Source organism: Methylomonas sp. EFPC1, assembly GCF_016925515.1.
Lineage (GTDB): Bacteria > Pseudomonadota > Gammaproteobacteria > Methylococcales > Methylomonadaceae > Methylomonas > Methylomonas defluvii.
Genome location: NZ_CP070494.1, coordinates 115344 through 230686 on the forward strand (window position 1 = coordinate 115344; position 115343 = coordinate 230686).

General features: G+C 52.4%; 109 protein-coding genes and 1 riboswitch (2 of these 110 cut by a window edge). Of the genes, 60 read left to right on the plus strand and 49 right to left on the minus strand.

The window, feature by feature from the left end; genetic code table 11:
* Positions 1 to 179: the 5' portion of a methyltransferase domain-containing protein gene (locus tag JWZ98_RS00505; RefSeq protein WP_205452534.1), read on the minus strand. 391 nt of this gene lie to the left of the window's left edge; only the first 179 of its 570 coding nucleotides appear in the window; its start codon is at positions 177 to 179; its stop codon lies off the left edge, out of view.
* Positions 176 to 1078: a LysR family transcriptional regulator gene (locus tag JWZ98_RS00510; protein WP_020484211.1), complete on the minus strand. Its 903-nt coding sequence runs from the start codon at positions 1076 to 1078 to the stop codon at positions 176 to 178. Before JWZ98_RS00510 ends, JWZ98_RS00505 begins: the two co-directional genes overlap by 4 nt.
* A gap of 142 nt (positions 1079 to 1220) precedes the next feature.
* Here JWZ98_RS00510 and JWZ98_RS00515 point away from each other — a divergent pair, with 142 nt between their 5' ends.
* The 9 genes from JWZ98_RS00515 (at position 1221) to JWZ98_RS00555 (ending at position 7064) form a co-directional block, all read left to right on the plus strand.
* Positions 1221 to 1421 carry a hypothetical protein gene (locus JWZ98_RS00515; protein ID WP_205454526.1) on the plus strand — a complete coding sequence of 67 codons (201 nt, stop codon included), beginning with the start codon at positions 1221 to 1223 and terminating at the stop codon, positions 1419 to 1421.
* 183 nt (positions 1422 to 1604) lie between these two features.
* Positions 1605 to 1925, plus strand: a complete 321-nt coding sequence (locus JWZ98_RS00520) for a phosphoribosyl-ATP diphosphatase (protein WP_171697187.1) — start codon at positions 1605 to 1607, stop codon at positions 1923 to 1925.
* 23 nt (positions 1926 to 1948) lie between these two features.
* Complete coding sequence (gene tatA, locus JWZ98_RS00525; RefSeq protein ID WP_033156884.1) at positions 1949 to 2164, plus strand: Sec-independent protein translocase subunit TatA; 216 nt, start codon at positions 1949 to 1951, stop codon at positions 2162 to 2164.
* 8 nt (positions 2165 to 2172) lie between these two features.
* Positions 2173 to 2496: a Sec-independent protein translocase protein TatB gene (gene tatB / locus JWZ98_RS00530; protein ID WP_026602621.1), complete on the plus strand. Its 324-nt coding sequence runs from the start codon at positions 2173 to 2175 to the stop codon at positions 2494 to 2496.
* Positions 2471 to 3226 (plus strand): twin-arginine translocase subunit TatC, encoded by a 756-nt coding sequence (tatC, locus tag JWZ98_RS00535; RefSeq protein WP_205452536.1) that lies wholly within the window; start codon positions 2471 to 2473, stop codon positions 3224 to 3226. The genes tatB and tatC overlap by 26 nt, the downstream gene beginning before the upstream one ends.
* On the plus strand, positions 3219 to 3902 hold the full coding sequence (locus JWZ98_RS00540; protein ID WP_205452538.1) for a YggS family pyridoxal phosphate-dependent enzyme: 684 nt from the start codon (positions 3219 to 3221) through the stop codon (positions 3900 to 3902). The genes tatC and JWZ98_RS00540 overlap by 8 nt, the downstream gene beginning before the upstream one ends.
* A 57-nt stretch (positions 3903 to 3959) precedes the next feature.
* The gene (argS, locus tag JWZ98_RS00545; RefSeq protein WP_205452540.1) at positions 3960 to 5717 is read left to right on the plus strand and encodes an arginine--tRNA ligase; all 1758 of its coding nucleotides are present in this window, start codon (positions 3960 to 3962) and stop codon (positions 5715 to 5717) included.
* The gene (locus JWZ98_RS00550; RefSeq protein WP_205452541.1) at positions 5717 to 6358 is read left to right on the plus strand and encodes an SPOR domain-containing protein; all 642 of its coding nucleotides are present in this window, start codon (positions 5717 to 5719) and stop codon (positions 6356 to 6358) included. The genes argS and JWZ98_RS00550 overlap by 1 nt, the downstream gene beginning before the upstream one ends.
* Before the next feature lie 145 nt (positions 6359 to 6503).
* Entirely contained in the window at positions 6504 to 7064 is a 561-nt protein-coding gene (locus JWZ98_RS00555) for a FlgO family outer membrane protein (RefSeq protein ID WP_205452542.1), read from the plus strand.
* An 84-nt stretch (positions 7065 to 7148) separates the two neighbouring features.
* Here the strand turns inward: JWZ98_RS00555 and JWZ98_RS00560 are convergent, their stop codons facing one another.
* Positions 7149 to 8171 (minus strand): asparaginase domain-containing protein, encoded by a 1023-nt coding sequence (locus tag JWZ98_RS00560; RefSeq protein ID WP_205452543.1) that lies wholly within the window; start codon positions 8169 to 8171, stop codon positions 7149 to 7151.
* A 56-nt stretch (positions 8172 to 8227) separates the two neighbouring features.
* Between JWZ98_RS00560 and JWZ98_RS00565 the strand changes: the two genes are divergently transcribed.
* From JWZ98_RS00565 to phoU, 6 genes are all read left to right on the plus strand, one after another.
* The gene (locus tag JWZ98_RS00565) at positions 8228 to 8773 is read left to right on the plus strand and encodes a dihydrofolate reductase (protein ID WP_205452544.1); all 546 of its coding nucleotides are present in this window, start codon (positions 8228 to 8230) and stop codon (positions 8771 to 8773) included.
* A gap of 80 nt (positions 8774 to 8853) precedes the next feature.
* On the plus strand, positions 8854 to 9843 hold the full coding sequence (locus JWZ98_RS00570) for a phosphate ABC transporter substrate-binding protein PstS family protein (RefSeq protein WP_033156877.1): 990 nt from the start codon (positions 8854 to 8856) through the stop codon (positions 9841 to 9843).
* Positions 9844 to 10059: 216 nt separating this feature from the next.
* Positions 10060 to 12339: an ABC transporter permease subunit gene (locus JWZ98_RS00575; protein WP_205452545.1), complete on the plus strand. Its 2280-nt coding sequence runs from the start codon at positions 10060 to 10062 to the stop codon at positions 12337 to 12339.
* Entirely contained in the window at positions 12336 to 13991 is a 1656-nt protein-coding gene (gene pstA / locus JWZ98_RS00580; protein WP_205452551.1) for a phosphate ABC transporter permease PstA, read from the plus strand. The genes JWZ98_RS00575 and pstA overlap by 4 nt, the downstream gene beginning before the upstream one ends.
* A 36-nt stretch (positions 13992 to 14027) precedes the next feature.
* Positions 14028 to 14861 (plus strand): phosphate ABC transporter ATP-binding protein PstB, encoded by an 834-nt coding sequence (gene pstB, locus JWZ98_RS00585; RefSeq protein ID WP_205452552.1) that lies wholly within the window; start codon positions 14028 to 14030, stop codon positions 14859 to 14861.
* Between the two features lie 10 nt (positions 14862 to 14871).
* A complete protein-coding gene (gene phoU / locus JWZ98_RS00590) occupies positions 14872 to 15591 on the plus strand; it encodes a phosphate signaling complex protein PhoU (RefSeq protein WP_033156873.1) in 720 nt (239 codons plus the stop codon).
* A gap of 186 nt (positions 15592 to 15777) precedes the next feature.
* Here phoU and JWZ98_RS00595 read toward each other — a convergent pair whose 3' ends face one another.
* The 4 genes from JWZ98_RS00595 to JWZ98_RS00610 form a co-directional block, all read right to left on the minus strand.
* On the minus strand, positions 15778 to 16320 hold the full coding sequence (locus JWZ98_RS00595) for a YfiR family protein (RefSeq protein WP_205452553.1): 543 nt from the start codon (positions 16318 to 16320) through the stop codon (positions 15778 to 15780).
* Between the two features lie 27 nt (positions 16321 to 16347).
* Entirely contained in the window at positions 16348 to 18336 is a 1989-nt protein-coding gene (locus tag JWZ98_RS00600) for a TonB-dependent receptor (RefSeq protein ID WP_205452554.1), read from the minus strand.
* Between the two features lie 99 nt (positions 18337 to 18435).
* Positions 18436 to 19053, minus strand: coding sequence for a class I SAM-dependent methyltransferase (locus JWZ98_RS00605; RefSeq protein WP_205452555.1), 618 nt, complete (start codon positions 19051 to 19053; stop codon positions 18436 to 18438).
* A gap of 6 nt (positions 19054 to 19059) precedes the next feature.
* On the minus strand, positions 19060 to 20031 hold the full coding sequence (locus JWZ98_RS00610) for a Tim44-like domain-containing protein (protein WP_205452557.1): 972 nt from the start codon (positions 20029 to 20031) through the stop codon (positions 19060 to 19062).
* A gap of 170 nt (positions 20032 to 20201) precedes the next feature.
* On the opposite strand from JWZ98_RS00610, the gene JWZ98_RS00615 reads away from it, so the two are divergent.
* The 6 genes from JWZ98_RS00615 to JWZ98_RS00640 all read left to right on the plus strand — a co-directional run bounded on the left by JWZ98_RS00615 (position 20202) and on the right by JWZ98_RS00640 (position 27269).
* Positions 20202 to 20567, plus strand: a complete 366-nt coding sequence (locus tag JWZ98_RS00615; protein WP_205452559.1) for a hypothetical protein — start codon at positions 20202 to 20204, stop codon at positions 20565 to 20567.
* A gap of 127 nt (positions 20568 to 20694) precedes the next feature.
* Complete coding sequence (locus tag JWZ98_RS00620) at positions 20695 to 22005, plus strand: TolC family protein (RefSeq protein WP_205452561.1); 1311 nt, start codon at positions 20695 to 20697, stop codon at positions 22003 to 22005.
* Complete coding sequence (locus JWZ98_RS00625; RefSeq protein ID WP_205452563.1) at positions 22002 to 23093, plus strand: efflux RND transporter periplasmic adaptor subunit; 1092 nt, start codon at positions 22002 to 22004, stop codon at positions 23091 to 23093. Before JWZ98_RS00620 ends, JWZ98_RS00625 begins: the two co-directional genes overlap by 4 nt.
* Positions 23093 to 26152 (plus strand): CusA/CzcA family heavy metal efflux RND transporter, encoded by a 3060-nt coding sequence (locus tag JWZ98_RS00630; protein ID WP_205452565.1) that lies wholly within the window; start codon positions 23093 to 23095, stop codon positions 26150 to 26152. Before JWZ98_RS00625 ends, JWZ98_RS00630 begins: the two co-directional genes overlap by 1 nt.
* Positions 26152 to 26457 carry a DUF3240 family protein gene (locus JWZ98_RS00635; protein ID WP_101052728.1) on the plus strand — a complete coding sequence of 102 codons (306 nt, stop codon included), beginning with the start codon at positions 26152 to 26154 and terminating at the stop codon, positions 26455 to 26457. The genes JWZ98_RS00630 and JWZ98_RS00635 overlap by 1 nt, the downstream gene beginning before the upstream one ends.
* Positions 26458 to 26555: 98 nt before the next feature.
* The gene (locus tag JWZ98_RS00640) at positions 26556 to 27269 is read left to right on the plus strand and encodes a DUF3240 family protein (protein WP_033156866.1); all 714 of its coding nucleotides are present in this window, start codon (positions 26556 to 26558) and stop codon (positions 27267 to 27269) included.
* Between the two features lie 227 nt (positions 27270 to 27496).
* Here JWZ98_RS00640 and JWZ98_RS00645 read toward each other — a convergent pair whose 3' ends face one another.
* Together JWZ98_RS00645 and JWZ98_RS00650 are read right to left on the minus strand one after the other, a co-directional pair.
* Positions 27497 to 28678: a DUF3466 family protein gene (locus tag JWZ98_RS00645; RefSeq protein ID WP_205452567.1), complete on the minus strand. Its 1182-nt coding sequence runs from the start codon at positions 28676 to 28678 to the stop codon at positions 27497 to 27499.
* 178 nt (positions 28679 to 28856) lie between these two features.
* A complete protein-coding gene (locus JWZ98_RS00650) occupies positions 28857 to 34010 on the minus strand; it encodes an MG2 domain-containing protein (protein ID WP_240348160.1) in 5154 nt (1717 codons plus the stop codon).
* 31 nt (positions 34011 to 34041) lie between these two features.
* On the opposite strand from JWZ98_RS00650, the gene JWZ98_RS00655 reads away from it, so the two are divergent.
* Positions 34042 to 34371 (plus strand): hypothetical protein, encoded by a 330-nt coding sequence (locus JWZ98_RS00655; RefSeq protein WP_205452569.1) that lies wholly within the window; start codon positions 34042 to 34044, stop codon positions 34369 to 34371.
* On the opposite strand, the gene JWZ98_RS00660 is transcribed toward JWZ98_RS00655, so the two are convergent.
* From JWZ98_RS00660 to JWZ98_RS00680, 5 genes are all read right to left on the minus strand, one after another.
* On the minus strand, positions 34341 to 34811 hold the full coding sequence (locus tag JWZ98_RS00660) for a hypothetical protein (protein WP_205452571.1): 471 nt from the start codon (positions 34809 to 34811) through the stop codon (positions 34341 to 34343). The two genes, JWZ98_RS00655 and JWZ98_RS00660, sit on opposite strands and share 31 nt — an antisense overlap.
* Positions 34808 to 36496 carry a hypothetical protein gene (locus tag JWZ98_RS00665; RefSeq protein ID WP_205452573.1) on the minus strand — a complete coding sequence of 563 codons (1689 nt, stop codon included), beginning with the start codon at positions 36494 to 36496 and terminating at the stop codon, positions 34808 to 34810. The genes JWZ98_RS00660 and JWZ98_RS00665 overlap by 4 nt, the downstream gene beginning before the upstream one ends.
* Positions 36466 to 38085: a DUF1175 family protein gene (locus JWZ98_RS00670; protein ID WP_205452575.1), complete on the minus strand. Its 1620-nt coding sequence runs from the start codon at positions 38083 to 38085 to the stop codon at positions 36466 to 36468. The genes JWZ98_RS00665 and JWZ98_RS00670 overlap by 31 nt, the downstream gene beginning before the upstream one ends.
* 239 nt (positions 38086 to 38324) lie before the next feature.
* Positions 38325 to 39041 (minus strand): VPLPA-CTERM sorting domain-containing protein, encoded by a 717-nt coding sequence (locus JWZ98_RS00675; protein WP_205452576.1) that lies wholly within the window; start codon positions 39039 to 39041, stop codon positions 38325 to 38327.
* A 96-nt stretch (positions 39042 to 39137) separates the two neighbouring features.
* A complete protein-coding gene (locus JWZ98_RS00680; RefSeq protein ID WP_205452577.1) occupies positions 39138 to 41303 on the minus strand; it encodes a zeta toxin family protein in 2166 nt (721 codons plus the stop codon).
* Positions 41304 to 41606: 303 nt separating this feature from the next.
* On the opposite strand from JWZ98_RS00680, the gene glyQ reads away from it, so the two are divergent.
* From glyQ to JWZ98_RS00710, 6 genes are read left to right on the plus strand one after another with little or no spacing between them, the layout of a single operon-like run.
* A complete protein-coding gene (gene glyQ, locus JWZ98_RS00685; RefSeq protein WP_171697209.1) occupies positions 41607 to 42512 on the plus strand; it encodes a glycine--tRNA ligase subunit alpha in 906 nt (301 codons plus the stop codon).
* A gap of 12 nt (positions 42513 to 42524) precedes the next feature.
* Positions 42525 to 43535, plus strand: a complete 1011-nt coding sequence (locus JWZ98_RS00690) for an AAA family ATPase (RefSeq protein WP_205452578.1) — start codon at positions 42525 to 42527, stop codon at positions 43533 to 43535.
* A complete protein-coding gene (locus JWZ98_RS00695; protein ID WP_205452579.1) occupies positions 43528 to 44046 on the plus strand; it encodes a hypothetical protein in 519 nt (172 codons plus the stop codon). Before JWZ98_RS00690 ends, JWZ98_RS00695 begins: the two co-directional genes overlap by 8 nt.
* A 23-nt stretch (positions 44047 to 44069) precedes the next feature.
* On the plus strand, positions 44070 to 46139 hold the full coding sequence (gene glyS, locus JWZ98_RS00700) for a glycine--tRNA ligase subunit beta (protein WP_205452580.1): 2070 nt from the start codon (positions 44070 to 44072) through the stop codon (positions 46137 to 46139).
* Positions 46136 to 46678 carry a D-glycero-beta-D-manno-heptose 1,7-bisphosphate 7-phosphatase gene (gmhB, locus tag JWZ98_RS00705; RefSeq protein ID WP_205452581.1) on the plus strand — a complete coding sequence of 181 codons (543 nt, stop codon included), beginning with the start codon at positions 46136 to 46138 and terminating at the stop codon, positions 46676 to 46678. The genes glyS and gmhB overlap by 4 nt, the downstream gene beginning before the upstream one ends.
* The gene (locus JWZ98_RS00710) at positions 46644 to 47408 is read left to right on the plus strand and encodes a lysophospholipid acyltransferase family protein (protein ID WP_205452583.1); all 765 of its coding nucleotides are present in this window, start codon (positions 46644 to 46646) and stop codon (positions 47406 to 47408) included. Before gmhB ends, JWZ98_RS00710 begins: the two co-directional genes overlap by 35 nt.
* Positions 47409 to 47795: 387 nt before the next feature.
* On the opposite strand, the gene JWZ98_RS00715 is transcribed toward JWZ98_RS00710, so the two are convergent.
* The 3 genes from JWZ98_RS00715 to JWZ98_RS23330 all read right to left on the minus strand — a co-directional run bounded on the left by JWZ98_RS00715 (position 47796) and on the right by JWZ98_RS23330 (position 50205).
* Positions 47796 to 47933, minus strand: coding sequence for a hypothetical protein (locus JWZ98_RS00715; RefSeq protein WP_165385996.1), 138 nt, complete (start codon positions 47931 to 47933; stop codon positions 47796 to 47798).
* Positions 47934 to 48033: 100 nt separating this feature from the next.
* Complete coding sequence (locus JWZ98_RS00720) at positions 48034 to 49941, minus strand: DCC1-like thiol-disulfide oxidoreductase family protein (protein WP_205452585.1); 1908 nt, start codon at positions 49939 to 49941, stop codon at positions 48034 to 48036.
* A 135-nt stretch (positions 49942 to 50076) separates the two neighbouring features.
* Positions 50077 to 50205: a hypothetical protein gene (locus tag JWZ98_RS23330; RefSeq protein WP_255189959.1), complete on the minus strand. Its 129-nt coding sequence runs from the start codon at positions 50203 to 50205 to the stop codon at positions 50077 to 50079.
* A gap of 213 nt (positions 50206 to 50418) precedes the next feature.
* Here JWZ98_RS23330 and JWZ98_RS00725 point away from each other — a divergent pair, with 213 nt between their 5' ends.
* On the plus strand, positions 50419 to 50838 hold the full coding sequence (locus JWZ98_RS00725) for a hypothetical protein (protein ID WP_033156855.1): 420 nt from the start codon (positions 50419 to 50421) through the stop codon (positions 50836 to 50838).
* Positions 50839 to 50896: 58 nt separating this feature from the next.
* On the opposite strand, the gene JWZ98_RS00730 is transcribed toward JWZ98_RS00725, so the two are convergent.
* Positions 50897 to 51088: a DUF2970 domain-containing protein gene (locus JWZ98_RS00730; RefSeq protein ID WP_033156854.1), complete on the minus strand. Its 192-nt coding sequence runs from the start codon at positions 51086 to 51088 to the stop codon at positions 50897 to 50899.
* Between the two features lie 75 nt (positions 51089 to 51163).
* On the opposite strand from JWZ98_RS00730, the gene metH reads away from it, so the two are divergent.
* Complete coding sequence (gene metH / locus JWZ98_RS00735; protein ID WP_205452595.1) at positions 51164 to 54835, plus strand: methionine synthase; 3672 nt, start codon at positions 51164 to 51166, stop codon at positions 54833 to 54835.
* The gene (locus JWZ98_RS00740) at positions 54832 to 55110 is read left to right on the plus strand and encodes a glutaredoxin family protein (RefSeq protein ID WP_240348162.1); all 279 of its coding nucleotides are present in this window, start codon (positions 54832 to 54834) and stop codon (positions 55108 to 55110) included. The genes metH and JWZ98_RS00740 overlap by 4 nt, the downstream gene beginning before the upstream one ends.
* A 67-nt stretch (positions 55111 to 55177) precedes the next feature.
* On the opposite strand, the gene JWZ98_RS00745 is transcribed toward JWZ98_RS00740, so the two are convergent.
* A complete protein-coding gene (locus JWZ98_RS00745; protein WP_205452603.1) occupies positions 55178 to 59305 on the minus strand; it encodes a PAS domain-containing protein in 4128 nt (1375 codons plus the stop codon).
* Positions 59306 to 59422: 117 nt separating this feature from the next.
* Complete coding sequence (locus JWZ98_RS00750; RefSeq protein ID WP_205452605.1) at positions 59423 to 60448, minus strand: HD domain-containing phosphohydrolase; 1026 nt, start codon at positions 60446 to 60448, stop codon at positions 59423 to 59425.
* 331 nt (positions 60449 to 60779) lie between these two features.
* Here JWZ98_RS00750 and JWZ98_RS00755 point away from each other — a divergent pair, with 331 nt between their 5' ends.
* A complete protein-coding gene (locus tag JWZ98_RS00755) occupies positions 60780 to 60965 on the plus strand; it encodes a YjfB family protein (protein ID WP_205452606.1) in 186 nt (61 codons plus the stop codon).
* 21 nt (positions 60966 to 60986) lie between these two features.
* Here JWZ98_RS00755 and rsmI read toward each other — a convergent pair whose 3' ends face one another.
* Positions 60987 to 61838: a 16S rRNA (cytidine(1402)-2'-O)-methyltransferase gene (gene rsmI / locus JWZ98_RS00760; RefSeq protein ID WP_205452608.1), complete on the minus strand. Its 852-nt coding sequence runs from the start codon at positions 61836 to 61838 to the stop codon at positions 60987 to 60989.
* 21 nt (positions 61839 to 61859) lie between these two features.
* On the opposite strand from rsmI, the gene JWZ98_RS00765 reads away from it, so the two are divergent.
* The 3 genes from JWZ98_RS00765 to JWZ98_RS00775 are packed head-to-tail and all read left to right on the plus strand — an operon-like array spanning position 61860 to position 64643.
* Positions 61860 to 63680: a penicillin-binding protein activator gene (locus JWZ98_RS00765; RefSeq protein WP_205452610.1), complete on the plus strand. Its 1821-nt coding sequence runs from the start codon at positions 61860 to 61862 to the stop codon at positions 63678 to 63680.
* A gap of 1 nt (position 63681) precedes the next feature.
* The gene (locus tag JWZ98_RS00770; protein WP_205452614.1) at positions 63682 to 64050 is read left to right on the plus strand and encodes a YraN family protein; all 369 of its coding nucleotides are present in this window, start codon (positions 63682 to 63684) and stop codon (positions 64048 to 64050) included.
* 5 nt (positions 64051 to 64055) lie between these two features.
* A complete protein-coding gene (locus JWZ98_RS00775; RefSeq protein ID WP_020483819.1) occupies positions 64056 to 64643 on the plus strand; it encodes a phosphoheptose isomerase in 588 nt (195 codons plus the stop codon).
* 53 nt (positions 64644 to 64696) lie between these two features.
* Here JWZ98_RS00775 and glgC read toward each other — a convergent pair whose 3' ends face one another.
* The 3 genes from glgC to JWZ98_RS00790 form a co-directional block, all read right to left on the minus strand.
* Complete coding sequence (gene glgC / locus JWZ98_RS00780) at positions 64697 to 65962, minus strand: glucose-1-phosphate adenylyltransferase (RefSeq protein WP_033156847.1); 1266 nt, start codon at positions 65960 to 65962, stop codon at positions 64697 to 64699.
* A 101-nt stretch (positions 65963 to 66063) separates the two neighbouring features.
* On the minus strand, positions 66064 to 66537 hold the full coding sequence (locus tag JWZ98_RS00785) for a hypothetical protein (RefSeq protein ID WP_033156846.1): 474 nt from the start codon (positions 66535 to 66537) through the stop codon (positions 66064 to 66066).
* Between the two features lie 294 nt (positions 66538 to 66831).
* Entirely contained in the window at positions 66832 to 68724 is a 1893-nt protein-coding gene (locus tag JWZ98_RS00790) for a transketolase C-terminal domain-containing protein (RefSeq protein WP_205452615.1), read from the minus strand.
* 931 nt (positions 68725 to 69655) lie between these two features.
* Between JWZ98_RS00790 and JWZ98_RS00795 the strand changes: the two genes are divergently transcribed.
* Positions 69656 to 70120: a hypothetical protein gene (locus JWZ98_RS00795; protein ID WP_205452616.1), complete on the plus strand. Its 465-nt coding sequence runs from the start codon at positions 69656 to 69658 to the stop codon at positions 70118 to 70120.
* 74 nt (positions 70121 to 70194) lie between these two features.
* Here the strand turns inward: JWZ98_RS00795 and JWZ98_RS00800 are convergent, their stop codons facing one another.
* The 3 genes from JWZ98_RS00800 to rluD are packed head-to-tail and all read right to left on the minus strand — an operon-like array spanning position 70195 to position 72731.
* Positions 70195 to 71070: a ZIP family metal transporter gene (locus JWZ98_RS00800; protein WP_205452617.1), complete on the minus strand. Its 876-nt coding sequence runs from the start codon at positions 71068 to 71070 to the stop codon at positions 70195 to 70197.
* A 1-nt stretch (position 71071) separates the two neighbouring features.
* Positions 71072 to 71797 carry a peptidoglycan editing factor PgeF gene (gene pgeF / locus JWZ98_RS00805; RefSeq protein WP_205452621.1) on the minus strand — a complete coding sequence of 242 codons (726 nt, stop codon included), beginning with the start codon at positions 71795 to 71797 and terminating at the stop codon, positions 71072 to 71074.
* Entirely contained in the window at positions 71778 to 72731 is a 954-nt protein-coding gene (rluD, locus tag JWZ98_RS00810) for a 23S rRNA pseudouridine(1911/1915/1917) synthase RluD (protein WP_205452623.1), read from the minus strand. Before rluD ends, pgeF begins: the two co-directional genes overlap by 20 nt.
* An 83-nt stretch (positions 72732 to 72814) precedes the next feature.
* Between rluD and JWZ98_RS00815 the strand changes: the two genes are divergently transcribed.
* The 3 genes from JWZ98_RS00815 to JWZ98_RS00825 are packed head-to-tail and all read left to right on the plus strand — an operon-like array spanning position 72815 to position 75496.
* Complete coding sequence (locus tag JWZ98_RS00815; RefSeq protein ID WP_171697229.1) at positions 72815 to 73663, plus strand: outer membrane protein assembly factor BamD; 849 nt, start codon at positions 72815 to 72817, stop codon at positions 73661 to 73663.
* A gap of 3 nt (positions 73664 to 73666) precedes the next feature.
* Positions 73667 to 74887, plus strand: coding sequence for a hypothetical protein (locus JWZ98_RS00820; protein ID WP_205452625.1), 1221 nt, complete (start codon positions 73667 to 73669; stop codon positions 74885 to 74887).
* A gap of 54 nt (positions 74888 to 74941) precedes the next feature.
* On the plus strand, positions 74942 to 75496 hold the full coding sequence (locus tag JWZ98_RS00825) for a DUF2058 domain-containing protein (RefSeq protein ID WP_205452627.1): 555 nt from the start codon (positions 74942 to 74944) through the stop codon (positions 75494 to 75496).
* A 73-nt stretch (positions 75497 to 75569) separates the two neighbouring features.
* On the opposite strand, the gene trmB is transcribed toward JWZ98_RS00825, so the two are convergent.
* The 5 genes from trmB to aroG all read right to left on the minus strand — a co-directional run bounded on the left by trmB (position 75570) and on the right by aroG (position 79246).
* Positions 75570 to 76259, minus strand: a complete 690-nt coding sequence (gene trmB, locus JWZ98_RS00830) for a tRNA (guanosine(46)-N7)-methyltransferase TrmB (RefSeq protein WP_205452629.1) — start codon at positions 76257 to 76259, stop codon at positions 75570 to 75572.
* 99 nt (positions 76260 to 76358) lie between these two features.
* Entirely contained in the window at positions 76359 to 76679 is a 321-nt protein-coding gene (locus JWZ98_RS00835; protein ID WP_205452631.1) for a hypothetical protein, read from the minus strand.
* A 4-nt stretch (positions 76680 to 76683) separates the two neighbouring features.
* Positions 76684 to 76884 (minus strand): (2Fe-2S)-binding protein, encoded by a 201-nt coding sequence (locus JWZ98_RS00840; RefSeq protein ID WP_205452633.1) that lies wholly within the window; start codon positions 76882 to 76884, stop codon positions 76684 to 76686.
* A 301-nt stretch (positions 76885 to 77185) separates the two neighbouring features.
* A complete protein-coding gene (gene thiS, locus JWZ98_RS00845; protein ID WP_205452635.1) occupies positions 77186 to 78163 on the minus strand; it encodes a sulfur carrier protein ThiS in 978 nt (325 codons plus the stop codon).
* A gap of 3 nt (positions 78164 to 78166) precedes the next feature.
* Complete coding sequence (aroG, locus tag JWZ98_RS00850; RefSeq protein ID WP_275899158.1) at positions 78167 to 79246, minus strand: 3-deoxy-7-phosphoheptulonate synthase AroG; 1080 nt, start codon at positions 79244 to 79246, stop codon at positions 78167 to 78169.
* Between the two features lie 106 nt (positions 79247 to 79352).
* On the opposite strand from aroG, the gene JWZ98_RS00855 reads away from it, so the two are divergent.
* Together JWZ98_RS00855 and JWZ98_RS00860 are read left to right on the plus strand one after the other, a co-directional pair.
* Positions 79353 to 80147: an RMD1 family protein gene (locus tag JWZ98_RS00855; protein ID WP_033156832.1), complete on the plus strand. Its 795-nt coding sequence runs from the start codon at positions 79353 to 79355 to the stop codon at positions 80145 to 80147.
* 216 nt (positions 80148 to 80363) lie between these two features.
* The gene (locus tag JWZ98_RS00860) at positions 80364 to 81086 is read left to right on the plus strand and encodes a hypothetical protein (RefSeq protein WP_033156831.1); all 723 of its coding nucleotides are present in this window, start codon (positions 80364 to 80366) and stop codon (positions 81084 to 81086) included.
* On the opposite strand, the gene cobD is transcribed toward JWZ98_RS00860, so the two are convergent.
* The 4 genes from cobD to JWZ98_RS00880 all read right to left on the minus strand — a co-directional run bounded on the left by cobD (position 81057) and on the right by JWZ98_RS00880 (position 85522).
* Entirely contained in the window at positions 81057 to 82076 is a 1020-nt protein-coding gene (gene cobD, locus JWZ98_RS00865; RefSeq protein WP_205452637.1) for a threonine-phosphate decarboxylase CobD, read from the minus strand. The genes JWZ98_RS00860 and cobD overlap by 30 nt on opposite strands.
* On the minus strand, positions 82069 to 82986 hold the full coding sequence (gene cbiB, locus JWZ98_RS00870; RefSeq protein ID WP_205452639.1) for an adenosylcobinamide-phosphate synthase CbiB: 918 nt from the start codon (positions 82984 to 82986) through the stop codon (positions 82069 to 82071). Before cbiB ends, cobD begins: the two co-directional genes overlap by 8 nt.
* Positions 82987 to 83103: 117 nt before the next feature.
* Positions 83104 to 83679, minus strand: coding sequence for a hypothetical protein (locus JWZ98_RS00875; RefSeq protein WP_205452641.1), 576 nt, complete (start codon positions 83677 to 83679; stop codon positions 83104 to 83106).
* Between the two features lie 19 nt (positions 83680 to 83698).
* Entirely contained in the window at positions 83699 to 85522 is a 1824-nt protein-coding gene (locus tag JWZ98_RS00880; protein WP_205452645.1) for a TonB-dependent receptor, read from the minus strand.
* A 118-nt stretch (positions 85523 to 85640) separates the two neighbouring features.
* Positions 85641 to 85859: riboswitch (cobalamin riboswitch) on the minus strand.
* A 134-nt stretch (positions 85860 to 85993) separates the two neighbouring features.
* Between JWZ98_RS00880 and JWZ98_RS00885 the strand changes: the two genes are divergently transcribed.
* Both JWZ98_RS00885 and fliW read left to right on the plus strand, forming a co-directional pair.
* Positions 85994 to 87169, plus strand: a complete 1176-nt coding sequence (locus tag JWZ98_RS00885; protein WP_205450356.1) for an integrase — start codon at positions 85994 to 85996, stop codon at positions 87167 to 87169.
* 136 nt (positions 87170 to 87305) lie between these two features.
* Positions 87306 to 87764 carry a flagellar assembly protein FliW gene (gene fliW / locus JWZ98_RS00890; RefSeq protein ID WP_033156828.1) on the plus strand — a complete coding sequence of 153 codons (459 nt, stop codon included), beginning with the start codon at positions 87306 to 87308 and terminating at the stop codon, positions 87762 to 87764.
* Positions 87765 to 87812: 48 nt separating this feature from the next.
* Here the strand turns inward: fliW and panD are convergent, their stop codons facing one another.
* The 5 genes from panD to pcnB all read right to left on the minus strand — a co-directional run bounded on the left by panD (position 87813) and on the right by pcnB (position 91753).
* Complete coding sequence (gene panD, locus JWZ98_RS00895; protein ID WP_033156827.1) at positions 87813 to 88193, minus strand: aspartate 1-decarboxylase; 381 nt, start codon at positions 88191 to 88193, stop codon at positions 87813 to 87815.
* A 97-nt stretch (positions 88194 to 88290) separates the two neighbouring features.
* Entirely contained in the window at positions 88291 to 89142 is an 852-nt protein-coding gene (gene panC, locus JWZ98_RS00900; RefSeq protein WP_205452647.1) for a pantoate--beta-alanine ligase, read from the minus strand.
* Between the two features lie 4 nt (positions 89143 to 89146).
* Positions 89147 to 89956, minus strand: coding sequence for a 3-methyl-2-oxobutanoate hydroxymethyltransferase (gene panB / locus JWZ98_RS00905; RefSeq protein ID WP_205452649.1), 810 nt, complete (start codon positions 89954 to 89956; stop codon positions 89147 to 89149).
* A complete protein-coding gene (folK, locus tag JWZ98_RS00910) occupies positions 89953 to 90456 on the minus strand; it encodes a 2-amino-4-hydroxy-6-hydroxymethyldihydropteridine diphosphokinase (RefSeq protein WP_205452651.1) in 504 nt (167 codons plus the stop codon). The genes panB and folK overlap by 4 nt, the downstream gene beginning before the upstream one ends.
* A complete protein-coding gene (gene pcnB / locus JWZ98_RS00915) occupies positions 90443 to 91753 on the minus strand; it encodes a polynucleotide adenylyltransferase PcnB (RefSeq protein WP_033156823.1) in 1311 nt (436 codons plus the stop codon). Before pcnB ends, folK begins: the two co-directional genes overlap by 14 nt.
* Positions 91754 to 92080: 327 nt before the next feature.
* Here pcnB and JWZ98_RS00920 point away from each other — a divergent pair, with 327 nt between their 5' ends.
* Genes JWZ98_RS00920 through JWZ98_RS00930 form a run of 3 tightly spaced genes read left to right on the plus strand, consistent with a single transcriptional unit; the run spans position 92081 to position 93171 of the window.
* Complete coding sequence (locus JWZ98_RS00920) at positions 92081 to 92260, plus strand: hypothetical protein (RefSeq protein WP_020483849.1); 180 nt, start codon at positions 92081 to 92083, stop codon at positions 92258 to 92260.
* Between the two features lie 39 nt (positions 92261 to 92299).
* Entirely contained in the window at positions 92300 to 92725 is a 426-nt protein-coding gene (locus JWZ98_RS00925) for an RDD family protein (protein WP_225892932.1), read from the plus strand.
* A gap of 59 nt (positions 92726 to 92784) precedes the next feature.
* Positions 92785 to 93171, plus strand: coding sequence for a hypothetical protein (locus JWZ98_RS00930; protein WP_033156821.1), 387 nt, complete (start codon positions 92785 to 92787; stop codon positions 93169 to 93171).
* A 68-nt stretch (positions 93172 to 93239) separates the two neighbouring features.
* On the opposite strand, the gene lptG is transcribed toward JWZ98_RS00930, so the two are convergent.
* Complete coding sequence (lptG, locus tag JWZ98_RS00935) at positions 93240 to 94307, minus strand: LPS export ABC transporter permease LptG (RefSeq protein ID WP_033156996.1); 1068 nt, start codon at positions 94305 to 94307, stop codon at positions 93240 to 93242.
* A complete protein-coding gene (gene lptF / locus JWZ98_RS00940) occupies positions 94307 to 95440 on the minus strand; it encodes an LPS export ABC transporter permease LptF (RefSeq protein ID WP_033156820.1) in 1134 nt (377 codons plus the stop codon). Before lptF ends, lptG begins: the two co-directional genes overlap by 1 nt.
* 91 nt (positions 95441 to 95531) lie before the next feature.
* On the opposite strand from lptF, the gene JWZ98_RS00945 reads away from it, so the two are divergent.
* From JWZ98_RS00945 to JWZ98_RS00970, 6 genes are all read left to right on the plus strand, one after another.
* Positions 95532 to 97016 carry a leucyl aminopeptidase gene (locus JWZ98_RS00945; RefSeq protein ID WP_033156819.1) on the plus strand — a complete coding sequence of 495 codons (1485 nt, stop codon included), beginning with the start codon at positions 95532 to 95534 and terminating at the stop codon, positions 97014 to 97016.
* Positions 97017 to 97093: 77 nt separating this feature from the next.
* Positions 97094 to 97549, plus strand: coding sequence for a DNA polymerase III subunit chi (locus tag JWZ98_RS00950; protein WP_205452653.1), 456 nt, complete (start codon positions 97094 to 97096; stop codon positions 97547 to 97549).
* 118 nt (positions 97550 to 97667) lie between these two features.
* The gene (locus JWZ98_RS00955) at positions 97668 to 98804 is read left to right on the plus strand and encodes an efflux RND transporter periplasmic adaptor subunit (RefSeq protein WP_205452655.1); all 1137 of its coding nucleotides are present in this window, start codon (positions 97668 to 97670) and stop codon (positions 98802 to 98804) included.
* Positions 98801 to 99472 (plus strand): ABC transporter ATP-binding protein, encoded by a 672-nt coding sequence (locus JWZ98_RS00960; protein WP_205452656.1) that lies wholly within the window; start codon positions 98801 to 98803, stop codon positions 99470 to 99472. The genes JWZ98_RS00955 and JWZ98_RS00960 overlap by 4 nt, the downstream gene beginning before the upstream one ends.
* A gap of 113 nt (positions 99473 to 99585) precedes the next feature.
* On the plus strand, positions 99586 to 100014 hold the full coding sequence (locus JWZ98_RS00965) for a hypothetical protein (RefSeq protein ID WP_205452658.1): 429 nt from the start codon (positions 99586 to 99588) through the stop codon (positions 100012 to 100014).
* A gap of 36 nt (positions 100015 to 100050) precedes the next feature.
* Positions 100051 to 100950, plus strand: a complete 900-nt coding sequence (locus tag JWZ98_RS00970; RefSeq protein ID WP_205452660.1) for a hypothetical protein — start codon at positions 100051 to 100053, stop codon at positions 100948 to 100950.
* Between the two features lie 102 nt (positions 100951 to 101052).
* Here JWZ98_RS00970 and JWZ98_RS00975 read toward each other — a convergent pair whose 3' ends face one another.
* On the minus strand, positions 101053 to 101967 hold the full coding sequence (locus JWZ98_RS00975; protein ID WP_240348164.1) for a DMT family transporter: 915 nt from the start codon (positions 101965 to 101967) through the stop codon (positions 101053 to 101055).
* Positions 101968 to 102118: 151 nt separating this feature from the next.
* The gene (locus tag JWZ98_RS00980) at positions 102119 to 103084 is read right to left on the minus strand and encodes an AraC family transcriptional regulator (protein WP_205452662.1); all 966 of its coding nucleotides are present in this window, start codon (positions 103082 to 103084) and stop codon (positions 102119 to 102121) included.
* A 299-nt stretch (positions 103085 to 103383) separates the two neighbouring features.
* Here JWZ98_RS00980 and JWZ98_RS00985 point away from each other — a divergent pair, with 299 nt between their 5' ends.
* From JWZ98_RS00985 to JWZ98_RS01010, 6 genes are all read left to right on the plus strand, one after another.
* On the plus strand, positions 103384 to 105375 hold the full coding sequence (locus JWZ98_RS00985) for a TonB-dependent receptor plug domain-containing protein (RefSeq protein ID WP_205452664.1): 1992 nt from the start codon (positions 103384 to 103386) through the stop codon (positions 105373 to 105375).
* 64 nt (positions 105376 to 105439) lie between these two features.
* Positions 105440 to 106654 (plus strand): amidohydrolase family protein, encoded by a 1215-nt coding sequence (locus JWZ98_RS00990; protein WP_205452671.1) that lies wholly within the window; start codon positions 105440 to 105442, stop codon positions 106652 to 106654.
* 150 nt (positions 106655 to 106804) lie between these two features.
* Positions 106805 to 108010 (plus strand): ABC transporter permease, encoded by a 1206-nt coding sequence (locus JWZ98_RS00995; RefSeq protein ID WP_205452672.1) that lies wholly within the window; start codon positions 106805 to 106807, stop codon positions 108008 to 108010.
* 1 nt (position 108011) lies between these two features.
* Positions 108012 to 109211 (plus strand): ABC transporter permease, encoded by a 1200-nt coding sequence (locus JWZ98_RS01000; RefSeq protein WP_205452674.1) that lies wholly within the window; start codon positions 108012 to 108014, stop codon positions 109209 to 109211.
* Positions 109212 to 109336: 125 nt separating this feature from the next.
* Positions 109337 to 109612 (plus strand): late competence development ComFB family protein, encoded by a 276-nt coding sequence (locus JWZ98_RS01005; protein ID WP_101052679.1) that lies wholly within the window; start codon positions 109337 to 109339, stop codon positions 109610 to 109612.
* A 42-nt stretch (positions 109613 to 109654) separates the two neighbouring features.
* Positions 109655 to 109855, plus strand: a complete 201-nt coding sequence (locus JWZ98_RS01010) for a hypothetical protein (protein WP_205452677.1) — start codon at positions 109655 to 109657, stop codon at positions 109853 to 109855.
* Between the two features lie 83 nt (positions 109856 to 109938).
* On the opposite strand, the gene JWZ98_RS01015 is transcribed toward JWZ98_RS01010, so the two are convergent.
* The 4 genes from JWZ98_RS01015 to speE all read right to left on the minus strand — a co-directional run bounded on the left by JWZ98_RS01015 (position 109939) and on the right by speE (position 113283).
* Positions 109939 to 110634 carry an OmpA family protein gene (locus JWZ98_RS01015; RefSeq protein ID WP_033156808.1) on the minus strand — a complete coding sequence of 232 codons (696 nt, stop codon included), beginning with the start codon at positions 110632 to 110634 and terminating at the stop codon, positions 109939 to 109941.
* A 35-nt stretch (positions 110635 to 110669) separates the two neighbouring features.
* Positions 110670 to 111107 carry an exosortase system-associated protein, TIGR04073 family gene (locus JWZ98_RS01020; protein ID WP_033156807.1) on the minus strand — a complete coding sequence of 146 codons (438 nt, stop codon included), beginning with the start codon at positions 111105 to 111107 and terminating at the stop codon, positions 110670 to 110672.
* A 163-nt stretch (positions 111108 to 111270) separates the two neighbouring features.
* The gene (locus JWZ98_RS01025; protein ID WP_101052675.1) at positions 111271 to 112185 is read right to left on the minus strand and encodes a GGDEF domain-containing protein; all 915 of its coding nucleotides are present in this window, start codon (positions 112183 to 112185) and stop codon (positions 111271 to 111273) included.
* Between the two features lie 252 nt (positions 112186 to 112437).
* Complete coding sequence (gene speE / locus JWZ98_RS01030; RefSeq protein ID WP_033156805.1) at positions 112438 to 113283, minus strand: polyamine aminopropyltransferase; 846 nt, start codon at positions 113281 to 113283, stop codon at positions 112438 to 112440.
* Between the two features lie 62 nt (positions 113284 to 113345).
* Between speE and speA the strand changes: the two genes are divergently transcribed.
* Together speA and JWZ98_RS01040 are read left to right on the plus strand one after the other, a co-directional pair.
* Positions 113346 to 115193, plus strand: a complete 1848-nt coding sequence (gene speA, locus JWZ98_RS01035; RefSeq protein ID WP_205452682.1) for a biosynthetic arginine decarboxylase — start codon at positions 113346 to 113348, stop codon at positions 115191 to 115193.
* 64 nt (positions 115194 to 115257) lie between these two features.
* Positions 115258 to 115343, plus strand: the 5' portion of a protein-coding gene (locus tag JWZ98_RS01040) for a GDSL-type esterase/lipase family protein (RefSeq protein WP_033156803.1). It continues 523 nt past the right edge of the window; 86 of the gene's 609 nt are visible here — the first part of the coding sequence; the start codon lies at positions 115258 to 115260; its stop codon lies off the right edge, out of view.

Here is a 115343-nt window from a genome sequence, read left to right on the forward strand (position 1 = left end):
TCCACATCAAGGCCGGACTCAGCCAAGAGGATGGCATTGCCGCCCAGGCCGCAGGCCAACTCCAGCGCTTTACCTTGCTTGGGTAGCAAATATCGATGCTGCGCCAACACCTCGGCTGGCGCAGGTGAGGCGGCAGAATCTCGATAAATGGCGTCCCACTTACTTTGTAGATCGGTCATGGGTTCATGCCGATTCTATGCGGTAGCCAGGCTTGAATAAACTCCAGAAACGAACGGACTTTGGCGGATAAATATTTGCGGTGTGGGTAAACCGCATAAATCTCCAGCGGCGCGATACCGTATTGCTCCATGACCACTTGTAAACGGCCTTGCTCGATGTCTCGGCCGACGATGTAGCGGGGCAACATGATCAGGCCCAAGCCGTTTACCGCAGCGTTGCGGATCGGATCGGCCATGTTGGCCTGCATCCGGCCTGTGACAGTAACGGTGCGTTCGCCGAGTATGCCCTTGAATCGCCACTTGTTACGGGGCGGGATCGCCCAGTTGATCAAGCAGCTGTGGTCTTCCAGGTCTTCGGGGTCTTGTGGCGTACCGTGTGCTTTCAGATATTCCGGGGACGCGCATACGACCAGCGACGAGCTGGCCAGTTTTCGGGCCACCAGGCTGGTATCATTGAGTTGTCCCAAATAGATAGCCAGATCGACGCCCTCATCAATTAAATCGACTTGTCCACCTTTCAGCACCATTTCCACCGATAGGTCAGGGTAGTTTTTTAGATATTCGGTCAAGCCCGGCGAAATATGGCTGGCGCCGATGACTGGCGGTGCCAGAATTTTCAGTGTGCCGCGCGGCTCTGTTTGCAGGTGAGTGATCGCCGATTCCATCTCGGCCACGTCCAGTAGGACTTGCTGGCAGCGCTCCAGGTAAGCCTCGCCGGCTTCCGTCAGGCTTAAGCTGCGGGTTGTGCGATTGAATAAGCGTGTGTTCAGTTCGCTTTCCAACTGCATAATATGTTTGGTAGCCATTGCTCTGGAAATATCGAGATCTTTGGCGGCTCCGGCAAAGCTGCCGGCTTTGGCGACGCGGACAAAGACATTCATGCTGGTTAGTTTGTCCATGGTATCTCCTGGAAAGTAAAAAATTCACCAAAAAGCGTTGACATTTTTATTGTTTCTAAATTGTATACAATTTATTTAGTAAAAGCCTAATTGTAAACTTTTTTCTATCCTGTATAGTGCGCTGCAACTGAAGAGCAAGCACATGAAGTCTTGTCAAGCGCAAGATTTTAAAATAGAGAATTTGAGCACAATGAACGACTTTAAAAAAGACATCTTAATCGGCGCTCTTTTTATTGTCGGTGTTTGGAGCTTTATTTCCGGCTTGTTCGTCATCTCTACTGTGCTGTTCGCTGTCACCTCCATATTTAGCAATATGTCGACTAAGGCGCTGCTGAATAGCTGATCCAAGAATTTGTAACTACCTCCTGGTGTTGTAATAACGAGCGGAACCTCCTTCTAAGCACTCCGCTGGTTTTTTTGCCTTCCTCTGCGCAAGCATAGGGAGGCTTTTTTTTGCCGATAGATTTTTTTTGGCTGCTTCGGCAACGTGCTATGATTTTGCAATTTTCAATCCAAACAAAAGCTAATGAGCGAAGTTTTACAGCAATTGGCCGAGGTTCTTGAGCAGCGCAAGCTGCAAACCGCCGATCAGTCCTACGTAGCCAGTTTATACGCCAAGGGCTTAGATCATATTTTGAAAAAAATCGGCGAAGAGGCTACCGAGACGGTGATTGCCGCCAAAGACGGCGATAAGGATAAAATTGTGTATGAAACTGCCGATCTTTGGTTTCATTGCATGGTGATGTTGGCGCATCAGGAACTCGGCCCGGAACATGTGATCAGTGAGTTGCAAAGGCGCTTCGGATTGTCCGGTTTACAGGAAAAAGCGCAGCGCGATATTTCCTGATAGTAAAAATTAAGGAGTGAACAATGGGTTTAAGCATCCCTCATTTATTAGTAGTGTTAGTTATCGTGATCTTGGTGTTTGGCACCAAGCGCCTGAAAAATATCGGCGCCGATCTTGGCGAAGCGATTAAGGGCTTTCGTTCTGCCGTTAAGGAAGGTAGCGAAGATAAGGCGATTGCAAGCAAGGAAGAGGAGCCTTTGGAAGGCGAAGTCACTAATAAAGAAAAAGACCGAGCGTAGTCTGCGATATGTTCGACGTCGGCTTTTCAGAATTGTTGATGGTGGGGTTGGTGGCGCTATTGGTGCTCGGCCCGGAAAAATTGCCGAAAGCGGCCCGCTTGGCTGGGTTTTGGGTAGGAAAAGCCCGTACTGTGTTGGCCACTGCTAAGGCGGAAATTAAACAGGAATTGCACGCTGAGGAAATGCGCCAGTTAATCCAGCAACAGTCCATAGCCGGCGAATTGCAGAAAGTGGTGCAGGATACTCAGTCAGCTCTCGACGATATTAACTTCAATGCTCAGGCAGCGACAGAAATCAATCAGGACGATGACAAGCCAAGCGCCGCTGGATAACGAGCAGTCATTTTTTAGCCATTTAGTCGAGCTGCGCGACCGCCTGTTAAAGGTCGTGTTATGCGTGCTGCTGGTATTTGTTGGTACCGCAAGCTACGCCAACGAGATTTACGCCTATCTGGCCGAGCCGCTGTTAGTGCACATGCCGAAAAACAGCACGATGATTGCCATTGATGTGGCCTCGCCGTTTTTCACGCCGTTCAAGCTTGCGTTTGTGGTGGCGGTGTTCGTTTCCATTCCCTTCATTCTTTACCAGTTCTGGGGTTTTGTGGCGCCCGGCTTATATCGCCATGAAAAACTGATGGTGGCGCCACTGTTATTGGCTAGTACGCTGTTGTTTTATAGTGGTGCGGCCTTCGCCTATTTTTTGGTATTTCCTCTGGTATTCGGCTATCTCACATCGGCGGCGCCGGCCGGCGTGGCGGTGATGACTGATATAGCCACTTATCTGGATTTTGTATTGGCAATGTTTTTTGCCTTCGGCTTATCGTTCGAAATTCCGATTTTCACTATTGTATTGGTCTGGACCGGCATCATCACCCCCGAGACGCTGTCTGAAAAAAGGCCGTATGTCATTGTTGGGGTGTTTGTCATCGCGATGTTTTTGACGCCGCCCGACGCTTTGTCGCAAACTCTGTTAGCGGTGCCGATGTGGTTGTTGTTTGAATCCGGATTGCTGTTTTCGCGATTGTTCGCCAAAAAAGAGTCGGCGGCTGAGGATCGTGAATAGTATCGCTCAGCGTTTCGCCACGGTACGCAAGCAGCTCCGTCAGGCCGAAATCGATTCGCAGCGTTCACTAGGGAGTGTGCAGTTATTGGCGGTCAGCAAGACCAAGCCCGCCGCCGATATTGCTGCAGCCTACCGTTTCGGTCAGCGCCATTTTGGCGAAAATTATTTACAGGAAGCGCTGAAAAAACAGCAGGAATTGGCGGCATTCAATATCAGCTGGCATTTCATCGGGCCGATTCAATCCAATAAAACCAAGCCTATTGCCCAGCACTTTGCCTGGGTGCACAGTGTTGATCGCCTAAAAATAGCCGAACGCCTCAGCGAGCAGCGTCCGGACTATTTGCCGCCTTTGAATATCTGCTTGCAGGTCAATATCAGCGATGAAGCTAGCAAATCCGGCATTGAATTGGCGGATTTGCCGGTACTGATCGAACAAGTCGGTAAGCTGCCCAATTTGCGTTTGCGCGGGGTGATGGCGATTCCGGAGCCGCAGCAGGATTATCAGGCGCAATGCCTGCCGTATCGGCGGCTCTATCAGGCAGTGCGGCAACTTGATCGTCACGATCTCGATACTTTTTCGTTTGGCATGAGTGGCGATTTACAGGCAGCGGTTGCCGAAGGCTCAACGCTGGTGCGGATCGGCACGGCGCTGTTCGGCGAGCGTCCTAGCCAATAATTTGTTTTTCATGGATAATGCAGGGTATTTTCCGATAAATCCCCATTTTTCAACGCGATGAAACAAAAGCTGGAATCCCTGTTACAACAAGCCGTTACAGCCCTTAAAACTCAAGGTATTCTCGAAAACGATTTTATTGCGCAAATCAATTTGGAGCGCACCCGCGATGCGCAACACGGCGATTTCGCCACCAACCTGGCGATGTTGCTGGCCAATCCGGCCAAACTTAATCCTAGACAGCTGGCCGAAAAAATAGTCGCGGCACTGCCGAGCGATGCGCTGATCACCAAGGTTGATATCGCCGGCCCCGGATTTATCAATTTCTTCATCAATCCCGATAGCCAATTTCAGGTCGTCAAACAGATACTCGATACTGGGTCGGAATACGGTTTGAGCAAGATCGGCGTTGGCAAGCGAGTGCAAGTCGAATTCGTTTCCGCTAATCCCACCGGGCCTTTACATGTCGGCCACGGCCGCGGCGCAGCTTATGGTTCTGCGGTGGCGGATTTGCTGGCGGCAGCCGGTTTTGAAGTCGAACGAGAATACTATGTGAACGATGCCGGCCGGCAGATGGATATTCTCGCCACCAGCGTCTGGTTGCGGTACCTGGAAGCCTGTGGCGAAGTTCTGCCTTTCCCTAGCAATGGCTATCGCGGCGAGTATGTCCGAGATATTTCCGCGAATTTGCATAAGAAAGCCGGCGACGCTTACCGCAGAGCTGCCGCGCTAGTGATGGCGGATTTGCCCGCCGACGAACCGCAAGGCGGCGATAAGGAAAAACACATTGATGCGTTGATCGACCGAGCCAAAGCCTCGCTCGGCGACGCTTATAAAGAGGTGTTTCAAGCCGGTCTGGACGAAATTCTGGACGACATTAAAGACGACTTGGCTGAATTCGGCGTGAGTTATCAACAGTGGTTTTCCGAGCGTTCGCTGATGGACGATCATTCCGTTGAGCAGGCTTTACAACGTCTGGACGCTGCCGGATATCTTTACCAGCAGGAAGGTGCTACTTGGTTTGCTTCCAGCCGCCTCGGCGACGAAAAAGACAGAGTGGTGGTGCGCGATAACGGCCAGACCACCTATTTTGCTTCTGATATTGCCTATCACATGCACAAATTGGATCGGGGCTTCGATCAAATCGTCAACATCTGGGGGGCCGACCACCATGGCTATATTCCGCGCGTGAAAGCGGCGATGCAAGCCTTGGGCGCCGACGAATCCAAACTGAAAGTATTGCTGGTGCAATTTGCGATCTTGTATCGCGGCGACGAAAAAGTACAAATGTCGACCCGCTCCGGCGAATTTGTCACCCTAAGACAACTGCGCAGCGAAGTGGGTAGAGATGCGTGCCGCTTTTTTTATGTGATGCGTAAATCCGAACAACATATGGATTTCGACTTGAAATTGGCTACTTCCAGAAGCAACGAAAATCCGGTTTATTATGTGCAGTATGCGCATGCCAGGGTGTGCAGCGTGTTGCGCCAGCTCGACGAAAAAGGCCGGCAACGCAATCCGCAGTTAGGTATGGAGCATCTGAATCTGTTGACCGAAGAGCAGGAAGCCGCGTTACTGACTACACTTTCCAAGTACCCGGAAACTTTGGAACGTGCTGCTGTGAATTACGAACCTCATCAATTGATTCATTACTTGCGTGAACTGGCCAATCAGTTCCACAGTTATTACAACGCGCACCAGTTTCTGGTGGACGACGATAAGCTTTGCAATGCGCGCATCAATTTGATTTGCGCCGTGAAGCAGGTATTGGTCAATGCCCTATCCCTATTGAAAATCAATGCACCTGAAGCGATGTAATGGCCAGAGACTATAAGCACCGCGTTCAAAGCCCCAGTTACACCAACAGTCGTAGAAAGCCGAAAAAGTCCTCGGTGGCACCTTGGCGTTGGTTGCTGGTCATCGCGCTGATTGTAGCTTTTGGGGTGTTTTTGAACATGATCCGCAAAATGGTACCGGAGTTGGTGGCAGGCAAGTCGGAGGCGGAGATCCCGCAAGTAGTGGAGAAGTTAAAGCAAGAGTTACCGGTCAAACCGCAAACTCAAGCGGTCGTTGAGCCGGAAAAACCGGCGGAGCCGCCGCAACCAGCGGAGCCGGAAGAACCGCGTTACGATTTTTATACCATACTGCCACAGGCGGAAGTCGTGGTGCCCGACTACGAAATCAAAACCAGGGTGCGCGAGCAGCTAGTCGGTAAAACCAAGGCGGCCAAATACATTATGCAGGCCGGTTCCTTCCGGGAGGCGTCAGAAGCCGAGCGCCACAAGGCTAAGCTGGCATCGCTCGGCATAGAGTCCAGGGTTGAGAAAGCTAAGGTCGGCAATGTTATCTGGCATCGCGTTAAGGTCGGTCCCTACGATAATCCCGCCAGCGTTTCCACGATTAAGGAATTGCTGCAGAAAAACGGCATCGGTGTGATTGTTACCGAAAGCGGTCAATAAGCGTTCAAAAAAATCCAGGGATTTGCCTGGCATTGTTTAAGCAATTCTCCAGCGCAATGCTGTGTATACTGCGGTAGTAAATTAGATTGACTGGCTTGCTGTTTTAAGCTCTGATAACTTCAACAATTACGAGAGGAGAGGTCTTATGGTTAACAAAAAGACGATGGCGCTGATGGCGTTGGCGCTGATCATACTGAGCGGTTGTAGCCGGGGTTTTCGGGCTAGCGAAGTCAAAGATGACGATTTGGTCGAGGTAAGCTACGAGGCTGTCGATCAGCTCCTTCTCGATTTGCGCGAACCTTTGCCCAGAGGTAGTCTGGTGGTCATCAATTCGCTGGTTAATGTCGGCGAACTCGAGCAAACATTGGCGTTTGGCCGAATTGTCTCCGATCAAATTTCCTCGGCCTTTCATCGTTCCGGTTACCGGGTGATGGGTATGGAACTGCCTACTGAAATTTTTGCTAAAAACGAAGCCGGTATCCTGCAACTGCCTGATAAAACCAAGGAAGCTTTAAATAACGTCGGGGCTAAAGCGGTCGTCGTAGGATCGTTTGCTCCTGGCTACAACAATGTCTATGTGTCGCTAAGAGTTGTGGACATAGCCAGTCAGAACGTGATTTCCTCCACCGACTATTCCGTGTCGATGGGGCCGGATGCCAAAGTTTTGGTTAAAAAGCCGCCAGCACCCGCGCCAGCCAAGCCATAGCTCCCAACTATTAAGCGGATTGCCTTTAGGCAATCCGCTCCTCGCTATAGTTTAGCCATCAGGCTCGACGCACTAAAGTCCCCTCTAATTACCCAGTTGCTCGTGGGCCAAGTTCTGTGCCAAATACCCAGAAATTGCCTGCGGCGTATCGAAATTGCCGTAAGCCAATAACAATTTAGCGTAAGCCGCTTCCAACGACGTATTCCAGATCATTTCCGCGCCCGCATCCAGTAGCTCGCGAGTCGAGGCGTATGCGCTTTCCGAATATAACGCCGGTGCCAGATAAATTTTGATGCCTCGCCTCGTGCAGCGTTTGACGAATTCCACCAAGCTGTATTGCTCTCCTGCTGCGGCGGAGGCGCAAGCCGTCCCGGAGTGATAGAGGTCATGTAGTACGGCATCAATGTTATCGAGATTGTAAGCAGAGTAATCCAGACCGGGGTAAGGCTTGATCAGTAAAATACGTTTGGAAAAGTTGGGCTTCAGCGCAATTGGCGAATGTGTGTAGATTGCCGAATTTTGCAGGGAGTGGAAGCGTGCGTTCTCGAAGCACATCCAGGCCTGCGACTGCACGCTGATAAAATCGCTACTTAAGGGCAGGCAGGACGATAGTCGACTGCCGAGATGAATCAGCGCCGCTTGGCCTGGATTGCGATAAGGCACAAACACCCCGGCCAAACCAATTTGGCGGATAAATTCCACCGCACACAAAAAGTTCGCCACGCCGTTGGCTTGCGGGTTATCCAGCGGCAAATCACTGGAAACCAGCAGCAGCGGAATCGACAAACCATTAAAATACAAGCTCAGCGCAGCGGCGCTAAAGGCCAGGCTGTCGGTGCCGTGGGTGACGATGATGCCGTCGAATTGGCTTAAGTCCTCGGCTTCAATCGCGGCGATGATTTGCGGCCAGTGGCTGGGATGCAGGTTTTCGCTGAGAATCTGCACGGGCTGCAAGGTCTTGAAGTTAACCGAATCCGGCTTGGCGTCTTGTTCGGTAAAGCATTGCAATAACTTAAAACCGGCGCTGCCGTCGGTATTGATGGTGTCGCCGCTGAGCTGCGAACCGATGGTGCCGCCGGTAAATACCAGCAGGATGTTTTTCTTCATAAACGATGGTTTCTAGTATGATGTTTTGCTCACAAAGCCCATCTTAAACACTCCGCATGAAAATATCACTGATCGTGGCGATGGCCAGTAATCGCGCCATTGGCCTGAACGGCCAAATGCCCTGGCATCTCTCGGCCGACTTGAAACGCTTCAAACAAATCACCATGGGCGCGCCGATCTTGATGGGGCGTAAGACGTTTGGGGCCATCGGTCGGCCCTTACCGGGACGGGAGAATATCATTATCAGCCGCGACCCGAGTTATCAACAACCCGGTTGCCGAGTGTTTGGCGACATCGATAGCGTGCTGCAATGCTATGCCGATAGCCCGGAGCTATTCGTGATTGGCGGCGCCACCTTATATGAAGCGATGCTGGCGTATGCCGATTATTTGTATCTGACCGAAATCCATAACACCTTCGAGGGCGACACCTTTTTCCCGGAGATTGATGCCAGGCAATGGCGGGAGCTTGCCAGAGAGGACGTTGAAAATGATCAAACCGTTGATTTCAGCTACAGTTTTTTAAAGTTGGAAAACGTCCGGCCTGGCTTGAGTGAAGTGCTGGATTTGCGCGGCCGCTCAGGATTCGGTGCGTTGTCATAAAACTGTCACATTTGCTTCATACTATTGTCACGCTAGGTTGGCAATATGAATCTTAAGTTTTAAACATTTCGAGAAAATATATGAAAAATACATTCAAGCTGAAATCGCTGGTTTTAGGATTTGGTTTTGCATCGGCCGCTTTAGTCGGCGGCGAAGCTGTGGCGGCTCCCGCGACTTTGGACCCCGCTTTGCCCGAATACGCGGCAGCTAGCGGCGTGTCCGGCAATATCTCCAGCGTTGGCTCGGATACTTTAGCTAACTTGATGACCTTGTGGGCCGAAGAATTCGGCAAGATTTACCCTAACGTCAACATTCAGATTCAAGCAGCCGGTTCTTCAACCGCGCCGCCGGCTTTGACCGAAGGTACCGCTAACCTGGGTCCGATGAGTCGGAAAATGAAAGACAACGAAATCGACGATTTCGAAAGCAAATACGGATACAAACCCACTGCGATTCCGGTTGCTATCGATGCGCTGGCGGTTTTCGTCAACAAGGACAATCCGGTTAAAGGCTTGAGTCTTCCGCAAGTGGATGCGATCTTGTCTTCAACCCGTAAATGCGGTTATGCCACTGACATCACCACCTGGGGCCAAGCCGGCCTGACGGGCGGCTGGGCAAACAAACCTATTCAGCTGTATGGCCGTAACTCGGTTTCCGGTACATACGGTTTCTTCAAAGACGAAGCACTGTGCAAAGGTGATTTCAAAAGTAACGTCAACGAACAACCCGGTTCCGCGTCGGTCGTGCAATCGGTTACGACGTCGGCAAACGGCATCGGTTATTCCGGTATCGGTTACTCCACCTCGGGCGTAAAAGCCGTGCCGCTGGCGCTGAAAGACGGCCAGCCGTTTGTTGAGGCCACTCCGGAAAATGCCACATCCGGCGCGTACCCGCTGTCTCGTTTCTTGTACGTTTACGTGAACAAAAAACCTAACGAGCCGCTGGCCCCCATGGAAAAAGAGTTCATCAAAATGGTGTTGTCCAAAACCGGCCAACAAGTTGTGATCAAAGACGGCTACATTCCATTGCCAGCCAAGGCAGTCGAAAAAGCTCTAACTCTGATTCAGTAATTACATCAGCCAAGGATGCCTGATAAAGGGACAATTCTGCATGGATGCAGCAAGGGATTGGCTAATACCAACAATGTCATTGCCCCTCTCGCCAAGTAATGGTGGATGATCTTGTATACTATCAAGCCGATAATTCTGTAGTTTTATCGGCTGTTTTGTCTCTGAAGGCGTTGCGATTGTTCGGCGCCGCTTTTTGTTAACTCACGATACCTAGTTATGACTGAAGTCCATTCCACTCAAGCGAAAGCCACGCTGTTTCAGACGGCGACCAGTGAGCGCTATCAGCGTTGGCGGCTAGTAAAGGACAAAATGGTGGCTCGCGGCGTCGTAGCCGGTGGGTTGAGTATTATCCTGGCGGTGGTGTTAATCTTTTTCTATCTGCTGTATGTGGTTTTCCCTATACTGATGCCCTCCCACGCGGAAGTGGTCGGCCGTTACGATGTGCCCGAGCAGGTGCTGGGCAATACCGTTTTCCTGTCGATGGAAGAACAGAACGAAGTAGCGGTGCGGTTTACGGACACCGGCAAAGCGATATTTTTTAGCGTTGCTACGGGTCAACTGATTCGCGTGGATACCCTACCTATCCCCGAGCAACTACAAATTACCAGTTACGCGCATGGCGGTGTCGATAAAGGCGTGATTGCCTTTGGTTTATCCGATGGTCGTGCCGTGGTCGTCAAGCATGATTACAAATTGTCTTATCCCGGCGGCAAGCGGGTCATTACCCCCGCTATTCAATATCCCTTAGGGGCCGAACCGCTGGTGGTGGATAAGCAAGGCCAGGCGCTCACCAAGCTGGCGGTGAAGTTAGGCGATAAAAACAGCACTTTGCTGGCTAAAACTGCTGATAACCGTATGGTGCTGAGCAGTCTTAGTAAAAAAGAATCGCTGTTCGACGATGAAGGCACTTGGGAAGCCACCGATTCACTGGTTGAGATGGCCGCGGATGACGTGGATTTTATCCTGTTGGATAAAGAGTTGCGCAACCTCTACCTGGCCAGCCGCGCAGGGGATTTGACTGTCGTCGATATTCTCGACAAGAGCAAGCCCGAGATTAAACATAAATTGAACGTGCTGAACCAGGGTGTGCAAATCAGCAGCATGGAGTTTTTGAACGGCGATATTTCTCTGCTGATCGGCGACACCAGCGGTGTGATGGCGCAATGGTCAATGGTCCGCGACCAGCAAAACCATTTCAGTATCGAGAAGCTACGGGCGTTTAAAGTATCCGACGCGCCGATTATTACCATCAATCCGGAACAGCGCCGCAAAGGTATGCTGGCGGCTGACGCCAACGGCGAGATCGGCATTTACAGTTCCACCGCCGAGCGGGAATTGATCAAGGAAAAAATTGCTGGCGGAAAACCTGTTGCCGTCACCTTATCGCCGCGCGCCAATGCCATGTTACTGCAAACCGAAGACGGCAAAATCAATCATTGGTCTATCGAAAACGAACATCCGGAAGTATCGTGGCGTTCGTTATGGCACAAAGTCTGGTACGAAAGCTATCCAAAACCGGATTACATTTGGCAATCCTCGGCGGCCAGCAACGATTTCGAACCGAAAATGAGCTTGACGCCGCTGGTGTTCGGCACCTTAAAAGCTTCGTTCTACGCGATGCTGATGGGCGTGCCGTTGGCCTTATTTGGAGCGATTTATACCGGCTATTTCATGGCGCCCAGCGTGCGGCAGTACGTAAAGCCGGGCGTGGAAATCATGGGCGCCTTGCCGACCGTGATTTTGGGCTTTTTAGCCGGCTTGTGGCTGGCACCTTTCGTGGAAGCCAATCTCACCGGGATTTTTGCATTATTGATGGTTGTGCCGCTGTCCGTGATGATTTTTGCCTATTTCTGGCAATTTGTGCCGGAACAAACCCGCCACAAAATCCCCGACGGCTGGGATGCGGTAGTACTGATTCCTGTGGTGATATTCGGCGCCTGGCTGGCTTTTCAGTTAAGTCCGACTATCGAAGCCTTGTGTTTTAAAGGCGATCTGCGCACCTGGATGCGCGAGGAATTTGGTATCGGTTACGACCAGCGCAACACCTTGGTCGTCGGTTTGGCCATGGGTTTTGCGGTGATTCCGATGATTTTCTCCATCGCCGAAGACGCGATTTTCAGTGTGCCCAAGCATTTGACCACCGGCTCTTTGGCGCTGGGTGCCACGCCTTGGCAAACCATGACCAAGGTGGTGTTGCTGACTGCCAGCCCCGGTATTTTCTCAGCGATCATGATCGGTTTCGGCCGCGCGGTTGGGGAGACGATGATCGTGTTGATGGCCACCGGTAATACCGCTGTTATGGATTTGAGTATTTTCCAGGGTCTGCGCACACTGTCGGCTAACATCGCGGTGGAAATGCCGGAATCGGAAGTCAACAGTACCCACTATCGGGTGCTGTTCCTGGCGGCTTTGGTACTGTTCATGTTCACGTTTGTAGTCAACACGCTGGCTGAAGTCATTCGGCAGAATTTAAGACAAAAATACAGCTCATTATGATTAAAGCATGGTTTAAGAGCGGTTCGCCCTGGATATGGATGACCGCCGGCGCGGTCAGTTTGAATCTGATATTGGTGGTGGGCTTGCTGCTGCTGATTGCGGTCCGGGGCTTGGGGCATTTTTGGCCGGCCGACATAATCGAATATCGCTATCAAGATCGCGATGGCCCGGAGAGTTCGATTATCGGTGAAGCGGTGGCCACCTCGCTATTACCGGCCGCGCAAGCCAGGGCCGCCGGCCATGAGTTGTTGGATAACGGCGAATACCTGGTGCAGCATCTGATAAAAACCGGTAACCGCGATATTCTCGGTAGCGATTTTCGCTGGATTCAGCAGCAATATATTCACAGCCAATCCACGCCGGATGATTTGATCATGGTCGAACGCCGTGAGTGGGGCAATTTCTACGGCCGTTTGCTGGCGGTTAAGGAAGACGGCGCGGTGATTGCGCAAGGCGAGCAGGCCTGGCAGGTGGCGCAACAAAAACTGGCGACAGTGTTGGAGCAGCACGACGAAATCGATAGTTTACAAGACCATGAAGTCGGGGCGATCAACTATGAATTGGAGCGCTTGCGTTTGAAGCAACGCGCGCTGGAACTGAAAAATGCCTGGAACGATGCGGCCAAACAGGAATTTGCCGCGCAAAAGCAGACATACGAAAAACAATACCAAGCCATCCAGCAACAAATCGGCAAGTTGAGCAAGGAAAGCAAACGCTACAGCCTGGTGGTGGCGGAAGCCGGACAAAAAGAAATTAGTCTGCCCTTGAATCGGGTGGTGAAAATGACCCGCCCCAACACGATGAGCGGGCTGGACAAATGTATCGAATATGTCGGTAATTTCGCCACGTTTGTCAGCGACGAACCGCGTGAAGCCAACACCGAGGGTGGTATCTTTCCGGCTATTTTCGGTACCGTGTTGATGGTGATGCTGATGGCGGTCGTCGTCACGCCGTTCGGCGTCATCGCGGCGGTTTATCTGCGCGAATATGCCAAGCAGGGCTTTATCACCCGCGTGATCCGCATTGCCGTCAATAACTTGGCCGGCGTACCGTCCATCGTTTACGGCGTGTTTGGCTTGGGTTTTTTCGTGTATATCATCGGCGGTAACATCGACCGCCTGTTTTTCCCGGAAGCGGCGCCGGCGCCGGTCTTCGGTACGCCGGGCTTGCTGTGGGCGTCGCTGACGCTGGCCTTGATGACCTTGCCGGTGGTGATCGTCGCCACCGAGGAAGGTTTGTCGCGGATACCCAAATCGATACGTGAAGGCAGTTTGGCGCTGGGCGCAACCAAAGCGGAAACACTGTGGCGCACGGTATTGCCGATGGCCAGCCCGGCGATCATGACCGGTTTGATTCTGGCCGTGGCGCGCGCCGCCGGCGAAGTAGCGCCCTTGATGCTGGTAGGCGTGGTGAAACTGGCGCCAACCTTACCGTTGGACGGCAACTTTCCTTATCTGCATCTGGACAGAAAGTTTATGCATTTGGGATTTCATATTTACGACGTCGGCTTCCAGAGCCCGAATGTCGAAGCGGCCAGACCTTTGGTTTACGCGACGTCGCTCTTATTGGTGATGGTCATTATTGGTCTGAATATGTTCGCTATTTCGATACGTAACAATTTGCGGGAAAAATACCGCGCCCTGGAAAATTAAATTCGCATATCCATCCGGAAGACTGGACCCTATATCATGACAACAGCCCAAAAGAATACCCACGCCATTGACATTAGCGCGTTGAAAAGGGAAGACAGAAAAAGCGCCGAGCAATTGGAAACCTGCATCAAAGTTGAAAATCTGGATTTGTTTTACGGCCAGAAGCAGGCTTTGCATAGCGTGAATATGGAAATGCCCCATAAGAAGGTGACCGCCTATATCGGCCCCAGCGGCTGCGGCAAATCCACCTTATTACGCTGCATCAACCGGATGAATGATCTGGTCGACGGCGTCAGCATCAAAGGCAAGATTCTGCTGGATGGCGAGGATATTTACGATAAATCGGTAAACGTCGCGGCTTTGCGCCGGCGCGTGGGCATGGTGTTTCAAAAACCCAATCCGTTTCCGAAGACCATTTACGAAAACGTGGCATATGGGCTGAGGATTCAGGGGATTAATGACCGGCGCATCCTTGATGAAGTTGTGGAAAAGTCCCTACGCGGTGCCGCGTTATGGGACGAGATGAAAGACCGCTTGAACGATAATGCCTTGGGCATGTCGGGGGGGCAGCAACAGCGGCTGGTCATCGCCCGCGCCATTGCTATCGAGCCGGAAGTGATTCTGCTGGACGAACCGGCCTCGGCGTTGGATCCGATCTCGACGCTAAAAATTGAAGAGTTAATCAACGAGTTAAAAGAAAAATACACGATAGTGATCGTCACCCACAACATGCAGCAGGCGGCGCGGGTATCCGATTTCACCGCTTTTATGTACATGGGCGAATTAATCGAATTTGGTGAAACCAGCGAGTTGTTTACCAATCCGGCAAAAAAACAAACTGAAGATTACATTACCGGCAGGTACGGCTAGGAGGTAAACAATGGATAACAGCAAAATCAAATCGCACATTTCCCGCCAATTCAACGAGGAGATGGAAGATATTCGCAACAAGGTGCTGACCATGGGCGGCCTGGTCGAGCAGCAAGTTGACCTGGCGACCAAGGCTTTCATGGGTAACGACATGGAAAATGCCGAAAAAGTGGTGCTGCAGGATCAGTATGTCAACGAGATGGAAAAAGACATCGACCACGAATGCACCGAAATCATGGCCAAACGTCAGCCGGCGGCTTTTGATTTACGCATGTTGATCGCCACCATCAAAATCATTACCGACCTGGAACGGATTGGCGACGAAGCGGCGCGTATCGCCAAAATGACCATGCGTTTGGAAGGCGCTGATTATTATCAAGACAAGTACTACGAAATCGAACATCTGCTGAACTTGGTCAAGGATATGCTGAACGGCGCGCTGGATGCCTATGCCAGAAACGATGTCGAAGAGGTGATTGCTATCACCGAGCAGGACGCCAAGGTTGACCGGGAATACACCAGTATCACCCGGCAGTTGATCACGCAAATGATGGAAAACCCGCGCAACATCACCCGAGCTCTGGATATGCTATGGGCTGCGCGCGCGCTGGAACGGATAGGCGACCACTCCTGCAACGTCTGCGAGCAGGTGATATACATGGTGAAAGGCAAGGATGTGCGTCATCTTAGCCGCGAAGAATTGGAGCGTACTGTTAATTCGGCTCGCTAGCGATAAGGTCAATTTGATCCAGGGTAACGGTTAATCCTTTACCCTGCTTTACTGATTTAGATACTTGGGGGTGCTGCTCATCAGTTTCAAAATCATTCGACGGCGCCGATGCAGATCCTTGCGCAGTGGTGAGTTCAGTAACTCATCAAGCCATGTTCAAAATTGCCCGGAAATTGCTGCCGGCAGCTACTCAATCAGTCGCGAACTGCGCAATAGCTTGGAACTAATCGTCAAACCTGTTCGCGTTACATTTTTCAGTTGTATGACCGGTTGAACCCGAAGGCCGTCATTAGCCAGTCGGATCATGCCGCCCCGGTGTTCGAAATCGGTAATATCGCTGACCGTCAACACCGGAAACGGCCTGACAAACTCCAGGGTCGCCGCGAGAATTCTTTCCTGTTGTGCCGGAATATAAATCACCTGGCATTCGTGCAATTGTTCGGGTATTGGGTCGATAACCATCTGCATCGGTAGATCGTTTACGTGCTCACCTTCGATCAGCTTGGCCAGTACGCCGGTGACCGGCGAATTGGCGTAACTGCAAAACAAAAATTCCTTGTGGGTGGTCGGCCAAGTCACGAAATAGGCAAAGTTATATAAGTACGCCGCTTTAAGTTCCGTCTCGTTAAAGCGCGGTTCACCCGCTGTGCCCGATGATTGCAGCGGCGGTAAACAGGCCAACAACAGCATTAACAGGCACCGCCGCGCAACGACGCCGCTGCTTGTCAAAACGCTGTGTAGGCTTGTACGCCGCATCTAGTAGCGTACCGTGGCTTTAAGGTAATAATTGCGTTCAACTTCGCTACTGATCACCGCGTTATCTATATTGGGGCTGAATTCCAGGTGCCGGTTGTCCAGCAAATTCTGCGCGCCGACAGCCAATTCAAAATGCAGATTCGGCTGCCAGCCCAAGCGCAGATCCAGCCGATGATAGGCCGGCACCTGATTGATTAGGTGGTCGGTGTAATACCAATGCGCATCAAATTCCAATTGATACGGCAGATTGAAGTAGGAACTGAGGTTGAAACGGTTGCGGGCGCTATTGCCTTCAGCAACTGTTGCTGCGCTATCCAGGCTGCCGTCGCGCTGGTGCAAGGCAATTGCAAACAGACTGTAACTACCTTGCACGCGCCAGCGTTCAGACATCCGCCAATTCAATGCGGTTTCCCAGCCGTAGGCTTCACCTTTTGCCTTGTTGGCAATCAGAAACGGGATAGTGATGTTATCGCCGTTTACCAGCGGTGTTTGCGGTTCGGTGGTGCTTAGTCGGCCGTAATCGCTATAAAACAGCGTTGTATCCAGGTTAAAGATGTCGTTCGGAAAAAAGCGGTAGCCCAATTCGTAAGTGATTGCGCTCTCCGAGTCAAAATTATCGTCGCCCAAGACGTTGGCTGTGGTTCCGGGGCCTACGTTGAATAAGACATTGACGTCGTGGTCGGCCCTGGCCGGTACGCGAACTGCTCTGGATACCGCACCCCACAAGCTGTGTTGTTGATTGGGCACCCACAACAGCCGCGCGGAAGGCTGGATCTCAAAACCGGTAAAATCGTTATGCTCGACTTTACTGCCGTATATCAAACGCAGTTCGTCTGCCAGAAATCGCCATTCGTCCTGAGCAAAGACGTTGAACAAGTGCACATCGCGTTCGGACGGATCGAAGTGAAGTAGCACCTGTTTTTGCTGAAGTTGATCGCTATTGAAGCGATAACCGGCCCCCCACGTTACGTGATGAGCGTGCCAATTGAAATCATGCTGTAAATCCAGGTCGAAGGTGCTGCGCCGATAATCCAGTCGGCTTTGGTTGCGGACGGCATGATCGAAATAACTGCGGATTTGTAGGCGGCTATCGTTTTCCAGGGTTTGTTGCCAACGTAACAGCAGGTTACCGCCATATTTTTTGGTGCTGTCGGGGCTAATGGGCGATGCCGGGTCGAGGCTATTCAGCGACTGCTGCATGTCGCCATTGAAATAGTCGCCCTGCACGATCAGGTTTTTGCGGGCGTCGGGGGTCCAATCGCTGCGAAAACCGGCGCGGCCCATGTCCAGGCTGTCATTGGCTTTTTCGCCGTTACCGAAATGAAAAGCCTCGCGATGATTGTATTTGCCGTAGACGCGATAATTAAAATCCGGACTGAGTCGGCCGCCATAACGAAAGGTGCCGAATCCGGGCTCTTCCTTGCTGGTGCCGCTTGACAGCAATACGCCTTGCGATTCCTGCGCGGAACGAGTAACGATATTGATGACGCCATTGACGGCGTTGGAGCCCCACAACGTTGCACCGGGGCCGCGAATCACCTCGATGCGGTCGATGTCTTCCAGCGGGTAGTCTTGCTCGTTCCAGTAAACGCCGGAGTTCAGTGGGTCGTAAACGGTGCGGCCGTCCATCATCACCAACAGCTTGTTGGCATTTATCCCGTTAAAGCCACGGCTACTGATCGCCCACTGATTGCCATCCACCCGCGCGACTTCCAGGCCGGGCACTTTGCGCAGCAGTTCCGGAATGGACTGCATCCCGGAACGCCTGATTTCTTCGTGGCTGATGACGAATACCGCCGATGGGGTTTCGCTGATAGGTTGTTGATTTTTCGAGGCGATGGAAACGGTGGTCGCACTCAGCTCTTGGAGAGATAAGGCCTTTAAATGGGATAGGGTGTCGTCCGCCCCGGCTGGGGCGGCTGCTTGCAGTGCAATACAGATAAGCGTCAAGCGCTGAGTGTTGCCCGTCAATTTTAACTTGTTTGCCATAACTTCCGTCTATTACGCCCGATTAAGCACGCGCGCATTGTAGACGCCGGCGATTGAATAGTAAAAACAGCCCCAATTAACGGCGCTGCGACGAAGGGTTTATTTGATGGCGCGGATCAGTTTGATCATGTCGCTGCTGGCGGGATCGACGAATATTTTTTGGAACGGGCAAGCTTGCACGCTTTTTAACGTCTGTCGGTTAATATTGGCGCCAAAAGTATTCAAAATCAGCGGGTTGAACAAATTCATCATCATCGCCAAAGCTTTGTTGGAACTTAAAACGTGTTCCAACAGCAGCACTTGACCGCCGGGTTTGCAAACGCGATAGAGCTCTTTCAGGCCTTTTCTGGGTTTCGGTACCGAACAAAACACAAAACTGGCGATGACCGTGTCAAAACTGTTATCGGCATAATCCAGCGCTTGCACGTCCATCAAAGCCAGATCAACCGCAATCTGTTTACGCAGTTGTTTGCGGCGGGCCATTTCCAGCATGTTCGGGCTGAAATCGATAGCAGTAATTCGGGCGTCATCAGGATAGAACGGGAAGTTTTTCCCCGTTCCGACCCCAACTTCCAAAATGTGGGCGCCGCTAGCCTGCGACCAGAGTTTTTTACGTAAACGGCGAAACAGCAAGCCTTCCAGAAAGCCTTCCAGGCCATCGAAATAAGGCGCAAGCCTATCGTAGCGCTGTCTGACTTTAGTGCTGTCCGCCGTCATGCCGGATTAATCTGCAAATTGCTGAATGCCGTCCAGGAACCAGCGGGTTTGATTGCTGTTGATGGGTTTGACGAAATGCCATACTTCTTTAATGGCTTCTGCCTTGCCACCGTCTTCGCTGATCAGCGCCTCGAACAAGACCACCGCTTCGAGTTCGGTGCCGGCTTCGCGGACATCAATTAATTCGGCGCTCAGTTTGAGTACATCGGTTTTATTAATATCATTGGATGCACGTAGTTGCTCTTGAATTTCTACAAATACCTTGTCGGTAGTTAAGCCGCGGATTTCCGCCAAGTCGCGTCTATCCCAAGCTGCTTGCAGGTAGCGGTAGGCACTTTCCGCACCGCTTAAAAACGCGCGCTGATCGAACCCGGCCGGCAAGTTGTTTGCATCGAAACTAGCGGCTTGTTGATAGTTATTATTGCTTGATCCTGCTGTTCTGCCTTTTTTGAACAGCACATCGGTATCGAAACCCGAGCCGCCGGCTGCCGGTTGCTGGTTCTCGCGATAATAGTTTTGCGATTCCGCTGGTTGCGAGTGCGCGGGCCCATAACCGGCAGGCGCGGCGGGTTGCTGGCGTGATCTGGCCGCAAACACGCGGTACAGCAGATAAGCGACGCCGGCAAACAGCAGCATGTCCATTAGATTGATGTTTTCGAATGCGCCGCCGAAGAACAATGAGCCCAATAATCCGCCTAAAGCCAAGCCGCCCAGCATGCCCATCAGGCCGCCGCGACCAGCCCAGTTTTGTCTGGCTGTTTGATTTTGTGCAGCCGCTTGTTGCTGGCTGGCCGAGCGGGTCGGCTGGCTGCTGGCTCCACTGGGAGAGGTAGAGCGTTGAAACGGTGTGCTGTAGCTCGGCTTGCTACCGAAAGACTTGCCGCCGCCCATGCGTTTAGCCTGCGCTTCCTGGACACTGCCTAGCAGTAAGGCCAGCGCAATGAATAATGTTGCCAAGGTACCGATCTTTCTGTTCATAGGTGTTTGCCTAAAGTGAATAAATGTATGCCGATATTCGGGGTAAAATCGCGTAATTCAAGTAGAATAGCCTTTCGCATGGTCCTATACAACCGCCGTCTACCGATTAACGACACCCCACAGACATTCTGAAAACATAAATGGTTGCATATTTGCGTCAATTTCTAGTTATGTTTTTGCTGCTTTTGCAAGTGGCAGCGCCGCTGGTGCATGCCCATATCGGTAGAGATGCCATGCAGGGCGGCCTGCATCTGCACGAATTCGAAGTACTGCATATCGATCATGATGGCGAACCCGCCTTGATGGCTGTCGATCACGATCTGCAAATTCAAAACAGTATTGTCAATTTGGGCTCTGCGATTAAACAGCAGCAATGGCTGGACAGGCTGGCGCCGGTTTTCTATCTGCTGGTCAGCGTGGTTGCCTATTTGGCGGTTACGCGGCAAATCCAAGTCGTTAAGTTTTCTCCGCACATACCGCTGTTCGCGCCCGACCCCGTACTTAGTCACAATCCATCCCGCGCGCCGCCGCTCTGAAAGGGGCTGGCTTCGCTGTCGAAGCAGGCTGGGTCAACACCTGGCAGCCCCTCGTCCCCAAAATTGGCCAAAAGCCCGTTAGGCGTTTGGTTGCTAGTTCTATTCAATTACTGCTTTGGAGTGCTCCATGAATGGATACCGTTATCTAAAATGCGGTTTACCTGTTTTACTGCTGGTTACGGCGCCTTGCCTTGCCGAAATGAATCCTGTCGGAGAGAGCTTGGCGGCGACCCGCGGCGAAATGTTTTCGGAGAATTTGATTGTCGAACACATGGATCCTATCGAAACCGATCCGTCGCTAAGTTTGTCGCAATTAGTCGAAATAACCGTGGAAAAATATCCGGATCGCCTGGTCGGCGAAGCCTTGGCCCAGGAAGCCAATGCCTTAGCCGAACGCAGTGACGCTTGGGTGGCCGGCTCTACGGCTGTTGGATTGAATTACATGGATGACCGAATTGCCGACGACCTGGGTTCGCGCGAAGCCTCTGCTCAAGTCGAAATCACGACTTGGAAATGGGGGCAACGCGATGCCGGTCAGGCGGTAGCGGAACGGGCCGGCGTTGCCGCGCAAAAGCAATCGGCGGCGGTTAAGCTGGAAGTCACGCGCTTGATCAGAGATGCTTTATGGAATATGGAAATTGCCAATATAGGTTTGCAACAGGCGCAAAATGCCTTGTCGATTTCCGAGCAATTGATGAAGAAAGTCGAGCGCCGGGTGGAATTGGGCGATTTGCCGCGCGCGGATTTGTTGCTGGCCAAGGGTGAATATCTGCAAAACCGGGGGTTGGTCACCCAAGCCGAAGCGGAAGTGATGCATAGCCGTAAAGCCTATGCCAGCTTGACTACCTTGTCGCGGGTGCCGGGCAATTATCAGGAAAAACTAAGCGATATTACCTCGGTGAGCGGCAACCATCCGATGCTGGAAGCTATCAACGCCATCATCGACCGGAAACAGGCGGAAATTGAATGGACCAAAACCACTGATCCTATCAATCAACCCAAACTCAGTGTAGGTGCGAAAAGCCAGCGGGATGGCCGCAGCGGGCAAGACATCGAGAGTGTTGGGGTCGGCGTGGTGATGCTATTTGGTGGCGATGCCTATAACGCGCCGGAAATCGCCAAAGTCAATCTGGAGCTGAACAATGCCAAAGCGCAACGTGAGCACCTTTACCGGCAATTGGAGAAAAATCTGCATGAGGCTGAGCATGCTCTGGAAGTGACGCGCGCCGAGCTGGCAATCGCCAATGAGTTGAAGCAAATCGCCGAAACCCATCTAAAAATGACCGAAATCAGCTTCTCGGCCGGCGAAATCAACTTGCTGGACCTCTTAAAAATCCAGGCTCGCAGTCTGGAAGCGATTCGCAATGCCAAATTGCAGGAGGTTAAATTACAGCGCAACATCGCTTTCTACAACCAAGCAGTAGGTGTACAGCCATGAGGCGGTTAATCTTCGGCCTGTTTTTGACGCAGGCGATAAGCGTGTTTGCTCAAGATACCCAGATCAAAATTACGCAGCAGCAGATCGACAATTTGGATATAAAAGTCGCGCAGCTAACCGCTAGCCAACAAATTCCGTTGTTTTACGCGCCGGGCAAAGTAGTGGTGCCGGCTGATCGGGAGGTGTTGATCAGTAGCAGCCAGCCCGGTTTGGTTACCCAATTGCCGGTCAATATCGGCGACAAGATCCATAAAGGTCAACTATTGGCGCAGTTGAACAGCCCAGAACTGGTTGGATTGCAACAAGCGTTTTTAACTGCTGCCAGCGAACTGAATTTATCAGGTCAAGAGCGCAGCCGCGATCAAAAATTATTGCAGGAAGGTGTGATTGCGCAGCGGCGCTGGCAGGAAACCCAGACGTTGCACAGCAGCAAATCGGCCAAGGCCGACGAGGCCCGGCAGTTGTTATTGTTGGCCGGCATGTCGGCCGCTGAGATTAAAAGTTTGGGTCAAAACCACAAGCTGGACAATCGTTTGACTATTCGCGCACCCATCGACGGGGTGGTCCTGGAGCGTCTGACCACTTTGGGCGCCCGCTTGGATATGCAGGCACCGCTGTATCGGATTGCCGATTTGTCCGAATTGTGGCTGGAAATCAATATTCCGCAGGAGCGCTTGAGCGGCATCAGGTTAGGCGATTCGGTGCGGCTGAAAGGCAGCGAGACCACTGCCAAAATTAGTCTGCTGGGCCAAAGCGTCAACTACGACAATCAGACGGTATTGGCCAGGGCGGTGATTGACGGCAAAGCCGAGGGCTTGCGCGTGGGACAGAACGTCAATGTGCAGATCATGCAAAATAGCGCAGAGACCGGCTTCGTCGTACCCAATACCGCCATTGCCCAGAACGAAGGGCGCGCCTATGTGTTTGTGCGTAATCAAGACGGTTTTGTGGTGACTGAAGTGACAGTCACCGGTAAACAGGATGCCAATTCCTTGATCAGTGGACCGTTGTCCGGCAACGAGCAAATCGCCATAAAAGGCGCGGTGGCCTTGAAAGCCAATTGGTTAGGATTGGGAGGCGACGAGTAATGGCGGGGTTAATTCGCTTTGCGTTGACTCAACGGCTACTGATTTTACTCGGCGTATTGTTGCTGGTAGGCGGCGGCTATTATGCGGTTAAACACATCCCCATCGACGCCTTTCCCGAGGTATCGCCGACGCAGGTCAAGATCATCGTCAAGGCCAACGGCATGACGCCGGAAGAAGTGGAAGCCAGAATTACCGCGCCGATTGAAGTTGAGTTACTGGGCATTCCGCATCAAACCATGCTGCGCTCGCTGGCTAAATATGCCATTACCGATATTACGCTGGACTTTGAAGAAGGCACGGATATTTATTGGGCCAGGCAACAAGTCGCGGAACGGTTGAACGCCTTGTGGAGTAATTTGCCGGAGGGTGTGCAGGGCGGTATCGCGCCGATGACCACGCCGCTGGGGGAGATGTTCATGTTCGCCATCGAGGGTGGCGATTTAACGCTGATGCAACGGCGAGAATTACTGGATTGGACCATCCGCCCTGCTCTGCGTACCGTCAGCGGCGTGGCGGATGTGAATGCGCTGGGTGGACTGGTGCGCAGCTTTGAAGTGGTGCCCGACAATATCCGCATGGCGTCTCGCAATATCGATACCGAGCAATTAAAAGCGGCTTTGCAAAATAATAACCGCAACGACGGTGCCGGTCGGTTGAGCGAAGGCGAGGAAGCGTTGATTGTGCGCGCCGAAGGCCGTATCAAGAACGAGCAGGATGTGAAAGCCATTGTAGTGGCGCAGCACGAGGGCCTGCCGACGCGAGTGGACGATATTGCCGAGGTCAGAATCGGCGCGTTGACACGTTATGGTGCGGTCAGCAAGGACGGTGACGGCGAAGCCGTGACAGCGGTCGTGCTCAGTTTGCGCGGCGCCAATGCTCGGCAAACTATCGAGCAACTGGAAAGTAAGATGGCGGAATTGCAACCAAGCTTGCCGGAAGGCGTGCGCCTGAATGTGTTCTACAACCGGGGGGTGTTGGTGGGCAAGGCGGTGAACACCGTTTCCAAAGCCCTACTGGAAGCCATTGTTTTGGTAGTGGTACTGCTGATTCTGTTTTTAGGCGATATGCGCGCGGCCCTGACCGTCGCATTGGCTTTGCCGTTGGCGGCGCTGGTGACCTTCATCCTGATGCACGCTTTCGGTATGTCCGCCAACTTGATGAGTCTGGGCGGTCTGGCTATCGCTATCGGGATGTTGGTGGATGGTGCGGTGGTGGTCGTGGAAAACGTGATTACGCAACTGGCCGATCATCAAAAGGCCGAGAGGTTACCGCGGCTGCATCTAATTTATCGCGCTACCCGCGAAGTAGCGGTGCCGGTGACGTCGGGCATCTTGATCATTGTCATCGTGTTCTTACCGCTGCTGACCTTGCAGGGACTGGAAGGCAAGTTGTTCGGGCCGGTGGCGATGACTATCGTGTTTGCCTTAACGGGCTCCTTGATTTTGTCATTGACGGTGATTCCGGTACTGGCATCGCTGTTGCTGAAACAGGTGTCGCATGAAGAACCCTGGTTGCCGCGCAAACTGTTGCAGTGGTATCAGCCTATTCTGGCCTGGTGTCTGACTAACAGCAAAAAGGTGTTTATCGGTGCTGGTGCGATGTTGGCGGCAAGCGTATTGGTCTTCACCCAGATCGGCAGTACTTTCATGCCGACGATGGACGAAGGCGACATCATCGTGCAGCTGGAAAAATTGCCGTCTATTACCTTGCTGGATTCGGTGGCCTTGGATGGCCGGGTGCAGAAAAACATCCTCGAGCATATCCCGGAAGTGCAGACCGTGGTTTCCAGGGTGGGTACCGACGAGCTGGGTTTGGACCCGATGAGCTTGAACGATACTGACACCTTTTTGATCCTGAAGCCCAAAGCGGAATGGCGGATGGAAACCAAGGAAGAATTGATCGAAGAAATCCGCAAGATTATGGATCACACCCCGGGCATAGCCTTCGGTTTTACTCAGCCCATCGAGATGCGGGTTTCGGAGATGTTAACGGGAACGCGCGGTGACGTGGCGATCAAATTATTCGGCGCCGAGCTAGATACGTTGAATCATAAAGCCGAACAAATCGAAGCGGTGCTGAAGACCATCCCCGGCGCCAGTGATGTGTTTACCCGTAAAAATGAAGGCATGCAGTTTCTGCAGTTGAGCATTGATCGAGAAGCTGCCGGCCGGTTCGGGTTGGATAGTAATAGCATCGAAGATATGTTGCGCGCGCAGATCGAAGGCGTGCAACTGGGTATTGTTCAAGAGGGGGTGAAACGCACGCCTTTGCTGCTGCGCGGCGACAGTAACACCGCCAACTTCGAGAATTTACAAATCAGTTTGCCGAATGGTGAGCATGTGCCGATTACCGCAGTGGCGAAAATTCAAGCGGTAGAAGGCGTGGTGTCGATAGACCGGGAAAAAGGCCAGCGTTTCGTGGTGATCCGCTGTAATGTTGAGGGCCGCGATTTGGTTGGTTTTGTTGAAGAGGCGCGCAAGGCGGTGGCCGAGCGTGTTCAATTACCCAGCGGTTTTCATGTGGCGTTCGGCGGTCAGTTTGAAAATCAACAACGCGCTTCCGCGCGTCTTTCCCTAGTGATTCCATTATCTTTAGGTTTGATATTTCTGTTGCTGTTTTCCACCTTCGGCTCGGTGCGGCAGGCGGTGCTGGTGCTGTCCAATATCCCGCTGGCCATGATAGGTGGGGTGTTCGCGCTGTGGTTGTCCGGTGAATATCTGTCGGTGCCGGCTTCAGTGGGTTTTATCGCCCTGCTCGGTATTGCGGTATTGAATGGGGTGGTGATGGTCAGCTATTTTAATCAGCTGTGCGCAACCGGTATGGAATTGTCGCGGGTGGTGATTATCGGTTCCGGGCGGCGGTTGCGGCCGGTACTGATGACAGCCAGCATCGCTGCCTTCGGCTTGATTCCGTTACTGTTTGCGTCGGGCCCCGGCTCAGAAATTCAGAGGCCATTGGCTATTGTGGTTACCGGCGGTCTGTTGTCCTCAACCTTGTTAACACTAATTTTGTTGCCGATACTTTACCAATTATTCGGTCGCCATCCGGAGCGTTGCTGATGAGTCACGAAGCGTTTTTACTGACAGTGAATGTGCCGCCCAGTCTGGAGGAAGCGCTGGTCGATTGTTTGCTGTCATTGGAATGGTCGCAGGGTTTCACCAGTTTTCCGGCCAATGTTCACGATCACAATCAGCAGGGTTTGTCGCTGGCAGAGCAGGTTGCCGGACATCAACGCAAAATTCGTTTTCAAATGTATGTCGAAAGACAAAACATTTCTGCATTATTGACTAAGCTAAAGGCGGATTTTACCGGTTCCGGCCTGCATTATTGGCTGGTACCGGCTATCGAACAAGGCATCATCTAAGCATAAAGCATGCAGAAAGCGACTGGGGATGCTACAGTTCGGACGAACAGCGGTTAATCATTTTTGAATGAGCTATTTTCCTTGCCACACATAGCCCTATGAATATCTTTTTGCGTCGCATTCCTGCTAATACCAGGCATACTGAAATTTCCGAATTTGTGGCCCCTGCTTTGAAACGCGGCTTGTTCAGAAAATCCGGCCGTATAGTCGATGTGCAGATTCTGGCCTTACAGGATACCCGCATAGGCACTATCGAATACCATGGCGTGGTAACGCTGGATTCTGAGCTTTCCGTGCAAAGAGTTGTTAAAGGTTTAAAAAATCGCCGGTTTAACGGCAGAATGGTGGTGGTTAGGCCTTATTACCACCGTAGTTGGTACAACGACCCTCGCCAAAATCAGACGCCTGTGTCTGCCGATATTATCGAAAAGCGCAAGGGTGATCGCAGGCGCGGTAAGTATCTGCAAGTGATAAAAAATGCGTCTGATCGTTTTAACAGCGAAGATGATTTTTTTCGAACCGTGCATCATCAACAGTTCTCCATCTCATTTATCGTGCCGCCTATCATGGAGGGGCCGATGATGGAGTGCCTGACCAGTTTTGAGGAAGAGCTGCTTCATAGCGATACCGGTGAGCATAAGATCACCAAATTTCTCACCGAAGCCGACGATGCCGATCAGCAAACCGCGCGCTTTCAGATTTACGCCGAGAAAATGGCTATTTCCGCCTTGCTGGAAAAATTGAAGTCCGAATTTGCCGGGTCCGGTATCCATTACTGGATCATGCCGGTGGTCGAGAAAGGCGAAATTTAGCGCTTAATAATGCAAGCAAGCCCTAGGATGGTCGAGTATGGTATAAGTATTATGCGAATGGTTTGAGGCCATACCTGTTTATATTACCCAGTCAGACCGTATAAGGTGCAATAGCGTAAGCGTATTGCACCCATTCGCAAACAAAGACTCGGTGCATGTGGCTAGTGCCTATAGCACTCTACGGTTACCTCTTCGCGTTTTATAATTACTGCTTGTTGGATTTCTACTCAGTCTTGCTTAGACTGAACAAAATTTCTATTTTTACGAAACGAAAATACCAACCAACTCAACCCAATGCAGAAAAACCAAACAGCAGAAGGTACTGGGACTGCTGCGATTGGCGTTAAGAGGTAAGCGCGCTGCAAGCCGTTGAACATTCCCATCCCCACGATTTGACCATTGTCGTTAATGCCATCGGCCGAAAGCAGCTCCCAACCAGTGCCCCCTTCCGCTATAAGCAAATTCAGATCTGTCATTACGCCATCTCGCGTAGTAAATGCGTGATAACTGTATCCGCCAAGTTGCTGGCCATTGACATAATTTGATGTGTAAGAAATGCTGGCTTTACCAACTACTTGTCCTAAATTATTAATATCCGCACCCTCACTTTCACCTATGTCTGGAATGAATGTACCCAGATCGACCATCTGGCCTCCTGCTGCCGTCAAGAATGCATGGGTCTTTCCGGTTTTTGTGTAAGCGTAACCCGTTACCTGGCCTGTGTCGTTAATAGCGCTTGCCCAACTCGCTGTTCCGCCCAACGTACCCAAATCTATTTGCTGACCGTTAGGGTTGAAAATATAAGCATGGGTAAAATGACCGTAGTTCGTCTCAGAAAAATAATAAGGGGTTCTAGAATAATCAAAACCAGCAACTTGCCCGGAAGAATTAATGTCATTCCCTGAACTGAAACTACTACAGCAAACATAATATCCGGGCGGGTTGTCCACAAAGGCATTGGCGTCGCCGGTATTGTGAATAACTTGACCTGCGACTTGCCCAGCATCATTAATCCCCAGGCCAACGCTACTGTTACCACCATAGGTGCCAAGATCGGATAAAGCGCCATGAGCATTGGTTAAAAAGGCACGCCTTTTGCTGCTTGTGTCTAACAAATAGCCAGTTATTTGACCAGCATTATTAATGTCAAGCCCATAACTATTAAAACCGCTAGGTGTTACGACTTCTCGCATGGTCCCATTAGGATCAGCAATAAAAGCCCGGTAACTGCCGTCAGCGATTTGCGCTGAACCGGTGACTTGCCCGTTCGCGTTAATAGCTGTTGCCCAACTTGCCGAGCCACCCAAAGTACCCAGATTTGTTAGGCGAAAGGTTGGATCGGCTTGGGCGGCATTCGTCGCCAGCAAGCAGGCAACAAGCAAACTGGAATTTAAATAATAATTGGTCATATTGCTCCCTGGCCATCGGCCGTTATGTATACGTTTCACCCTAGATACCTAGCCGGTATCGAGGGAATTTATATGAATGGTGTTGATTTACCAAGTCTAGCTAGAGCGAAAATCATAGCACACAAGCATTCTTGGTCACTTAGGCTATAAATCGGTGGGATGATTGTCCAACGGTTACCTACCTGACACTCACCCGCCCCGCCAAACTATTCCCCTGCACAGCCTCGTTATACATATCAAAACCACTCGCCGGCGGGATTGAAGCACTGCCGGCTCTAGCGACGCGCCAGACCTGATACAAGGTCAACTCGCCGCCGGCTTGTAGTTTGGCAACGCGGACGATGCGGTCCGGGTAGCGTTGGGTTTCCTTGATATTGGCCCAGTAGCTGTCGTCCTTGGGCTGGATTTTGGCGTCGGCCAGGTAGGTTTCATCGTTTTCCTGACCTTCCGCCAAGCTGGGGATGCCGTCTTCAATGACAACAAACTCGCTGCCGGGTGCCGGTCGGCCGGCGGCGCTACGTTTGATGTGCACTTCGCTGACCACCACATCGCCGGGTTTCAAGGTCTGACTCATATCGATCAACTCGCTGCCTTTGGCGGTGATGCGGCGGAAGTTGCGTTGTACCTCCAGACCGGCAGCGCGAGCAGTGACCGCCGGATACGGTACTTCGACGTTGACTGTGGCGCTGGCGATTTCGTCGGCATTCAACTCAGCTAGATGAATTTCACTGAGGTCCGGGCTATCGCCAAAGCGGTTGAAGTTGCCCAGATAGCCGCCGGGTATGCGTTGCAATGCACCCAACGCAAAGCCGTCTTTGCTGCTGACCGAGATGCTGCGGGCGTTCTGCTTGGCCCCTGCCGCCGCTTCCTTAGACAACAATTCGCGGCTGTTGAAGATCACCTGAGCGGTATCGTAAGTCGATTGCCAGTAGCCGTTTTGCTGGGTTTGCAACAGCAAACGCTTCAGTTTGGCTTCCAATGCCGGCGGCAAGGCCTGCGCCTCGTTTAATGTGCCCAAACCGGCAGAAATCAGGCTGGGCACGCCAAATCCAAAACCCAAGCTGTTATACAACTCGCCACGCTGCTGCTGATAACTAGCCGGATCAATGGCATCCAACGCTAGTTGTAAGCGTTTGACCAAGTCATTTTTCAGCTGCGGACGGTCTTTGAATTGCTGGTTAAAGCTATGCCAGTTTTGATTTTCGTAAGCCTTGACGATACGCAGCGCGGCTATCAGATCACTCGCCTCGGCATGGACATTGGCAAGCAGTTTTTCGACAAAATCAGCCTGCTGCTGCCATGGTGCGTTGTAAGCATAACCAACCGTCGCGAAGCCGCTCAACACAAATCCATCCGCCGCCGCGTTGCTCTCGGCGTGATTGTTCAGCCAATCCATGCCTTTGAAATAGGCGTTATTCACGCCTTCCACTTGCAAGTCGTTGGCGTATTTCAAGGCTTGCAGCGCAATCAAAGTCACCGGCACGGTGGCTTCGCTGTCGCTGGGCCACAGGGCAAACCCGCCATCCGATTTTTGGTTTTGAATCAATTTACGCACACCCAGCGCCGCGTTCTGCTTGGCGCGTTGCAAAGTGTTTTCCAGCGGCCCCAATTGCTCGGGTTTCAGGCCGGCGCGTTCGATTAAATCCATTAACACCAGATTCGGCACGGTGCTGTGCGCCAGCTGCTCGGTGCAGCCGTAAGGATATTGCACCAGCATAGACGCCGCTTGCAGCGCAGCCCCGAGCAGGCCGGAATTGACCCGTACCGTCACTTGCCGCGGCTGGGATTGTGCAGGTAAATCGACGCGCAGCAGATTGTCCTGCTGAACGCTGCTATAAACCTGCGGCAGCGCGGCGGCTTTTAACGGAATTTCGAATTCCTCGGCACCACCGACGCGCACACCAGCCGGCGCGGTCAATGCCACCTTCAGCGCCGGCGCGCCTTGCCGGTCGTTGGCTGTTAAGCGTAAGGGCCACAGTTGCTCGGCTTTCGCAGCCAATTCGGATTGGGGAGAAGTCTCGCCGATTTGCAAAGGCAAGCTGTCCGGCAAGCTGATGCTGCCGGTCAGTTTCACCGGCTGGGCCAAGTGGTTGGTCAGTTTCACCGCTACGTCCACTTCGTCACCCTGCCGCAAAAATTGCGGCCCAACCATGTCCACCGCCACATCGGTAACGCTGCGGAATTGGCCGGTGGTTTCGCCGATGCGGCCATCCTTGTCGCTGGCGACCGCCGTGACCAGCCATTCGGTGACATTGGCCGGCATATCCACGTCGATCATGGCACTGCCTTTCGCGTCGGTGACAACATGCGGAAACCAGCCGGCGGTGTCGCGCATGGCTTTTTTCGCCAACTTGCTTTGGCTCTTCAAGGCACTGAGCGAGAAATTGGGTTTACGCAACAAGTCGGCGTAGCCGTAGCCTTGCAGATCGTCGGAGTAGAAAGTGGCTAGGTTACTGCGTTGCAGCGGATAGAAAAAGTCGAAAATGCCGGGCCGGAACTCGGCTTGCACCGCATACACAGCGCGATCGACGATGGACACCGCGATTTCGGTATTCGCCGCCGGGCTGCCGTCCGAGCGTTTGACTTGCAACTTGATCTTGGTGGGTTTCAGAGGCTCGGTTTCGGCTTTTTCTGGTTCGATGGCAATCTGCAAACGTTTTTCCCAGGGCACGATTCTGAAGCCCAGCGTTTGCTCCTTATACTTGCCGCCGGCCACCGGCACGGTGACGGTGTGGTAAAAACCGGTGCCGTATTCGGGTTTGGTCGTTACTTCAAACCAGCGACTGCGGCCTTGGGCCTGTGCGCTACGGCTGTCGAATAAACGCGCGCCGGCCACGGTTTCCCAGATGGCGCCGCTTTCGTTATTGCCCCAGGCCTTAGGCAACAAGGCAAACACCTTGGCTTGCTCGCCGGGGCTGAGGATGGTGGTGGGCGTGTACAGCTCCAGTTCCGGATTGTCGGCCACCGCTTCGCCGCCGCTGCCGGCGACGATTAAGGTGCTGGGTTGAGAACTGGCTGGATGGTTCAAGTTATGGCCATCCAGACTTTCCAAACGGGCGACGGCAGTGAGCCGGCCAAATTCCTTCAAGGCCGGAATAGTGAGTTTTTGCTGACCGCGCTCGTCGGTCGCGAAATCCAGTTTCACCAGGCTGCGCTTGCTGCTACCGGGCTGTTCCAGCATCACATCGACCACGCCGCCGGCTTTGGCGGCCGGCTTGCCGTCGGCATAGCTGGATTGCAACAGCAATTGCAAATCCTGATCCCCAACCGCCGCGACGGTTTTATTAAAACGCACGGCCGGCTGCGCCTCGGACAAGGTGGCGTAGATACTGTCGGTCAAAATCGCATTGCCGCCAGCCGCGTCCTGAGCGCGCACCATTAAAGAATAAATCCATTCCTGATCCGGCTTTTCCTGGTCGGCGGCCGGCACGGTAAACTCGAAACTACCGTCGCCGCTTTTATCCAGCTTGGCGGCGGTTTCCCAAGGGTTGCTGGCATCGACGGCCTGGCGCTCTTCGATAGAGCTATACAACCGTTGCGGCTGGGTCAATGGCGCGGCGGATTTGACCTGCCCAAAATAATCATTGCCAGCAGCTAAACCCGCGCCGGCTTCAGTCACAAATTGCGGGGCTTCGAACTTTTTCCGGTACAGAAATACTTCGAATTTGACGTTCTGCGGCACGCCGCCACTGTAACGTTTGGCGCGGAATTTTAATTTAAACGGCTGGCCGGCCTGTACCAGCGGACTATGGTCCAGCCATTCCAGATAAAACGTCGGCTTGATGTAATCGCGCACTCGGAATTCGCCGCCGTAAGCTTTGTGGTCTATCTCCGCCAGTAAGCGATACAAGCCCGGCGTCTGGCTGGAATCCAGATCGAAACTGCCGGAAAACGAGCCGAAATCGGTCAACTGCGTCTGGCCTTGCAAACCGGTGGCGTTGCCGTCGGCGCGAATCAGCGACACATCGGTTTGCTTGGATTGAAAGGCCGGAATCCGCAACTGGCCGTCCTGCAAATTGCGCACGATGCCTTTGTAATAAAAAGTCTCGCCGGGTTTGAAGATCGGCCGGTCGGTCATCACGAATACCGCATCGTCTTTGGCTTGCGTCGGCAGAAAGTCTGTGGCGGTCAACGCGGTGCGTGCCGCATCGCCGGGTTTGGCAGCCGGCGCATCGACACGTACCAGCAATTTGCCGTCCAACACCCCATCCGGACTGTTAAAGCTCAATTCGCCGGCGGCGTTGGTGTTGGCCGGCAAGGTTTGCCAGCGGCCACGGCCATCGCGATAACTGACTTTGGCGCCAGTCAGCGGTTGCAAGTCGCGGTTCATCGCCCGCACCAGCAGTTGCTCGCTGGATTGCTTGACCTGCACCGCCAGACTGCTGACTTGAATCAAGCACTGCGCTTCGTTCTTGCCTTGCACCGCTTGTAGCAAATAAATGCCGTCCGGCAACGGATCGAGTGCAATCTGCCGGACTTTATAACGATGTTCGCTCCAGGTGTCTTCGTTAAACCACCAACCCAAATCGTGGGTTTGCTGGCCGTTGCGCAGCAAATCGATATAGCTCTCTTTAACCACGCTAAAACCTTTAGGCGGCGCGACTAAAACCTGCTGCGGCACCGACACCAGCGGCTTTTCGGTGACTGTCAGCACAGAGCCGCTGAAGTTGGTTTCTTTCAAGGATTTGCGAAACTCTACATCCAACATGCCGCGCAACAACTGCAGCGGCGATTGCGCATTGTTCAGACCTTTGGCGAAATAGTGGCCAGGATTCAGCTCGCTGACCGGCTGCTCGTAACTGCGGCTGACGTTGAACTGGCCGTCCAGGAAGGATTCCAGATTGTTGGCTTTCAGCACCCGGATCAGCATAGGCTGGTCGGTAAGGGTGTAGTCCAGGCGGATGTTGGGGGCCTCGGTGTTGGTGAAGCTGCGTTCGGCGGTTAAATAGAATGGGCTGCCGGCCCATGAAGCGGTTGCGGTTAGTAATGGTACTAGCAGTAAGAAATGGCTGATGGCTTTGAGTAGGGCATTGGGATTTTGTGTCGCTGTCGCGACGGGTGTTTTAACGTCGGTTCTCGGACCGACAGCCGAGATACTTTCTTTTGCATCGCCAAAAGAAAGTATCCAAAGAAAAGGCGACCCGAATGCCGCTTGTTTCCTGCGCGCCGAAGGCTTGGAACGGGGTTTTCCGAAGGGGCTTCCCAGCTCCTGCGTAAAACGCGATGCATCCCTGCATCGCCCCTGCCGGGCTGATCCGTTCCAAGCCTCCGGTGCTCGGCGCCGCATACGGGACAGAAATCTGGCACTTACATCAGCAAACTGAACTAACATTGGATTTCCTGTTGAAATATGGAAAAGATTTATGGACCACCTGCATAGCCCGATAACTGATTTTCTTCGCGGCCCATTACTGTCAACTCCGCAAGGTTGGGTCGTTATTGGTTTTTCAGCTATTTATCTAATTTTCGGTTTTCTCATTTTATGGATTGGTCTTCCGCCAATATTTGGCTTAAAAACAGATGTGTTAGCGACTATTTGTTTTCTGTGGCCCGGCATTTTGTTTTTATATTTCGTTCGGGTGAGCAGCCCATCGTTTTTTCCTTCATTTTTAGAAGCCGCTTGGTTATGCGTCTACGCTATCGCTCCCATCGGTTTTTGGCTTTATAACAATTGGCATTCAATTTTTTCTTGAAAACGCATGGCAGCCAGTGGTTTTGTCCCGTATGCCGCGCCGAGCACCGAAGCTTTTGCCGAGATCAGCCCGATAGGGGAGCGGCAGGGATGCCGCTCGTTTTCGGAGGGGCTGGGAAGCCCCTTCCGAAAACCCTCGGCAAAAGCTTTGGCGCGCAGGATCAAAGCGGCATCCGGGTGGCTTTTTCTTTGGGTACTTTCTTTTGGCCAAGCAAAAGAAAGTACCTCGGCTGTCGGTCCGAGAACCGACATTAAATAAACCGTCGCGCTAGCGACACCTTCTAAGAGAGAAAATGAAACCAAGTTTTGAATCGCCTCACCCCAACCCTCTCCATCAGGAGAGGGAGTTGAGTCGTCAGCATTCAAAAAGCCAGTGGCAACGACAAAGGAAATCCCAACCACCACCAATAACAAACCAAAAAGCGAATTCAAAATAATCATTTCCCACCTTCTTGAGCTACCAACCTACCTTCCAAAGCAGCACCAGAACCTCCCTCAACCCTCCCCGCATAACTCAAAATCGGCAAACCGTAAAACAACTTATCCCCCTCCTGCCGCATCGCGGCCTTGGCGGCTTCATAGTCTTGCTGCCAGCGCGGGACAAACTCATTGGCTTCCGGCGCATTCCCCGCGCCGCCAGCTAGAAACAGTTCGCGCACTGCCGCGCCGGGGTTGACGAAAGCAGTCAGTTGCGCGGCTTGCCAGCGTCGTTTTTCAACACCGCGTTGCCAATCTAGCGGACTCAAAGACTGTTTGTTGCAGGCGTCTTTCATCCGGGTCAACAGGCTTTCCGAGCTGGCCGCCAGGAACAAACTGCCACCGGCGCATTCCACGCCCAAGTCCGGGTCTTTTAAATATTGCGCATAAGCGGCGCTGGCTTGCGGCTGCTGAGGGTTGGCGACGATGATGCCGACCGCGCCGCTCGGGCTATCGGCGGTGAAATCCCAAACCAAACCTATGCCGGCCGGCTCGGCTCCAGGAGATTGGGTAGAAGGGCCTTTTGTAGCCAATGCCTGCCAGTCGGCTGTGGTTAAATCGGGCGATAAGGCCAGACTGGCAGCCACGCCGGCAAAGGCGTCATGCGGGATGCTGGCTAACACACCTTCGAATAATTGTCCGTGCAATTGGCTTTGCCAGGCTGCGGTCGGCAGATTCAGCGTACCCAGTTCGCCGTCTTTCAACGCAAAATCCCATTGCAGCGGATAGGTCGGCGCGCCGGTCAGCACCGGCAACAAATTATCGATAAAGGCTTCGCTACGTAGAGTCACACTCAGCGGTGCGTCGCTGCGGCGGCTTTGCGGGGCAATGCTGTCGATCACATTCAATAACGCTTCCAGGCTTTGCGCCAGATAAATCCGCTCACGGAATTGAGTGAAAAACAGTTTTTGCAAACCGATACGAGCTTCCAGGATCGGTTCCGGCAGTTTATTGAGGCGGTAACCACTCGTTGCCAACACGCCGGCCAAGGCCGGCATGGCTTGATCGGCAAACTGGCTGTCGCTACGCGAGTAGCTGATGACCCAACCCTGGCTGGCATGGGTCATGTCGTAATGCAGCTCGGCATTGGCGGTGACAGCGTCGCGCAGCAGTTGCGTCAGAAACTCGCCTTGCAGGCCTTCCAGATTGAGTTGCTCGGCTTTGACTTTCAGACTTTGTAACAAACCAAAAAACAAACCTTGCACGAAGCGATTGCCGAGCAAGCTTTGCACTTGCGGCTGCGCATCCCACCAGTTTAAAAATGCTTCGCCCTGATTGAAGTTAAGGGTAAAAGCCACCGGATGTTTCTTTACATACCAGGTTGCCTGCTTTGGACAATCGGCGGGACGCTGCACGGTCATGTCCATCGTGGTACCAGAGCCAACATCGCCACCGGTCAAAGCTGGACAGTGATCGTCGCCGGCCGGCACCTCGTCGTTGCTGCCGACCAGCGAAGTGCTGGCGTCCAAATCGTTATTGGCGGAGTCGCGCAATTTTACGGTCAAATCCAACAGCGGCAGACCGGCGCGCATCAAGCGGCTTATCGGCTGCCGGGAATAATCCTGATAGCCGACGATGCCGGCGGTAGCGGTCAGCACCGCCGCCGAGACGATCACGGTCAGGCGTTTTGCGGGGCTAAGCGGTTCCATTCGTACACTCCAAGGAAATAGGGGTTTTCAGCGCGGGGGACCCACACCGGATCGGGGGATTGCAATAATTCGGCGACGCTGACTACTCGCACTTGGGCTGCTTCGCCTTGCGCACCGTTGTGGTATACGGCCAGATTTTGCGGATGACCGGCGGCGAACAGCATCAAGTGATAGGGTTCATCATTGATCAGTGGCTTTTGGTAGACCAGTAAATCCCCGCTTCGCGCCGCCGCCAGGTCACGGGATTTCAAACGAAAGTTGTAGCCGATCAGGGTTTCGGCATCGGCAAAATGGCCGTAGCGCGGCTGGCCGTTAGTCAGGCCGGTTTGCCAGATTCGCGGGTAGTCCGGGATGACTTTACGAGCCTGTTCGGATAAAGGCGGCAATTTCAGTTTGGCCGGCACACCGAGTTTGGCGGTGCGGGCCGCGTCGCGCGGCTCCAGAGCGGTGCGGTAAGCAAAACGCACCAGCCCGGCGCAGTCGCGCTGTTTGGGCTCCCAGAGTGGACTGAGTTTGCGGGCTTGCAGTAAGGCTACGTCGGTGACGACTTGGCGCAACGCGTCGGCATCTTGCGGCGGCAGATAGATTGGCTTGTTTTTATTCTCCTCTCCCCGACCCTCTCCAGCAGGAGAGGGAGCAGATGCCAACCCTGTTCCAGTCGGCTCCAATGTTCCCAAGTCTTCGCCGTTTTCTTCGCCTTCCCGCTTGGGTTCGTGTTTGATGTATTCCTGTACTTCAACCGGCATATCCCGCTCGGCATCCTGACCAGGCACATAGATTTTTGCCGGCTGGCGGTTGCCTTGGATAACGACATAGGCCAGGGTTTTGGTTTCGCCGGGCCGGGCCAGCGGTTTTTGCACGCGGCGCCGACTTTCTGTGGGTAAACCTTCGTCGAGGATAATATCCAGATTAGCCACGGTATGCTGCACCGCGCCACCCGGCCAGTAATTGGTGTCGATGCGGAACACGCCGAGCGGCGGGGCCGGATGCACATACAGATAGGGCCCGTAGCCGGGCTGATCAAAGTTGTCGCCGTTTTGATTTAAAAAGAAGATGCCGCCGCTGTTGGAGTTGGTGTCCGCCCAATACATATGGCTGTTGTCCGGCTCGTAGATATGCAAATCGGTGTAGACGCCGTCGCTGTCGCTGGTCAGCACCACTTTCAGGCCAATCGAAGCAATCACCGCATCGACGGTGGTCGACGCTTTGGCGACGCCCGCGCTGTTAGCGCATTCGGCGATGACGGTGTTCTTGCCCTTGGCAGCCGGAAAGGCTCGGGAGAAACTGCCGTTGGCATTGCGCACGTAGTAACGCACGCCGTTGATGTTGACCACAATCGGATCGGCGCTTGGGTCGGAACAGGTGCCAGCCACGGTGATTTGCAGTCCGCTGGTCCAGCCGCCTGCCGGCTTGCTCAGCGTCAGCGTTGGTGCTGTGGCGGATTCGGTTGTCGAGGGATGCTGTTGCCCACGGCGGGTCAGAATATCCGGATCGTCGCTAGGCGCGGCGCGGCTTTGAGCCGATAAAACCAGCAGAAAGGCCGTAACCCAGCCCAGCCAGCGAATATCGAACAAGTGAGGTATCCGCATTAAGGCCTCCATCGGGCTACCGGATTTAACTAGTGCTGGAAATGTAGCAAGCAAATCGGCTAACGGCAAATCTAACTGCCGGTTGTTCTGCATAACGGGGACAGGCCACATTTTTTGGCGCAAAAAAATCCCTCCCCTCCGGCTGGAGCGAGGGATCTTCTTCGTTAAGAGATAAAAGGCAAAAGAAAGAACGCCGATAGGCGAATCTTTAAGCTGGGCCGATTATTCCATGCTTAGGTTTAAACTGCAGTCCGACGGCGTTGCAGGCCTAAAAAGCCAACCAAACCAGTCAAGAACATCCAGGCCGCTGCTGGCAGAGGAACCGGAGAACCTAAACCGCCGCCGCCAGCCGTTTCACCGTTGCTAACAAATGAATCGCTTTCTCCGTCCGCACCGATTGATCTGACATGTAAGCCGATGCGCAATAAGTCGTCTTGCAAGCCGCGCCCAAGGTCCAAAAAGCTAACGCCAGTTTGCAAGGCTATACGAATACCCAGCAAATCGTTACTGGCGTTGATCCCATTATTAGGATTGCCTGGATTAACATCGGCACCAAAACCAGAAGTTGCAACAAAACCGATTGTGTTGCCACTTGGCAAATTACTTGGGTTCAGGGTAGTACCGAAATCGGTAGTGCCACCAAGATTCAGAAAAGGGGCATATTGAGACAGCAGAAAATTGCTATCGTCAAAATAGATTTCGGCAATATTGGAAGCAATTCCCACAGCGTTTTTAAACGTGAATAACACGTCAGTGGCACCAATGCTTTGATTCAAAATTGAAAAAGCATCGGCTTGATTGAATACATTAACACTAAATTGGCTAGCCACGTTTTGACTGCTGTTATTAGTAACACGGGTAAAATCCAAGCTAATAGGCGACGCAAAGACCTGGGCGCTGGATAACAGCAATGCCCCGGCAGCTAAAAACGATTTGCTTAAAACGAACGATTTCATTGCAAGATTCCTCATGATTTAAAAAGCGATGATTCATTCTATAGGCTAAGCAAATCACTCACAACCCTCCCAAAAGGGCAGTAACAAAGGTTGAATTTATTCCAGCGTCCCTTGCAATCGGGTAATCCAAGCGTCTTTCGCATTCGGGTCAACATGAAATGCCAGCGCCACCGGTTTGTGAAGCAGGCCGTCCTCGCCGGACGCATTGGGGTTGAGCTGGCGTTTCTCGATAAAATCGATCAAGCGCCGCAGATGGTAAACCAGTAATACCCGATTGCTTTCGCTGCCTTTGTAGATTAAATAGCCGACGTTGTCTTCGCTCAAGTCCGGGTTCCGGGCGATCAGCGCGGTCAGTCGGGTTTCGCAATCGCCGGTCAGGCTTTTCAACACCGAATCCGGATGTTGGCGGATAAACTCAAGTAGATGCCCGACCAAGTGGCCGGCCAACTGTTGCTGTTGCAATTGCTCCAGCTCGGCATCGCTAAGCAAGACACTTTCCGCCACCAAGTAATGCTTATCCCGCTCACCGTCGTTGGCAAACAGCGAAATTTTCGCCAGCGCTGTGTCTTCAAGGGCATTTAGAAATTCTTGCGGCGAACGGATGTGTTTGTCGATGGTGACCACCCAGGGCAAAGCGCGGCCGGTGGCTTCAAAGCGCGATTTGACGCTGCCGATCACACCGGAACGCGACAACTCCAGTTCCCGCCCGACCGGCTTCACCAGAAATGCATCGACGGCGGCGATCTGGGTACGAAAGCCGGCGGTTTGGAAGTGTTTGATGGCGGTCGAATAGCGCGGATGATAGGGAATGCCGGTGCCGTCGTACAGAATATTGATCCGCAATTCGCGTGCCCGTTGCGCTACCAGGTCGCGCAGCCGGTTGGCGAACGGTTCGACGTAAACGTAGTCGTCGCTATGATGATTGGCGGCGGTCAGCAAGCGGTATAGATCGCTGAGCTTTCTGAATTCGTCCAGGGAGGCGATGACAAAATTGTCGCCGCACAGCGCCGTGGCGATTTCCTCGACCGCTGTTTTGCCTGCACCGGCGCCGCCCATGCTCATCAGAAAATGCGGTTGGTCTACCGGGGATTTGCCGGCGAAAATGGCGTCTCTCGCGGCGATTAAAATGCGGGTGATTTTGGCTAAGCGCTCGTAGGCAATTTCCACAGTACGGCGCAAGCGCACTTCGTGACGAGCGGCGACCAGCATTTTTTGTTTTAAGGCTTCGTTGTCCGCCAATAAAAATAGATTGGCTTGCTCGCCGGCGCACTGCTTCAGTAAATCCATCAATTCGGCTTGGCTGGGGGAGCGCAAGCCGGTGAGCATATTCACGTCCAGGCAAAACAGCGGCGCAACACCATCTTCACGAATCGGGATCGCATCGATCTCGAATTTGCCAGGGGCGCGCAAATCTTCGGTACCCGGCAGATAGCCGATGATGTGCTCGGACACGCTCAAAGGGTTGTCGGCAAAATGCTGGCCGGCGATCAGTTGTTCGGCGGTAATACTACTCAGCGGCACCAGACCGCCCGTCACTGTGATCAGGCATTCGATGCCGTCGCTGGTGGTATGCGACAGAAACGGAATCCCTAATAGAAAGCGTTTGTTTTCCGGCCATTTGCCGTAGCGGTTGGCTTGGTTGTGCAGGCTTTTAATGCGCCTGGGATCGAGGGCGTGCGTAAAGGCGCGGCTCAGCGCCCGGTGTTGACTATTATGATCGTGCAGTACCAAAGCGTCTTCGGCAGTTAGGCGGCGAAAATCGATGCCTTGTTCGTAGACGGCTTTGAAGGCCGGCAGGTTACCCAGCGCGGTAATGAAAAAATCCAGCGTCATCCGATTGCCGTAGCCATAAGGCCGAATGATCCGCAAGGAATGATAAAAGTTGGCCAGTCGCTCGGCGATGTCCTCGCTATGAATCACAAAGCCATTGTTATCGAAAATTGCCGTATCGCTATTGCTGTCGCCATCCAGCACCAAGCGCTCGATAGCCACACGGAACTGTTTGCGTTTATCGGCATCCGGCATCGTGCCGGGGCGGTGGGTGACTGTGGGCTGTTCCTTCCAATCGCTGAACATTTCGCGATGAATGCGCGAGTACAAGCCGGTCATGTAAGTAACGCGCTTGGTCTGGTCGTGCGAGACGGTGATTTCCAGCTCTTGCAACAAGGTCGACAACAGTCCGGCGCCTTGGGCAATAGCCAGCGCGGTACGCAGGCGTTTTAGCGGCCTGTAACCCGGAAGATTCCGGCTGGGGTTTTGCATAATCCACCCTCTTATTTTTATAGTTATTATTTTCTGGGGCTGATCTTACCCGGTTATTGGCGGAGAAGGAATATTGGCTGAATGTCTTGCAACGGAAAACTACTATTATTGGCGGTTGAGTAAGTCGGTATGGCATTCCGGCTTGTGAGGACGCTAGTGGGGATCCAGAGCGCACAGATTCCGCTTGCCTGGAGCGATGTTAGCAGGCTTGAGCGGGATTCTTTAAAGCCCCCTTGGCGCCTGTCTAGCGAGTACTTTTCAGGTACAATAAACTCATTTTTTATCTATCAAGTGGCTCCCGACGTGTCGATTAGCAAAAACGATGTCTCTACTTTTCAGGGCCTGATTCTGACCTTACAGGAATACTGGTCGAATCAGGGTTGTGTGTTGTTGCAACCTTTGGATCAGGAAGTGGGCGCCGGTACCTTTCATCCCGCCACGTTCTTGCGCGCCATTGGTCCAGAGCCTTGGAACAGCGCTTACGTACAACCTTCGCGGCGCCCGACCGACGGCCGTTTCGGGGAAAATCCCAACCGCTTGCAGCATTATTACCAATTTCAGGTAATCATGAAGCCCTCGCCGGACAATATCCAGGAGTTGTATCTGGGATCATTGCGGCATCTGGGCCTGGATTTGCTGGAACACGACATCCGTTTTGTGGAAGACAACTGGGAGTCGCCAACGCTGGGTGCCTGGGGGCTGGGTTGGGAAGTGTGGTTGAACGGCATGGAAGTCACCCAATTTACCTACTTTCAACAAGTCGGCGGCCTGGAATGTCGGCCGGTAAGCGGTGAAATTACTTACGGCCTGGAACGGATTGCGATGTATCTACAAGGCGTCGAAAGCGTCTACGATTTGGTCTGGACCCGCGGTCCGCAAGGCGTGGTCACCTATGGCGACGTGTTCCATCAAAACGAAGTGGAAATGTCCGAGTTCAACTTCGATCACGCCAATGTCGATTTCCTATTCCAATGTTTCGACACCTACGAGCGTGAATGCCTGATGCTGCTGGAAAAAAACTTGCCGCTGCCGGCTTACGAAATGGTCTTAAAAGCCTCCCACTCTTTTAATCTACTCGATGCCCGTCACGCCATCTCGGTCACCGAGCGTCAACGTTACATCCTACGGGTGCGTAACATGGCCAAATCGGTCGCCGAAGCCTATTACGCACGGCGCGAAAGTTTGGGTTTTCCGATGTGCGGCAATTAAGCGGAACTTAGCGTGAGCGTGTTTTTCAATTCATTACGGATTCGTAATTTCAAGTCGCTTAAAGACGTGACATTGCCGGATTGCAAGCGAATTAATGTGCTGATTGGAAAGCCCAATGTCGGTAAATCGAATATATTGGAGGCGATTGGGTTATTTTCGCTACCTTATATTCGATATAGTCAAAGCGATAAAATTACTCAATTTGTCAAATTAGACAGCTTGGAAGAAATGTTCTTTGACGGAAATACCGAAAACACTATCGAGATTAACACAGACAAAAACAGCTCTCTTTCTATAAAACTCGAAGAGATAGATCATAAAGAGCAGATCACAATAAGCATAAGCTCGGGATCATCATATTCCGGACAGACCTCATTGGAAGTCAATCAAGAGCTTAGTGTTTTATATCACGAACAGATATTTTGCGAATCAAACTTTAGATACTATAAGTTTCCAAACACATTTTATTTTGATAAGCATTCACTAAAAGAACTAATACCGCCTAGCGGTATCAATTTATTTCAAGTGGCGCAAAAAGGCCAATTAAAGAAAGAGCTATCTAAACTATTTCAAGAGTATCGCCTTAAGTTACTGTTTGACAAAACCAATCACACATTAAGAATTATAAAAGAGATAGATGACAATTCAGTTGTTTCTTTGCCATTTACCTCAATCGCCGACACCCTGCAACGGATTGTATTTTTCAAAGCTGCAATTGCTTCTAACACCGATGCGATCCTGTTATTTGAGGAACCGGAAGCGCACTGCTTTCTGCCCTACATCGCTCACATCACTCAGGAAGTGATTGCCGCGCAAACCAACCAGTTCTTTATCGCCACTCATAGTCCTTATGTGCTGAATGCGTTTTTGGAGCAAAGCCGCGAGGAATTAGCCATATTTATTGTCGATTATCGTGATGGCCAAACCGTTATAAACCGTTTAACCGATACCGAATTAAGCGAAGTCTACGATTATGGCATTGACGTATTTTTTAACTACGAGCGATTCACGCAACATGGATAATCATATTTTGCCTGAGTGTTTTATCGATACTATGTTGACCGAAGCTTTGGTGCAAGACATTTTCAAATCCAATCATCAATATGGTTGCAGCACAGTAACCAAAGTCATGCGCGAACGTTTTGCCGACAGTTTTGCGGTAGGCGTGTTAGATGATGACAAAAAAAAAACACCTTATTTAAATGAATTGAACTTAATTTCAGATAAGTCTGGTTTAAAACTGTACAAGCATCCAGATAAACACCATTATCTGATTTTGCATCCGCCGATTGAGCAATGGCTATTGGATGAAGCGAATACAGCCAATATCGACTTGAGTAACTACCAATTACCCGGCGAGCGTAGCGCCTTGCAAAAACAAACCAAAACGACTACCAGCAAACACGATCCACGCTTTAAAAGATTGTTTCGTGATCTAAAAGCCTGCGATAACTTTAATCGCTTATCGAATTGGCTAAGTTATTTAAAACAGCATCCTTACGATGCCTGTATCGAACATTTACAACATTTATAAACCTTGCAATATAGGCAAACGCTGTGACTATGACACAAAATTTACTGTTCGAACTGGGCTGCGAGGAATTGCCGCCGAAGTCTTTGAAAAAACTCAGCCAGGCCTTGCTGGACAATATTTTGGCCGGCTTGCAAGAAGCCGGTTTGAGCTATGGCCAAGGCCGCGCGTATGCCACGCCGCGCCGCTTGGCGGTATTGATAGACGATCTGCAAACCTTTCAGGCTGATAAAGTTGTTGAAAAGCGCGGTCCGGCCATTCAGGCGGCTTACGGTCCCGACGGTTCACCTAGCAAGGCCGCGCTGGGTTTTGCCGCCAGTTGCGGTGCGTCTTTTGAGGATTTGGAGAAGCTGGAAACCGACAAGGGGTCTTGGCTGATATTCAAACAAGCGGTGAAAGGCCAAGCCACTGCCGAGTTGATCCCTGACATTATCCGCAAAAGTTTGGCCAATTTACCGATTGCCAAACGGATGCGCTGGGGAAGTTTCGATGCCGAATTTGCCCGGCCGGTACATTGGGCGGTTTTGCTGTTGGGTTCTGAAATTCTGATTACCGATATTCTCGGCCGCACGACCGGTCGCGTCACTCGTGGTCACCGCTTTCATTCGCCACTGGATTTGAGCATCGGTAGTCCACACGAATATCTGGACATCCTCAAACAGCACGGCAAGGTGCTGGCCGATTTCGAAGAACGCATGACCATCATCCGCGATGCTGCGAATCAGGCTGCCAGCAATGTTGGCGGGATTGCCCATATCGAAGACGATTTGCTTGAGGAAGTGGCGGCATTAAACGAATGGCCGGTGCCGGTCGTGGGTAATTTCGATGCGCGTTTTCTGGAATTGCCGCAGGAGGTGTTGATCACCACCATGCAGGCCAACCAGAAATATTTTCCGGTTAAAAATGCTGCAGGCCGATTGTTGCCGCATTTTATTACTTTCGCCAATATCGAAAGCTCCAACCCCGATTCCATCCGCCAAGGCAATGAGCGCGTGGTGCTGCCGCGTTTGGTTGATGCCGAGTTTTTCTGGAAACAGGATAGAAAACAATCGCTGGCCGATCGGGTCGAGAGCCTGAAAAGCATCGTCTTCCAAAAAGACCTGGGTACCTTGTTCGATAAAACCGAGCGTGTAGCCAAGCTTGCGGCTTTGGTTGCCGAAAAATTGGGCGCCGACGTGGAGCTTGCCAGACGAGCCGCATTGCTGGCCAAAACCGATTTGATGACCAATATGGTCGGCGAATTCGCCAATCTGCAAGGCACAATGGGCCGCTATTACGCAGCGGCGGACGGCGAACATGCCGACGTGGCTTTAGCCTTGGAAGAACATTATTATCCCAAGCAGTCTGGCGGCGCGACACCGAGCGGTCAAATCGGCCAGGCGTTGGCGCTGGCGGAAAAAATCGACACCCTGGCCGGTATTTTCAGCGCAGGCTTAATTCCAACCGGCGATAAAGACCCGTACGCCTTGCGTCGAGCGACGCTGGGCATCTTGCGGGTACTGATCGAAAACGGTATTGGATTGGATGTCGTTGAACTGTTGGATGCGGCGCTGGATCAGTTCAGTCACGGCTTTAATAAAGCCGAAACCCGGCAAAAAGTGATAGGTTTTCTGTTTGACCGTCTAAAAGGCTATTGTCTGGATCAAGGCTATACCAGCCACGAGTTCGAAGCGGTATTGGCGGTTAATCCGACTAGTCCGTTGGATTTCATGCTGCGTATTCGCGCTGTGCAAGGTTTTAGAGCCTTGCCGGAAGCGGAAAGTCTGGCGGCGGCGAACAAACGCATTATCAACATCCTGAAAAAATCGGATCAAGCGCCTACGGAGAGCATTGGTACTTTGGTAGAAGCCGCCGAGAAAAACTTGTTGGCAGCCGCCGAGCAATCGGAAGCCGATATTTTGCCGTTGTTGGCCGAACAGCATTATCCGCTGGCCCTGAGCCGGCTGGCGCAGTTACGCGATAGCGTCGATGCGTTTTTCGATAATGTGATGGTGAATACCGACGACGAAGATTTACGCAACAGCCGTTTGGCATTGCTGGCCAAATTGTCCAATCAATTCCTGAAAATCGCCGATATTTCCAAACTGCAATCGTGACCGAGCGTTACGTTATTCTGGATCGGGACGGCACCATCAATGTCGATTCCGACGACTTTATCAAATCACCGGAAGAATGGCTGCCGCTGGCCGGCAGCCTGGAAGCCATCGCGCTGTTAAATCGGCATGGCTACAAAGTCGTGGTGATTACGAATCAGTCGGGGATTGCCAGGGGCTTATTCGATTTGGCAACGCTGGCGGCGATACATGCCAAAATGCGGCAATTGGCGTCCCAGGCCGACGGACACATAGAAGCCATTTATTTTTGCCCTCACGGCCCAAACGACACTTGTGACTGCCGCAAACCTCTGGACGGACTGTTTCGGCGGTTTGCCGCCGATACGCAAGCTGATTTGAGCCGGACTTATGCGATTGGCGACTCCTTGCGCGATATTCAGGCCGCGGAATCGGCCGGTGCCAAACCTATTCTGGTCAAAACCGGGAAAGGCGAAAAAACTGCCCTTAATAATCCACAACGTAACGTTCCTATTTTCGATAATCTTTATGACGCAGCCACGCACATCGTCTCGACAGCCTGATTTCAGAGTCTATTTAGGCTCGACATTGTTGTTCATTTACATAGTATTCTCGACGCTGATTGTTGGTGTAGCCATCTTGGGCGGTTATTTTCTGCCGTTTCCGATGCGCTATAAAATCGCCGATATTTGGATCGATTGCCTGTTGTTCATGTTGAAGCTTTGTTGTGGTTTAAGTTATGAGGTGGAAGGGCTGGAGAACATTCCGCGCGATCAGGCGGCGATTATTCTCAGCAAACATCAGTCGGCCTGGGAAACGGTGGCTTTGCGGCAATTTATTTCCCCGCAAACCGCGGTTTTGAAAAAATCGTTGCTGCAAATCCCGTTTGGCGGTTGGGCGCTGGCGACATTAAAACCCATCGCGATAGACCGGCAAAATCAGAAAGAAGCGCTAAAAATGTTGATCGATCAAGGGATTCAGCGTTTGCAGGAAGGCTTGTTCGTGGTGGTGTTTCCGGAGGGAACCCGAGTGGCACCGGGAGCGCATAAAAAATTTAATGCGGGTGGCGCAATGCTGGCGCAAAAATCCGGTTTTCCGGTGATTCCGCTGGCGCACAATGCAGGAGAATATTGGCCGCGCAACAGTTTTTTGAAATATCCGGGCGTTATTAAGGTCAAGATTGGGCCGGTTATCAGTAGCATTGATAAAAAATCGAAGGATATTAACGCAGAGGCCGAAGCCTGGATTAATAAAGCGATGTTGCAAATCGATGCAGAACGAATAGCAGGGTAATTCGAATTAGGGGGCTAAAATTTAAGCTGCAAAAAAAAAGGCCCGCATTCGCGGGCCTTTTTCTTCAAGCTTAAAGATTAAAGCGCTACAGAAGTAGAGCTAGAAACTTTTTGTTTTGATGCATCCGGATCGTCCATGCAACCGCTCAGGCCAGCAATCATCAGGGTCATAGCTAAAAGAGATAATACTTTTTTCATAACATCCTCCAAATAAAAGTTTTTTATATTTTTGCGTGTGCTGAATCTAAACAAAAAATTAAGCACAGCGAGATTTAAACATGCCGAACCAGTTTGGCGCAAACTAAATCTGTTTGGAGGAAAAGAAATTGGGATATAAGGCCCACAGGGTGGGCCTTACTCAGGAAGGAATATCCTGCCAGGGCTAGGATTATTTAACCCCTGAACCTTGTTGGTTAGGTGAGCCATAGCCTTTTGGTTTTGGGTTGCCTTGGTCTGGGTCGTCCATGCAACCGCTCAAGCTTACAATCATCATTACCATAGCCAAGACAGAAAATACTTTTTTCATAACATCCTCCGATTTAAAGGTTTTTATTTTTGTGTGTACTCAAATTCAAGCACGCAAAATTTATAGCATGACAAAACCGAGTATGCAATACCCTAGATGTTTACAAAATATCGATGTCTTTCGGCAGGTTGATCTTTATGTCCTTTCCAGTCCATTGTGCGGAGCCTATTGCTTGCCATTCTCCGGCCAAGTTGCTGTTCCTGAGATCTTTTTCCCACACAAACGGTGCTCGAATTCTCTTCATTTTGACGATAAATTGCGTGCTATCGAGCTCTAAATCACTCTTTTTTCCCCAGAACGCCGTGACTTTCATGATGAATTTTTTCAAGCGGAGCTCGTCGATATTTGGGGTTACCGCAATGTTGGCCCACATGGAATGCACCCGTCCCCAATTCGGCGCCAACAGGCGGCCTTGCCGGTCAACAAACGGTAACCATTGCTCTTCGCCGTTGGCATCCAAATAGGTAATAGCCAGTAAACGGTCATAGCCTTCGAAATGGTCGTGAAGATACAGCGCGTGAGGGGTGATGCCCAAAAACGTGTGAGACATCATTAAGACCGCGTTGCTCATATCCGCCAGCATGCTGGTTATCGGCGACTGGCGGGTATCGACATGCAGGCGGTACAGCAAACCATAGTGAAAGCTGCTGTTGAACTGAAACAAGATCAACACCAGCAACACTTTGCTGATTTTGTGTACGCGACTTCTGGCCGGTAAGGCATGCTCCGCTTCGAAGATTCGCTCGTACAAACTCGGCGGCAGGTTTTCAACTGATACCGGCAGACAGCTCACATCGCACGCCAATCGTGTGCGCGAATCGGCAATCGCCCGGTAGCGCCCGCATATCCACTGATAAAGCAGCGGCAGTTTCATGGCCCAGCCTATCATCGCGGTGTAGCGCATCGAGATTAAAATTTGCGCGTAAGTATCAACGCCGGCATAAACCCGTCCATCGCCATCCACCGCGTACAAATCGGTCAGCAGTTGCTTTTCGCCCAATTCGGCTAGAGCTGGATAATCGATTGCAAACACTTGTGCGGGCTTGAAATCAACACCGTGCAAAACGTCGAAATGATTCAGTGTTAAAACTGTGCGATTGCACAATGGGCATTGTTGGTCGTAAAACACCGTCAATAGTGGTTGTTTGATCCGTAGAAGTGCCCCGATTTTTCTATACCAGGCAAATGGCATTACCAGGGCATAGAAAATCAGCATTCCCATTCCGAACGGGTAAATATTGAAGGACAGGGTAATGCCCAAATGCAAGGAAATCCCGATCAGAAAGTACAGCCATCTGAACTGGCGGCGATGAAAAAACAACAGGAAAGTAAACTGGAATACGATGATGGTATAGCCGATGATTTTTTGCAAAATCTCGATATTCAGCAGCCAGGACAAATCCAGCGCGGACATGTAATACGGGATCGAAGACGGCAACCAAGCACCCAAGCCGTTGCGCCAATGCTCGGCAAACATCTTGTGTATCGCGGAATCGAAATACAAAAAGCCCAGACAAATCGCGACAGGTAGATAATAAGTCAGCGCAGACACTTCCGGAGTCTGGTATTGAGAATAATGCTTAAAGGGGCGCAGCAATTTTTTCCTAAGGCCATCAACAGAAAAGGCTTGGTCCATAGGCATGAAGATCAGAAAGAAATTGGCGCCAATCATGAACAAATCGAAGCCGCCGTCGAAATCGCGCTGCATAGGCGTGAAATTAACGAATAGCAGCCAAAAAATGTAGTTAGCGGCACTGGCCGCCTGGCAGCGGTAGCCGATGACCAGACAAAACGCCACCGCGGCCCATAGCCAAAGGAAGAACGGAATCATCGGAAATTCGACATCCATGAATGGGATGGGGTCGAATATCAAGTGGTTGAAATACAGCAGAAAAAAAACTTCCTGCAGTGTCACCACCCCAAACAAAAGCCTGAAAAGGCCTACGCCGGTAGCGGGTACTTTTTTAGAATAAAGAGCATTGACTTTCTGAACTAACAGTTTGTACATGGCGGGTCGGCAGGCTAAAAGTCCACAGATTATAAGGGATTTGAAAAAGGTATGCGTCAGGCAAAAAAAAAGCGGCTACGGGATCTATCCGTAGCCGCTTTTTCCAGAAAAGCTTTGTAAGCGAGGGGGTGTAGCTTACTCTTCGTCTTTAGGCTCAGCAAAAACCCATTTTACAAAGAAGTATCCTGCAGCGATGATAACTACCGCTCCAATCATGCCCGACGGTTCTTTCAGCATTTCTGTTAAATCTAAGATCGCTCCCATGGGTGCCTCCTACCTTTAGTTAGTTGTTATAAAATTTGCCATGTCTTTGGCGGTCGAGCTTCATATGTTACTTTAGCCACCTTCAAAGTCAAGCGATTCATGGCTATCGCGGAAACATCCGACCGCAATTGCCATCCAGGTGGATTATGGTAGTATGCTTTCTCAACCTGAATTTTGAGAATTATAAAAACAGTTTCAACAAGGGGAATAGAGATGATTGGTGGCGTAATAATGATTTTGACGGCAATCTGGGTATATCAAACCCTGATAAAAGCCAAAACGGGTAATGTGCTGATGTGGGTTGCCGGCTGTGCCATAGTGTTCTTGGTCATTCAGGTGTTGTTCTACAACATCAACATTATGATCATCGACGGCTTAGACGGTAAAGATGTCGGCGGCGAATATGATCGCGACTTGACCAGCGTCGGCGATAGAAAAACCCAGGAAGGAGCCGGCGGCTGGTTCATGCCGGTTTTCTTCGAATTACTACCGCCGTTTGCTGGTGTGTTGGCTGTCGCTCTGATTCGCTGTCAGTTTATTTTGAAACAAGCGTTGACACCAGCCAACCTGTTCAGCGGCATCAAAGAGTTGTTTGTCAGCATCAAAAACAGCTTCAAAACCTCCAGCAACTAACCAACTTGGCTGGCTCCGAAGCCCAAGGCCGCTTGGGCTTCGTTACCGTCGAAATTCCTCAGCCGCCGGTAACTGCGGATACGATGCTGACTATCGTTAAAATAAACAGCACAGTCGCAATCAGCCCGACGACAATATAGGCAGGCAAAGAGCCGTGCTGAAAATCAAGCTCTCTATTCTTATTGCTTTGCACGCCGATCACGGCGGCAAACACGCTTTTTATGACATGCAATAGACTGGGTTTAGACATGATTTCCCTCAAAATTTGGTTTGATAATAAAGCGGACTAGCCCACCGATATTCACCCTTACGACCCTCAGGCAGTATGAACAGCACACAAAGATTACACCAGTTATTATCTCAACGGATTTTGTTTCTGGACGGTGCGATGGGCACCATGATTCAGAGCTACAAACTGGAGGAGAAGGATTATCGCGGCGTACGCTTTGCAGACTGGCCTGTCGATCTTAAGGGCAACAACGATTTATTATCGATTACCCAGCCCGAGGTAATCAAGGCGATTCATCGCGCCTATCTGGATGCCGGCTCGGATATTCTGGAAACCAATACCTTCAATTCCACCCGTATCGCGATGGCCGATTATCGGATGGAAGACCTGGCTTACGAGATCAACGTAGCTTCGGCCCGCGTCGCTAAACAGGCGGCCAACGAAGTCAGCGCGTTAACGCCGGACAAGCCGCGTTTCGTCGCCGGCGTCTTGGGCCCCACCAATCGCACGTCATCAATGTCGCCGGATGTCAACGATCCCGGCTTCCGTAACATCACGTTCGATGATTTGGTAAGCGCCTACAGCGAAGCCACTCAGGGCTTGATCGACGGTGGCGCCGACATCATCCTGATCGAAACCGTATTCGATACCTTGAACGCGAAAGCGGCGATATTCGCGGTTGAACAGACTTTCGACAAGCTAGGTTACAAATTGCCGGTGATGATCTCCGGCACGATTACCGACGCCTCCGGCCGTACGCTATCCGGCCAGACCGCCGCCGCATTCTGGTATTCGTTGAAACACGTGCAACCCATCTCGATCGGCTTCAACTGCGCGCTCGGTGCGCAGGAACTACGCCAATACATCGAAGAATTATCCAACATCGCCGACACTTACGTTTCCGCCCACCCGAACGCCGGCCTGCCCAACGAATTCGGCGAATACGACGAAACGCCGGAAATGATGGCCGCTGAATTGGCCGACTGGGCCGCCAGCGGTTATTTAAACATCATAGGCGGCTGCTGCGGTACCTCGCCGGACACCATTCGCGCCATCGTCGCCGCGCTGGAAAAATATCCGCCGCGTAAGATTCCCGAGTTGGAAAAGCGCTGCTACCTGGCCGGGCTGGAAGCGATGAGCATCGGGCCGGAAACTTTATTCGTTAACGTCGGCGAGCGTACCAACGTTACCGGTTCGGCGATCTTCAAGAAAATGATCATTGAAGAACGCTACGAGGAAGCCTTGGAAGTTGCTAAACAGCAAGTCGAAAACGGCGCGCAAATTATCGACATCAACATGGACGAGGGTATGCTGGATTCGAAAGCCGCGATGGTGCGGTTTTTGAACTTGCTAGCTGCCGAGCCGGACATCGCTAAAGTACCGATCATGCTGGATTCCTCAAAATGGGAGATTCTGGAAGCCGGTCTGAAATGCATCCAGGGCAAGGGCGTCGTCAACTCGATCTCGATCAAGGAAGGCGAAGAACTGTTCATCGAACACGCCAAGCTGGTGCGCCGCTATGGCGCTGCCGTGATTGTGATGGCCTTCGACGAACAAGGCCAGGCCGACACGATGGCGCGCAAGGTGGAAATCTGCACCCGCGCCTACAAAATATTGACCGAACAAATCGGCTTCCCGCCAGAAGACATCATCTTCGACCCCAACATTTTCGCGGTGGCCACTGGCATCGAGGAACACAACAACTACGGTGTCGATTTCATCGAAGCCACCCGTATGATCAAGCAGACCTTGCCGCATGCCTTGATTTCCGGCGGCGTATCGAATGTATCGTTCTCGTTCCGCGGCAACAATCCGGTGCGAGAGGCGATCCACGCCGTATTTCTGTACCACGCCGTACATGCCGGCATGGACATGGGTATCGTCAACGCCGGGCAGTTGGCGATTTACGCCGATATTCCGGAAGAACTGCGCAATGCCGTCGAAGACGTGATTTTGAATCGCACCCCGGAAGGCACCGAAAAGCTGCTGGAAATTGCCGAGAAATATCGTGGTAGCGGCCAGACAGCGAAACAGGAAACCTTGGAATGGCGTGAATGGCCGGTCACTAAACGCCTGGAACATGCGTTAGTGAAAGGCATTGCCGATTACATCGAAGAAGACACCGAAGCGGCAAGGCTGGAAGCCGAAAAGCCGCTGCACGTCATCGAAGGTCCGCTGATGGATGGCATGAACGTGGTAGGCGATTTGTTCGGCGAGGGCAAGATGTTCCTGCCGCAAGTCGTAAAATCGGCGCGGGTCATGAAAAAAGCCGTGGCCTATTTAATGCCGTTTATGGATGCCGAAATAGACGGCAGCGAGCGGCAAACCAACGGTAAAGTGCTGATGGCTACTGTTAAAGGCGACGTGCATGACATCGGCAAAAACATCGTCGGCGTGGTGTTGCAATGCAACAACTATGAAGTCATCGATTTGGGCGTGATGGTGCCGGCCGAGACGATTTTGAAAACCGCCCGTGAGCAAAACGTCGATGTGATCGGTCTCAGCGGCCTGATCACCCCGTCGCTGGATGAAATGGTGCATGTCGCCAAGGAAATGCAACGCCAAGGGTTTACTATCCCATTGATGATAGGCGGTGCAACAACTTCGCGCGCCCATACCGCCGTCAAAATCGAGCCGCATTATCAGTCGCCGACCGTATATGTTACGGATGCATCGCGCAGTGTCGGCGTGGTCAGCTCACTGCTCAGCGACGAGTTAAAAGCTGATTTCGTGGAGAAAACCCGCGCCGAGTATGAAGTGGTACGTGAACGTCACAAGGGGCGGCACGCCAAGAATCCGCAGCATAATCTGGAAAAAGCCCGGCTCAATAAATTCGATTACGCCAGCCATCTGCCGGTTAAGCCTAAATTTCTCGGCACCAAAGTCATCGATAATTTCCCGCTGGATACGCTGGTTTGGTACATCGACTGGACGCCGTTCTTCCAGACTTGGGAATTGTCCGGCAGCTATCCGGCCATTCTTAGCGATCACGTGGTTGGCGTCGAAGCCACCAAGCTATTCGAAGACGCTCAGGAGATGCTGAAACACCTGATTCGCGAGCAATGGTTGACAGCCAAGGCCGTCATAGGCTTTTTCCCGGCCAACAGCGATGGCGATGACATCGTGCTGTATACCGACGACACCCGCAGCCAGCCACGCGAAACGCTGCATCATTTGCGCCAGCAAAATGTCAAGGCGCCGGGTCGGCCAAACTACTGTCTTTCCGATTTCATCGCTCCGATCGGTAGCGGCATTGCCGACTATCTGGGAGGTTTCGCGGTGACCTCCGGTATCGGCATCGAAACCAAACTGGCCGAGTTCGAAAAAGATCATGATGACTACAGCTCCATCATGCTGAAAGCGTTAGCCGACCGTCTAGCCGAAGCCTTTGCGGAATACATGCATCAAGCCGTACGCCGCGAATACTGGGGCTATGCCGAAGATGAACAACACGATAACCACGCGCTGATCGAGGAAGCGTATCAAGGTATCCGTCCGGCGCCTGGCTATCCGGCTTGCCCAGACCACACCGAAAAAGCCAAGTTGTTCGAGTTGCTGAACGTCACCGAAAACACCACCATCGAACTAACCGAAAACTTTGCTATGTATCCGACTGCGGCGGTTAGCGGCTGGTATTTCTCGCATCCGGATTCGCAGTATTTCAATGTCGGTAAGATCGATCAGGACCAGTTAGAAGACTACGCGCGGCGTAAAGGCTTGAAGATTGAAGTGGCCGAACGTTGGTTGGCGGCGCATTTGAATCATTGATCGATTCAACCGTGGCCGATTTTATCCTGTTCGGCACCGAAGGCTGCCATTTGTGCGAAGAGGCGGAAGCGTTACTGGTAGCCGCCGGGCTGGATTTTACCAGCCGGGACATTATGGACAATGAGCAATGGCAGGGGGCGTATGGTTTGTTGATTCCGGTGTTGTGGCATGCCCCAAGCCAAAAGCAACTTAATTGGCCGTTCGACAGCCTGCAATTAAAAGCATTCAGCATCGCCATCGATCCAAGCGAATACCAGTCAGCACGCCGGACGTAGTATCGGTTTGGCGGTCGCCAAATCGTACGTGCCGGAACAGTGCAACTCAAAACGGCGAACGATAAAATCAGCTAGGCAAAGCCCTCAGAATGGCAGGATAGTCAAAGTTATCAGCCAGATAGGCCAGGGTTTTGCGCAATTGAGGATCCTGCGCCGTTGCCAGAACTATGGCATTTGCTATACGTTCCGGCTCCAGACTTTCCAGTGCATTTTTCAATTCCTCGCGTGCCGATGCCGGCAAGCCGGCTAACATGTTCGGCGTTAATGGCGCGATTGGCGGGGTTTGTTCTGGAACACCCTCGTAAACATAACGCACCCCCAAGTGCTTGGCCAGACATTCGTAGATTTCGTTGAAGCGATAAGGCTTGCGCACAAAATCGTTCATACCGGCTTCCAGAAGCTCGCTACGCTGCTCCAGGAATGCCGAGGCGGTGACGGCAACAATGACGACCTCCCGCCCGCCAGGCAACTCCCGGATTCTTTTCGTGGCTTCCAAACCATCCATTACCGGCATTTGCCTATCCATCCAGATAAATTGCGGTTGCCATGTTTGAAATAGCGCTATGCCCTCCGCGCCGTTGCCGGCCACTTTGCAGGAGAATCCGACCGATTCCATCAATTTTGCCAGCAATAACTGATTTTCGAGCTGATCTTCAACGATTAATATGCGGTAGTCGCTTTGCCCTTCCACTAAGCCGATGACGGCGCCGGCTTCCGCTTTATCAGCACTGGGGCCGGTAATATCCGCCTGATTCACCTCCGCGAGCGGCAGATCTATTCTAAATAAAGCGCCTTGATTCGGGTGGCTTTCCAAGGTAAGCGTACCGCCCATCAATTCCACAAACTGGCGGGTAATGGTCAATCCCAAGCCGGTGCCTTGGCTATCCCTTTGCTCGCCTAGCTGTACGAATGGTTCGAATATACGTTGCTGATCGGCCAGCGGGATCCCCACACCGGAATCTTCGACCTCAATCTGTAGATGCGAAATGCGATTTTTGCGAGTGCCTAGGCGCAAGGTAACACCGCCTTGCTGCGTAAATTTAATAGCATTGCCCACCAGATTAATCAGCACTTGCCGCAAGCGGGCTTCGTCGCCGACAATGAAACGCGGAAACTGCGATGCCTGATCGACCAACAACCTCAGGCCTTTTTCGGCGGCGCGGACACTCATCATATCGGTAATATCGCGCACCATATTGCCCAAATCGAAAGGCGCGTTTTCCAGGTGTAGCCGGCCTACTTCGATTTTAGCCATTTCCAATACATCGTTAATCAACATCAACAGATGCTCGCCGCTGCGATTGATAATATCCAGGTTTTGCCTTTGCTCGTCCGACAGTTGGGGATTTTTCCGCATCAATTTCGAGAATCCAAGAATAGCGTTCAGCGGGGTACGCAATTCGTGGCTCATATTGGCCAGGAATACGCTCTTGGCCCTATTGGCCGCTTCCGCCGCATCGCGCGCAATTATCAAGTCGGCGGTACGTTGCTGGATTTCATCTTCGAGGTGTTCTTTATAGCGCCGTAATTCTTCCTCGTTTTGCTTGCGATCATGGATGTCCATACGAATACCCAACATGCGTATGACCTTACCGTCCGAATCGCGCTGAATACCGAAACCGCGCACATATTGCCAACGATAACTGCCGTCGGCGTGGCGCATGCGCGCTTGATATTGATATTCCGTGAAATCACGGGCTAACACGCCGCTCATTTTGTCGCTGACTTCCGCTTGATCGTCCGGATGAACGCTTTCGAACCATTCGCGCCGATCAGCCATGCCGGTCCGAACAGGATAGCCGAGCATCGTGTAATAGGTGGGCGAAGCGTACCATTGGTCGTTTTTTACATCCCAGTCCCAAACGCCGACCTGGGCGGCTTCCAACGTCAACCGCAAGCGCTCCTCCGAGTCGCGTAAATGCTCTTCCGTGCGTAAGCGCTCCGCCTTATCGCGGAGCACGGAAATGCCAAAGGCCAAATCTCCGGCCAGTTCCTCTAACAAGCGAATCTCCGCTGCCGTGATCGCATTGGGTTCTGCGGAATAAATCGTCAGCGCACCGAAAATATCCGCGTTCTGATCGGCCAAAGGCAAGGCAATAACCGAGCGATAGCCGCGCGCTAATGCTTCGTCTCGTGCCAAAGCCATCAACGCATCGGTGCAGACATCCTGAACATAGACTTTTTCGCCGCTGCAAATGGCGGCGGCAGCGGGACTGTGGGCGCCCGCCGCATCCCCGCCACTGTGATCGGTGACGGCCAGATAGCCGTTTTCAAAACCGGCCCAGGCCACCGGGCGTATTGTTTTGGGAGGGCCGTTTTCCAAGTAGCCGACCCAAGCCATGCGATATTCGGCTTCATCGCAGACGATACGGCAAATTTCTTTAAGCAGGCTTGGTTCGTTGTCATGTCGCAGCAAGGCCTGATTGCAATTGCTGATCGCGCGCAATTCACGATTGAGCTTATATAAGGCCGCTTCCGTTTGCTTGGCTTCGGTGATGTCCGTGCGTAAATATAGATAATTGCAAACCTGATAAGCTTCGTCGTAAATCGGTGAGGCGGTGATCTGTTCCCAGCGCAACTCGCCGTTTTTGTGGCGATTGGTCAGCGAAGATTTCCATAGTTTGCCTGCTGCCAATTGTGCCTGGCAGGCTTGGTACGTATCGGCAGTTATTTCACTGGACAATAATGCGCGAGGCGTCATTTTGTAAGCCTCGCCGAACGTATACCCGGTAATCCGCGTATAAGCGTGGTTGGTGTAGGTCAATACGCCCTGCAGGTCGGTAATCTGGATGCCGGTCGGATTCTGATCCGCCGCTTGCGCCAGCCGATTGATTTCGGTGGCGAATAGATGGCGTTCTGTAATGTCGCGGTTAGTGATGCGCCGGCCTCGGTAGTTATTGTCCGCCCCGAACACGGCCTGGCAACAATGCGAGATCCAGCGTATTTCACCATCGCGGCGGACAATCCGGAAATCTACTTCGGCAAGGCGTAAATGCTCGATATCGTGGCGATGATCGGTCATTAAGTGCCGGTCGTCGGCATGTATGATGCGCGGCAATAACCCGGCATCGGCCATAAACTCCTCGGCCGCATAGCCGGTAACCCGCAAGCTGGAAGGCGTCATATACAAAATCTGCTGATCGTCGCCTTCCCAATATTCCCAGTCGTAGGTGTAGTCCGCGACGGTATGGAACTTTTCCTCTTCGGCCGCCAACTTGGTGGCAACCTGCAATTGCTTTCGCCACGCACCGACGATGAACCGGGCGCTACTAACCGAAATCAAGGCAAACAGAAGAACCAGGCCGGCCATTTCCAGGACTTCATTCCACCACTCCGCCAGAAAATCGTCCCTAGCCAGGCCGACGCTCACCCATAGCGGGTAGGCGTCCAGTTTGCGAAAAGATACCACCCTGGCGGTATTGTCGAAGCTGAGAGGCGTGTGAAAGACACCCGAGGTGTGTCCAGATGCGAGCATCCGGCGAAATTCCGGCGAAATGGTTTTATCACCAATCACGCTGCCGGGCTCTGCATGGACGGGATGACGAACGATCAAGCCCATGTCCGCATCTCTCAGGTTAATCGCCCCGCGACTGCCAATATCAACGTTGGAAATCGCTTTTCCCAGGTTATCCAATGAAACATTGGCAAAAACCACGCCGGCAAAACTGCCGTCGGCACGGTTAAGGCGGCGCGCAAAATTAACCACCCAAACCTTATTGACATAAGACATCACCGGTTTATTGATAAATAGCCCAAGCGCCGGATTATCGCGCAAACTAGAAAAATAGAGTCGATCCGCCATGCTGAGCCGCGTATTTTTAGGCACATCCACGCCATAGACTAGCCAACCCTGCTCGTCGGTAGCCCTAAGCCCGATAACCCATGGCAAACGCGATTGTAAGCGCTGCATAAAAACCGACAGCGCCTCGGCATCAACACTCCCCAACGCCTGTTGCCGCTGGATTTCCTCCACTGCCACCAACACGCCTAAGTCGACCTTTTCGATAAGGCTATCTAAGTTTTGCGCGATAACCTTGGCCAGATTCTGCGTCGTGATTTCGGCGCGCTGTTGATATTTGTCGAAGCTGCGATACAGCGCAAATCCCACGGTGACGATAACCAACAGATTAAGCAGTACCGCCCCGGCAACCAGCCGCCTGGAGACATTGTTTGGAAAATCAAGCTGACCTGACATAGCTGAACTCACAAGACTGTTGTGGTTTACGGGCTGCCCTGAGGTGGTTTCGGGCAAACGGTCTCATCGTATTCCTTCCATTCGCCAAAGCGCGCGGCTAAACGCGTAAGGAGCCGATCAAGCAGGCAGGCTGTAATCCCGTTCCCGAAAGAGCGTTAAACAAATCTCGACTACCTCGGAGTTATACAGCACACCGCGATTGTCGGAAATTTCCTGTAAAGCGACATCCAAGCCCAAACCGGCGCGGTAGGGGCGATGAGACTTCATCGCTTCCACCACATCGGCAACCGCCAGAATCTCGGCTTCCAGTAAAATCTCACCTTTTTTTAGGCCGCACGGGTAACCACTGCCGTTGGGACGTTCGTGATGTTGCAAGACGATTTGCGCGATTGGCCAGGGGAAATTGATGGATTTGAGGATGTCGTAGCCAGTCTCGGCGTGTCGCTTGATCAGGCTGAATTCCAAATCGTCCAGCCGACCGGGCTTGCACAGTATTTCGGCAGGGATCCGAATTTTGCCTATATCGTGTACCACGCTCGCCAACGTCAGCCCCTCTATCCGCTCTTCCGGCAATTGCAAGCCGCGGGCGATAGCCGTGGCGAGGTGGGCGACGCGGCGTTGATGGCCGGCGGTGTAGGGATCGCGCGCTTCGATAGTGGCCGCAATCGCGGTTACGAAATCCAGCATGCCGGCGCGCAAATTTCTCTCGCTTTCCATCAGTTTACGGGTTCGCTCTTCCACCTGTTCTTCCAGGTGGTTGCGCAGGCGGTCAAACTCCAAATGAGTACGCACCCTAACCAGTAATTCATCGCGCTGATAGGGCTTGGTGACGAAATCCACTGCACCCAAGTCAAAGCCGCGCACTTTTTCGTCGGTATCCATGATCGCGCTGACGAAGATGACCGGCACATCGCATGTATTCGGGTTAGCTTTGAGTTGCCGGCAAACTTCGAAGCCATCCATCTCCGGCATGCGAATATCCAACAGCACCAATTCCGGCGGGTGTTTGAAAGCGGAATTTAAGGCTAATTCGCCGCTAATAGCAGAACGGACTTCGTAGCCTTCGTCCTTCAGAATATCCGTTAACAACTTTAAGGAGGCAGGGGTGTCGTCAACGGCGAGAATGTTGCCTTTATATGTCATAAAACTCTTTAATCGGTTTGCCTGAATGCTGCCAGGATACCCTGCCAAATGCAGTTTTCAGCAAAATATGCCAAGGTTTTCCGGGGCTGGCTCATATCGGTTGCGATGCGCCGGAGCGTTAGGTCGTTCGAAACCATTCGGACGCCGTTCGATTTTGAAGGGGCCGCATAGCTGATGCCGCAGGACATTATAGTGTATGCCCCAAGGCGTAGGCAGAGCGCAGGTAAGCAGTTATTTTTATTGATAGCCTAAAGTTATCGGCTTGCGGTTCGATAACCTTTTTAGCCGTTACGGCAATCGCTTTCCAAAACCAACCCGACGAGGCCACGCCATGCTTGATTCCGTCTCTTCCGTCGCCGCGCTGGCGACACAAATGTCCACCCAAAAAACCGCGCAACAAGTCGAAGTTGCGATGCTGGTAAAAGCCAAGGAGATGCAGGAACAACAAGGCCAAAACGCCTTAAAGTTATTGGAGTCGGCCAGCGTACCGGCGAAGGGTATCGATGTCAGGGTTTGAGCGGCGGAAGATTGCTGGAACTTAGCGGCCTTGCTTGTCCTGCATCGCCAGCGCCGCCTGATACAAGGTCTTTTTACGCTGGCCGGTAATTTCCGCAGCCATTGCTGCAGCGGTTTTGGTGGAGCATTCTGTTAGTAAGATGCCCAAAATCCGCCGCTGCTCGTCGGTTAATTCATCGTCTTGCTCACCAGCTTCGCGGCCAGCTACCAACACCACGAATTCGCCCTTGCGCATGTTTTCGTCGGTCTGCACTTTCTCTAACACCTTGGCCAGTTCGTCGCCGACAATCGTTTCATGCAATTTCGTGATCTCGCGGGCGACGACGATTTGATGATCAGCCGGAAATGCCGTCAGCATATCTTCCAAAGCGGCCTGGATGCGATGGCTGGATTCGTAAAAGGCCCAAGTCGAGCAGTCAGCTAACTTGTGTTCGAAGAAGCTGCGCCGCGCCGAGCCGGTGCGTGGCAAAAAGCCTTCGAAACTAAAACGGCTAGTCGGTAAGCCCGCCACCGACAAGGCGGCGATCAGCGCGCAGGCGCCGGGTATTGGACACACATCCACGCCTTGCTGTCTGGCCAATTTGACCAGAGGAAAGCCGGGATCGCTGATCATCGGCGTGCCGGCATCGGATACCAGTGCCACCGATAATCCTTCGCGGATTTTATCGATCAGGCCTTGCGAAGCGTGTTCTTCGTTATGTTGATGCAGCGATTGCAGCGGCTTATTGATGCCGTAATGTTGCAGCAACATCTTGACGTGGCGGGTATCTTCGGCGGCGATCAAGTCCACTTGTTTCAATATGTCCACCGCCCGGAAGCTGAAATCGGCCAGATTACCGATTGGCGTGGCAACCACGTATAATTTTCCGTACATTTATTCTTCGGTCCCCGTGTTATGTCTGATCGCAAATTTGCCGCCATTATGCCGCGTCGTGTTTTAAACCGCTGGTTTTTCGGCCTGTTGCTACTGGCTGCGTGTAGCGAGCAACCGGTCAAAAATAAAACCCAGCTGGAAGTGCGCCCGCAAACCAGTGCCCGCAAAGCCAAACCGGCCGAGCCACCGCGCAGTTACCGGATGGCCGACAATCAAAACAGCCTGCATCTGCTGGATGCCGACACCCGCCTGCAAGCCGGCGATAGTCAGGCCGCGCAAAAAGCCTTGGATAAGATCAACGCCGAACAGTTGCCGCCGGAGTTGTTCAGCAAATACAAATTGCTCCAAGCTCAAGCAGCGTTGAGCATGGGTGATGCCGAACAAGCCTTGAAAAAGCTGGAGGGCGTGCGGCCCGCCATACTGGCCGACGCCGATCAAATTGCTTATTACCAATCCGTGGCCTTTGTGCATGCTTTGTTGGGCGATGTTGTGCCCAGCGTCAGGGCTCGCCTGAAACTGGGCCGACTGTTGCAAAAACCCGAGCAGCAAAAGCAAAACATTATCGCCATTCTGGATGCGCTTAGCGTGCTGCCGTTGGAAACCCTTAGCGGTCCGTCTCCCATCGTTGACGAACTGAGCGGTTGGATGGCCTTGGCTAAAATTCTGAAGCAACGTAACGTGGCGGGTTTCGACACAGCCGGTCAAATCCTGCAATGGCGGCAAATTTATCCCGGTCATCCGGCCAACGCCGATTATCTGCAAGCCTATTTGAATCCGCCGCCTGTCAGTCAGCCGGCAGTCCAAGAACCGGAACAAGCGGCGCAACCGCCTGCTCCGGGTGCAACCATTGCCGTGTTGCTGCCTGGCTCGGGCTCTTACGCCAGCGCGGCTAAAGCCATCAGGGAAGGGCTGACGGTAGCCCATCGTCTGGCCGCCAGCGCCGCGCCGCAAATGCCGCTAAAGTATTACGACAGCGAAAAAGACGATATAGCCAATGTCTATCGGCAAGCCGTCAGCGACGGCGCCAAACAGGTGATAGGCCCCTTGGTGAAAGAACAAATCCAAAGTTTGGCGCAATCCACCGAATTAAGCGTGCCGGTGTTGGCGCTGAATCATGTGGAAAATCTCAGCAAAACCAATCTCTATCAATTCGGCCTCAGCCCGATAGACGACGCGGAACAATTGGTACAAAAAGCCAAGCGCGATGGCCAACAGAATGCCGTATTGCTGACGCCGAATACCACGCAAGGTGAGCGGGTGCGCCATTATCTAATGTCGGCTTGGCAAGCGGTCGGCGGCGCCGTGGTGGGTGTGGAAAGCTACGACCCGAAACAACACGATTTCGCAGCTATTGTAAAAACCTTGCTCAGCACCAGCGTCAGCTCGAATGGCCAGAAGCAACCCTTGGCCTTATTCGTTAGCGCCAGCCCGGAATTGGCCAGAGAGTTGGCGCCGCAACTCAAGTACTCGCAAAGCAGCGAGTTGTCGATTTATGCGATGCCGAATATCTACAGCGGCCGGCAAAATCCGGTGCGGGATAGCGAGTTGGGCAAGATTAATTTCTGCGATCTGCCCTGGGTGTTCGGCGATGCCTACACCGGCGCACTCAGCCAGCAAGCCGTGCAGAATACCTGGCAAGGCCTGAGTGACAGCCAGGTTAAACTGGTCGCGTTGGGCATAGATGCTTACAACATCATCGGCCAATTACCGCAGCTGACCGGGGCGTCTTACGCCGGCGCTACCGGCCGCTTGTCCGTGAACGGTGAAAACCGCATTACCCGCAAACTGGTTTGCGCCCAGTTTAAGGGAGGCGTGCCGGTCGCCTCCGGCTTTATCGAATAATATGCTATTCGGTAAAGCCAAGCCGGTTCATTTGCAAAAGGGCGATAGCGCCGAACAATTAGCCTTGGCTTATTTGCAAAAGCAAGGTTTGGAATGGGTGTGCAGCAACTTTCGCTGCAAAATGGGTGAGCTGGATCTGGTGATGAAGGACGGTTCGGCGCTGGTGATTGTGGAAGTACGCTTTCGCAAATCGGAGCAATTTGGCGGCGCCCTGACCAGTATCACCCGGCAAAAACAGGCGCGCATCGTCGCCGCTACCCAACACTATGTCATAATCAACAACCTGAGCCAGCTCTCGATTCGTTTCGACGTGGTGGCTGTATCCGGCGACAACCGCCTGGACTGGATTAAAAACGCTTTTCAAACCTGAGTATTATGAGTTTACAAGACCGCATCATCGCCCACTTTTCCGACAGCATTCAAACCAAACAGGATGCGATGGCCAGCTTGTGCGAGCTGATCGAATTCGCCTCGCAAAAAATCGTCGAGGCTTTGGTGAATGACAAAAAAGTGCTGACTTGCGGCAACGGCGGTTCGGCGGGCGATGCCCAGCATTTTTCTTCGGAAATGCTCAACCGTTTTGAACGCGAACGTCCCGCGTTGCCGGCGATTGCGTTGAGCACCGATACCTCAACCATCACCTCTATCGCCAACGACTACCATTACGACGAAATCTTTGCGAAGCAGTTGCGCGCGCTGGGGCAGGCTGGCGACATCTTGCTGGTCTACACCAGCAGCGGTAACTCCGGCAATATCATTAAAGCCGTGAAAGTGGCGCATGACCGCGACATGACGGTCATCGCACTAAGTGGCAAAGACGGCGGTGTGCTGGCCGGCGCGTTGAACGAAGCCGATATTGAAATCCGCGTACCGTCTTATTCCACCGCCCGCATTCAGGAAGTGCATTTGTTGATCTCGCATTGCCTATGCGATTTAATCGATCATCAATTATTTGGCGGCTAAGGCCCAGGCGCCCGTTATCACTCAATCGGATAAACGGGCGTTTGCATACTTGATTACCTGACGTAATGTAGTTTTTGCCCCAACATTTCGGCAGTTACCAGCACTACCCCGCCCTCGCTGACATAAAACCTGTTTTTGTCGTCGTCAAGATTCTCGCCAATCACCGTGCCTGCCGGCACCTCGCAACCTTTTTCAACGATGGCTTTGGTAATTCGGCAATTTTGGCCTATGCAGACTTGCGGCAACAGAATGCTGTCTTTGATAAGCGCTGATTCGTTTACGGTGACATTGGAAAACACCATGGAATGTTGAATGGTTGCGCCGGAAATAATGGAACCGCCCGCAATCATCGAATCCACGGCCAGACCACGCCGGCCGTTGTCGTCGAACACAAATTTGGCCGGCGGTGTTTGTTCCTGATAGGTCCATATCGGCCAGGACGCATCGTATAAATTCAAATCCGGCTTGACGCCGATTAACTCCAAATTGGAAGCCCAATAGGCGTCTATGGTCCCGACATCGCGCCAATAACTTTGCTGGCCGCTTTGTAAATCCAAAAACGGATATGCATTAACAATATGATCGTCAATGACGGCGGGAATAATATCTTTGCCAAAGTCGTTAGTGGAATTTTCAGTGAGAGAATCTTTAATTAATTGCTCCCATAAAAAATCGGCGTTAAAGATATAAATACCCATTGAGGCCAACGCGGTGTTGGTTCTACCCGGCATCACGGGTGGGTTGGCCGGTTTTTCGACAAACGCCCGAACGCGGCGATTGCTATCCACGTCCATTACGCCAAAAGCGGAGGCGTCTTTTAAGGATACTTCCAAACAACCTATGGTTAGGTCGGCGTTTTTTTCTACGTGGTCGATTAACATGGCCGCGTAATCCATTTTATAAATATGGTCGCCGGCCAGGATTAAAATATGATCCGGTTTACGAGCCCGCAGAATATCGATATTTTGCAAGACGGCGTCGGCGGTACCTTTGTACCAGGAAGTCTCGTCTATCCGTTGTTGTGCCGGCATGATGTCGACGTATTCGCCAAATTCGCCGCGCATGAATCCCCAGCCTTTCTGAATATGCCGGATCAACGAATCGGCTTTGTATTGCGTCATCACGCCGATTTTACGGATACCGGAATTCACGCAATTGGATAACGGAAAATCGATAATCCGAAACTTGCCGCCAAAAGGCACGGCGGGCTTGGCGCGCCAATCCGTCATATTCATTAAGCGCGAACCGCGTCCGCCGGCAAGAATTAAAGCAATAGTATTTTTGGTTAATTGATGGATATTGTGTGTGGGCGCTGACATGGTTAAATCTTTAGAAAAATAAACTGTTGGCCGAATAGGTTTTATAGGGCATATCAAGTTTTCCCAAGGCTTTTTCAAACCTAAAAATTAACGGCGAAAACTCAAAATACACGCATTGTTTCAAGCGAAGCAAACGCACTTGAGTTGCTAATATCCGGAGTGATATGTAGTTCGATAATACTTACCGCGGGCAAGTCGAGGACGTGTTGTTCCGACTCCGCTGTGCACCCTTGCGGATTAAAATGCCATTGTTGGCGGACGATTTCGCGAAACGGCTGTCCGTTATCCGCAGAAATACGAAGGACGTATTCTTGTGTTCTGGCTATAGCCGATTCCAAAAAATCCAGTTGAATAGATTGCACAGGCTGGGCCTGCTTAAAAAGTAAGCGGATAACTTGCGGGCCGGGCATGCCCGCTCGCCACCCGCCGCTAAAGCCAGGCAGTAGCGCGGCTTCGATAGTGTGCTCCTTAGCCTCGGATGACACTTCAACGTCAGCAAGCGCTTCCAGATTTAACGGCTCTGTCATTGAGCTGGCTTTGTTGGGCCGACTGTCACCGATAATTCGTTTTTGCATGGTTTACCTGGCGTAGGACTGTATTAATTGGTCGAAATGGTTTGAATCCGGTTTTAGTTTGTCGGGATTGATTAACTTGAGTGCGATTGCTCCGTAATTGGATAGGCAGGCACCGCATGCCTAGCGTCCGGCTGTTTGGAAACAAGGAATGTAGGCATGGCTCGGTCCCGGTGAGAGCTGAGTGTTTTACTGCGAAATTGCCTGATGGCAATTGCTGATTACAAATGGCTGTTGCTCCCAAACCCCAGCCGAAAAATATGGGCGCTTCCCTGCGCCCCAGGTCGAGAGGGAGGCTTAACCCTTTAAAAAGCTGGCCATGATGCCAGCCGGGTCAATACCTTGATGCGGGAATTGCTCCCACAGGCCGCCGCAACCTTCTTTATGCGTGGCAATATAGTTGTATTTTGGTGTGTAACCGCGTTCCAACAACCATGTGCCCATGCGGCTACCCAAACCGGTTTTACGGTTGAAGGACTCAACCACCAGCACTTTCGGTGACTTACCGATTTTGGCCAGCATGTCTTCATCGATGACGTTCAAGGTCGGTTTGTTGATCAAGCCTACATCCACGCCTTGTTGTTTCAGGCGCTCGACTGCATCCAGCGCCCTGTACAAGGCTTCACCGAAGCTGACGATATAACCGGCCGTGCCTTCGCGAATGACTTCGTCTGTGCCGGGCACGAATTTATAGTCGCCACCGAAAAACTCGTTGCCGTTGCTGTCCAGAATGGTTGGCACTTTGGAACGAGTGGAGAAGATGAAACGCAAGCCCGGATCGAAGAAGACTTTTTCCACGCACGCTTTCATTTGCAAAGGATCTGCCGGGAAATACAGCTTGGTCTCATAGCCGTCGCTCAAACCGTTGTCGGCGAACATATTGTTCAAACCGAAATGGCAGGTGTTGTCGGCCATGTCGTCGATACCGGAATGCGAGAAGTGGCTGAGCACGTTGGATTTGTTCAAGCGGGCCATGGTGATTTCGGACATCAGCATTTCTAAGAACGCGCTGAAGGTGCCGAAAATACCTTGTTTGCCCGCTTCCATACCAAAACCGGCTGCCGCGGAGAAGTTACCACGTTCCATGATGCCGGAGGAGATAAACACTTCCGGGAAAGCTTTATGGATTTTGAACAGACCGCAAGAGCCTTCCAAGTCACTATCCACAACCCGTACTTTGGCAACCCGTTCCGCTTCGCTCAAACGGCCCAAGACTTCCACGCAAGCATCGCCGAAGACGTTGCGGTTGGCGTCCCATTTGTCGCTGGAACCCAAAAATACCGCGTCGTTTTTCGGTGCTTTGACTTCGCGCAGTGCATCGGCAGCGGCTTGTTGACCATGTGATTCCAAGTATTCCAACGCCACTTTCACCGACACAACGTCGTGACCGTGGGTCGAGCCTTCCAGACCGACAATGCCTGGACACATTGGTCTGTGGTTGATAACCGCAACCGGGCCAGGGGTGTTAATGGCGGTGATGATGCGTTTGTACAAATCGTCCAGATCTTCGCCGTCGCCTTCCAATACGGTGACGCCTTGACCAGCCAAGGTTTTGGCGGTGCTGCAGCCTTTCAAATACTCGGATGGGTGGCCGGCGATGGTGACGTTGTTGTCGTCGATGATCAGTTTAACGTTCAGGCCTTGCGCCACAGCCAGACGGGCCGCTTCGGCATCGTTACCTTCTTGCTGCGAACCGTCTGAACCCAGGCAGAACACAGTTTTGGCCGGGTTGGCGATGGCTACGCCGTTGACATACGGCCACATGTGGCCCAAACGGCCGGAGCTGAATTTCACGCCGGGGGTGAAATCCAATTCAGGATGGCCGGGCAAATGTGAATGCGCGGCACGGTACTCGATCAAGCGTTCTGCCGGCAAATCGCCGTTCAGGGTGGACATCAGATACTGGGTGGCGACGCGGTGGCCGGCTTCGTCAAAAAAGATGGGTACAAAATCATTGGAGCTGTGGAACAGCGCATCCATGATCATGACTTCCGGCACGGTATCGTATGGACCGCCGGTATGGCCGCCCACACCACGGGCTGCGCCGTTGGCTGTGAAATAGACAATAGCATCACGGCACAACTGAATGTTGGCTTTCAGGCTGGCACGTTGTGCATCGGTTAAAGTTGGGTTTTTTGGATCTAAGTTGATGCGCTGATAAGCGCCAAGATCGATTGGAAATTTGGACATAACTAATCTCATGGTGAGGACATTATTTTTATAGACGCGCAGCTAGTTGTTACGCTGTCATTTTTAAACGCGACATAGAACAAAGATAATATTTAGCCCCGGCAAATATCCGTTGCTAATTAACTACAATAACGCTGCTTTTTTACACAAGACGTTGCTATTTTGTAGTCTTAAATTTGTTTTTTCATGCCGTCGTATCGAACCTTACACCCATTAAAATGGGCTTTGCAAGACTTATTAAATACCTACTAATTTGTATATAAATTGAAACGGAAAGCCTGTATAGCCCTGAGACAAATAACAGAATACGTTCTATGGAAAATCAATTAGTTATTCAAGTCGCTTCTACTATCGAGGATTATAAGCAGCAAAAAAATTTATTTTATTTTTCGCGGCAGTGCAGCTTTGCGGGACGAATTGATTGAATGGTAGTGTGTTGCCGAAACACGCCTCGCCTATACACAATCCCAAATCGCCAGCGGAAAAATATCAAACATTTCGCCGGAGGGATCGGAACGCGGGATTGGAACCATTAGTTTCGTTCTTGCTCTAATCGATGGGACAAAGGATGGCTTCGGCAGAGGAGAAGGGAGGCCGATTAGTCAAGCTTTCCGGTGCGGTGACCAAAACCATCGCGTTTCAAACAGCCTGGGGGGGGAGTCGGCAAGACATCGCAAAACGGTGTAAGTGGTCTTTCCAAAGGGAAAGGTTGCGTTAGTTGTATTTATCCGCAACGTGAACTATGTTTCCAGCACTAAAGTAAAACAACTGGTTGACGCTATATTAGGATAAGCAAGACGGTCAAGGCCAATCAACTTAGCGGCAGTCCGGTAGCTTGATTTTCATGGTTTACGTATCGAGGGTAGTGAGCGTTGGCCCAAACCGTATTAACCAGCCTTGGGATACAGCTAAGTACTACCAGAGTGTCTTTATGATATTGATTATTAAAAATATCCCGTCGATTACGCAAGAAAGCGAGTTGGGAGACTTTGTCGCCCCCGCCCTCAGGTTTTGCCTGTTACTTCCCTTCAAGCTTGGCAATATTCTAAAAACCGACATCTTTTGTCTTAAAAATATCAAGACCAATGTACTGTCGTTTCATGGCCGTATTTTTATTGACGATGACAAAGCCGGTAAGCTTGCCATCAAAAAACTGCATGGCAAGCGTTTTAAAAATAAAATCGTCGAAGTCAGAGAATATTTTATTCGTTCGCACAAAAACGACCGACGCTTAAAGCAACAGCCGGTATCGACAGATATACTGGAAAAGCGTAAAGGCGAACGGCGTTGCAATATTAAGCATGAAGGACAAGCCGCCGCTTACACGAATGTATTCGATACCGAGAACATTTATCAAATTAGCCGCCGATTACGAGACGACGCTTACGATTACTAAGCCACGGTGCTGGCAACCTAAGTTTCGCCCGCATGCCGAAGAGATAGCAGAATCGTGACCCTATAAAGTCTGAATCAAACGATACCTGTTTGCTCGACTCTATCCCCGTCAATTTTCCCTTCAAATCGATGCGCTATGCCTTGCATCACCAAAATCAACACCACCCCAGCCAAAATAAAACCAATCTGTTGTAATGAGGTTTTGATGTCGGTCTTCTGATGCAAAGACGGGATTAAATCGGCAACCGCGATATAAATAAAACTGGAAGCCGCCAGGGTTAAAAAGTAGGGCAAGATGTGATGTAGGTCGCCAAGACTGAAATACGCCAAAACGCCGCCAACTACCGTGCTCAAGCTGGCAAGAACATTGTAAAACAAGGCCTCACCGCGCTTGTAGCCACTGTGCAGCAATATCGCGAAGTCGCCGACTTCTTGCGGAATTTCATGCGCGGCCACCGCCAAGCTGGTGACGATACCCAGTTGCACGTCGGTTAAAAACGCTGCGCCGATTAACACGCCATCGACAAAATTATGGATGCTGTCGCCGAGGATAATAAACATCCCGGCGGGGCGGTGGCCGGCCGCTTGGATTGCATGCGTATGGCCGTGTTCGTGGTGATGGTCATCGTGCGATTCTTCGCCGTGGGCTTCGCAAGCGTGAGAATGGCAATGGCGCCAGACCAGGAGTTTTTCCAATACAAAAAACAATAGGATGCCTGCTAAAATCGTAGCCGAGAGTGTGGACATATCCTCGACCGGCACTTCCTCGAATGCGTGTGGGATCAATCCGCAAAACGCGCCGGTCAACAACGCGCCAATTGCAAAACTGATGCCGTGCGGCAGCACATGCTTTTGTTTGTGTTCTGGCAGTAATAAAAACACCGCAGCAGCCAGAACACTAAGCACGCCACCCAGCGCGGTAAACAAGATAATCGACAACAATACAGTCAAATTAGTCTCTCCAGATCAAACTGGCCATGCGGCCAGTATTCGCGCCGTCACGGCGATACGAGTAAAAACGTTGAGGATCGGCGACGGTGCATAGGTCACCGCCGTAAACGTGTTCCACACCCAGTTCCGCCAGTTTAATACGCGCCAGCCGGTAAATATCCGCCAGCCATTTGCCAGGCTGGCCGGCACGAAACGCTACGGACGTAATCGGATTGTCCTTAATAAACGCATCGCGTACCTCGTCACCCACTTCGAAATTATCCGGACCTATCGCCGGCCCCAGCCAAACATGCACATCTTCACAACTCATCGCATACAGGGTTTCGGCGATGATGCCGGCCTGCAAGCCGCGCCAGCCGGCGTGGGCGGCGGCGACCACTTCGCCATCGTCTCCACAGAACAGCACCGGTAGACAATCCGCCGTAAGCACCGCGCATACCGTGCCGGGTTGATCGGCAAAGCTGGCGTCCGCATCCACTAAGCTCTCGGTTTCGTCGGCGTTCACCACGCATGTCCCATGCACTTGTTGCAGCCAGACCGGTTCGGACGGCAGTTGCAGCATGTCCTTGATGATGTAGCGGTTGGTTTTGACGTGCTGCGGGTTGTCATTAACGTGACTGGCCGGATTCAAACTGGCGTAAGGGCCGGTACTAACGCCGCCGCTACGCAAGGTGACGGCGGCATGCACATGTGCTGGCAGCGGCCAATCAGGCTTGATCCAATTCATTTTCGGCCAATAATTTCAACAGATTTTGCATGTCTTCGGGGATGGGTTGTTCCCATTCGCAGTATTCGCCGGTTTCCGGATGCTCCAAACCCAATTTCGCGGCATGCAGGGCTTGGCGCTTAAAATTGCGCAAGGCCTCTGCCAACGCGGGATTACAGTCAGCCGGCATTTGGAAGCGGCCGCCGTAGACTTGATCGCCGACCAGCGGATAATTAATGTGCGACATATGCACTCTAATCTGATGCGTGCGGCCGGTTTCCAGCTTGACGCGAATCAGCGTATGGCGCTTAAAGCGTTGTTCCAGCCGGTAATGGGTAATCGCTTCTTTACCGCCGCGCCGCACTACGGCATTGCGTTTGCGATCCACCGGATGCCGGCCGATTGGTTCGTCGACGGTGCCGCCAGCCGTCATCCAGCCCTTTACCAACGCCAGATATTCACGATGGATGCTGCGTGCTTGGAGTTGCTCGACCAGGCTGTTATGAGCCTGCAAGGTTTTGGCGATCATCAATAAACCGCTGGTATCCTTGTCGATGCGGTGCACTATGCCGGCGCGGGGCAGGGTATCCAGATTGGGGGCGTGATTGAGCAAGGCATTAACTAAGGTGCCATCCCAGTTGCCGACCGCCGGATGCACGACCAAACCGGCCGGTTTGTTAACGATGAGCAAAGAATCGTCTTCATAAATAATGTCTAGCGGGATTTCCTGAGGCGCATATTCGATCACGCGCTCAGCTTCGGCATCCAGCTCGATTTCTTCGCCGCCATCCAATTTCTCGCGGCCTTTCATGATCTCGCCATCCACCAACACCCGCCCGGCTTTGATCCAGGTTTGCAGTTTGCTGCGCGAATAATCCGGAAACACTTCGGCCAGACACTGGTCCAGTCGCATACCCGCCAGTTCCTCGGGAACCCTTGCCGTCAATATCGTCATAGTCGTTTTTAAGTTATACTCGCGGCCAGAATGCCGCCAAAAGCTGCAAAAAACCCGCAATATTACAACGTGTTGATAAACGTATGCGATTAGTTTTAGTAAAAACCGTTTTTATCGCCTGTCTGGCTTGGACGCTGCAAGGCTGCGAGACCCTGGATGCCTTTATGAGCAAGGATTCTTCGGCTAATAATAAAGATGAAGAATACGCCGGCTGGGACGATAAGATGTTTCATGAAAAAGCCAAGGAAGCGCTGGACAATAAAAACTATCAAAAAGCGGTGACTCTTTACGAAGCGCTGGAATCGCGTTATCCGTTCGGCGACTATGCGGCTCAGGCCCAATTAAATGTTGCTTACGCTTACTATAAAAACGACGATCCGGAAGCTGGCTTAGCCGCCGCCGACCGCTTCATTAAAATCCATCCACGCAACCCCAATGTCGATTATGCCTATTATCTAAAAGGCCTGATCAATTACAACCGCGGCATCGGCTTTATAGACCGCTTTCTGCCCACGGACTCTTCGCAACGCGATCCCGGTCCGGCCAAAGATTCTTATGATAATTTCCAGGAATTGATCCGCCGCTATCCCAATAGCCAATATGTTGCCGATGCCAAACTGCGGATGATCGCACTCCGCAACAATATGGCGATGTACGAAGTCCATGTCGCTGACTTTTACATGCGCCGTAAAGCCTATGTCGCCGCTGTTAACCGAGCTAATTATATCATCAAGGAATATCAACGCACCCCGGCGGTGCCGTTTGCCTTGCAAATCATGCAGGACGGTTATCGGCAGTTGGGCATGGACGAGTTGGCCGCCGACGCCGAACGAATCTATACCTTGAATTACCCCGCCGGGGCACCGCAAGCCAATTACAAGGATGAAGGCGCCATTCAAAAAGTGTGGGACGCCATGGGCCTGGATAAATAAAACTTGCGCCGTTTGACCTTGTTGCGGCCTGCTTGCTTAGGCTGGCTGCTGTTAAATGCCGGCTTTGGATACGCAGCCGAGCCGGTACCGCTGTTTCAAAACCGCTTTTTCACGCTGTCGCAAAACACCGAATTGGTTTGCGCCACCAGCCAACAACAATTTACACCCACACCGGTACTGGCGGACATCATCCGCTTTTACGAAACAAACCACCCCGGTTTGCGCAAACAAGCGGTGGCGGTGCTGACCGATCATAAAAACCAGGATCATCTCGACGACTTGGCCGATTACCGCGAAGACTGCGCCAACAACACCGCTGGCGAACTCTGCGTACTGGAAAAATATTGGGACGACCCTGAAGCTGCCTGGCGGGCCTTGGCCTTGTTCTACGACACCAAAACCGTGGTCAAACACAGCGATGACTATCGATATGAAGTGCGACGCTTCAACGTAGATCATCTGCGTTTGTTCGAAAAAGCGATTCGTAAGATCCCGGCCTTTTTAAGACAAAGCATCAGCAAAGCCAAGCCGGTAGATAATCTAGAAGAGGAAATCGCCGACAAGCCCACGGTGATGCAGGAACTGATTCGCGATGCGTTTCAGGAGGACTACAAAAACAGCATCTGGCAGGATCATACTCATCCGTTGACGCTGGTGCCGGGCATAGGCTTTCGCTCGCAGACCGTGGCTCAGGTATTCAGCGGCCAGAATCTGATCGTGTTCACCGTCAAGGCTTTCGACAAGGGCAAGGAAGGCGGCACTTACCGGGACATCGGCGTGCAGTATCTGGTGGACTTTAGGCTGCCTATCGTCGTCCATGAAATTGCCCACACCATCGACAACTTTCATTTTTGGAACGGCCAGGATGACCTGTATTTTTTCTACAAGTACCACAAGATTTCCAACGACGAAGACATCATGAAAATCATCGCCGAGGCTAAGCTGGCGTTGTGGCCGTCGAAATGGTTCGAGGCCTTTGAATATTTGGGCGAAGTCAATGAAGGCCGTTATGACGGCACCACGCAAGAAAAACTGGCCGAGTTAGTGGCGCAATACATCCTGATCCCGGAACGCTTGCAACAAAGCGCGCCGGCCGCCTATCAATGGCTGCGTGAGGATATTTTTCGTGGCATCGAATACCAGGGTTACGACCGTTGCGCGGCGCCCTTGACCAAGCCGCTAAGCTGGTGGCAATACGCTACCGGCAAGATGCTGGGCCAGTAAAGCTTTATACTATGCTGACCTTGAATTTTAATCTCGCTAAACCGTTGTCTAGCCATGAAAAAACCGCAAAACCTATCCCTGCAAGAACAACTGCTTAAATCCGGCCTAAGCAACGACGCCAAGCTCAAGCAAGTCAAAGCCGAGAAGCGTAAACAAACCAAACTGGAACGCAATAACGGCGTCGAGGTTGTCGATGAGGTGAAGCTCAGTGCGGAGCAATTGCGACAGGAACAGGTGGAGCGCGACCGAGAACTGAATCGGCGACGCAAGCTGGCAGAAGAACAAAAGGCCTTGGGCGCGCAAATCAAGCAAATCGTCGACATGAACCATATCGCTCAGGACGTAAACGGCTTGGCTTACAACTTCACCGACGACAACAAAGTCAAAACCCTATACGTGGCTGAAAAAGTGCGGGAGGCCTTGATCAACGGCCGGGCCGGCATCGCCAAAATAGACAGTCATTACGAGATCGTGCCGGCGGAAGTTGCCCGTAAAGTGCAGGCGCGGGATGCGGGTAGTATTGTGGTGTTGAACGAAGCGACGCAAGACGTGGCGGCCGCCGACGATCCTTATGCGGAGTTTCAGATTCCGGACGATTTGATGTGGTGAAGACCGCCGGCTGAGCAGCGCCGGCAATTGCTTCGGCTCCGCTCAGCGACCGGGTTATCGCGTCTTGCCCCGTTTAAACCTTGCGAAAAATCAAATCCCAAACCCCGTGACCCAAACCCAAACCACGGTTTTCGAACTTGGTTAAGGGCCGATAAATAGGCCGCTCGCAGAAATCGTTGCTGGAGCTGCTGTTTTGCAAACCGGTGCCGGCCGACAAAATCCCCAGCATATCTTTGGCGTAATGCTCCCAATCGGTGGCGGCGTGAAAATAGCCGCCGGCCAGCAATTTTTTGTTCAGCAATTCCACGAAACTGGGACGGACGATGCGGCGCTTGTGATGGCGGCGCTTTTGCCAGGGATCGGGGAAGAACAGATGCACACCGGCTAGGCTATGGTCGGCGATTTTTTGTTCCAGAATCTCGATGGCGTCGTGATGATAAATCCGCACGTTGTTAATGCCGCGCAGTTCCAGCAACATCATCAAATGGCCGACGCCGGGCCGATGCACTTCGATACCTAAATAGTTCAAATCCGGATTTGCTGCTGCCATCGCCGCCAGGCTGTCGCCGTTGCCGAAACCGATTTCGACAATCAGCGGCGCTTGGCGTCCGAAGGCTTGCTCGGCATTAAAACCGGCCTGCGGGGATAGGCAATATTTATCCCAATGGCTTTCCAGTGCCAGCTTCTGACCGGCAGTCGCGCGGCCTTGGCGACGGATGAAGCTTTTGATGCGGGCGGGGTCGATTTTTTGGGGTTCGGTCATGGAAAAATTTCTTGCTGGCCTGAATGATAGGATAGTAACGTCAAGATATTATTAGGCGATGGTGATGGACACAAATTGCGGCAGATGCAGCGGGCTTCGTTAAGCGCCACATTGCTCCATCCTAGCCTTTGCGGCCTGACCAAACACCGAATCCGGCTCCTTGTTAATGATTCGTTCTAGTACTGACGAACTGGGTTTTTCCAATAAATTGATTGCTCGGAGCCTGACCGAAGCGTGGTGGGCGTTTAACGCAGCCAGTTCAGTCAGATAGCTGCTAGTATCGCTTAGCAATTTGAAAATGACCTGTTCCGGGTCCTCGGTGAAGAGGTCCCGCACTAGTTTGTCATATCGTTCTTGGCAACGAATCAAGTCGCGGCGATCAATTTTTTTCGGCTTGGTAGGATCGTCACAGCAGGCCATTGTCTTAAGCTTTTTGACCGTACTCGGAGATTCGCTGCTGAAATTCGAATTCGCAGCCACCGCAGCCGGATGCCGCGCCGGTAATGCGGGAGATTCGTTCCGGATCGGTGACGCCCTCGTCAAGTAGTTGTTTGATTTGCTGCTCGGTGGTGCCGCTGCAGTAGCAAAGCACATTGTTCTCATTGTCCAGATGAACGGCGTTCATAATTAAGGCTATTAAATAGCGTATAGAGGAGGGTCCTTTGCAGGGTTTAACTCAACATGTTTGGGTTGAAATCTTGGGTCACGCCCTATCGGTTGTTAACCCAACCTACATTCCGTATTTAAAAGTTACAAAGATAAAAAATCCAATTGAAGTTACTGCAACTATCAGTATTACTTTCTTGTGCAAACTCTCGAATTCCAAATTGGGGATTATAGTTTTTAATAAAAAATAGACCCCAAGAGTAATCGCTAAAATCAGAAGTTTTATTACTAAGCGTTCTGATATTTCCACGGACTCTCCGTTACAAAAACAACCCATCAATCGGCGAAGACGCCGAGGCAAAACGTTTACGCGGCATCCGTCCAGCCAGGAAGGCTTCGCGGCCGGCTTCTATGCCTTTTTTCATCGCCGAGGCCATCAATACCGGGTTTTTCGCAGCGGCTATCGCAGTGTTCATCAACACACCGTCGCAGCCCAGTTCCATGGCGATGGCTGCATCGGAGGCGGTGCCGACGCCGGCATCGACCAAGATAGGTACCTTGGCGTTTTCGACGATGGTCAGAATGTTATACGGGTTACGGATACCCAAGCCGGAACCGATCGGTGCTGCCAGCGGCATCACCGCCACGCAGCCAATTTCTTCCAGGCGCTTGGCGGCAATCGGGTCGTCGTTGGTGTAGACCATCACGTCAAACCCCTCTTTGACCAGCAATTCGGCGGCTATGTAGGTTTGGGCCACATCGGGAAACAAGGTCAGTTGATCGGCCAATACTTCCAATTTGACCAATTTATGACCCCCCAATAACTCGCGCGCCAAACGACAGGTGCGCACCGCATCTTCGGCAGTATAACAGCCGGCGGTGTTGGGCAAAATCGTGTATTTGTCCGGGGAGATCACGTCCAGCAGGCTGGGCTCTCCGGGATTCTGGCCGATATTGGTGCGGCGAATCGCCACGGTGATGATCTCGGCGCCGCTGGCTTCGGTGGCCAGGCGGGTTTCTTCCAGATCCTTGTACTTGCCGCTACCGACCAACAAACGCGAGCGGTATTGTTTGCCGGCCAGCGTGAAATAATCATCCTGTCCGCCACCGATGGCTTGCACGATCTCCAATCTATCGTCAGCTTGCAAGCGTTGGCTGGCGTGCTGGGTAAACGGCAAAATTTCCTTGTTCAATTCCACGGCGATGCGTTTGCCGGTCAAGCCCAAATCGGCAATTACGTCGGCAACGGTGGCGTTTTCGCCATACTCGCGATGATCGCCATTGACCTGTATTTTCATGCGTTAAACCTTGTGTGTTTTGGCGGCACGGCGGCGTTCCACGGCACCGGCCAGATGATGTAACAATTCGGCGCTATCATCCCAACCCAGGCAGGCGTCGGTGATGCTTTGGCCGTAAGTCAGCGGTTTACCTTCTTCGACATCCTGACGGCCGCCCACCAAGTGGCTCTCCACCATTGCGCCGATGATGCGGTTGTCGCCGCCGCGAATTTGGCTGGCCACATCCTCGGACACCAACATTTGCCGCTGGTATTTTTTCAGGCTGTTGGCGTGACTGAAATCAATCATGATGTTTGGGCGTAACCCGGCTTTTTCCAGACCTTCGGCGACTTGATCTACGCTGACTTCGTCATAGTTCGGCCGGCTGTTGCCGCCGCGCAGAATGATGTGGGCATCTTCGTTGCCGCGCGTCGAGAAAATCGCCGAGCGGCCTTCCTTGGTGAGCGACAGGAAGTGATGCGGACTCATTGCGGCATTGATGGCGTCGATGGCGATTTGAATGCCGCCGTCGGTGGCGTTTTTGAAGCCGACCGGGCAAGACAAGCCGGATGCCAACTCGCGATGCACCTGGCTTTCGGTGGTTCTGGCACCGATGGCGCCCCAGGAAATCAAGTCCGAGACGTATTGCGGTGTGATCAAGTCCAGATACTCGGTGGCGGCCGGCACACCAAGATTATTCACATCCAACAATACTTGACGGGCCATCCGTAGGCCTTTGTTGATGTTGAAGCTGGAATTTAAATCCGGATCGTTGATCAAGCCTTTCCAACCTACCGTGGTCCGCGGCTTTTCGAAGTAAACCCGCATCACGATCACCAGGTCGTCTTTCAACTCGTCCATGATCAGTTTCAAGCGCCCGGCGTATTCCACTGCCGCTGCCGGATCGTGGATGGAGCAAGGACCGATAATCACCAGCAATCTGTCGTCGGCACCGGTCAGAATGTTGTGAATCGCTTCCCTGGTATGCAGAATGGTGGCTGCGGCTTGCTCGGTCATCGGGATTTCTTCATGAACCTGAATCGGCGCCACCACATCCTTGGTTTCACAAATTCTTAAATCATCGGTGTTATAGTTAATTGGCATGACACTCAGCAATACGCTTTCAGTAGAGGAATTAATTGGCTATTTTAACCGTTTTGCCTGTCGGTGTTACAAACTAATGCCGAAACCGACCTGAGAAAATACGGACATGACAGACGACAGACCCATTAAACGCTGCTTGACGGTGTGCCTGGCGCAATCGTTCGAATTCGCGCAATTGCGGGAAAAACTGCTGGATACTACCCGCGCGCAACTATTTAGAAACGCTTTGGTGGTCGATTACAAAACCGGCTGCGCGATTGTGTTTGCTTACGGCGTCATGGTGTGCTGGAACCTGAATCTCGACGACCGCCGCGCCTTGCAGGATTTATTGCTGGATTACGCGATCAAACCCGACGCGGAACCGCAGGAAGACAATTTCAGCTATGAAATAGGTTGCGAGCAGGACCGGATTCAGCATGATCATATTGAATTGCAATCTGCCGACTTCAAAGTGCTGTTGGCGCTTTCGCACGCGATGGCGCAATCGATCAAATTAGCGGCGTTCGAAGGCCACGCCATCGACACCATCCGCGCCACCAGCCATTTGCCGCAGTCGCTGGCGCGGGAAGGCAAAATCAAGCTCAATCGCAAAACCATGGCCATGATCCGTGGCCAGTTGTTTCTTACCAAGAGCGACATCATCCTTAATTACGATCTGCTGGATACCCCGGAATTTTTTTGGGAACATCCCGAATACCAGCATATTTATTCAATGGCAGCCAATTACCTGGAAATTCAGCAACGCACCGACGTATTGTCAAAAAAGCTTGAGACGATACACGAGCTGCTGGAAATGCTGGCAGATGAACAAAAACACCAGCATTCCTCGGCCTTGGAGTGGATCATTATCTGGCTGATTGCCGTGGAAATCGTGATGTCGATTTTGGACAAGCTTTTTTAGTTAGCCCAACTCTCAGCGGCCCAATTCGGCACCGGGTTTGCAGCAAGCTAACGCTTGCCCAGCAAAATCAAGGGTTGACGGTATCGACCGGCTGCCGCGATAATCGGTCCAGAGATTGAACTCGCTCACAAAAATATTGGTATCCCCTGCGTCTCCACTTAGTCTTGCTGCTAAGTATAAGAAGTCGCATCACTAAATTTACTTTAAGGACAAACCATGAAAATACTATCTGCCCTATTAGCGACGTTTTTGTATTCAGCTAACGCGACTGCGGCTCTTGAATTTACTTTTTCAGGCGATTTCGTCAATTTCAGCACCGGCAATTTTTCAGGACAAGTAACGGTCGATGCTTTGTCACCGAGCTCCAGCGACGTTTTTCCGGCGTCAGGCAGCGAATCCGCCAGTTTACGTTTGGGCTATTCGCTAAGTGCTCCGCTTTCCATATTAGCTAATGGACAAGCGTTGGCGATCGATAACGACCACGCTGTGCTAAATATCGTCGACAACGCCACCGTCAGCGAAGCTCAGATAAACAGTCAGGGGTTTACCAGTACTCAAGTAATGCCGGGCACTTATGACATCCTGACCCTTCATATGGAATCGGCTAGCAACCAATACGATGACAGTGGTCTTTTGGTATCCGGTGCGGAATTTTCGGTGACAGGTTTTTTTGATCAGCTATTACTGGGCGGGGTAGACCTTGATCCGACTAAACTGCCCAGCCTGTTTGGCTTAGCATTTGCCGATAATTTGAAGTTTTTGGTTTTTGAAGTTAACCGAAAATTAGGTGACAGCGAAGATTTTCGTGGCGCTGGTGTCATTACCGCCAGTGACATTGTCGACACTCACGTGTTTACCCCTGTGCCGCTACCCGGCGCGGCGTGGTTATTTGCAAGCGTTATCGCCGGATTAGGTTTGCGGATGCGCAAACACGCTTAATTGCCTGATATCAGGATGAGTCATTGCCTGGGTCAAGCGTTGCCAGGCTGACTCGTCCTTCGGTAAGCCGAAACGCACACTGGCAGGCTCCTGAAACAAGCGGGTCAGAATACCCTGCCCAGCCAATAGATCGTGCAGCTTAGCTGCCTGCTCGCACTTCACCCATTGAAATAAATCGCATCCACCGCTGGGCGGCCAACCGCTGTCGGTCAATAGCTGCTGTAGTCGTTGCCCCTGCTTCGCTAACGATGCAGCAGCGGCGGATTGCCAGCTTCGATCAGCCAAGGCCAGTGCCGCGACATAACGGCCTGGATGGCTGATAGCCCAGGGCCCAAGCCGCTCAGCAAGTCTCGCCAATAAGTCCGATTGGGCAATCACGAAGCCGCAACGGATGCCGGCCAAACCAAAAAACTTACCGACAGACCGTAATATTATCAAACCCGGCCGCACAGGTAGTGGTGCCAGACTGTATTCGGCGGGCAAACTATCGATAAACGCTTCGTCGATCAACAGCCAGCCGCCGCGCCGGCTGAGACTTTCATGCCAAGTCAATAGCTGTTGCCGGTTCCATAGCCGGCCACTGGGATTATTGGGATTGACCAAAATCAACACATCCAACTCATCCAGCCGTTCGTCTATTGCCTCCGCTTCGACTCTGACAACTTGATGCTCCGCTTTTTGCCAACTGCCGGCATGCTCGGCATAGGCAGGATGCAGAACGCCGACTCGTGATTTTGGTCGTAACAAAGGTAATGATTGAATCGCCGCTTGCGAGCCGGCTACCGCCAACAAGGAGTCGTTTTGATAGTAAGCCCGTGCCACCGCTAATAACTCGTCATCGTCTTCCGGCAGGCGTTGCCAGCATTCGGCAGGAATGGCAGGCACCGGCCAGCCGTTAGGATTGATGCCGGTGGACAAATCCAGCCAGTCGGCCAAAGGAATGGCATATTGGCTTGCGGCTTGCCGCAAGCGGCCGCCATGTTCAAGCAAGGAAGTCTCCCGCGCCGATCACGACCAGCCATAACAGCAGCGTCCGGTACATCAATGCACTGGCGCGTTCAATATCGCCGTTTTCCGGTAGTTGTGGGCCGCCGAACCAGGGTTTTTGTTTTAGTTGGCCGTGATAACAAGCCGGCCCGCCCAGCTGCAGCTGCAGTGCGCCGCCGCCGGCGGTCATCACCGGTCCGGCGTTAGGGCTGTCCAGTAGATGGGCTTGCGTCCGCCAGGACTTGATAGCCTGTGCAGTGTTGCCGAGCAGGGCATAGCTCAAGGCTGTCAAGCGTGCCGGCAGCCAATTCAACACGTCGTCGAAGCGCGCGGCGGCCCAGCCGAAGTATAAATAGCGTTGATTTTTATAGCCCCACATAGCGTCCAGGGTATTACTGAAACGGTAGAGCAAGGCGCCGAACGGCCCCAATACGACGAACCAGAACAAGGGCGCAAACACCGCGTCGGCACCGTTTTCCAGCACCGATTCGATAGTCGCACGGCGCACGTCGGCCTCGGACATCGCTTCGGTTTGACGACTGACGATTTTACCCACCTGTTGCCGCGCTAACGTTAAATCGCTATCCGATAAGGCGGAATGAACGGCCAGCGCATGTTGCTGCAAACTGCGGGCAGCGATGCAAAAATATAAAACCAGTACCTCGACAGCAATTTGCAGCAGCGGCCAACTCGGCAAAAGCAGCAACCATAGCAGGCAAGGCATTAAGACTATCGCCACCGCCAAAAAACCGCTGACGCGCTGGCGAAAAGCGGCTTGCTCGTTGTTTAACAGTCGCATTTCCACAGTGCTCGCCCATTTACCGAACATCACTAATGGATGGTAGGCATTACGCGGCTCGCCCAGCCAAAAATCGATGGCGACGGCCAGCAAAATGCTGATGGTGAGAATCATGATTTACGTTGGATAAACAGGTATTGCAAATCTGGGAGAGCGGAAAGGGGCATATTGGCCAACATATTCATGACCAGCGCGGCGATGAAAATCGCCGCGCTGGATTCTGGAATGCTGTTAGAGGGCTTCGCGAGTGGCTTTGGCAGCCAGTAAGGATTTTACGACAGTTACCAAGCCAAAAATGACTACGCCATAGATCAAGGTAGACGTCAGATAAGGCGGATAATACATCGCAACGCGCTCAATATATTGCGCGAATGAGCCGTTTGGATAGCGTCCGGATAGCCAGTAAAAACTGCCGTTGGAAAACAGAAACGCGATCGATGTAGCCGCTACTAGAGCCATCAGGCGTTGCGCGGCGGTGGCTATCGACAACCCAGTGAATTGTCGGCACCATTTGCCACCCAACCACATCGCGCCGTAAGAGCCGACCAGAAATACGTAGGCTTTGGACACGCAAAAATCGCTGACACCAAGTTTAGTGATCGCCAAGTAATCAATCAGCACCGCTTCCGCCAGCAATAAAGCGAATAAATAGCGACCGCCCAGCCATAATCCGGCGAAGAAAAACACCGCCAGCGAAGCGTCCGGCAACGCAAACGGCGTACCGAAATGGTGAAAACGGGTGGCCGCCATCAACGCCATCAACGCGACCGCGCCGGGTTTAACAGCCAAGGTTTGATTCAAACTCATAGGGTTCTCCAAAAAAGGTTTAGTAATTGTAATGGATCGAAAAATAGAAATTTCTGCCGAAGCTGTTATAGGTGTTAACCGTTTGATAGTGTTTGTCGAACATATTATTCAGTTTGGCGCTTAACATCCAATTTTTGTCGATGCGATAAGCGGTACGCAGATCGGCGGTCATAAAGCTGCCCAGACGGACCCGGTTCGCGGCGTCGTCGAATCGTTCGCCCTGAGCCAACACGGAGGCACCAATATCAATGTCACCGAACGAGCGCGAGACATCATAGGACAAGCTTTCCGTCACTCGACGCGGCAGGCGCAAATTAGTCTGCCTGTCCTTCGGTGTCATCAGGTTCATGCTTAGTTTGTTGTTCCAGCCGAAAATTGGCGCGGACACTTCGGCTTCTATGCCGTCTATCTGCGCCTTGCCGATATTTCTGGCGGTGGACGGCGTGCCGCTAAATACAATCAAATCCTCGATATTGGTGTGATAAGCGCGCAGTTCCCAGTTGGCCCAATCGTGATGGCCGGCAAAACCGGCTTCGAAGCTGGTGGACTTTTCCGGACGCAAGCCGGGGTTGCCGAAGCCTGGGAAGTATAACTGGTTAAAGGTCGGCGCCTTAAACGCATTGCCGAAACTGGCAAAAGCGCTGAGACCGTAATCCCAATTAAACCGCCAGCCGAAATTGCCGGTGACACTATCGCCGAAAGCCTGGTTTTCGTCCCACCGCAAGGAAGCGTTCAAAAAATGCTTGTCGAAAATCCGGCTGTGCAAATCAGCGAACACTCCGACATCGTAACGCGAGGTTTCGACATAGCGTGTGGTGCTGTCGACTTCGTCGAAGCGGTAATCGGCGCCCACTGTCAATTGGTGATCCTTATGCAAGGCCAGTTCGTTCAGCCAACTGGCGTTCCAGCGCGTGGTGTTGAAACGGCTGGTAAACCGACCGTTATGCCGAAACTGATCGGCATCGTCCATGCTTTGTCCCACCCGCAAAGTGGATTTCCATCTATCGCTGAAATTTGCGCTGGCTGTGGCTCCTAGTGTCTGATTGACAAACTCGGTGGTGCTACTGATGGAGTTGTCGATCTCGGTTTCGCCTTCGGCTCGCAGGAAAAATGCTTCCAGTTCCGCGCCGTTGTCGAAGCGGTAACCGGCTTTGGCATTCAGACTGGTGTTGTTATAGCCGTCGCGGTCCGGATTATAGCCGCTCGCGACGCTGACACCACTCAGCGCATTGATGCCCTGGCTACCGAGTTGAGCGGCGCTCAAGCTATACCAAGCCTTGCCCCATTTACCGTTGACGGCCGCCGAGCCGTTATAGGTGTCGTATGAGCCGCCGCCGGCTTCCAGCGCAATGTTCGGCCGTTCGCTGGTGCCGCCCTTGCGAGTAAATATCTGAATCACCCCTCCGATCGCTTCCGAGCCATACAGGCTGGACTGCGGGCCTCGAGTGATTTCCACCCGTTCGATTTGATCGATAGGAATAAACTGAAATGCGCTGGTGCCGGTGGTCACCGAGCCGGCCTTGATGCCGTCGATTAAAACCAGTACATGATCGGAGTTAGTGCCGCGCAGATAGACATTGGTATCCTTGCCGTAACCGCCGCTTTGCACCATATCAACGCCCGGCGTGCCTTTTAGTAACTCAGGAAGGGTTCTAACCTGAAGTTTCTCGATGTCCTGGCGATTATAAACCGTCATCGCCGTGGCTAATTCGTTCTGTCTAGTCTCGGTTCGGGTAGCCGTCACGACTGTTTCGGCAAGGTTGATAGCCTCATCGCCGGTTGTCGCCCACACTGTAAAAGGCGTACTCGCCAGCAATAAAGATCTGTATAGAATTGTTTGCATATTGTCCTCTGCGCCCGCCGCGCATCCGGGTGAAAAAGGACAGAGGAAAAACGGAAAACGAAAAAGACGGAGGCAGGCTAGGCATGGACTCAGACCATTCCGTCAACAGCCCTCCGCTGTCTCGAATGATCTTCCGGGCCAGTCTCCGGGCTTATAAGTGGCTTGACGCCTGATCTGCGACCTTCCCATGCAAAGCGCACAGTGGCAAAAACGCAGCTCTTTACTTATCTACCGTTGCGGGGGCAGCGCCGGCATGGGCGGTTAAAACCGCCGCACCGACTTCCTGTTTAAGCTTGGCCGAGAAAACGGCGCAAACACCTGAAAGGAGCGTGCAATTTTAGGGAGTCGGGCATGATAAAGCAAGAGTGTCCGAGCGGGCGAATTGCCTCAAATTAAAAGTAACCCAAGGGGTCATTAAAAACGGGTCGTTGCCTCACATTGTGTGTAACCGAAATCAAGCGGGTTACCACCATGGGAAAACACGAACGACGAGCCTATTTACAGGCTATCCAAAAGCGCTATCGACAAAGCGATAGGGCCACGAAACAAACGATCCTAAACGAGTTTTGCGAAGTCTGCGGCTACGCCCGTAAGTACGCGATCCGTTTGCTGAATCGAAAAGCCAAGCCAACCGCTTCGCCTAGCAAACGGCCCGGCCCCAAGCGGAAATATCAAGCCGAGGTGTTGCTGGAGCCATTGAAGCGCATCTGGTTTGCTAGCGATCAACTGTGCGGCAAGCGCCTGAAAGCCGCGATACCGATCTGGCTGCCTCATTACGAAGATCAATACGGCCCCTTGGCGGATGGCGTGCGCGCCGACTTGCTCAAGGTGTCGGCGGCGACCTTGGATCGCTTGCTCAAACCCTTGCGCGTCCAGCACCCCAAAGGCTTGTCCGGCACCAAACCCGGGTCTCTGTTGAAAACCCAGATTCCCATCCGCACTCATCACTGGGACGAGACCCAGCCCGGTTTTGTCGAAGCCGATACTGTCGCTCACTGTGGCAATTCGCTGGCCGGCGATTTCGTCTGGAGCCTGACGATGACGGACATTGTCACCGGCTGGACCGAATGCCGGGCCACCTGGAATAAAGGCTCGCAAGGTATCCTGGAACAGATTCAGGCCATCGAGAACCTGTTGCCATTCCCTTTGAAAGGCTTCGATTGCGACAATGGTTCTGAATTTCTCAATCATCACCTGGTTCGCTATTTCACCGACCACCCGCAAAAGCCGGCGTTTACCCGCTCCAGGCCTTACAAGAAAAACGACAATGCCCACGTCGAGCAGAAAAACTGGACTCACGCCAGGCAATTATTCGGCTACGACCGGCTGGATAATGCCGCGCTGGTGCCGTTGATGAACGCGGTCTACAGCACGCTTTGGTGCCCTTTGCAGAATCATTTCTGTCCCAGTCTGAAACTGCGGAAAAAACACCGAGACGGCGCCAAAGTCGTGAAAAAATACCATGCCCCGCAAACCCCTTACCAACGGGTGATCAATCATCCTGACATTCCGGAAACCACCAAACAGACTCTCCAGGAACATCATGCCAAACTCAATCCATTTGCTCTTAAGGCCGCCATTGAGCAACAATTGAAACTCATTTTTTCACAAGTCCAGGTTACCTCTAATGTGAGGCAACGACTCTGATACTTCGGTTACCTTTTTCTATGAGGCAATACGGCGGGTCACCCACAATCGGCATTGCAAATACCCCTTTCCGTGCTATACATTGGTGCATTGATTAATGCTGTTAACTTAGACTTCAACGAATACGGGCGGGATCATGGAAATTCAATCGAAATTGTTAGGCAACCAAGACATCAATCCGGACACTATCATCAATTTTCCGCGCGGCCTACCCGGTTTTGAAGATCAGACCCGCTTTAAATTATTTCATCAGGAAGGCAGCGAGATTGTCTATTGGCTGCAATCGGTCGATAACGCGGAGCTGACTTTTTCCGCGGCTCATCCGTCGCACTTCAACATCAATTATAACTTTACGGTAACCGACCCCGAAGAAGCGCTGCTGCAACTAGAGCCGGGCGACGAACTGGTGATATTAATTCTGCTGCACAAAGACAACGAGCAGGATAATGGCAAGCCGACCATTAAAGGCTCGATCAAATCGCCAATCTTAATCAACGCCAACAAACGCATCGGCATGCAAAAAGTATTGGTGGCAATCGAACAAAGCATCACCCTGACCGAGAAGGTCAGTGAGATAGATGTATCTGAAGCTTAAAAAATGCAAACATCCGCCGGCGATTGCGTTCGCCGGCGGATGTTTAAATCAGGCGGCCTGAACAGGAATGGAATGACTGGAATGGCTAATACGATTGTTGCCGTCGAAATACACCAAAGTCGGCTTGTAGTTCGTCAGTTCCTTCTCATCTAAGCTGGCGAACGCACAAACGATAATCAAATCGCCAGGGCACGCCAACCTTGCAGCTGCACCGTTAATCGAAAATACGCCGGAATCTTCTTCGGCGCGAATCGCATAGGTGGTAAAGCGTTGACCATTGTTAATATTGTAAATATGGATTTGCTCGTACTCCCTGATACCGGAAAAATCCAAAATTTTACCGTCTATAGCACACGATCCTTCGTAATCCAGCTCGGAATGCGTTACCCGCGCACGGTGTAACTTAGCTTTAAGCATGTTTATGTTCATGGTAAACAAGGTCGAATACTAGGGCCGGCGATTATGCCTGAAATTGACTCTGCTATCAAATTTAAGCATTAGCTTTCAAAGGTAAAAACCAATGCAGTCAGTTGTTTATTTTAGAAAAATACAGGTTATCGATCAGGCGTGTAGTGCCCAGCTTGGCAGCAGCCAAAATAAGCAGATTAGCGTCGCAGGTGCTGGCGGGCAATAAATCCTTACTACGGCAAATGCTGAAATAGTCGACGGCAAAACCGGCTTGCTGCAGATTTTGGCGCTGCCGTTCCGCCACAGCTGGATAATCGACATGCCCTGCTAAAATCTCGTCGCGTGCAGCGATCAAGGCTTGATAGAGCTTGGGCGCGTGTTGTCTTTGTTGGTCGTTCAGATAGCCGTTGCGGGAACTCATCGCCAAGCCATCGTCCTCCCGAACCGTCGCCACGCCTTGGACTGCAACGGGTATATTCAAATCGGCGACCATTTGCCGAATCAGCGTCAATTGTTGAAAATCCTTCTCGCCCAACAACAACAGGTCGGGCTGGACCATGTTCAACAGCTTGCAAACAACCAAGGCTACGCCGTCAAAGTGTCCGGGCCGGCTGGCCCCGCAATGCAGGGCCGACAAGCCGCTGACTGAAATGCCGGTTTGCGTGGCTTGCGGATACATTTCCGTCACCGCCGGCAAAAACAGTAAATCGGCGCCGTTTGCTATCAGCTTTTCCTGATCCTGCTGCTCGGTGCGCGGGTAACTGGCAAAATCTTCGTTTGGCCCAAATTGGGTGGGATTGACGAAAATACTGACCACCACTTTATCGGTCTGTTGCTTGGCCGTGCTAACCAGTTTGATATGCCCGGCATGCAGATTGCCCATGGTCGGCACGAAACCGACGCTATGGCCGGCTTGCCGCCATTGGCGGATGACTTCTCGCAACGCGGCGACGCTGGTGACTATCTGCATACGCTTAATAACTGTGTTCGGACGCTGGAAATTGCGCGGATTTAACCGCTTGATGATAGTGGCGCACCGCCTCTTCTATGCTGGAGGCGTCGGCCATAAAGTCTTTAGAAAAGCGCGGCCGCTTGCCGGTGCTGATATTCAACATATCGTACAGCACCAACACCTGGCCATCGCAATCAACACCAGCGCCGATGCCTATGGTCGGAATACTTAGGCGCTGACTTATTTCGGCGGCCAGTCGCGCCGGCACGCATTCCAGCACTAAAAGGCTTGCGCCGGCTTGTTCGATTTTTTCCGCATCCGCCAAAATTTGTTTGGCTTGCTGTTCTTCACGACCCTGCACTTTATAACCGCCTAAGCGATTTACGGATTGCGGTAACAGACCTAGATGGCCGCAGACCGGAATGCCTTGATCCACCAGAAAGCGAATGACGTCGAGCTTGGCGCCTTCCAGCTTGACCATTTGCGCGCCACCCAACTGCATCAAGCTTGCCGCATTCAGCAATGCCTGCTCCGGTGTAGCGTAACTGGCAAACGGCAAGTCGGTAACCACAAAAGCTCGCTTCCTGGCCATTGCCACGCTACGGCTGTGATACACCATATCGCTCAGTGTGACCGGCAAGGTGCTGCCGTGTCCTTGAATCACCATGCCCAACGAATCGCCGATCAGCAGTACGTCGATACCCGCTCTGTCCAACAGCGCGCTGAAGCTGGCATCGTAAGCAGTCAGGCAACTGATTTTCTCGCCGGCTCGTTTCATTGCCGCCAGATCACTGATCGTCAGCGCCTTTAAGGCATCGGCATATAAGTTCATACTGTTATTTTCCGCAAGCCGTCGGGCGGACAAGCCGCCAAGAGTTGCGACAATGAATCCAGACCCGGAATCTGCAAATCGCTGCTTGCCACATCAGCCAAGGGGTACAGCACAAAGGCACGCTTGGACAACTCCGGATGCGGCACAACCAGATCCGGTTCATTGATGCTCTGTTGTGCGTAAAGCAATACATCCAAATCCAGGGTTCTGGCTCCCCAACGCACGTTGCGCAGCCGGCCATGCTGGTTTTCGATTTGCTGTAATTCTCTGAGCAAAACCAAAGGTTCCAGCTCGGTCGAAATTCGCAGCACCGCATTCACGTAATCGGGCTGATCTTGCGGCCCAACCGGCAAGCTGCGGTACAAGGGCGAGAAGGCAATTTCGACCACACCCGGCAAGGCCGCGATTTCCTGTCTGGCCCGATTGACATGATCGACAGAGTCTTCGAGATTGCTGCCCAAGCCTACATAGGCCTCGACAGCTGACTTAGCTAGCGTCATTGCCGACGGGGGCGGGTTTGCCTCGAGAACGGTAACGGCCGGTTTTACGGTTACGGGGTTTACCGCCACCGGATTTTGGCGGCGCGGTCATTCTTTCCCGCTCCGCATCGTCGGCTTCCTGAAAACGTGTCCACCATTCGACCAGTTCCGGATCGGCGCCGCCGGTTTCCGCGCGTAGCCGCAAAAAGTCGTACGCTGCTCTGAATTTAGGCTGCTCCAGCAAACGATAAGGCCTTGGCCCAACCGTTCTGGAGAATTTGTTTTGCAAGAACCAAACTTCGCGCATCGATTGCGTGATGTGGCGCGGTAGCGCAGTGACCTTGATTTGTCTGGTCAGCACTTCGTTGGCGGCGTTCTGATAGGCCAGCGTTTCGTTTTCGCCGTGGGCGATGCGTCTTTGCGCGGCTAATTGCAGCGGCTCCCACAACAGGGCGGCTAATAAAAAATAAGGTGTCAGCGTTTTGCCGTCGTTGAAGCGGGTGTCGGAGTTTTCCAAGGCCCGGATCAAGAACAAGCGCGGAAAATCGTGGTCTTCGCTGGCGAGGCAGCGGTCGGTTTCCGGAAACAAAATCGCAAACAAACCGTAATGTCTGAGCATCTCGAAGGATTGCAGACCGTAACCGGACAAAAACAATTTAATGACTTCATCGTAAAGACGCGCCGAGGGGATGCTCTTCAATAAATCGGCTTGGGCGTAAATCGGTTTTTCGGTATCCGGATGCAACGTAAAACCCAGCTTCACGGCAAAACGGATGGCGCGCAGCATCCGCACCGGGTCTTCTCTATAGCGTACTTCCGGGTCGCCGATGAGACGCATGACCGCCGCCGCGTGATCCTGCATGCCGCCGGTATAATCCACCACGGAAAAATCGCGGATGTTGTAATAAAGAGCGTTGACGGTGAAATCTCGGCGCCAGACATCCTGTTCCAGCGTGCCGAACACGTTGTCGCGCAATAACCGGCCGTCTTCATGAACGACTTGCTGGTCAGATTCTTCGGATTCGGAACCGCGAAACGTCGCCACCTCGATAATTTCGCGGCCGAAAAACACATGCGCCAGTCGAAAGCGCCGGCCAATAATTCGGCAATTACGAAATACTTGCTTGATTTGCTCCGGGCTGGCGTTAGTGGCCACGTCGAAATCCTTAGGCTCCCGCCCCAGCAGCAAATCCCTGACGCAGCCGCCCACCAAATAGGCCTCGTAATCGGCCTTTTTCAAGCGTTGCAGCACTTTCAGGGCGTTTTCGCTGATTTGTGCACGAGAAATGCAATGCTCTGAACGCGGATAAATCTTCACGGCACTCGACCCCGCCGATTCATTAACCGGTTCGGCAATTTGCTCATCCGGTGAAAAGATTTTTTTGAAGAAACTAAAAATGACTTTATCCCTTAATTTAGAATGACGTGTGCCAGCTTTTTCGAGGCTTCGGGCGCGAACGTCCTAGCGGTCTTATCATAACACCTCGCCAGATTTAAGCTCAATCCAGCACATTCTTTTACATTCCCTTGGGTTAAATGTAGAATTTCGCCATTCGCCGAATATTTTGGTGTAATAACATAAAAATTGGCTGTACTTGTCGCCCTTAGGCCGGTGACGGGGAATTTATATCGGAGAGTGGAGCGTATGTTTAAAAAAATTTTACTGGGTTTTGTAGACCAGCCTGTATTTACTAGTCTATTCGTCGCCGATTTCGCATTATTGGTTTTCCATAGACCGCCCTTTTTATTTTCAATTGTCATGATCGGCGCGCTGGTGGGCATGAGCATGTACATGGGGCAAAAACTAGCGATTTTCGACAAATAATTGCGACAATCCGCTAAAGCAAGCACCCCAAAACCCGGCGTGGATTTACCGTCCCCTCCGGGTTTTTTGCGTCGGCTGGCGGCTGCTGGTTACGATGCTTTCTTACTGCTGGCGATATGGTTTTTCGCCACGGCCATCGCTCTGCCTTTTAACGCCGGCCAAGCATTTGCCAGCGATCAGTTTTTTTATCCACTTTATCTGCTCGGCATCAGTTTTGTTTTCTATGGCTGGTTTTGGACCCACGGCGGCCAGACCCTGGGTTTGCGCGCCTGGAAAGTTAAAGTCAGCGCCTTGGATGGTCGCTCTCCCAATTGGCAGCAAGCCAGCGTCCGCTTCGTTGGCGGTTTATTATCCTGGGCTTGCTTGGGGCTAGGGTTTTTCTGGTGCCTATTCGATAAAAACGGCCAATGCTGGCACGATTACCTGTCAAAAACCCGGCTGGTTTTTCAGGAAGAAAAGCGCTGACGGCAAAAGCGGATATGCTATATTCCAGGCTCGATCAACCTACCAGCCGGGAATATACGATGAAAACAATAACAATACTTTTCTCCCTGTTTGCCGCCGTTGCCGCCGGCACCGCCAATGCCGAAGTCAAACTGGCGGATAACTCCAAATTACTGGGTAAATGGCAGGTCACTCACGAAGCCCTGGCTCTCGACCGCGAAAAGAAGCCCTTGCACGTCACTTGGGAATTTCAAAAAGACGGCACCTTGATAACCACCGGTGAAGATGCGCGTAGCGGCATCGGGGAAATGACCATCCCAATCAAATATAGCGTGGCCGACGGCGTGATAAAAAAGCAAGTCACACCTGGCCGGGAAAAATACGAAGATTGCGCGGTGGTGGAAATGGACGAAAAAGATGCGATTTTGAAATGTAAGTTTCTTTATTTGTTCATGACGCGCAAATAACTGCCGTGATAACGCTCCACGGAACGGAAGCAAGGGGTTTCCGGTCCGTGGAGAGACAACTATGCCGCCTAGCTGACCCGCTTAACCGCGATCAGCGCGCCTAAAAACACCAAAGCACTCGGCAACATCGCCATCAACATCGGATTCATGTCGTAAACCAAACCGACATGGCCGGCAATCTTGTCGAAAATGTTAAACGTCATCCCGATCACGATACCCATCATAATCCGCGCGCCGGTGCTGGTGCCGCGACCGATACCAATCACAAATGGCGCCGACACCATCAACATCACAAAGGTTACAAACGGGTTGATTAAACGGCTCCAGAATGCCAACTCGTAACTTTGCGACTTTTGATTGTTCTGCTTCAGGAAGTCGATGTACATGAACAAATCGTAAAGCGACAGGTTGTCGGATTTAACGACGGCCACTTTCAACAAATCCGAGTCGATGCTGGATTTCCAGCTTTGTTCTGCTTGAGTGCCGGCATAAATTTGCTGCCGATTGATTTCGGATTGTTTGACGCTTTCCAAGCGCCATTGTTTGTCGCCTAAAAACTGCGCATGTTCGGCCTGAGTGATGCGGGCGAGTTTATGTGCATCGTCGACATCGTAAATGCGTACATCGGCCAGCGAGCCATCGTCGAGAATTTTGCGGACGTTGATAAAGCTATTGCCTTCTCTCAGCCACATCCCGTATTGCGAGCGCATCACCACGCCGTCGTGCAGCGCCGTGGTTTTCAGCACTTGCGCGGCGCGTTCGCAAGACGGCGCGACGAACTCGCCCACCAGTACGGCAACGCTTACCAACAGCAAGCCTGCCAGCATAATGGTTCTGATAATCCAGGCGATGGATAAACCGGCGCCGCGCATCGCTACAATCTCGCGGTTATTCGCCATCGAGCCCACGACGAACAAGCTACCCAGCAACGCCGCCGACGGTACCAATTCGTAAAATACCCGTGGTGAGGTTAAGGTCAAAAACCATAAAATCTGTTTCAAGCCGTAACCGCCTTGCCCCAAATCTTTTAACTCGTCGCTGAAGCTGAACAGATTGAACAGCGTCAATAACAATATCACCGCAATTAAGGAGCCCTTGACGACTTCTTTGACGATGTAAATGGTCAATACGTTGATCATGACAGCTTCTCCTTAAGACTTTGCGACAACCATTGCCAGCCGTACAAACGCATCAACATTAACAAACCCAAGACCAGTAACAAGGCGTCCACCCAGAAATAGCCCAGCCAGGAGGGCAGCGCCCCGCTGATTACCCAACTGTGATTGACCCTCTGCAAATTGCCGTAAACGAAATAAATCCCAAAAGCCACCAGCATACTGCCGTATATGCCGCCGCGCGGCGACAGCTTAGCTAAGGGCACTGCCAGAAAAGCCAATAAAATAACCCCTAACGGCGTGCTGAAACGATCCTGTAACTCGGCGACATCGCGCAGTTCCGGAGACAGCCATAAATTCTCGGTAGTAGTAGCCTCGCGGCCCAAATTCAAAATGGTGACCTTTTTTTCGATCAGCACGGCATATTCTTTAAATGTCTCAATGGTGAAGTTCTTGTTACCCGGTACGCCTTGAATCCGTTCGCCATTTTCCAACACCAGATACAAGCCGCCGGGCAAATTTTTCAACCAACCGTATTCGGCGTTTACCACGCCGGCTTTGTCGCCTTGTTTGTTTTGCACGAACACCTTGTGCATGCGGCCTTCGTCATCGACGTTTTCGGTGTAAAAAATCAACTCGCCGTCGCTGTACTCGCTGAAGCGGCCGGCAGCGATGCCGCGAATATCGGCATTTTGTTTATCCTGATGCATCAACTGCTCGGTTTTGGCCTCCGCCCACGGCGAAGCCAGCATCGATAGCGCCATACCCGCCAGACTTAACGGTATGACCAGCATGAATATCGCCCGATAAATGGTAAACACGCTGCCGCCGGCCGAGGAAATTGCCGCCATCTCCTGCTCGCGGTACATGCGGCCCAATACCATCAATACCGCCATGAACAGCGCGGCGGGCAGGAAGGTGGTCGTGGCGACGACGATTTTCAAACCCAGTAAGGTCATCACCGTATCGTTGGCGATATTGCCTTCGATGGCCTGCGCCAATACCTTGATAAATTTGCGGCTGACGATGATCACCACCAACACGACCAACACGGCGGTGACGGTGTGAAACAGCTCCTTGATTATCATTTTATCCAGCACCGTCAACAGCCGGAAAGGCCGGCCCGCGCTGGGTAATCCTCGCTCAATGCTCAACAACTCACTCCTAATTTCTAAGGTATAATCGAACCACAGACCGCTGCATCCGGCGCAACCCCTCAATCCCAGATACTTACAGACTACTCTCATGGACTATTCTATAGAAAGCTCACCCTTAGACAAACTGCAAAGCGACTGTCTGCTGGTCGGAATCTACGAAAATCAACAACTCAGCCCGGCGGCAACCCAACTGGACAGCCAATTCGGCGGTTTGTTGAGCAAATTAATCGGCCGCGGCGACATCAGGGGCAAAAACGCCGAAACCTTATTGATCAATAACCTGCCCGACGGCAATATCGCTCGCATCGTATTGCTCGGGTTTGGCGAGCGCGGCAAGGTCACGCGCAAGCAATACCGTAAAGCCTTGGCGGCTGCGATCAAAATCATCAAGGACAGTAAAGTCAGCGCCGCCAGCTGCGCACTGCTAGATATAGACGTCAACGGTGCGGACAGCCAATGGAAAGCCCGCCAAGTTGTAGAAGTATTCAACGATGGTCTGTACCAATACAGCGCCACCAAAAAAGTCGACGACAAAAATCCGCTGCAAAAGCTGGCTGTAGTGGCCGACGATAGTCAACAAGCTTTGGCCGAATCGGGCCTGCAACAAGGCATCGCCATCGCCAGAGGCATGGAATTGGCCAAACACTTGGCCGACCTGCCCGGCAATATCTGCACGCCCACGCATCTGGCCGAGCAAGCCCTGGCTCTGGCCGGAGAGCACGACAAACTCACCTGCGAGATTTTGGAAGAAAGCGACATGGAAGCCCTGGGCATGGGCTCCTTTCTGTCAGTGTCGCGCGGTAGCCGCCAGCCTGCTAAATTGATTTGTCTGGATTACCAAGGCGGCGACAGCAACGCCAAACCCATCGTGTTGATCGGTAAGGGTCTAACTTTCGATGCCGGCGGCATTTCCTTGAAACCCGGCCTGGGCATGGACGAAATGAAATACGACATGTGCGGCGGCGCCAGCGTGTTGGGTCTGGTGCGCATGGCGACATTGTTGAATCTAAAACTAAACATCGTCGGCTTGATTCCTGCCTCGGAAAACCTGCCGGATGGCGCGGCCAACAAACCCGGCGACATCTGGACCAGCATGTCCGGCAAAACCATCGAAATCCTGAACACCGACGCTGAAGGCCGCTTGATTTTGTGCGACACGCTCACCTACGCAAAGAAATATAACCCGGATGTGGTCATTGATATGGCGACCTTGACCGGCGCCTGTATCGTCGCCTTGGGCCGGGTACCGAGCGGCTTGTTCGGCAACGACGACAAACTCTGCAACGATTTGCTGAGCGCCGGCGATGCCGCCTGCGACTTGGTGTGGCGCATGCCGATCTGGGAAGAATATCAGGAGCAACTAAAATCCAACTTCGCCGATCTGGCCAACATCGGCGGCCCGGACGGCGGCAGCATCACGGCAGCGGTGTTTTTATCCAAATTTGCCGAAGAATACCGCTGGGCGCATATCGACATCGCCGGCACCGCTTGGCGCACCGGCGCCAACAAAGGCGCCACTGGCCGGCCGGTCCCGCTGGTAAGCCAGTATTTGCTAAACCGCGCCTCGGCTTAAGGCCGAGCGTATCAGAGGCTTTCGCGGTGATCCGGTGTCGCGAAAGCCCCTGCTACTTTCCGCAGGCTTAAAACGACATGACCGACCCCAGTCATTCGCCATCCCTCCCCGAAGTCAGCTTCTACGTGCTGGCGACCCACGACCAGCAACAACGCCAGGATTTCGCCTGCAAGCTGATCGAGAAAATCTACCGCAGCGGCCATTTTCCCTATGTGCTGACCGACTCGGCGGAGCAAGCCGAGCAAATCGATAAAGCCTTGTGGACCTTCCGGGCCGGCAGTTTTATTCCGCACCAAACCTATCGCGGAGAAATCCCGGCATTTACCAGCACCATCCTAATTGGTGGCGAAAACATTCCTGAGGGCTGGCAGAAAATCGTCGTCAACCTGTCTAGTTTGTACCCGCCGACCACCGCCCCGACCGAGCGTATCCTGGAAATATTGGACAACAGCGAAGCGTGCAAACAGGCCGGCCGCCAGCGTTACCGGCATTACCAGCAAGCCCAACTGGCGATTACTACCCACAAAATGTAGGGTGGTCACGTGGCGAACGAGAAAATGCAACGAGGACTTCGCCCCGGTTATCGCCAGCCAAAGCAAAGCTCAGAAAAGTGAAATCCCAATTTGTACAACGCATCCGCCCTCTCGCGCCATGAAAAGTAAAACACTGATTGTTGCCGCCTTGCTTATAGCTGTCACCGCACTATTTCTCTATAGCCGCCGCCCGCAGCCGGTGGCAGTGGAGGCTTACACTTTGGCGGAAGGCGAGGTGCGGGCGACGGTAGCGAATACCCGGGTGGGTACGGTCAAAGCGTGTCGGCGGGCCTATCTGGCGCCGGCAACCGGCGGGCAAGTGGCGCAGCTGCGGGTTAAGGAGGGTGACAAAGTCAAGCAGGGTCAGGTGTTATTGGAGGTTTGGAACCAGGACTTAAAAGCTCAGGTTGAACTGCAAAAAGCCCAGATCAATGCTAGCCGAGCCAGCGCCGAACAAGCTTGCCAATTGGCCGGTGGCGCGGAGCGGGAAGCGGCCAGGATGACGCAATTGCAAAAACACAAAAACGTGGTGTCTGTGGAGCAAGTCGATAAATCAGTGACGGGTGGCAAGTCGCAGCGCGCGGCATGCCGGGCCGCGCTGCAAGCCATTGAGGTGGCAGAGGCGCAATTGGGCGTGGCGGAAGCGGCGGTGCTGCGTACCTTGGTGAAAGCGCCGTTTGACGGCACGGTGGCGGAAGTGAATGCCGAATTGGGTGAATTTGTTACACCGTCGCCGCCGGGGATTCCAACCCTTCCGCCCATTGACTTGCTGGATGTCAGCTGTTTGACCGTTTCCGCGCCTATCGATGAAGTGGATGCTGCCAGCATCAAGACCGGCATGAGCGCCTGCGTGTCCTTGGATGCGTTTCCGGATAAACGCTGTTCCGGCATTGTCACCCGCGTCGCGCCCTACGTGTTGGAAAAGGAAAAACAGGCGCGCACGGTGGAAGTGGAAGTGACCTTGCGCGATCCCAAAGATCTCGCGGAGCTGTTGCCGGGTTACAGCGCCGACATTGAAGTGTTGCTCAGTCAAAAAGAGCGCACGCTGCGTTTGCCGGCCGAGGCGATTCTGGAGAATCATCGCGTGTTGTTGATCGGCGCAGACCATGTGTTGCATGAACAGAGCTTCCAGCCCGGTTTATCCAACTGGAGTTTTACGGAAGTACTGTCCGGGCTGAAAGCGGGCGACCAAGTAGTGACGTCGGTTGGCAAGGAAGGCGTGGCGGCCGGCGTAACGGTCAGCGTCAAACCATGATTCAGCTCAGTGGCATTCGCCGGGTATTTCAGGTTGGCGAGCAGACCGTACAGGCTTTGAATGGCATAGACCTGTTTATCGGGCCCGGCGAATATGTGTCGGTGATGGGGCCGTCCGGATCAGGCAAATCGACACTGTTAAACATTGTCGCACTGCTTGACCAGCCCTCGGCCGGCCAATACTTATTAAACGGCACCGATGTCACCCGGCAAAGCGATGACGAGCTGGCGCGGATTCGCCGCGACAATATCGGCTTTGTGTTTCAGTTTTTTCATTTGATTCCCAGGCTCACCGCCTCAGAAAACATCGAAATGCCGATGATCCTGGCGGGCATCGATAGCAAACAGCGCAAGCAACGGGTGTTACAGGCATTGGCCTCGGTGAATTTATTGGATCGTGCCGAGCATAAGCCCAATCAATTGTCCGGCGGCCAGTTGCAGCGTATTGCCATTGCCAGGGCGATGATCATGCAACCCGGTATCTTGCTGGCCGACGAGCCAACCGGCAATCTGGACAGCCAATCCGGTCGGGATATCATCGAGCTGCTGGAGAATTTAAATCAGCAAGGTGTGACGTTAATCATCATCACTCACGATCAAAATATCGGCGGTAGAGCCAAGCGGCAGTTGCGCATTGTGGACGGCCGTTTGGCGGACGGCGCGGTTTAGTTTTTCATTTAGAACGGTGCTAAAAAAGCTTGGCGGCGATAACTTTGTCGTTAGAGTTTTCCTGGTTGTGCGATACTGTCAACAGAGTTGACACGCCAGTAGGCTGAGGAGGGATGATGGAGCGATATAGATTAAGTTTTTGTAATGCCATCAAGCTGGATGAGGACTTGGCGGAGTTTATTGTCGATGAGGGAGTGGAGCTCAACTTGGCGCTGGTGGACGAATATCATGCTTGGATCGTGGCGCATTTGCAGAGGCCCTATCTGCTGCTGGTGCACAAAGTCAACGCCTACCACTATGACTTTGCCTCGCAAACTGCTATGGGCACTTTGCTGGGTATTAAAGCGGCGGCATTTGTGGTGTATACCCATATCAGCCAGCTAACCACCCAAGTTATGCTGTCAATGCCGCGGGATGCCGATTGGGTTTATCGGATTTTCAATAATCGTGATGATGCGTTGATGTGGTTGGGAATGCAGCGGGAATCGAACGATCACGACGGAAAAATTTTAAAATCCACCTCCAAGTCATTAATTCGTTAGAATCTGTGTCTTTAGCCACAGATTGGGAAATTTTTTGTGACTCAGCTCAAATATCGTTCTATTTTTACGCCAGCCAGCGACGCGCAACGGCAGGAAAATTTTGCTGATTATTGGCTGTTTACCCAACAACATGGCGGTGAGTTATTGGAAGCGGACCGAGATTTGGCAAAAAAGCGCGAACGATTGGCGTATTTTCAAAATAATCCGGTGCACTTGCACAAGCCTTTGGCAGACCCGGAGGCGTTTTATCGCAATTATGTGAAGATGGTGGACGATCCAAAATCCCTGGACAAGCTGACCTTGTTACTCTGCGGTATCTATAAATTTGCGCGCCACGAATGGGTGGGAATTAAAGGTGCTTGGGATGTGGTGCCGGATATGGCTAATTCGCATAGCGTGGAAGACAAAATTTCCCGAGTGCATCTGGCCGAAGAGTTTTGCCATTGGCGTTTGTTTGATGAAATGCTGAAAACCTGCGGATTAGAGCGGGTGGTATGGGAACCGTTGACCCCGTTTAAGGAAATGATCTACGAACAATTTCCGAAGTTGCCGGGGGTATTGATGGATACGCCGGCCTTCGTCACCGAGTTAATGGGCGTCAGCTTCTATTGTCATTTGTATCCCTTATTCGACGAGTTATTGGCCGACGAGCCGGAAGTTAGAGATCGTCTGAAAGCCTTGCTGGACGAAATCACCATCGACGAAGTCGCGCACGTCGGGCAACGCCGTAATTTCATCGGGCCGTTGGGCATTAAGATTGCCCGCTATCTGGTTAAGCCGTTTTACATACTGTTTTATCAGGACATTCCGGAAGTGGGCGAATTATTCGATGTCAAGCAAATGATCGCTCACGGCGAAGCGTTTGATTTTAATCAATTGCCGGACTACATGGTCGCCCGCAGTTGGGTTCCTTCTTATTGCAAGGTTGCCGCTTAAAATCTGGTCTCGAAAGCGACTGCCAATTCAGCAATGACATGCCGATGGTCAGGCGTTGCAAGCAACCCGGTATCTGAAGAACAGGCGTTTAGCCAGTTTGGCTTAACGCAGAAACGGCAACATCACCCCAAACACCAAAATCAGCGTAGTGCCGATCAGGGCGGTTTGGCCGGGAATTTGTTCGAATAGCAAGACGCTCCAGGCTAAGCTTAATACCGGGGCCAAATACCCTATGGAGCTCACCAAGGCTGCTGGCGCGGCTTGATAAGCCCGAGTCATATAATGTTGCGCGCCGCTGCCCGACACGCCTACCAGGAGCAATAAGCCCCAGCTTTCCGCCGAGCCCGGCAGGCGATAGCCAAACCGCGCAAAATAAATGCCGTGTAACGCCAAGCCCACCAGGCAAAAATAGAAAATTACCGTTTGCGGGGTATTGCTGCGCCCGGCACGCGCCACCATCAAATAGGCCAGCGCCGACAACAGGCCGGCCAGCAAGGCCATGGCTTGTCCGAATAAGTTGTGGCTATTTTCGAAATCAAATAGCAGCGATACCCCACTGAACGAGCCGATAATGGCCAGCCAAACCAATAGCGAGTTTTTTTGGCCCAAAACCAGTGGCCCTAAGAGCATTACGAACACACCGCTGCTGGCGGTCAGAAAAGCGCTTTCGCCGGGACCGATGCGGGCGATGGCGGCGAATGACAGCATCAGGGCCGTGCTGCCGAACAAGCCGCGCAGCCACAACGAAGGTCGGGCATCGCCGAACAGACCGATCAGTCTGCCGCCGATCAGCGCCGGAATTGTCAGGATCAAGAAATTGGCCAGGATGCGGATAAAGCTGATCATGCTGGGCGGCAAGCCGGTATCGAATAGGCCGATGGCGTATGCGCCGGCGTTCATCACCGAAAACAAGACACAAGCGACCAGCATATAACTGAGACCGAGGCGGCTGTTAGGCAGCGGCAAGATAGGCGTGGGAGTTTGGATGGTTTGCGGCTGATTAGTGTCGGCGGGCACTGGTGGCTTGGCTTAAGAGCGTCGGTAAGGGCGAATAGGTTGAGGATAGGGCCGTATCGGTTCGGCCTGACGGTTTGCGAGTCCAAAATGCACATCATTGCGCCGGCTACCGACGCACGGATTTGGTCAGCGTCGCAGGTATATTAACCTCTTAAGGTTTGGATGTGTGGTTTTTGGCGATACTGCGGGGGGATGTTCCGAAATATTTGCTAAAAGCAGTGCTGAAATTGCTGGCGTGATTGTAGCCGACATAGGCGGCGGCAACATCGATTTGACAGCGCCTGGATTCTAATAACTGATAGGCGGTTTTCATGCGAATATCTAATAATAAGCCGTACGGCGTCGTATTAAAAAAGTGATGAAACAATTGTTTTAATTTAAATTGATTGGTGCCGACACGTTTGGATAATTCGGCAACCGATGGCGGGTTTTTATATTCATTTAACAGAATGTTATGCGCGGCTTGGGCAATGGCTTGGTCTTTTTTTGAAAAAACCGACGATGTCTTTCGATTATCTTGCCATAGATGGGTCATTTCCGCGGCTAATATCGACAGGGCTTGGCCGTGCATAAATACATGTCTTGCCGGATTATTCGGATCGCAATTTAATAGCTGCCGCGTGGCTATTAATGCCGTATTTGAAATGGGTTTATAGCTTATTAAACTAATGCCGTTCTTATTAAAAAATCGCGTTGCGGTATTTTCGCCGAAGTATCGACTCAACCAAGATTTACTCATCGAAAACCGCACTTGGGCCATCGGATTATTGGCTTGATATTGGCGTTCGCCAATACTGGAGCTGAATGCGGTGATCGACGTATAGCCTTCATTAAAAGTAATTTCTTGGCCCTGCGCATCAACGAATCGCGATTGCCCTTGCATGCCCAAAGTCACCACCAGGCGAGGGTTGTGCTGATCCATTCGGGTCAGAATGGCTAAATCCTGACTGGGCTGATAATGTGTTTCGATATAGTTCAAGTCTGGGTCGAGCGGAAACAATGTCGAGTAGCCTTTGCCTATGTCATCCGGCAGATACTCAGTCAGGCAGTTGCCTTGCTGGCGGGATTGCAATTCGTCGTTTTTGATGCGCCAGCGTCCCGCCGTTTTCTTCGTCATGGCAATCCCTATGTTGGTACTAATAAGCAATTTTTATTTAAACTATGTTATTTGGCTTAATTAATGGTTGCTAAATGGGCCGCTGAGTTTTTTTGGATGAAGTAGTCGAAAATTCGGATATTTCCAGCTGCTACTTATAGCATAAAAAATATTACTTTTAGCATATGAAAGTAACTCAGGCGGTTGCGAGTGATTCGTTAAAATCAGCATTGTGATAAACGCTTTCCATATTCGAACATTCAGCGATAAATGTTCGGTGGATAGGGTTTTATTTTTGCCGAATGTTGACTGGAATGATCATGAAATACGCCGTGCTGCCCTTACTGAATTTACCCAAATCCTTGCTGGTTTTTTTTGCGCTACTGCAAGCCGGTACCGCCGTCCTGGCAGAGGAAAAGACTGACCAGCTCGATTCCACCGAGGTAGTCGCCAACCCTGTTATCGAAGAAAATCATGTGGACGAGTTCTCCGGCGTATCTGCGGTCGTCACTGAAGAACAAATCCGCGACCAAAATGCATTGGATCTGGCGTCGGTCCTGAAAAGAACGCCGGGCGTGCAGATCTCGCGATACAACCCCGTCGGTGCGTTCGGCGGCGACCAGGGCGGCGCGGTGGCGATTCGTGGTCAGGGTGCCGGCCGACCAGGTAGCGAGATCAAGACCTATATCGACGATATTCCTATGTATATGGCTACCTGGAACCATCCTTTGCTGGATTTGTTGCCCGTCAACGGCATGCAATCGATTACGGTTTACAAGGGCCCGCAGCCGGCTATCAACGGCAACAATTTCGGTTCGATCAACCTGCAAACCAAGGCTGCGGCGGAGGACGGTTTGCACGGTAGCGGCCGGTTGTCCGGCGGCTTTTTCGGCACGATTACCGAGCAAGCCGATGTGCAAGGCAAGTACGGTGATTTCGATTTCTCGTTGGCACAAGGCTACGCCAAATCAGACGGCCATCGCCAAAATGGCTATGGCGAATTACGCAATGTGATGGGAAAAGCCGGCTATCAGTTAAATCCGCAATGGCGTTCGGACGTGACGTTTCTCTACGCGGATAACCGAGCGGGCGACCCCGGACAATATGGGGTCACGCCGCCTATCGGCGAGTACGATACGGTTGCGGGTATGGTAGCGGCCAGCGTCAGCCACGCGCACGGCGATTGGCAGGGCAAATTTACTCTCTACCATAACGGCGGCGACGGTAATTGGTTGAGTCAAAATACCTACTTCACCGGCTTCGCTGACAACCGCTCGAATCTGCTCAGCCAATACAGCATGGACGGCTTTCGCTGGAAAGAACAGTTTTCGCCCTGGCAGGGCGGCACCTTAACGGCTGGGATAGATAACGAGTGGCTGAACGGTAAAGTGACTAACCTGGGCACGCAAACCGGCAATCAAGTGTATCAATTTGCCACACCCACTTTCAGGCTCACCAGTCCTTACCTGGCCTTGAGTCACGATCTGGTGCTGAGCAAAGAGTGGGTGATGGTCCCGTCCCTTGGTGTGCGCTTTTACGACCATAGCCATTACCAGTCCAAAGCCTCGCCGCACGCCGGTTTGTCATTTGTCTCCGACGATTTAACCGTGTTCGGTAACGTCTCAAACGGTGTCAACTATCCCGGTATTGACGCGGCGGCTAACTCGGGCGCCTTGTCGAACGTGCCGTTAAATCTATTTTCCGGCGGCTTTTTACCGAATTTTTCAGCCGACGGCTGGCAAAACTTGTCGCCGGAAAACGTCGATCATGCTGAAGTGGGTTTGAAAGCTTCGCCGTTCAAAAGTACGCAAATCGATCTGAGCTTTTTCATCGATAACGTCAAGAATCGCTACGTGTTCGACTTAACCCAGGGTGCTTATATCAATTACGGCTCGTACTGGATGCGTGGCTTGGAAGCGTCGGTAAAACAAGACTTGATCGCCGACTGGAGTCTATTTGCCGGATTGACGCTACTCAACCCCAGCATCCCGAATTTGCCCTACACCCCGGAACAAGCGGTGACCGCCGGCATCAACGGCCCCATCGGTCCGCTGCGCTTTTCTTTCGATCTGCAATACCAATCAAGAACTTGGGCGTTGAATCGCGCCCGGAATGTCGCCGAGGTGAATAACCAACGTGTCGAAGCCTTTACTGTGGCGAATACCCGGCTGGCCTATCCTATTGCCGAGTTAGGCAAAAAAGGCGAAGTGTTTGTCAGCGTGGAAAACTTGTTTGATAAACGCTATGTCTATCGCCCTGGTTATCAAATGCCGGGTATTTGGGGGCAAATCGGTATTGCCGCCAGCTTCTAGGCGATTTAATCCATATCCACTCGACAGCGCCGGTTTTCGCCGGCGCTGCTTTTTTGAAATAGCCATGAAATCTCAATCTAGTTTCAAGCACTGCTACCGATTACTCTTGGTTTTGCTGTTGACGTTGCCGGGCAGCGTCGCCTGCGCCCAAGACCAACATTTGCTCATCGCGGCAGCGCGGGTTTTCGATGGCTATACGCTCAGAAGCGATGCTGCGGTGCTGATAAGCGACGGGAAGGTCGCCAGGATAGACAGCCGGGAAGCGTTTAACGATAGCGATGCGCCCCGGCTTGAGCTAGGCGATGCCACACTGTTGCCCGGTTTCATCGAGTTACATGCCCATCTGAGCTACCAACACGTGCCGACTGATACCGTGCTGCGCCATGGCATCACCACAGTGCGTGATGTCGGCGGGCCGCTGCATCAGCCTTACGGCGGCGACGGCAGCTTAAGACTGATGACGTCCGGGCCGATTATCACCGCGCCGGCAGGCTATCCGATCCCTAACCTGGGCGAAACTGACATTGCCATGCCGGTAGCCGATGAGCAGCAGGCGCGGCAAGCGGTGCGTAAACTGGTGGCAGGCGGCGCGGTAGTGATTAAAGTGGCGCTGGAGCCCGGCGGCGAAGCGGGCGCGCCTTGGTCTGGCGGACACACGCACGCTCATTCCCAAGACCCACGCAGCAAAGCGCACGATAAACCACATAGCTGGCCGATGTTAGCGCCGGCGGTGTTGGCGGCCATTGTCGACGAAGCGCATCTAGTCGGCCGCCGGGTGGCGGCGCATCTTGCCGAGCCCAAAGGCGCACAATTGGCCCTGGATGCCGGTGTCGATGAATGGGCCCACGCGCCCTGCGACAGATTGCCGGACGCGCAATTGCAGCGGGCCGCGGCGCAACAGGTCAGAATCGTCGGCACCATCGATACTTTGTCGAAATGTCCGGGCCTGAGCAGCAATGTCAGGCGCTTGGCCGAGTTGGGCGCGGAGTTTTTATATGGCGCGGAAATCGCCCATCCCGACATTCCCTGGGGCATAGATGGGCAGGAATTACTGTACTTACAACATCTGGCTGGTATGGCGCCGTTGGATGTGATGCGGACCGCAACCTCCAAAGCGGGCCAATACCTGAATACGCCCTTGCTTGGCTCCTTATTACCCGGCGCGCCGGCCGATCTGATCGCGGTAAAAGGTGATCCGACGCAAAAGCTTAAGTTGTTGGAATACCCTGATTTGGTGATGTCCGGCGGCAAGCTGATAATCAATTACTTCGGAAATTGATCGGTCCCGGTTCTATAGTGGCTCTGCTCAGCCTCTGGAAAACCAAAGTTCAAGGCTCTAACCCCGAGGTCTATGGAGTGCGTGCGTTTTAGCTGGGTATTTGTTGGCGGTTCCGGCTAAACTGCCGGCTAAGCTTGTTACCCAATCGCCATGCTCAGTAAAGACTTACTTCTTCAGGCCGGCAAAGCCATCCAGACTCAACCCCTGCGCGCCGCACTGATTATTTTGGCGATGAGCATAGGTGTGGCTGCCGTGAACGTGTTGACTGCATTGGGCGACAGCGCTCGCAATTATGTGGTCCACGAATTCGAATCGTTGGGTACCCATCTGGTCATCGTCCTGCCCGGCCGCACCGAAACCACCGGCGGCCACCCGCCCCTGTTCGGCGAAACCCCGCGCGATTTGACGCTGGACGATGCCGCTGCCTTATTCCGCAGCAAGCACGTCGCGGCGATTGCCCCGGTCAGTATCGGCTCCGCGCCGGTATCGGTTGGCGGTCTGGAGCGGGAAACCAATATCATGGGCTCCACGCATGCCTTGCTGCGCGTGCGGCATCTCACCATGGCTCAAGGCCAGTTTCTGCCGGAGGCCGACGCCGATAAAGAAGTCTCGGTGTGTGTGATCGGCAAAAAAATCAGCGAGGAATTGTTTGCCCATCAACAAGCGGTAGGGCAATGGCTGCGCATCAATGATCGGCGGTTTCGAGTGATTGGCGTGTTAGCCAAGGAAGGTCAATCGATAGGCACCGGCTTTGATGAACTAGTCATCGTACCGGTGGCTTCCGCGCAAGCCTTGTTCGACAGCCATTCATTGTTTCGGATTTTAATTGAAGCCTACTCTGAAGCAGCCATGTATAAGGCCGTCGACGAGGTCCGCACTATCATCAAGCTGCGCCACGAAGGCGAGGACGATGTGACGGTGATTACCCAGGATAGCGTGGTGAATACCTTCGATAAAATCCTCACCGCGTTGACTTTTACCGTGGCCGGTATTGCCGCGGTCAGTCTGGCGGTGGCCGGGGTGTTGGTGATGAATGTGATGCTGGTCAGCGTCAGCCAACGCACTGCCGAAATTGGCTTGCTGAAAGCCTTGGGCGCCACGCAAAGCCAACTGCAACGCTGGTTTTTATGCGAAGCGGCCTTGTTGTCGTTGGCCGGCGCGCTGGTCGGCAGCGTACTCGGTCAGTTCGGTATTTTGATCTTACAGTGGTTGTATCCGAATTTTCCGGTTGCTCTACCGATTTGGGCCAGAGTGTCGGCCTTGGCCGTCGCTTTAGTGACGGGGCTGGTTTTTGGGGGGTTGCCGGCTCGCAAGGCTGCGCGACTCGACCCGGTCGCCGCTTTGGCGAGGCGCTAAGATGAACTGGCTGGATTTAGCCAAGCTGGCGTTACGCAGCATTAGCAGCCATAGGCAGCGCTCGTTGTTGACCGCCCTGGGCCTGATCATCGGCATCGCCGCAGTGGTGATTTTGACCTCCATCGGCCGCGGCATTCATAGTTTCGTGTTGGCGGAATTTACCCAGTTCGGCACGCATCTGATCGCGGTTTATCCCGGAAAAACCACCACGTTTGGCATGTCCGGTGCGACCATCAGCACGGTGCGGCCTTTGTCCACGGCCGATGCGGCCAGTCTGGAAAATCTCGATCACGTGTTGGCCGCCATGCCGATGGTACAGGGCAATGCCCGGATTGAGGCCGGCAACAAACAGCGCCGGGCCAATGTGTTTGGCGTCGGCGCCGCCTTGCCGCAAGTATGGCAATTAAAAGTCGATAGCGGCCGCTTTTTACCCGACGATGGTTTGGATAATCCGCGAGCGTTCGCGGTGTTGGGCAGTAAGATGCGCACGGAATTATTCGGCAATACCAACCCTCTGGGGCAACGGATTCGCATCGGTAGCGACCGGTTTCGGGTAATCGGCGTGATGCAGGCCAAAGGACAAATGTTGGGTTTTGACCTGGACGATACGGTGTTCGTTGCCAGCGGCAAGGCCATGGAGATGTTTGATCGGCAGAGTTTGATGGAAATCGATTTGCTATACAGCAGTGAGACCAGCGCGGAAACGGTGGAGCAAGCCATCAAACGCCGCTTGATAGCGCGGCACGGTGCCGAGGATTTTACGATAGTTACCCAAAACCAGATGCTGGAAAAAATGGATTCGGTATTGAGTGTATTGACCTTGGCGGTGGCGGCGCTGGGTAGTATCTCGTTACTGGTGGGCTCGGTCGGTATTCTCACCATCATGACCATCGCCGTGTCGGAACGAGTATCGGAGATTGGTTTGTTGCGGGCTATTGGTGCCGAGCGTGGCATGGTGTTTAAGCTGTTTCTCGGCGAAGCGATGTTGTTGAGTCTGGTCGGCGGTTCCGGTGGTGTTTTATTGGGCGTGGCACTGGTAAAGCTCGCCGCTGCTTTCGTGCCGGCATTACCGGTGCAATTGGCCTGGAATTACATCGTTGCCGCTTTTGCAATTTCCCTATTTATCGGCATTGCGGCCGGTGTGGTGCCGGCCATCAAGGCCGCTAGATTGAACCCGCTGGAAGCGTTGCGGGCGGAATGAGCTATGCCCGCCGTAAAAAATGAGAATAATCAGGGCCTCTGTCAGCCTGGCGAATGGATTCGGCCAAGTCGGATTCTGGGCTATGCTTATCAGCATTGGTAGCCAATGTTTTTTAAGAGGCCTTTATGCTGAATATTAGTAATTATTACGAGCGATTGGTGATAGATCGGCTTTGGAAGCTTGCTGAGCAGGCCGACGAGCCTTTCAGTCAAGCGTTTCAGGAAGACGTGGCTTGTCTGGCGCTGAACCAATTACCGCCGTGTTATGTGCGGAACACCATCGATAAGGGTATTAATGTCAGCGAGCAGCAATATCAGGAGATGGCCGGTGCTGTCGATCTGGCGGTGGAGCAGGCGATAAAGCAGGTTTTGCGCCGTCCTCGCGAGCACCGCAATGATTGAGTTTTTGCCCTTAACCTTTGACGTCGCCGATTCGGTAAAGCCATGAAAAACGCTTTGATCTTTTTACTAATAGCTGGCGGTTTGCCGGCTTGCGATTCTTCGCCGCCAGACAAGGCGAATCAGCCAGTGGTGCAGCAGCCGCTGGCTGATGCAATCAAGCAACCCATGGATCAGGCCAGGGATGCGGAAAAACAAATTTTTGAAAGCGCGGATCGGCAGAAACAGCAGGCAGACGAGATTTAAGATGGGGCAGAGATTCGATAACCGTGTTATTGAATCTCTGCCGCCAATTACCCTGCCGCTGGCGCGAGCAGGGTGGGTTGGGCTTACTTAAATTTAGGGCAGTCGAGATAGTCGGGATGTGCGGAAATAACCACGGCAACCCGGTGATTCTGATCCGCCGTGTTATCGGGGCCACCCGCTTCGCCGATAGCTTTGGAGACCAGTTGCGAGGCTCTGGCACCGTTTTTAATCAGCAGTTCGGTAACGGATTTAGCCCTTCTTTCCGATAAGGCTTGGTTAGCCGCAGGTTTACCCACTGTGTCGGTGGAAGCAGTGACAGTCGCTGTTGCATCCGGGTGGTCGTGTAAAAAGTGACCGATATGGCTGATGGTGTCTTCCTTGGTTTTAAACGGCACATGGCTGCCGGTTTTAAAGTAGGCCACGGTTTCGTGAATGGTTTCCACGTGATGGTGGTTTTGCGAATGGGCTTCTGTCAGCCATTGGCAATACTCTTTTTCCGAGGCCAAAACGTGTGCCGCGGCCGATTTTGCGGCCTCTTGCGCTTTCAGACTCTCGTCGATGTTCCAGTAATAATCGTTTTGCCAATGTTTCAACACATGATTGGCGGTTTTCAAGTCCTGTTCAGCTGCTGAAGCATGGAGCAAAGCTTGGCCGTAATGACCTTTGGATGCAGCATCAATCTCAGCGCTGAGCCCGGCCACATCCTTTTTCGGCGTGGAACAGGCGGCCAGCGACAAAGCCATAACGGCAAGCGGGATGTATACGTATTTTTTTGTCATGATCTTATCCTCAATATCGAGCGGTATCGTCCGCGTTACTTGCCATGATCCAGCGTGTCGGTATAGCCGTGATCCAGCGGGCCGAAATGAGTCCAGTAGCCGGGGTAATGCAGACCGAAGTAACGGGTATCTTCGCTAAAACGATCCCAGACGTAGGGCGGAGAGATAAATTCATCGGTGGGAATCGGCGAGGCAATCAGCTCCGCTACGCCTATTACAGTGCGGCTGACGGTGTGAGCTACGCCACGCAGCAGACCCCAACTTGAACCCAGCAGAATGTTTTGGTCGTGAGTGATGTTGACCACGTTTTTAGGGATTTCAATAAAACTGAAGGTGGTGTTAGCAAAGCCTTGGCTAACTCTGGAAGTGAAACCTGCCAGATAACCCGGATGGTTTTCGTCCGCATTTGCCATTTGGCTGGCCAATAATGCACCTGACAGCAAACAGGTGGTGAGGAATTTATTTTTATTCATGTTAGATACTCCCGTGGTGTTACAAATTTAATTCTACGTAGCATGCCTAAGCATAGCAGCAGAACGCCGAAAACACTGGAAGTTGGACAGTAACGCACGGCGCGGATAAATGCAAATACCTTATGAAGCCAGGTGTTTGTATTGGCCGGCTGGCAAGCTAAAGTTATCGGGCGTCGATTTCTACGCGATTTCGGCCGTTTTTCTTGGCGCGGTAAAGGGCGTCGTCGGCTGCTTGAATAATGGCTTCCAGGGAGGTGTCGGCCATTATTCGGCACGAGCAGACGCCAATCGACAGGGTGGTAGGTATGGGCTGGCTTTGGTATTGAAACGTATGTTGCATCACCGTCAGTCTGATGCGCTCCGCCAAGGTGGTTGCGGCATCGCTGGAAATGTCACGCAACAACATGATGAATTCTTCGCCGCCGTAGCGGGCCAGGAAATCCTCCTGGCGCATTTCCGCATTCAGGATTTTCGCCAGTTCTTTAAGGACCTGATCGCCGGCGAGATGGCCGAAATTGTCGTTGGTGCGCTTGAAATGGTCGGCGTCGCACATCATCACCGTTAATCGGGTTTCGTTGCGTTTACAAAAAGACAATTCCTGTTGCGCGCGCAGCATGAAGGCGTTGCGGTTCAGAATGTTGGTCATCGCATCCAGATTCGCCGCCGCGTATAGCGCCTGTTCGGATTTAGCTTCGTTGGCGCGTTTGTAATCGATTTTTAAGTAAGTGTCGCCCAATAGGATTCTGTCGAGTAATTCGAGTTTATGTTTTGCGACCCGCTTGCCGTTGACGTAGGTGCCGTTGGTGGAGTTTAAGTCTTCCAGCAGGATATGCCGGTTTTGTACCCAGAGCCGGCCGTGGCGCCGGGAGACCTTAGGATCGGGAATCAGAATATCCACGGCCGGTTCGCGGCCCAACACATGCTGATGATGGTGCAATTTGTATTGCTTGCCTTGATCGCTACCGGATAACACCACCAAATACGGCTCAAGCTCCGAAGTGTCACGACTGTTTTCGGATAATTTGCCGATCAAGGTGTTGGACAAGATTAACTGAGTTTTGTCGGGAGGCGTGGTCATCGGGCGAGTCCTAATCATCTCCTGGCTTAGGTAATGAAATATGCTTTTGGGGCGTTACTCGGGCAGTTGCGAGACTATCTTGCCAGTCAGGCGCGCTGTAAGAAACCTCCTACAAGGCCTCAGTGTCGCAGATAGCCGGATAGCTAGCAAGGGATGTGAGCACGTGGCCAAACGATTTGAGGCCATGTTCAGCGTGGCGCGCTAAGAACTGCTCAGCAGAGCCGAAGCGCGTGGCTTCGGCTCGAGCAATGGTTAAGCGAAGGCTTTTTTGAAAAACTCCGGCATTGCCAGACTGGCTTTGTGGATGTCGCTGTTGTAATAAACAGTCTCAAAACCCTTGTTGACCGCGTCCTGCTCGCGGAACTTCGACAAATCGGTTTTGCTGGCCATCGTTGCGCTCCACCAGCCTGATGGATAAATGCATTGCGGGAAGAAGACCGTTTGGAAGTTTGCAAATCCCCCCGCTTTCATTTCCTCGCGCATTTCCTTGAGAATTTTCATATGCAGCAGGGCTGATTCGCTTTGTTGCACCACGATGCCGTTCTCGCTTAAAGCTTTATAGCAATCCTTGTAAAAATCAGCGCAGAACAAGCCCTCGGCCGGGCCGACCGGATCGGTGCTGTCGACGATGATGATGTCCACGCTATTCGGCGCGGCCTCTTTCACCCATTTAATACCGTCGATGAATTTCAGGTCGGCGCGCGGATCGTTGTTGGATTCGCACAGTTCCGGGAAATAGATTTCCGCCAAGCGGGTGACGCGCTCGTCGATGTCGATTTGCACGGCTTTTTCGACGCCAGGATGCTTCAGCACTTCCCGTAAAGTACCGCAGTCGCCGCCGCCGATGATCAACACATTTTTCGGGTTGGGATGGGTGAACAACACCGGGTGGCTGATCATCTCGTGATAAAAGAAATTATCCCGAGTCGAGACCATGGTGCAGCCGTCGATTACCATCAGATTGCCGAACTGTTCGGTTTCGTAGATTTCCAGAAACTGAAATTCGGATTGCTCCTCGTGCAGTTTGCGTTTGATTTTTAACGAGAAGGCCGAACCGGAAGGCTCTTGGGCTTCGCTAAACCATTGATCGTCGAGCATGGGAAAGTCCTGTAAAAAGTCATATAACGTTCATCATTATACTTTAGAATTTCTACCTCTTTATGACAGTTAGGATACCGCGCGTGCCGACACAACCCTGGTCGATTGAACAATCCAAGCAGCTTTACGCTATCCAGCAATGGGGTAACGGTTATTTTTCAATTAACGACCAGGGCCATGTCTGCGTGAAGCCGCAAGCCGATTGCGCGACCGAAATCGATCTGTTCGACATTGCCCAGGCCTTGCGGGGCAAGGGCTTGAACTTCCCGGTGCTGGTGCGGTTTACCGATATTTTGTGCGACCGCATCCGTCAGCTGCAGCAGGCCTTCGACCAAGCCAGAGCCGCGAACCATTACAGCGGCCATTACACGCCGGTCTATCCGATCAAGGTTAATCAGCAAGGCAATGTGGTGGAAAGCATTGTTGCCGCCGAGCATATCGGCCTGGAAGCCGGCAGCAAACCGGAGTTATTGGCGATTTTAGGACTGGCCAAACCTGGCGGTACCATCGTCTGCAACGGTTACAAGGACCGGGCTTATATCCGCATGGCTTTGATGGGCCAGTTAATGGGCTTGTCGGTATTCATCGTCATCGAAAAGCCCTCCGAGCTGGAGATGATCATCGAAGAAGCCGCTAAGCTACAAGTCACACCGTTGATCGGTTTGCGGGTGCGTTTATCGACCATCAGCGCCGGCAAATGGCAGAACAGCGGCGGCGAGAAATCCAAGTTTGGCTTGCATGCCAGTGAAGTGTTGCAACTGATTGCCCGTTTGCAGCAATTGAATATGTTGAATTGTTTGCAACTGATGCACTTTCATATGGGCTCGCAAATCGCCAATATCCACGACATCAAACTGGCCTTAAAAGAAGCCGGCCAGTTTTACCTGCAATTGCATCAATTGGGTGCCAACCTTACCACGGTCGATGCCGGTGGCGGTTTGGGTGTGGACTACGACGGCAGCGGTTCGCGGAGGGAATGTTCGATCAACTACAGCGTCAACGAGTACGCGGAAAACATCGTCCGCGCCTTTGCGGACGTGGCTCAGCAGCACGGTCTGCCGCAGCCCAATATCATCACCGAATCCGGTCGTGCCATCACCGCGCATCATGCGGTGTTGATTACTAATGTTACCGAAGTTGAAAGCCTGCAAGGTGCGGCGACGGCGGTGACCATCAGCGGGCAAAATATCGCCGAGGCTTATCACAATGCCCAATTCAACATGGCCGAAGCCCGCGCCCAGTTCGTGCAAGGCGATTTGTCGCTGACCGAACTGGCCGAAGCCGAAAAGCACTATGTCAGTTTGTGTCAGCAAATTCAGCGCAAGTTGAACCTGGATAATCACCATCACCGCGAAATTTTGCAGGAGCTGGATGAAAAACTGGCGGACAAGGTGTTCTGCAATTTCTCCTTGTTTCAATCGATGCCGGACATTTGGGGTATCGATCAGATTTTCCCGATTATGCCCATTCATAATCTGCAGCAGCAACCCAACCGGCGTGCGGTCCTGCAAGACTTAACCTGCGATTCCGATGGCCGTATCGATCAATACGTCGATCATCAGAACATCGCCAACACCATGCCGCTGCATAGCATTGCCGAAGATCAGGACTATCTGATCGGCTTTTTCATGGTCGGCGCGTATCAGGAAATTTTGGGTGATATGCACAATCTATTCGGCGACACGCATTCGATCAATATCGAACTGGAGGGAGACAGCTATCGTTTCGGTGACTTCATGGAAGGCGAGGATGTCAGCGAACTGCTGGATTATGTGCATATCAATACCGAAGCGTTAAAAACCGCCTACCGGCAAAAGTTGGGTGTCAGCGGATTAACGGCTGCGCAAAAGCAGGCTTTCGAGCAGGAGCTGTTGGCCGGACTGAATGCTTATACCTACCTGGAAAAATAGCTAAGGCGATAGAAGGATAGATAAGGGTGCTGCGCCCCAGGCGCTTAAAGGATCGAGGGCGAGCATGAAAATAGTTCTGATGGTTGTGGCATTGCTATTCGGTGGTATGGCTTGTAATAAACCAAAGCCAGCCTTAAGCAAGCTGCCGGA

Excerpts from the sequence above, each read along its gene's own strand:
- JWZ98_RS00950 (WP_205452653.1), top strand. The coding sequence starts at position 97,094 with ATGACCGACCCCAGTCATTCGCCATCCCTCCCCGAAGTCAGCTTCTAC.
- JWZ98_RS01010 (WP_205452677.1), top strand. The coding sequence starts at position 109,655 with ATGAAAAACGCTTTGATCTTTTTACTAATAGCTGGCGGTTTGCCGGCT.
- JWZ98_RS00565 (WP_205452544.1), top strand. The coding sequence starts at position 8,228 with ATGAAAATATCACTGATCGTGGCGATGGCCAGTAATCGCGCCATTGGC.
- JWZ98_RS00930 (WP_033156821.1), top strand. The coding sequence starts at position 92,785 with ATGAAAACAATAACAATACTTTTCTCCCTGTTTGCCGCCGTTGCCGCC.
- JWZ98_RS00680 (WP_205452577.1), bottom strand. The coding sequence starts at position 41,303 with ATGCAAAACCCCAGCCGGAATCTTCCGGGTTACAGGCCGCTAAAACGC.
- JWZ98_RS01000 (WP_205452674.1), top strand. The coding sequence starts at position 108,012 with ATGAACTGGCTGGATTTAGCCAAGCTGGCGTTACGCAGCATTAGCAGC.
- speA (WP_205452682.1), top strand. The coding sequence starts at position 113,346 with ATGACAGTTAGGATACCGCGCGTGCCGACACAACCCTGGTCGATTGAA.
- JWZ98_RS00815 (WP_171697229.1), top strand. The coding sequence starts at position 72,815 with ATGCGATTAGTTTTAGTAAAAACCGTTTTTATCGCCTGTCTGGCTTGG.
- tatC (WP_205452536.1), top strand. The coding sequence starts at position 2,471 with ATGACAAGCCAAGCGCCGCTGGATAACGAGCAGTCATTTTTTAGCCAT.
- JWZ98_RS00510 (WP_020484211.1), bottom strand. The coding sequence starts at position 1,078 with ATGGACAAACTAACCAGCATGAATGTCTTTGTCCGCGTCGCCAAAGCC.
- JWZ98_RS00755 (WP_205452606.1), top strand. The coding sequence starts at position 60,780 with ATGCTTGATTCCGTCTCTTCCGTCGCCGCGCTGGCGACACAAATGTCC.
- JWZ98_RS00715 (WP_165385996.1), bottom strand. The coding sequence starts at position 47,933 with ATGAAAAAAGTATTTTCTGTCTTGGCTATGGTAATGATGATTGTAAGC.
- JWZ98_RS00980 (WP_205452662.1), bottom strand. The coding sequence starts at position 103,084 with ATGACGAAGAAAACGGCGGGACGCTGGCGCATCAAAAACGACGAATTG.
- JWZ98_RS00960 (WP_205452656.1), top strand. The coding sequence starts at position 98,801 with ATGATTCAGCTCAGTGGCATTCGCCGGGTATTTCAGGTTGGCGAGCAG.
- JWZ98_RS00605 (WP_205452555.1), bottom strand. The coding sequence starts at position 19,053 with ATGACGGCGGACAGCACTAAAGTCAGACAGCGCTACGATAGGCTTGCG.
- JWZ98_RS01005 (WP_101052679.1), top strand. The coding sequence starts at position 109,337 with ATGCTGAATATTAGTAATTATTACGAGCGATTGGTGATAGATCGGCTT.
- JWZ98_RS00675 (WP_205452576.1), bottom strand. The coding sequence starts at position 39,041 with ATGAAATCGTTCGTTTTAAGCAAATCGTTTTTAGCTGCCGGGGCATTG.
- JWZ98_RS23330 (WP_255189959.1), bottom strand. The coding sequence starts at position 50,205 with ATGGGAGCGATCTTAGATTTAACAGAAATGCTGAAAGAACCGTCGGGC.
- JWZ98_RS00825 (WP_205452627.1), top strand. The coding sequence starts at position 74,942 with ATGAAAAAACCGCAAAACCTATCCCTGCAAGAACAACTGCTTAAATCC.
- JWZ98_RS00985 (WP_205452664.1), top strand. The coding sequence starts at position 103,384 with ATGAAATACGCCGTGCTGCCCTTACTGAATTTACCCAAATCCTTGCTG.
- JWZ98_RS01015 (WP_033156808.1), bottom strand. The coding sequence starts at position 110,634 with ATGACAAAAAAATACGTATACATCCCGCTTGCCGTTATGGCTTTGTCG.
- JWZ98_RS00945 (WP_033156819.1), top strand. The coding sequence starts at position 95,532 with ATGGACTATTCTATAGAAAGCTCACCCTTAGACAAACTGCAAAGCGAC.
- JWZ98_RS00570 (WP_033156877.1), top strand. The coding sequence starts at position 8,854 with ATGAAAAATACATTCAAGCTGAAATCGCTGGTTTTAGGATTTGGTTTT.
- JWZ98_RS00625 (WP_205452563.1), top strand. The coding sequence starts at position 22,002 with ATGAGGCGGTTAATCTTCGGCCTGTTTTTGACGCAGGCGATAAGCGTG.
- JWZ98_RS00575 (WP_205452545.1), top strand. The coding sequence starts at position 10,060 with ATGACTGAAGTCCATTCCACTCAAGCGAAAGCCACGCTGTTTCAGACG.
- JWZ98_RS00620 (WP_205452561.1), top strand. The coding sequence starts at position 20,695 with ATGAATGGATACCGTTATCTAAAATGCGGTTTACCTGTTTTACTGCTG.
- JWZ98_RS00610 (WP_205452557.1), bottom strand. The coding sequence starts at position 20,031 with ATGAACAGAAAGATCGGTACCTTGGCAACATTATTCATTGCGCTGGCC.
- JWZ98_RS00860 (WP_033156831.1), top strand. The coding sequence starts at position 80,364 with ATGAAAATACTATCTGCCCTATTAGCGACGTTTTTGTATTCAGCTAAC.
- JWZ98_RS00660 (WP_205452571.1), bottom strand. The coding sequence starts at position 34,811 with ATGATTATTTTGAATTCGCTTTTTGGTTTGTTATTGGTGGTGGTTGGG.
- JWZ98_RS00720 (WP_205452585.1), bottom strand. The coding sequence starts at position 49,941 with ATGTACAAACTGTTAGTTCAGAAAGTCAATGCTCTTTATTCTAAAAAA.
- argS (WP_205452540.1), top strand. The coding sequence starts at position 3,960 with ATGAAACAAAAGCTGGAATCCCTGTTACAACAAGCCGTTACAGCCCTT.
- JWZ98_RS00790 (WP_205452615.1), bottom strand. The coding sequence starts at position 68,724 with ATGTCCAAATTTCCAATCGATCTTGGCGCTTATCAGCGCATCAACTTA.
- JWZ98_RS00640 (WP_033156866.1), top strand. The coding sequence starts at position 26,556 with ATGAATATCTTTTTGCGTCGCATTCCTGCTAATACCAGGCATACTGAA.
- JWZ98_RS00600 (WP_205452554.1), bottom strand. The coding sequence starts at position 18,336 with ATGGCAAACAAGTTAAAATTGACGGGCAACACTCAGCGCTTGACGCTT.
- JWZ98_RS00775 (WP_020483819.1), top strand. The coding sequence starts at position 64,056 with ATGAGTTTACAAGACCGCATCATCGCCCACTTTTCCGACAGCATTCAA.
- JWZ98_RS00645 (WP_205452567.1), bottom strand. The coding sequence starts at position 28,678 with ATGACCAATTATTATTTAAATTCCAGTTTGCTTGTTGCCTGCTTGCTG.
- JWZ98_RS00635 (WP_101052728.1), top strand. The coding sequence starts at position 26,152 with ATGAGTCACGAAGCGTTTTTACTGACAGTGAATGTGCCGCCCAGTCTG.
- JWZ98_RS00785 (WP_033156846.1), bottom strand. The coding sequence starts at position 66,537 with ATGCAAAAACGAATTATCGGTGACAGTCGGCCCAACAAAGCCAGCTCA.
- glgC (WP_033156847.1), bottom strand. The coding sequence starts at position 65,962 with ATGTCAGCGCCCACACACAATATCCATCAATTAACCAAAAATACTATT.
- phoU (WP_033156873.1), top strand. The coding sequence starts at position 14,872 with ATGGATAACAGCAAAATCAAATCGCACATTTCCCGCCAATTCAACGAG.
- panD (WP_033156827.1), bottom strand. The coding sequence starts at position 88,193 with ATGAACATAAACATGCTTAAAGCTAAGTTACACCGTGCGCGGGTAACG.
- JWZ98_RS00665 (WP_205452573.1), bottom strand. The coding sequence starts at position 36,496 with ATGGAACCGCTTAGCCCCGCAAAACGCCTGACCGTGATCGTCTCGGCG.
- JWZ98_RS00875 (WP_205452641.1), bottom strand. The coding sequence starts at position 83,679 with ATGAGTTTGAATCAAACCTTGGCTGTTAAACCCGGCGCGGTCGCGTTG.
- thiS (WP_205452635.1), bottom strand. The coding sequence starts at position 78,163 with ATGAAAATACAGGTCAATGGCGATCATCGCGAGTATGGCGAAAACGCC.
- tatB (WP_026602621.1), top strand. The coding sequence starts at position 2,173 with ATGTTCGACGTCGGCTTTTCAGAATTGTTGATGGTGGGGTTGGTGGCG.
- panB (WP_205452649.1), bottom strand. The coding sequence starts at position 89,956 with ATGAACTTATATGCCGATGCCTTAAAGGCGCTGACGATCAGTGATCTG.
- fliW (WP_033156828.1), top strand. The coding sequence starts at position 87,306 with ATGGAAATTCAATCGAAATTGTTAGGCAACCAAGACATCAATCCGGAC.
- JWZ98_RS00615 (WP_205452559.1), top strand. The coding sequence starts at position 20,202 with ATGTTTTTGCTGCTTTTGCAAGTGGCAGCGCCGCTGGTGCATGCCCAT.
- rsmI (WP_205452608.1), bottom strand. The coding sequence starts at position 61,838 with ATGTACGGAAAATTATACGTGGTTGCCACGCCAATCGGTAATCTGGCC.
- JWZ98_RS00835 (WP_205452631.1), bottom strand. The coding sequence starts at position 76,679 with ATGGCCTGCTGTGACGATCCTACCAAGCCGAAAAAAATTGATCGCCGC.
- folK (WP_205452651.1), bottom strand. The coding sequence starts at position 90,456 with ATGACGCTAGCTAAGTCAGCTGTCGAGGCCTATGTAGGCTTGGGCAGC.
- JWZ98_RS00555 (WP_205452542.1), top strand. The coding sequence starts at position 6,504 with ATGGTTAACAAAAAGACGATGGCGCTGATGGCGTTGGCGCTGATCATA.
- aroG (WP_275899158.1), bottom strand. The coding sequence starts at position 79,246 with ATGCCAATTAACTATAACACCGATGATTTAAGAATTTGTGAAACCAAG.
- JWZ98_RS00560 (WP_205452543.1), bottom strand. The coding sequence starts at position 8,171 with ATGAAGAAAAACATCCTGCTGGTATTTACCGGCGGCACCATCGGTTCG.
- pgeF (WP_205452621.1), bottom strand. The coding sequence starts at position 71,797 with ATGAATTGGATCAAGCCTGATTGGCCGCTGCCAGCACATGTGCATGCC.
- JWZ98_RS00630 (WP_205452565.1), top strand. The coding sequence starts at position 23,093 with ATGGCGGGGTTAATTCGCTTTGCGTTGACTCAACGGCTACTGATTTTA.
- metH (WP_205452595.1), top strand. The coding sequence starts at position 51,164 with ATGAACAGCACACAAAGATTACACCAGTTATTATCTCAACGGATTTTG.
- JWZ98_RS00995 (WP_205452672.1), top strand. The coding sequence starts at position 106,805 with ATGCTCAGTAAAGACTTACTTCTTCAGGCCGGCAAAGCCATCCAGACT.
- JWZ98_RS00515 (WP_205454526.1), top strand. The coding sequence starts at position 1,221 with ATGAAGTCTTGTCAAGCGCAAGATTTTAAAATAGAGAATTTGAGCACA.
- JWZ98_RS01020 (WP_033156807.1), bottom strand. The coding sequence starts at position 111,107 with ATGAATAAAAATAAATTCCTCACCACCTGTTTGCTGTCAGGTGCATTA.
- JWZ98_RS00765 (WP_205452610.1), top strand. The coding sequence starts at position 61,860 with ATGTCTGATCGCAAATTTGCCGCCATTATGCCGCGTCGTGTTTTAAAC.
- JWZ98_RS00770 (WP_205452614.1), top strand. The coding sequence starts at position 63,682 with ATGCTATTCGGTAAAGCCAAGCCGGTTCATTTGCAAAAGGGCGATAGC.
- JWZ98_RS00955 (WP_205452655.1), top strand. The coding sequence starts at position 97,668 with ATGAAAAGTAAAACACTGATTGTTGCCGCCTTGCTTATAGCTGTCACC.
- JWZ98_RS00730 (WP_033156854.1), bottom strand. The coding sequence starts at position 51,088 with ATGTCTAAACCCAGTCTATTGCATGTCATAAAAAGCGTGTTTGCCGCC.
- JWZ98_RS00655 (WP_205452569.1), top strand. The coding sequence starts at position 34,042 with ATGGACCACCTGCATAGCCCGATAACTGATTTTCTTCGCGGCCCATTA.
- JWZ98_RS00550 (WP_205452541.1), top strand. The coding sequence starts at position 5,717 with ATGGCCAGAGACTATAAGCACCGCGTTCAAAGCCCCAGTTACACCAAC.
- JWZ98_RS00670 (WP_205452575.1), bottom strand. The coding sequence starts at position 38,085 with ATGCGGATACCTCACTTGTTCGATATTCGCTGGCTGGGCTGGGTTACG.
- trmB (WP_205452629.1), bottom strand. The coding sequence starts at position 76,259 with ATGACCGAACCCCAAAAAATCGACCCCGCCCGCATCAAAAGCTTCATC.
- JWZ98_RS00750 (WP_205452605.1), bottom strand. The coding sequence starts at position 60,448 with ATGACATATAAAGGCAACATTCTCGCCGTTGACGACACCCCTGCCTCC.
- JWZ98_RS00855 (WP_033156832.1), top strand. The coding sequence starts at position 79,353 with ATGACAGACGACAGACCCATTAAACGCTGCTTGACGGTGTGCCTGGCG.
- JWZ98_RS00965 (WP_205452658.1), top strand. The coding sequence starts at position 99,586 with ATGATGGAGCGATATAGATTAAGTTTTTGTAATGCCATCAAGCTGGAT.
- JWZ98_RS00885 (WP_205450356.1), top strand. The coding sequence starts at position 85,994 with ATGGGAAAACACGAACGACGAGCCTATTTACAGGCTATCCAAAAGCGC.
- JWZ98_RS00520 (WP_171697187.1), top strand. The coding sequence starts at position 1,605 with ATGAGCGAAGTTTTACAGCAATTGGCCGAGGTTCTTGAGCAGCGCAAG.
- pstA (WP_205452551.1), top strand. The coding sequence starts at position 12,336 with ATGATTAAAGCATGGTTTAAGAGCGGTTCGCCCTGGATATGGATGACC.
- JWZ98_RS00840 (WP_205452633.1), bottom strand. The coding sequence starts at position 76,884 with ATGAACGCCGTTCATCTGGACAATGAGAACAATGTGCTTTGCTACTGC.
- JWZ98_RS00725 (WP_033156855.1), top strand. The coding sequence starts at position 50,419 with ATGATTGGTGGCGTAATAATGATTTTGACGGCAATCTGGGTATATCAA.
- pstB (WP_205452552.1), top strand. The coding sequence starts at position 14,028 with ATGACAACAGCCCAAAAGAATACCCACGCCATTGACATTAGCGCGTTG.
- JWZ98_RS00990 (WP_205452671.1), top strand. The coding sequence starts at position 105,440 with ATGAAATCTCAATCTAGTTTCAAGCACTGCTACCGATTACTCTTGGTT.
- rluD (WP_205452623.1), bottom strand. The coding sequence starts at position 72,731 with ATGACGATATTGACGGCAAGGGTTCCCGAGGAACTGGCGGGTATGCGA.
- tatA (WP_033156884.1), top strand. The coding sequence starts at position 1,949 with ATGGGTTTAAGCATCCCTCATTTATTAGTAGTGTTAGTTATCGTGATC.
- speE (WP_033156805.1), bottom strand. The coding sequence starts at position 113,283 with ATGCTCGACGATCAATGGTTTAGCGAAGCCCAAGAGCCTTCCGGTTCG.
- cbiB (WP_205452639.1), bottom strand. The coding sequence starts at position 82,986 with ATGATTCTCACCATCAGCATTTTGCTGGCCGTCGCCATCGATTTTTGG.
- JWZ98_RS00695 (WP_205452579.1), top strand. The coding sequence starts at position 43,528 with ATGGATAATCATATTTTGCCTGAGTGTTTTATCGATACTATGTTGACC.
- JWZ98_RS00795 (WP_205452616.1), top strand. The coding sequence starts at position 69,656 with ATGATATTGATTATTAAAAATATCCCGTCGATTACGCAAGAAAGCGAG.
- JWZ98_RS00650 (WP_240348160.1), bottom strand. The coding sequence starts at position 34,010 with ATGTTAGTTCAGTTTGCTGATGTAAGTGCCAGATTTCTGTCCCGTATG.
- JWZ98_RS00920 (WP_020483849.1), top strand. The coding sequence starts at position 92,081 with ATGTTTAAAAAAATTTTACTGGGTTTTGTAGACCAGCCTGTATTTACT.
- panC (WP_205452647.1), bottom strand. The coding sequence starts at position 89,142 with ATGCAGATAGTCACCAGCGTCGCCGCGTTGCGAGAAGTCATCCGCCAA.
- JWZ98_RS00880 (WP_205452645.1), bottom strand. The coding sequence starts at position 85,522 with ATGCAAACAATTCTATACAGATCTTTATTGCTGGCGAGTACGCCTTTT.
- JWZ98_RS00745 (WP_205452603.1), bottom strand. The coding sequence starts at position 59,305 with ATGTCAGGTCAGCTTGATTTTCCAAACAATGTCTCCAGGCGGCTGGTT.
- JWZ98_RS01025 (WP_101052675.1), bottom strand. The coding sequence starts at position 112,185 with ATGACCACGCCTCCCGACAAAACTCAGTTAATCTTGTCCAACACCTTG.
- JWZ98_RS00710 (WP_205452583.1), top strand. The coding sequence starts at position 46,644 with ATGACGCAGCCACGCACATCGTCTCGACAGCCTGATTTCAGAGTCTAT.